105 protein-coding genes (2 of these 105 cut by a window edge) are annotated in these 115,343 nt (G+C 59.3%); 45 read left to right on the top strand and 60 right to left on the bottom strand.

Going from position 1 to position 115,343, the window contains the following annotated elements; genetic code table 11:
- A protein-coding gene (locus AZH53_RS08945) for a ribonuclease III domain-containing protein (RefSeq protein ID WP_319643172.1) crosses the window boundary here: on the bottom strand, nt 1-13 show its 5' end (the start). 449 nt of this gene lie to the left of the window's left edge; 13 of the gene's 462 nt are visible here — the first part of the coding sequence; its start codon is at nt 11-13; its stop codon lies beyond the left edge, outside the window.
- A 240-nt stretch (nt 14-253) separates the two neighbouring features.
- Between AZH53_RS08945 and cbiM the strand changes: the two genes are divergently transcribed.
- The 5 genes from cbiM to AZH53_RS08920 all read left to right on the top strand — a co-directional run bounded on the left by cbiM (nt 254) and on the right by AZH53_RS08920 (nt 3,738).
- Nucleotides 254-910: a cobalt transporter CbiM gene (gene cbiM, locus AZH53_RS08940; protein WP_319643171.1), complete on the top strand. Its 657-nt coding sequence runs from the start codon at nt 254-256 to the stop codon at nt 908-910.
- Nucleotides 907-1,245, top strand: a complete 339-nt coding sequence (locus AZH53_RS08935; protein ID WP_319643170.1) for a PDGLE domain-containing protein — start codon at nt 907-909, stop codon at nt 1,243-1,245. The genes cbiM and AZH53_RS08935 overlap by 4 nt, the downstream gene beginning before the upstream one ends.
- A gap of 125 nt (nt 1,246-1,370) precedes the next feature.
- Nucleotides 1,371-2,204 (top strand): ATP-binding cassette domain-containing protein, encoded by an 834-nt coding sequence (locus AZH53_RS08930; RefSeq protein ID WP_319643169.1) that lies wholly within the window; start codon nt 1,371-1,373, stop codon nt 2,202-2,204.
- On the top strand, nt 2,201-3,019 hold the full coding sequence (gene cbiQ / locus AZH53_RS08925; protein ID WP_319643168.1) for a cobalt ECF transporter T component CbiQ: 819 nt from the start codon (nt 2,201-2,203) through the stop codon (nt 3,017-3,019). Before AZH53_RS08930 ends, cbiQ begins: the two co-directional genes overlap by 4 nt.
- 164 nt (nt 3,020-3,183) lie before the next feature.
- On the top strand, nt 3,184-3,738 hold the full coding sequence (locus AZH53_RS08920; protein ID WP_319643167.1) for a hypothetical protein: 555 nt from the start codon (nt 3,184-3,186) through the stop codon (nt 3,736-3,738).
- Nucleotides 3,739-3,866: 128 nt separating this feature from the next.
- Here the strand turns inward: AZH53_RS08920 and AZH53_RS08915 are convergent, their stop codons facing one another.
- Nucleotides 3,867-4,349 (bottom strand): peptidylprolyl isomerase, encoded by a 483-nt coding sequence (locus AZH53_RS08915; RefSeq protein ID WP_319643166.1) that lies wholly within the window; start codon nt 4,347-4,349, stop codon nt 3,867-3,869.
- A gap of 193 nt (nt 4,350-4,542) precedes the next feature.
- Between AZH53_RS08915 and AZH53_RS08910 the strand changes: the two genes are divergently transcribed.
- Nucleotides 4,543-4,959, top strand: coding sequence for a hypothetical protein (locus tag AZH53_RS08910; RefSeq protein ID WP_319643165.1), 417 nt, complete (start codon nt 4,543-4,545; stop codon nt 4,957-4,959).
- A gap of 76 nt (nt 4,960-5,035) precedes the next feature.
- On the opposite strand, the gene AZH53_RS08905 is transcribed toward AZH53_RS08910, so the two are convergent.
- Complete coding sequence (locus AZH53_RS08905; protein WP_319643164.1) at nt 5,036-5,824, bottom strand: hypothetical protein; 789 nt, start codon at nt 5,822-5,824, stop codon at nt 5,036-5,038.
- A gap of 227 nt (nt 5,825-6,051) precedes the next feature.
- Between AZH53_RS08905 and AZH53_RS08900 the strand changes: the two genes are divergently transcribed.
- Nucleotides 6,052-7,191, top strand: coding sequence for an iron ABC transporter substrate-binding protein (locus AZH53_RS08900; RefSeq protein ID WP_319643163.1), 1,140 nt, complete (start codon nt 6,052-6,054; stop codon nt 7,189-7,191).
- A gap of 64 nt (nt 7,192-7,255) precedes the next feature.
- Here the strand turns inward: AZH53_RS08900 and AZH53_RS08895 are convergent, their stop codons facing one another.
- Nucleotides 7,256-7,426 (bottom strand): hypothetical protein, encoded by a 171-nt coding sequence (locus AZH53_RS08895; RefSeq protein ID WP_319643162.1) that lies wholly within the window; start codon nt 7,424-7,426, stop codon nt 7,256-7,258.
- Between the two features lie 331 nt (nt 7,427-7,757).
- On the opposite strand from AZH53_RS08895, the gene AZH53_RS08890 reads away from it, so the two are divergent.
- The 3 genes from AZH53_RS08890 (at nt 7,758) to AZH53_RS08880 (ending at nt 10,723) form a co-directional block, all read left to right on the top strand.
- A complete protein-coding gene (locus tag AZH53_RS08890; protein ID WP_406600388.1) occupies nt 7,758-8,837 on the top strand; it encodes an iron ABC transporter substrate-binding protein in 1,080 nt (359 codons plus the stop codon).
- Between the two features lie 63 nt (nt 8,838-8,900).
- A complete protein-coding gene (locus AZH53_RS08885; RefSeq protein WP_319643160.1) occupies nt 8,901-9,971 on the top strand; it encodes a FecCD family ABC transporter permease in 1,071 nt (356 codons plus the stop codon).
- The gene (locus tag AZH53_RS08880) at nt 9,968-10,723 is read left to right on the top strand and encodes an ABC transporter ATP-binding protein (protein WP_319643159.1); all 756 of its coding nucleotides are present in this window, start codon (nt 9,968-9,970) and stop codon (nt 10,721-10,723) included. The genes AZH53_RS08885 and AZH53_RS08880 overlap by 4 nt, the downstream gene beginning before the upstream one ends.
- A 63-nt stretch (nt 10,724-10,786) precedes the next feature.
- On the opposite strand, the gene AZH53_RS08875 is transcribed toward AZH53_RS08880, so the two are convergent.
- The 5 genes from AZH53_RS08875 to AZH53_RS08855 form a co-directional block, all read right to left on the bottom strand.
- Nucleotides 10,787-11,401, bottom strand: a complete 615-nt coding sequence (locus tag AZH53_RS08875; protein WP_319643158.1) for an FmdE family protein — start codon at nt 11,399-11,401, stop codon at nt 10,787-10,789.
- A gap of 126 nt (nt 11,402-11,527) precedes the next feature.
- Entirely contained in the window at nt 11,528-12,556 is a 1,029-nt protein-coding gene (locus tag AZH53_RS08870; protein ID WP_319643157.1) for a hypothetical protein, read from the bottom strand.
- 57 nt (nt 12,557-12,613) lie between these two features.
- Complete coding sequence (locus AZH53_RS08865; protein WP_319643156.1) at nt 12,614-13,927, bottom strand: PAS domain S-box protein; 1,314 nt, start codon at nt 13,925-13,927, stop codon at nt 12,614-12,616.
- 822 nt (nt 13,928-14,749) lie between these two features.
- A complete protein-coding gene (locus tag AZH53_RS08860) occupies nt 14,750-16,132 on the bottom strand; it encodes an ATP-binding response regulator (RefSeq protein ID WP_319643155.1) in 1,383 nt (460 codons plus the stop codon).
- 104 nt (nt 16,133-16,236) lie between these two features.
- Nucleotides 16,237-17,070, bottom strand: coding sequence for a nucleoside 2-deoxyribosyltransferase (locus AZH53_RS08855; protein WP_319643154.1), 834 nt, complete (start codon nt 17,068-17,070; stop codon nt 16,237-16,239).
- Nucleotides 17,071-17,105: 35 nt separating this feature from the next.
- Here AZH53_RS08855 and AZH53_RS08850 point away from each other — a divergent pair, with 35 nt between their 5' ends.
- The 4 genes from AZH53_RS08850 (at nt 17,106) to AZH53_RS08835 (ending at nt 23,488) form a co-directional block, all read left to right on the top strand.
- Complete coding sequence (locus AZH53_RS08850) at nt 17,106-17,597, top strand: DUF367 family protein (protein ID WP_319643153.1); 492 nt, start codon at nt 17,106-17,108, stop codon at nt 17,595-17,597.
- 141 nt (nt 17,598-17,738) lie between these two features.
- Nucleotides 17,739-19,904, top strand: a complete 2,166-nt coding sequence (locus tag AZH53_RS08845) for a PGF-pre-PGF domain-containing protein (protein WP_319643152.1) — start codon at nt 17,739-17,741, stop codon at nt 19,902-19,904.
- Between the two features lie 299 nt (nt 19,905-20,203).
- Nucleotides 20,204-22,228, top strand: a complete 2,025-nt coding sequence (locus AZH53_RS08840; protein ID WP_319643151.1) for a hypothetical protein — start codon at nt 20,204-20,206, stop codon at nt 22,226-22,228.
- A 150-nt stretch (nt 22,229-22,378) separates the two neighbouring features.
- Nucleotides 22,379-23,488, top strand: a complete 1,110-nt coding sequence (locus AZH53_RS08835; protein ID WP_319643150.1) for a PKD domain-containing protein — start codon at nt 22,379-22,381, stop codon at nt 23,486-23,488.
- Nucleotides 23,489-23,782: 294 nt separating this feature from the next.
- On the opposite strand, the gene AZH53_RS08830 is transcribed toward AZH53_RS08835, so the two are convergent.
- Nucleotides 23,783-24,439, bottom strand: a complete 657-nt coding sequence (locus tag AZH53_RS08830; RefSeq protein WP_319643149.1) for a zinc metalloprotease — start codon at nt 24,437-24,439, stop codon at nt 23,783-23,785.
- Nucleotides 24,440-24,562: 123 nt separating this feature from the next.
- Here AZH53_RS08830 and AZH53_RS08825 point away from each other — a divergent pair, with 123 nt between their 5' ends.
- The gene (locus AZH53_RS08825) at nt 24,563-24,847 is read left to right on the top strand and encodes a chorismate mutase (protein WP_319643148.1); all 285 of its coding nucleotides are present in this window, start codon (nt 24,563-24,565) and stop codon (nt 24,845-24,847) included.
- Between the two features lie 35 nt (nt 24,848-24,882).
- Here AZH53_RS08825 and AZH53_RS08820 read toward each other — a convergent pair whose 3' ends face one another.
- The 8 genes from AZH53_RS08820 to AZH53_RS08785 all read right to left on the bottom strand — a co-directional run bounded on the left by AZH53_RS08820 (nt 24,883) and on the right by AZH53_RS08785 (nt 33,913).
- Nucleotides 24,883-26,868, bottom strand: coding sequence for a PAS domain S-box protein (locus AZH53_RS08820; protein ID WP_319643147.1), 1,986 nt, complete (start codon nt 26,866-26,868; stop codon nt 24,883-24,885).
- A 298-nt stretch (nt 26,869-27,166) separates the two neighbouring features.
- Nucleotides 27,167-28,051 (bottom strand): acetylglutamate kinase, encoded by an 885-nt coding sequence (gene argB / locus AZH53_RS08815; RefSeq protein ID WP_319643146.1) that lies wholly within the window; start codon nt 28,049-28,051, stop codon nt 27,167-27,169.
- Between the two features lie 262 nt (nt 28,052-28,313).
- Nucleotides 28,314-28,454, bottom strand: a complete 141-nt coding sequence (locus AZH53_RS08810; RefSeq protein ID WP_319643145.1) for a hypothetical protein — start codon at nt 28,452-28,454, stop codon at nt 28,314-28,316.
- A gap of 362 nt (nt 28,455-28,816) precedes the next feature.
- Nucleotides 28,817-29,989 (bottom strand): bifunctional ornithine acetyltransferase/N-acetylglutamate synthase, encoded by a 1,173-nt coding sequence (gene argJ, locus AZH53_RS08805; protein WP_319643144.1) that lies wholly within the window; start codon nt 29,987-29,989, stop codon nt 28,817-28,819.
- The gene (locus AZH53_RS08800; protein WP_319643143.1) at nt 29,986-30,480 is read right to left on the bottom strand and encodes a CBS domain-containing protein; all 495 of its coding nucleotides are present in this window, start codon (nt 30,478-30,480) and stop codon (nt 29,986-29,988) included. Before AZH53_RS08800 ends, argJ begins: the two co-directional genes overlap by 4 nt.
- Nucleotides 30,481-30,511: 31 nt before the next feature.
- Entirely contained in the window at nt 30,512-31,504 is a 993-nt protein-coding gene (gene argC / locus AZH53_RS08795; RefSeq protein ID WP_319643142.1) for an N-acetyl-gamma-glutamyl-phosphate reductase, read from the bottom strand.
- A gap of 24 nt (nt 31,505-31,528) precedes the next feature.
- On the bottom strand, nt 31,529-32,431 hold the full coding sequence (locus AZH53_RS08790; protein WP_319643141.1) for an ADP-ribosylglycohydrolase family protein: 903 nt from the start codon (nt 32,429-32,431) through the stop codon (nt 31,529-31,531).
- A 21-nt stretch (nt 32,432-32,452) separates the two neighbouring features.
- Complete coding sequence (locus AZH53_RS08785) at nt 32,453-33,913, bottom strand: aldehyde dehydrogenase family protein (protein ID WP_319643140.1); 1,461 nt, start codon at nt 33,911-33,913, stop codon at nt 32,453-32,455.
- A 112-nt stretch (nt 33,914-34,025) separates the two neighbouring features.
- Between AZH53_RS08785 and AZH53_RS08780 the strand changes: the two genes are divergently transcribed.
- Nucleotides 34,026-34,514 (top strand): helix-turn-helix domain-containing protein, encoded by a 489-nt coding sequence (locus tag AZH53_RS08780; RefSeq protein WP_319643139.1) that lies wholly within the window; start codon nt 34,026-34,028, stop codon nt 34,512-34,514.
- A 45-nt stretch (nt 34,515-34,559) separates the two neighbouring features.
- Here AZH53_RS08780 and AZH53_RS08775 read toward each other — a convergent pair whose 3' ends face one another.
- From AZH53_RS08775 to AZH53_RS08720, 12 genes are all read right to left on the bottom strand, one after another.
- Nucleotides 34,560-35,666: a WD40 repeat domain-containing protein gene (locus tag AZH53_RS08775; protein ID WP_319643138.1), complete on the bottom strand. Its 1,107-nt coding sequence runs from the start codon at nt 35,664-35,666 to the stop codon at nt 34,560-34,562.
- Entirely contained in the window at nt 35,663-37,669 is a 2,007-nt protein-coding gene (locus AZH53_RS08770; protein WP_319643137.1) for a helical backbone metal receptor, read from the bottom strand. Before AZH53_RS08770 ends, AZH53_RS08775 begins: the two co-directional genes overlap by 4 nt.
- Nucleotides 37,650-41,300: an outer membrane protein assembly factor BamB family protein gene (locus AZH53_RS08765; protein WP_319643136.1), complete on the bottom strand. Its 3,651-nt coding sequence runs from the start codon at nt 41,298-41,300 to the stop codon at nt 37,650-37,652. The genes AZH53_RS08770 and AZH53_RS08765 overlap by 20 nt, the downstream gene beginning before the upstream one ends.
- Nucleotides 41,301-41,421: 121 nt before the next feature.
- Complete coding sequence (locus AZH53_RS08760; RefSeq protein ID WP_319643135.1) at nt 41,422-42,669, bottom strand: ABC transporter ATP-binding protein; 1,248 nt, start codon at nt 42,667-42,669, stop codon at nt 41,422-41,424.
- A complete protein-coding gene (locus AZH53_RS08755) occupies nt 42,666-43,691 on the bottom strand; it encodes a FecCD family ABC transporter permease (protein WP_319643134.1) in 1,026 nt (341 codons plus the stop codon). Before AZH53_RS08755 ends, AZH53_RS08760 begins: the two co-directional genes overlap by 4 nt.
- A 71-nt stretch (nt 43,692-43,762) precedes the next feature.
- A complete protein-coding gene (comE, locus tag AZH53_RS08750; protein WP_319643133.1) occupies nt 43,763-44,872 on the bottom strand; it encodes a sulfopyruvate decarboxylase subunit beta in 1,110 nt (369 codons plus the stop codon).
- Nucleotides 44,865-46,136 (bottom strand): cysteate synthase, encoded by a 1,272-nt coding sequence (locus AZH53_RS08745; protein WP_319643132.1) that lies wholly within the window; start codon nt 46,134-46,136, stop codon nt 44,865-44,867. Before AZH53_RS08745 ends, comE begins: the two co-directional genes overlap by 8 nt.
- Complete coding sequence (locus AZH53_RS08740) at nt 46,133-47,356, bottom strand: methanogenesis marker 16 metalloprotein (RefSeq protein ID WP_319643131.1); 1,224 nt, start codon at nt 47,354-47,356, stop codon at nt 46,133-46,135. Before AZH53_RS08740 ends, AZH53_RS08745 begins: the two co-directional genes overlap by 4 nt.
- A 125-nt stretch (nt 47,357-47,481) precedes the next feature.
- The gene (locus AZH53_RS08735) at nt 47,482-48,087 is read right to left on the bottom strand and encodes a hypothetical protein (protein ID WP_319643130.1); all 606 of its coding nucleotides are present in this window, start codon (nt 48,085-48,087) and stop codon (nt 47,482-47,484) included.
- Nucleotides 48,084-48,587, bottom strand: a complete 504-nt coding sequence (locus tag AZH53_RS08730) for a hypothetical protein (protein ID WP_319643129.1) — start codon at nt 48,585-48,587, stop codon at nt 48,084-48,086. Before AZH53_RS08730 ends, AZH53_RS08735 begins: the two co-directional genes overlap by 4 nt.
- Nucleotides 48,588-48,632: 45 nt before the next feature.
- The gene (locus tag AZH53_RS08725) at nt 48,633-49,724 is read right to left on the bottom strand and encodes an ATP-NAD kinase family protein (protein WP_319643128.1); all 1,092 of its coding nucleotides are present in this window, start codon (nt 49,722-49,724) and stop codon (nt 48,633-48,635) included.
- Between the two features lie 4 nt (nt 49,725-49,728).
- Nucleotides 49,729-51,084, bottom strand: coding sequence for a TrpB-like pyridoxal phosphate-dependent enzyme (locus tag AZH53_RS08720; protein WP_319643127.1), 1,356 nt, complete (start codon nt 51,082-51,084; stop codon nt 49,729-49,731).
- Nucleotides 51,085-51,666: 582 nt separating this feature from the next.
- Between AZH53_RS08720 and AZH53_RS08715 the strand changes: the two genes are divergently transcribed.
- The 5 genes from AZH53_RS08715 to AZH53_RS08695 all read left to right on the top strand — a co-directional run bounded on the left by AZH53_RS08715 (nt 51,667) and on the right by AZH53_RS08695 (nt 59,445).
- Nucleotides 51,667-53,157 (top strand): sodium-dependent transporter, encoded by a 1,491-nt coding sequence (locus AZH53_RS08715; protein ID WP_319643126.1) that lies wholly within the window; start codon nt 51,667-51,669, stop codon nt 53,155-53,157.
- A gap of 174 nt (nt 53,158-53,331) precedes the next feature.
- On the top strand, nt 53,332-55,266 hold the full coding sequence (locus AZH53_RS08710; RefSeq protein ID WP_319643125.1) for a HAMP domain-containing sensor histidine kinase: 1,935 nt from the start codon (nt 53,332-53,334) through the stop codon (nt 55,264-55,266).
- Nucleotides 55,267-55,370: 104 nt separating this feature from the next.
- Nucleotides 55,371-56,009, top strand: a complete 639-nt coding sequence (locus AZH53_RS08705; RefSeq protein WP_319643124.1) for a histidine kinase dimerization/phosphoacceptor domain -containing protein — start codon at nt 55,371-55,373, stop codon at nt 56,007-56,009.
- Between the two features lie 39 nt (nt 56,010-56,048).
- A complete protein-coding gene (locus tag AZH53_RS08700) occupies nt 56,049-57,239 on the top strand; it encodes a DMT family transporter (RefSeq protein ID WP_319643123.1) in 1,191 nt (396 codons plus the stop codon).
- Between the two features lie 547 nt (nt 57,240-57,786).
- Entirely contained in the window at nt 57,787-59,445 is a 1,659-nt protein-coding gene (locus tag AZH53_RS08695; RefSeq protein ID WP_319643122.1) for a vWA domain-containing protein, read from the top strand.
- 206 nt (nt 59,446-59,651) lie between these two features.
- On the opposite strand, the gene AZH53_RS08690 is transcribed toward AZH53_RS08695, so the two are convergent.
- The 3 genes from AZH53_RS08690 to AZH53_RS08680 all read right to left on the bottom strand — a co-directional run bounded on the left by AZH53_RS08690 (nt 59,652) and on the right by AZH53_RS08680 (nt 62,101).
- A complete protein-coding gene (locus tag AZH53_RS08690) occupies nt 59,652-60,227 on the bottom strand; it encodes a hypothetical protein (RefSeq protein WP_319643121.1) in 576 nt (191 codons plus the stop codon).
- 73 nt (nt 60,228-60,300) lie between these two features.
- A complete protein-coding gene (locus tag AZH53_RS08685; protein WP_319643120.1) occupies nt 60,301-60,807 on the bottom strand; it encodes a hypothetical protein in 507 nt (168 codons plus the stop codon).
- Nucleotides 60,800-62,101: an HD domain-containing protein gene (locus AZH53_RS08680; protein ID WP_319643119.1), complete on the bottom strand. Its 1,302-nt coding sequence runs from the start codon at nt 62,099-62,101 to the stop codon at nt 60,800-60,802. The genes AZH53_RS08685 and AZH53_RS08680 overlap by 8 nt, the downstream gene beginning before the upstream one ends.
- A gap of 134 nt (nt 62,102-62,235) precedes the next feature.
- Here AZH53_RS08680 and AZH53_RS08675 point away from each other — a divergent pair, with 134 nt between their 5' ends.
- Together AZH53_RS08675 and AZH53_RS08670 are read left to right on the top strand one after the other, a co-directional pair.
- Complete coding sequence (locus AZH53_RS08675) at nt 62,236-63,435, top strand: deoxyguanosinetriphosphate triphosphohydrolase family protein (RefSeq protein ID WP_319643118.1); 1,200 nt, start codon at nt 62,236-62,238, stop codon at nt 63,433-63,435.
- Nucleotides 63,436-63,754: 319 nt separating this feature from the next.
- Complete coding sequence (locus AZH53_RS08670; RefSeq protein ID WP_319643117.1) at nt 63,755-64,258, top strand: hypothetical protein; 504 nt, start codon at nt 63,755-63,757, stop codon at nt 64,256-64,258.
- Between the two features lie 145 nt (nt 64,259-64,403).
- On the opposite strand, the gene AZH53_RS08665 is transcribed toward AZH53_RS08670, so the two are convergent.
- From AZH53_RS08665 to AZH53_RS08655, 3 genes are all read right to left on the bottom strand, one after another.
- On the bottom strand, nt 64,404-64,637 hold the full coding sequence (locus AZH53_RS08665; protein ID WP_319643116.1) for a hypothetical protein: 234 nt from the start codon (nt 64,635-64,637) through the stop codon (nt 64,404-64,406).
- 106 nt (nt 64,638-64,743) lie between these two features.
- Entirely contained in the window at nt 64,744-65,127 is a 384-nt protein-coding gene (locus AZH53_RS08660) for a response regulator (protein ID WP_319643115.1), read from the bottom strand.
- Nucleotides 65,128-65,167: 40 nt separating this feature from the next.
- Nucleotides 65,168-66,364 (bottom strand): sensor histidine kinase, encoded by a 1,197-nt coding sequence (locus AZH53_RS08655; protein ID WP_319643114.1) that lies wholly within the window; start codon nt 66,362-66,364, stop codon nt 65,168-65,170.
- A 197-nt stretch (nt 66,365-66,561) separates the two neighbouring features.
- Here AZH53_RS08655 and AZH53_RS08650 point away from each other — a divergent pair, with 197 nt between their 5' ends.
- Complete coding sequence (locus AZH53_RS08650) at nt 66,562-68,655, top strand: PAS domain-containing sensor histidine kinase (protein ID WP_319643113.1); 2,094 nt, start codon at nt 66,562-66,564, stop codon at nt 68,653-68,655.
- 123 nt (nt 68,656-68,778) lie between these two features.
- Here the strand turns inward: AZH53_RS08650 and pdxT are convergent, their stop codons facing one another.
- From pdxT to AZH53_RS08620, 6 genes are all read right to left on the bottom strand, one after another.
- Complete coding sequence (gene pdxT, locus AZH53_RS08645; protein WP_319643112.1) at nt 68,779-69,360, bottom strand: pyridoxal 5'-phosphate synthase glutaminase subunit PdxT; 582 nt, start codon at nt 69,358-69,360, stop codon at nt 68,779-68,781.
- A complete protein-coding gene (gene pdxS / locus AZH53_RS08640; protein ID WP_319643667.1) occupies nt 69,350-70,246 on the bottom strand; it encodes a pyridoxal 5'-phosphate synthase lyase subunit PdxS in 897 nt (298 codons plus the stop codon). Before pdxS ends, pdxT begins: the two co-directional genes overlap by 11 nt.
- A 66-nt stretch (nt 70,247-70,312) precedes the next feature.
- Nucleotides 70,313-71,242 carry an adenosylcobinamide-phosphate synthase CbiB gene (cbiB, locus tag AZH53_RS08635; protein ID WP_319643111.1) on the bottom strand — a complete coding sequence of 310 codons (930 nt, stop codon included), beginning with the start codon at nt 71,240-71,242 and terminating at the stop codon, nt 70,313-70,315.
- Nucleotides 71,224-71,763 (bottom strand): DUF7524 family protein, encoded by a 540-nt coding sequence (locus AZH53_RS08630; RefSeq protein ID WP_319643110.1) that lies wholly within the window; start codon nt 71,761-71,763, stop codon nt 71,224-71,226. Before AZH53_RS08630 ends, cbiB begins: the two co-directional genes overlap by 19 nt.
- 14 nt (nt 71,764-71,777) lie before the next feature.
- The gene (locus AZH53_RS08625) at nt 71,778-71,984 is read right to left on the bottom strand and encodes a methytransferase partner Trm112 (protein WP_319643109.1); all 207 of its coding nucleotides are present in this window, start codon (nt 71,982-71,984) and stop codon (nt 71,778-71,780) included.
- Between the two features lie 4 nt (nt 71,985-71,988).
- Complete coding sequence (locus AZH53_RS08620) at nt 71,989-72,990, bottom strand: adenylosuccinate synthetase (protein WP_319643108.1); 1,002 nt, start codon at nt 72,988-72,990, stop codon at nt 71,989-71,991.
- Between the two features lie 362 nt (nt 72,991-73,352).
- Here AZH53_RS08620 and AZH53_RS08615 point away from each other — a divergent pair, with 362 nt between their 5' ends.
- Complete coding sequence (locus tag AZH53_RS08615) at nt 73,353-73,520, top strand: hypothetical protein (RefSeq protein WP_319643107.1); 168 nt, start codon at nt 73,353-73,355, stop codon at nt 73,518-73,520.
- Nucleotides 73,521-73,542: 22 nt separating this feature from the next.
- Here the strand turns inward: AZH53_RS08615 and AZH53_RS08610 are convergent, their stop codons facing one another.
- Genes AZH53_RS08610 through AZH53_RS08600 form a run of 3 tightly spaced genes read right to left on the bottom strand, consistent with a single transcriptional unit; the run spans nt 73,543 to nt 76,476 of the window.
- Nucleotides 73,543-74,700, bottom strand: coding sequence for an aminotransferase class I/II-fold pyridoxal phosphate-dependent enzyme (locus tag AZH53_RS08610; RefSeq protein ID WP_319643106.1), 1,158 nt, complete (start codon nt 74,698-74,700; stop codon nt 73,543-73,545).
- A gap of 19 nt (nt 74,701-74,719) precedes the next feature.
- Nucleotides 74,720-75,211 carry an Lrp/AsnC family transcriptional regulator gene (locus AZH53_RS08605; protein WP_319643105.1) on the bottom strand — a complete coding sequence of 164 codons (492 nt, stop codon included), beginning with the start codon at nt 75,209-75,211 and terminating at the stop codon, nt 74,720-74,722.
- A gap of 5 nt (nt 75,212-75,216) precedes the next feature.
- Nucleotides 75,217-76,476 carry an ORC1-type DNA replication protein gene (locus AZH53_RS08600; protein ID WP_319643666.1) on the bottom strand — a complete coding sequence of 420 codons (1,260 nt, stop codon included), beginning with the start codon at nt 76,474-76,476 and terminating at the stop codon, nt 75,217-75,219.
- Nucleotides 76,477-76,999: 523 nt separating this feature from the next.
- On the opposite strand from AZH53_RS08600, the gene AZH53_RS08595 reads away from it, so the two are divergent.
- Entirely contained in the window at nt 77,000-77,146 is a 147-nt protein-coding gene (locus AZH53_RS08595) for a hypothetical protein (RefSeq protein ID WP_319643104.1), read from the top strand.
- Between the two features lie 711 nt (nt 77,147-77,857).
- Nucleotides 77,858-78,349: a MogA/MoaB family molybdenum cofactor biosynthesis protein gene (locus tag AZH53_RS08590; protein WP_319643103.1), complete on the top strand. Its 492-nt coding sequence runs from the start codon at nt 77,858-77,860 to the stop codon at nt 78,347-78,349.
- A 283-nt stretch (nt 78,350-78,632) separates the two neighbouring features.
- Here AZH53_RS08590 and cgi121 read toward each other — a convergent pair whose 3' ends face one another.
- The 3 genes from cgi121 to AZH53_RS08575 form a co-directional block, all read right to left on the bottom strand.
- A complete protein-coding gene (gene cgi121 / locus AZH53_RS08585) occupies nt 78,633-79,169 on the bottom strand; it encodes a KEOPS complex subunit Cgi121 (protein ID WP_319643102.1) in 537 nt (178 codons plus the stop codon).
- Nucleotides 79,170-79,181: 12 nt separating this feature from the next.
- The gene (locus AZH53_RS08580; protein WP_319643101.1) at nt 79,182-81,461 is read right to left on the bottom strand and encodes an ATP-dependent DNA helicase; all 2,280 of its coding nucleotides are present in this window, start codon (nt 81,459-81,461) and stop codon (nt 79,182-79,184) included.
- A 232-nt stretch (nt 81,462-81,693) separates the two neighbouring features.
- A complete protein-coding gene (locus AZH53_RS08575) occupies nt 81,694-82,236 on the bottom strand; it encodes a KH domain-containing protein (protein ID WP_319643100.1) in 543 nt (180 codons plus the stop codon).
- 269 nt (nt 82,237-82,505) lie between these two features.
- Here AZH53_RS08575 and AZH53_RS08570 point away from each other — a divergent pair, with 269 nt between their 5' ends.
- The 4 genes from AZH53_RS08570 to AZH53_RS08555 all read left to right on the top strand — a co-directional run bounded on the left by AZH53_RS08570 (nt 82,506) and on the right by AZH53_RS08555 (nt 86,577).
- Entirely contained in the window at nt 82,506-83,726 is a 1,221-nt protein-coding gene (locus AZH53_RS08570; protein ID WP_319643099.1) for a quaternary amine ABC transporter ATP-binding protein, read from the top strand.
- Entirely contained in the window at nt 83,726-84,565 is an 840-nt protein-coding gene (locus AZH53_RS08565) for an ABC transporter permease (RefSeq protein WP_319643098.1), read from the top strand. Before AZH53_RS08570 ends, AZH53_RS08565 begins: the two co-directional genes overlap by 1 nt.
- A gap of 133 nt (nt 84,566-84,698) precedes the next feature.
- Nucleotides 84,699-85,544, top strand: a complete 846-nt coding sequence (locus AZH53_RS08560; protein ID WP_319643097.1) for a glycine betaine ABC transporter substrate-binding protein — start codon at nt 84,699-84,701, stop codon at nt 85,542-85,544.
- Nucleotides 85,545-85,728: 184 nt separating this feature from the next.
- Nucleotides 85,729-86,577, top strand: coding sequence for a glycine betaine ABC transporter substrate-binding protein (locus tag AZH53_RS08555; RefSeq protein ID WP_319643096.1), 849 nt, complete (start codon nt 85,729-85,731; stop codon nt 86,575-86,577).
- Between the two features lie 102 nt (nt 86,578-86,679).
- On the opposite strand, the gene AZH53_RS08550 is transcribed toward AZH53_RS08555, so the two are convergent.
- Entirely contained in the window at nt 86,680-87,462 is a 783-nt protein-coding gene (locus AZH53_RS08550) for a serine protein kinase RIO (RefSeq protein ID WP_319643095.1), read from the bottom strand.
- Between the two features lie 41 nt (nt 87,463-87,503).
- Nucleotides 87,504-88,460, bottom strand: coding sequence for a tyrosine--tRNA ligase (locus tag AZH53_RS08545; RefSeq protein WP_319643094.1), 957 nt, complete (start codon nt 88,458-88,460; stop codon nt 87,504-87,506).
- 175 nt (nt 88,461-88,635) lie between these two features.
- Between AZH53_RS08545 and AZH53_RS08540 the strand changes: the two genes are divergently transcribed.
- Nucleotides 88,636-89,877, top strand: a complete 1,242-nt coding sequence (locus AZH53_RS08540) for a hypothetical protein (protein ID WP_319643093.1) — start codon at nt 88,636-88,638, stop codon at nt 89,875-89,877.
- Between the two features lie 115 nt (nt 89,878-89,992).
- On the opposite strand, the gene AZH53_RS08535 is transcribed toward AZH53_RS08540, so the two are convergent.
- The gene (locus AZH53_RS08535) at nt 89,993-91,012 is read right to left on the bottom strand and encodes a type II glyceraldehyde-3-phosphate dehydrogenase (RefSeq protein WP_319643092.1); all 1,020 of its coding nucleotides are present in this window, start codon (nt 91,010-91,012) and stop codon (nt 89,993-89,995) included.
- A gap of 112 nt (nt 91,013-91,124) precedes the next feature.
- Here AZH53_RS08535 and AZH53_RS08530 point away from each other — a divergent pair, with 112 nt between their 5' ends.
- Together AZH53_RS08530 and AZH53_RS08525 are read left to right on the top strand one after the other, a co-directional pair.
- Nucleotides 91,125-91,796, top strand: a complete 672-nt coding sequence (locus AZH53_RS08530) for a double zinc ribbon domain-containing protein (protein WP_319643091.1) — start codon at nt 91,125-91,127, stop codon at nt 91,794-91,796.
- Nucleotides 91,797-91,849: 53 nt separating this feature from the next.
- Nucleotides 91,850-92,410 (top strand): hypothetical protein, encoded by a 561-nt coding sequence (locus AZH53_RS08525; RefSeq protein ID WP_319643090.1) that lies wholly within the window; start codon nt 91,850-91,852, stop codon nt 92,408-92,410.
- A gap of 37 nt (nt 92,411-92,447) precedes the next feature.
- On the opposite strand, the gene AZH53_RS08520 is transcribed toward AZH53_RS08525, so the two are convergent.
- A complete protein-coding gene (locus AZH53_RS08520) occupies nt 92,448-93,236 on the bottom strand; it encodes a DUF2115 family protein (RefSeq protein WP_319643089.1) in 789 nt (262 codons plus the stop codon).
- 198 nt (nt 93,237-93,434) lie between these two features.
- Here AZH53_RS08520 and AZH53_RS08515 point away from each other — a divergent pair, with 198 nt between their 5' ends.
- The 5 genes from AZH53_RS08515 to msrA all read left to right on the top strand — a co-directional run bounded on the left by AZH53_RS08515 (nt 93,435) and on the right by msrA (nt 99,655).
- On the top strand, nt 93,435-94,562 hold the full coding sequence (locus AZH53_RS08515) for a hypothetical protein (protein ID WP_319643088.1): 1,128 nt from the start codon (nt 93,435-93,437) through the stop codon (nt 94,560-94,562).
- Nucleotides 94,563-94,610: 48 nt separating this feature from the next.
- Nucleotides 94,611-95,765 (top strand): hypothetical protein, encoded by a 1,155-nt coding sequence (locus tag AZH53_RS08510; RefSeq protein WP_319643087.1) that lies wholly within the window; start codon nt 94,611-94,613, stop codon nt 95,763-95,765.
- 155 nt (nt 95,766-95,920) lie between these two features.
- Nucleotides 95,921-98,557, top strand: coding sequence for a methyl-accepting chemotaxis protein (locus tag AZH53_RS08505; protein WP_319643086.1), 2,637 nt, complete (start codon nt 95,921-95,923; stop codon nt 98,555-98,557).
- A gap of 12 nt (nt 98,558-98,569) precedes the next feature.
- Nucleotides 98,570-99,031, top strand: a complete 462-nt coding sequence (locus AZH53_RS08500; protein ID WP_319643085.1) for a chemotaxis protein CheW — start codon at nt 98,570-98,572, stop codon at nt 99,029-99,031.
- Between the two features lie 117 nt (nt 99,032-99,148).
- Nucleotides 99,149-99,655, top strand: coding sequence for a peptide-methionine (S)-S-oxide reductase MsrA (gene msrA / locus AZH53_RS08495; protein ID WP_319643084.1), 507 nt, complete (start codon nt 99,149-99,151; stop codon nt 99,653-99,655).
- Nucleotides 99,656-99,751: 96 nt separating this feature from the next.
- On the opposite strand, the gene AZH53_RS08490 is transcribed toward msrA, so the two are convergent.
- Nucleotides 99,752-101,164, bottom strand: coding sequence for a hypothetical protein (locus AZH53_RS08490; protein ID WP_319643083.1), 1,413 nt, complete (start codon nt 101,162-101,164; stop codon nt 99,752-99,754).
- Nucleotides 101,165-101,169: 5 nt separating this feature from the next.
- On the bottom strand, nt 101,170-101,907 hold the full coding sequence (locus AZH53_RS08485) for an ABC transporter ATP-binding protein (protein ID WP_319643082.1): 738 nt from the start codon (nt 101,905-101,907) through the stop codon (nt 101,170-101,172).
- Between the two features lie 138 nt (nt 101,908-102,045).
- Here AZH53_RS08485 and AZH53_RS08480 point away from each other — a divergent pair, with 138 nt between their 5' ends.
- Both AZH53_RS08480 and AZH53_RS08475 read left to right on the top strand, forming a co-directional pair.
- Nucleotides 102,046-103,143 carry a sensor histidine kinase gene (locus AZH53_RS08480; RefSeq protein WP_319643081.1) on the top strand — a complete coding sequence of 366 codons (1,098 nt, stop codon included), beginning with the start codon at nt 102,046-102,048 and terminating at the stop codon, nt 103,141-103,143.
- A 121-nt stretch (nt 103,144-103,264) separates the two neighbouring features.
- Entirely contained in the window at nt 103,265-105,148 is a 1,884-nt protein-coding gene (locus AZH53_RS08475; protein WP_319643080.1) for an Nramp family divalent metal transporter, read from the top strand.
- 113 nt (nt 105,149-105,261) lie between these two features.
- On the opposite strand, the gene AZH53_RS08470 is transcribed toward AZH53_RS08475, so the two are convergent.
- Nucleotides 105,262-105,873: a class I SAM-dependent methyltransferase gene (locus tag AZH53_RS08470; RefSeq protein ID WP_319643079.1), complete on the bottom strand. Its 612-nt coding sequence runs from the start codon at nt 105,871-105,873 to the stop codon at nt 105,262-105,264.
- A 42-nt stretch (nt 105,874-105,915) separates the two neighbouring features.
- Between AZH53_RS08470 and AZH53_RS08465 the strand changes: the two genes are divergently transcribed.
- Nucleotides 105,916-106,245 carry a 2TM domain-containing protein gene (locus AZH53_RS08465; RefSeq protein WP_319643078.1) on the top strand — a complete coding sequence of 110 codons (330 nt, stop codon included), beginning with the start codon at nt 105,916-105,918 and terminating at the stop codon, nt 106,243-106,245.
- Nucleotides 106,246-106,372: 127 nt separating this feature from the next.
- Here AZH53_RS08465 and AZH53_RS08460 read toward each other — a convergent pair whose 3' ends face one another.
- Nucleotides 106,373-106,738, bottom strand: coding sequence for a DUF5518 domain-containing protein (locus tag AZH53_RS08460; RefSeq protein ID WP_319643077.1), 366 nt, complete (start codon nt 106,736-106,738; stop codon nt 106,373-106,375).
- Nucleotides 106,739-106,894: 156 nt separating this feature from the next.
- On the opposite strand from AZH53_RS08460, the gene AZH53_RS08455 reads away from it, so the two are divergent.
- Nucleotides 106,895-107,158, top strand: a complete 264-nt coding sequence (locus tag AZH53_RS08455; RefSeq protein ID WP_319643076.1) for a 2TM domain-containing protein — start codon at nt 106,895-106,897, stop codon at nt 107,156-107,158.
- A 91-nt stretch (nt 107,159-107,249) separates the two neighbouring features.
- On the opposite strand, the gene AZH53_RS08450 is transcribed toward AZH53_RS08455, so the two are convergent.
- Entirely contained in the window at nt 107,250-109,880 is a 2,631-nt protein-coding gene (locus AZH53_RS08450; RefSeq protein ID WP_319643075.1) for a hypothetical protein, read from the bottom strand.
- A gap of 319 nt (nt 109,881-110,199) precedes the next feature.
- Here AZH53_RS08450 and AZH53_RS08445 point away from each other — a divergent pair, with 319 nt between their 5' ends.
- A complete protein-coding gene (locus AZH53_RS08445) occupies nt 110,200-110,775 on the top strand; it encodes a flavodoxin family protein (RefSeq protein WP_319643074.1) in 576 nt (191 codons plus the stop codon).
- A gap of 83 nt (nt 110,776-110,858) precedes the next feature.
- Here the strand turns inward: AZH53_RS08445 and AZH53_RS08440 are convergent, their stop codons facing one another.
- Complete coding sequence (locus AZH53_RS08440; RefSeq protein ID WP_319643073.1) at nt 110,859-112,325, bottom strand: MATE family efflux transporter; 1,467 nt, start codon at nt 112,323-112,325, stop codon at nt 110,859-110,861.
- A 24-nt stretch (nt 112,326-112,349) separates the two neighbouring features.
- The gene (locus tag AZH53_RS08435; protein WP_319643072.1) at nt 112,350-112,793 is read right to left on the bottom strand and encodes a MarR family winged helix-turn-helix transcriptional regulator; all 444 of its coding nucleotides are present in this window, start codon (nt 112,791-112,793) and stop codon (nt 112,350-112,352) included.
- 215 nt (nt 112,794-113,008) lie between these two features.
- Here AZH53_RS08435 and pepD point away from each other — a divergent pair, with 215 nt between their 5' ends.
- Nucleotides 113,009-114,499: a beta-Ala-His dipeptidase gene (gene pepD, locus AZH53_RS08430; RefSeq protein ID WP_319643071.1), complete on the top strand. Its 1,491-nt coding sequence runs from the start codon at nt 113,009-113,011 to the stop codon at nt 114,497-114,499.
- A gap of 52 nt (nt 114,500-114,551) precedes the next feature.
- Here pepD and AZH53_RS08425 read toward each other — a convergent pair whose 3' ends face one another.
- Nucleotides 114,552-115,343: the 3' portion of an HAD family hydrolase gene (locus AZH53_RS08425; RefSeq protein ID WP_319643070.1), read on the bottom strand. It continues 615 nt past the right edge of the window; only the last 792 of its 1,407 coding nucleotides appear in the window; its start codon lies off the right edge, out of view; the stop codon is at nt 114,552-114,554.

Below are 115,343 nucleotides of genomic sequence, written 5' to 3'. Positions count from 1 at the left end.
TTTCTCCATTCATCAGGTCTTCACCAGCCCCCACAGGGCATCCTTCCTTCCTGTTAGTCTGACCTACATCAAATTATATCTCGCGGAGTAGGTCTGCCTCAGGATTCCCCACCGGCAACACCCCACCACAAATGATGGTCACCCCGCGGATCTAATACACATATGCGCATTATTAACACATTTTATTAAAAATTGTTATATATCAATACTTAGTAATACGAACTTGTAATATTGTATTACCAGAAGGTGTGTTATGCATATACCGGACGCATTTGTTCCACTCTGGCAGAGTGCGATATATTGGATCATCGCACTCATCTTTATCGCGCTCGCCCTCAGATGGGCGAAAAACGAGCTCTCTGAAGATAAAATACCCCTCATCGCCGTCCTTGCGGCAGGGATCTTTGCCATCCAGGCATTCAATCTCCCGGTGGCGATGGGGACCAGCGGGCACCTGGTCGGCGGGGCTCTTGCAGCCATCGTCCTCGGGTCGCCCTATGCGGCCGTCTTTATCCTGACGCTGGTGCTCATCATCCAGGGCATCATCTTCGGTGACGGCGGCCTCACCACGATGGGGGTAAACATCCTCAATATGGGTGTCATCGGCGGGTTCGTCGGTTACTACGGCTATTCCGCACTGAAATCCGCCGGGGCCAGCATGTACCTCTCGGCAGGAATCGCCGCATGGTGTGCATGCTTCATCTCATCCCTTGCCGCAGCGGTGGAGATGGCCTTCGCCGGCACCTTCCCGCTTGTGCCCGGACTCATTGCCATGGGGACCTACCACGCCGCCATCGGTATTATCGAGGGCATCATCACAGCAGCGATCATCTACTTCCTCGTCGCATCGCGCCCCGACCTTTTGGCAGAGGGGGCAACGGATCCATCCGGCGGAGGTGCAGCCGCATGATTGACAACAAGACCTTCATGATTGCAGGCCTCATCATCGCCATCATTGTCGGCGGGCTTGCCGTCTTCCTCGCATCGGGCGATCCCGACGGCCTTGAATCGACGGCCCTCTATGTTCAGGGCGAGAAGGAACTGACCGGCCCCTCCCCCGAAGATGGCGATCCCGAAGCCATCGGCGGGGGCACCTTCGAGTACGAGGCCCCGCTGCCCGACTACTCCACCGGTGAGGAGGGCGGCAAAACCGGAGAAATCCTTGCAGTCTTTGTCGGCATCCTTGTCATGTTCGTTCTCGGATTCGGGGCAACCAAGCTGCTTGCATCAAAGAAGACCAGCTAAGAACCGTCTGCACACAACCCACAGAGGAACCACCACAAAAACTTCATTTTTTTTCCCGGCTGGTTCATACACAATAACAGAATCTTAATACTCTCTGCTCCCCGAATATCTTCGGTTACACATCCATGCACATCATCGAGACCCGGGACCTCTCCTACACCTACCGCGGCGGCATCCCCGCACTTGACAACATAAACCTCATTATTCCCCGCCATGCACGGATTGCGGTCCTCGGCTCGAACGGTGCAGGGAAGAGCACGCTCTTCTCCCTCTTCTGCGGGATTCTCCAGCCGACATCGGGAAAGGTGCTCATCCAGGGAGAAGAGGTCACAAAAAAGAATCTCAGGATGGTGCGGCGGACCGTCGGGATGGTCTTCCAGAATCCCGATGACCAGATATTTTCCCCGACGGTCGCAGAAGACATCGCTTTTGGACCCGTCAACCTTGGTCTCGATGCCGAGACGGTTGCCCACCGGGTCGAGGAGACACTCAGGCTGCTGGAGATCGAACACCTGGCGGACCGTGCCCCGCACCAGCTCTCCGGAGGGGAGAAGAAACGGGTGGCACTTGCCGGTGTTCTCGCAATGGAGCCCCAGGTACTGGTCCTCGACGAACCCTCGTCGGGCCTCGACCCGCGGGGAGTGGCAGAGCTCTGCAGGTTCATCAGGACGCTCCCGGAAAAATACGGGATGACAGTGATCTTCTCCACCCATCATGTCGACCTCGTTCCCGAGATGGCCGATACGGTCTATGTCCTCAATGACGGACGTGTCGTTGCCCGGGGGACACCGGAAGAGGTCTTCATGCAGGAAGAGCTCCTGAGAGACGCCCGCCTCGATGTACCGATCCTCGCACGTCTGCGCCGCCGGATTCTCGAGGAAGGGTACGATATCGACGCAGGACTCTCCTATGAGGCGATGGAGACGGCGGTGCTCGGACTCCTGGAGAAGACGGTATGATCGAACACCTGGCAACGATCGAGCTGGATGCCCACCGGGACAGCCCCATCCACCGCCTCGACGCCCGGGTAAAGATACTCATCGCCTTTACGGCCATCATCGCAATGGTCGCGGTCCCCTACTCCACGATGGTCATCCCGCTCTTTGTTGGGTATCTCCTCATATTCGGCGTCTGGTGGGGATTCTCCCGCCTCCCGCTCTCGACCCTTCTCTGGCGCTACCTGCTGACACTCCCCTTCGGGCTCTTCATCATCGTCTTCCAGATATTCTTCGAAAACCCGTACTATGATACCTTCACGCCGCTTCTCTCCCTGCCCATGGGAATAACCATCTATGCCCAGTCCGTGGAGTTTGCCGCCATCCTCGCGATGAAGTTTACCGCCTGCATCCTGTGGGTCATCCTGCTCTCCTCCACGACCCCGATGGAGGACCTGCTCAAAGGCGGGCGGCGCCTCGGCCTGCCCTCGGTGATGGCCCTCTCGCTCGGGATGATGATCCGCTACCTCTTCGTCTTTGCCGATATATACGCAAACATCAACCGAGCGCTTGCCCTGCGTCACTTCGCGGCCTTTGACCGGAGACTGCCGTACCGGTACCGCCTCACCACCCTTGCCTATGCCATCGGCTCGCTCTTCCTGCGTAGCTATGAACAGGGAGAACGCACCTTCATCTGCATGCAGTGCCGCGGCTATGGAAAGCGCACGTATGATGCCCTCCCGAAGGAACCGGTCCCCTCCCGCCAGTGGGGAATTGCGGCAGCGATGCTTGCGATATTCGTGGCGCTGCCGGTTCTCCTCTACACCGGCCCGTTCTGATTGAAAGTCATATTTCGTTTCATTTCCCCGGAGAAACCGCATGGGCACGCCACGGCCCTAAATCCGGGTTGTTCATCGATGCAGGTACCGCACCTTTATCACGGTCACCGGGAGTATATCATGTACGAGCGGGTGTCCGGGGGGGGCACCTGCCGGAGGATTCCATGAACGTGCGCACAATTCTTTGTCTATGCCTCTTTTTGCCCCTCCTCTGCGGCGGGGCATCGGCCTATTTCATCAGCTTCACCGTCCCGGCGGAGCTGGATGCGGGCGACCCCCTCGTCGTGCAGGGGGAGAGCAATCTCCCCGCCGGTGCCACGGTGGAGGTGGAGATATTCCGGGACGTCCCGAATTTCCAGTCAAAAAAGATCACCACCCTGCCCGCGACCATCCGGGAGGGCGGCTCCTGGGAGGTTACCTTTCCGACCACAGGGTGGATGAGCGGCACCTATAAGGTCCAGCTACCGGCGAACGGCGATTACCCCTATGGCTCCTCATCCGTCCAGCTCCGGACCCTTGTCATCCACGGAACCGATCCGGAGACGCCGACCGCTTCACCCGTGGGAACGGCATTTACCCCGTCCCCATCCGCCTCTCCGGGCCAGACGGTCAAGGCAGTGGATCTGGAGCCGACGGAGTCTCCCGCCCCGATTGGCGCTATCCTCATGGGACTGCCTCTTGGAGGAGTGTGGACGGCTATCCGGCGCAGAATGCGGTAACAACCCCTTATCCGCACTCATCTTCCAGCGGCCGACCGAGAGGGCCCCATCTCCATTCGAAGGGATCCACCACCCAATATTTTGCGACGATCACGGAAGCATTCCCCGTGATTTTTTAAAAAAAAGAATTATTCGATAATCGTTGCCTTCAGGATCCTGACCTCGTCCACCGGTTTGTCAGAGCGGTCGGTTCGCCTAAGGGCGATCTTGTCGACCACATCCATCCCCTCGACCACTTCGCCGAAGACGGGGTGGGCATAGGGGGTCTGGGGATTGTCCCAGTCAAGATAGTCGTTGTTGACGAGGTTGATAAAGAACTGCGACCCGCCGGTGTTCGGCTGTCCCGTGTTTGCCATCGAGAGGGTCCCGCGGGCATTCGAGTGCCCCTTGACTTTCTCGTCCTTGATCGTATATCCCGGTCCGCCGGTGCCGGTACCCCGGGGGCAGCCGGTCTGGATCATAAAATTCCGTATGACCCGGTGGAAGATAATGCCGTCATAGAACCCTTCTTCGACCAGTTTTCTGAAATTCCCTGCGGTTACGGGCATGTCATCATAGAGTTCGATGATGATGTCGCCCTCTGTCGTCTCGAGGCGTACCTTCGGTGCCATGGTTTCTTCATCTCCTTGGAAAAGGAACCGGCGGCCGTGGTGACCCCCGGTTTTTCTGTTATCCGTTGCATTCCGCCCCAAAAAACCTTATCCTTGTTCCTTTGCCGGGGAGGGGTACGAATCGATGCCGCCACCATATGCAAAAAAACCGTGACCGCACTTTTTTCCCCTGCGGCGATGCATACCTTCTGCAATGAAACGGGGTGCAATAGCGGTCATCATCGCAGCGGCAATGCTCATTCTCCTCTTCTTCGGAGGGTTCCTCACCGGAGCGCCGGAGCTTGTATATGAGGCGGAACCGACGGATGCCGTCTTCAACGATGCACACCATTCCGCCACCTACACCCTCCGGGTGATCGTCGCCAATACCGGGGAGATTGCCGCCTCCGGCGTGGTCGTCACGGTGCCGGTTACGACTCCCGCCGGTGCGCCGGGATGGGCACAGGAGTCCCTGATCGTCGAGCTCGGCAGGATAGGCCCGGGGGAGGCGAGGACGGCGACGGGCGAGGTGACGCTGTACCCCGACAACGAGACCTATCTGCTCCTGAAGAACGGAACGATGCCCCGCACCGGCACGGTGATCGGGACCTACCACATCGAGTGGTTCTGAATCCCGGCGGACAATGGCCCGGGCCTTTCCCATGGATCCCTGCCCGGACCGTTTTGAGGCTGGAAAACCTGCAGTACTATTTCCCGGATGGCCCCCCTTCCGCTCCGGCCCCATCCGGATTCTCTCCTCCGTTTCCCTTTCTTCGCAATCTCATTGCGAGTACAAGAAACACGACTGAGGGCAGGATAAATCCCAGAACCGACCCGCCAAGGTGGGCGGCGTTGACCCCGCCGATATCCGCAACGTCCATCCGTATGGAATAATCCACCCATGCAAGGAAGACCGCCATCCCGGCAATCAGGGCGCACCAGGTAAACAGCAGCGGATGCCGCCGGAACCACCGTCTCCTGCCGATCAGGTACTCCGCTCCGACGAGGAGAGTAAAGATAAAAAATCCCATCAGTTCCCGGTTGATTCCGGAGAATCCGACACCATACGTCACATCCCCCGCATGGACCCAGAGGGAAAAGCCGGTGACGAGAAATGCCCCCACGGTCATCATGGCGGCAAGCGACCAGAAGAGAAGGCAACGGGAAAACCGGCCGGGGACGTGCAGGAGCGGACCAATGGCAAGATAGACCATTAACAGCAGCATCGAAAGCAGCACATACGCCTGGAAATTTCCGATGAAGTGGAGCTGGTTGCCGTTTTCATACCCGAAATTTGCAAAGAACAGGTTGGCAACCGACGGTGCGTCATAGCGAAGATAAAACGTACTCTCAAAGACCCCCGGCGCAAATCCTCCGGATTCGTTGAGGAGGTAGATGCCGGCAAGCCCCATCCCGACAAGAAGTATGAGCGCCACGGCGCCGATACCGCAGTCATATCGGGGCGTGGAGGCATCGGTACAAGGCGCCGGAGACATACACTCCGGTGTCCGCCCTTCATATTAATCATTCGGCATAGCCTCCCGCCGCCATGATGACAGGCTGCTGATGCCCGGGATGGGGCCTCCCGAATATTGTATTATTATATCGATTTATCATAGCAATTATTCTGCACAACGGCATTAAATATTGTAATAAATCATACGAATATGATCATACTTATTACGATTGCTGACAATGGTCACTATGCGAGAGGTGTTTGAAAATGAAAACAGATCGCGTAATTTTCGGTTTTCTGGCCGTTGCAGTCTGCCTCGTGTGTGCAATGGCCTGTGGATGTGTTGATGACAGCACATCGGTGCAGACCAGCCCCGAACATCAGACAGGAGGGACGGAGATGATCACGGTGACGGATGCACTTGGCCGGGAGGTCACCGTCCCGAAGAGCCCGGAGCGGGTCGTCTGTTCCGGTGCGGGGTGCCTGAGGTACCTGACATACCTCCGGGCGCAGGACAGAATCGTCGGTGTCGACGACATCGAACAGCGGGACACCATCTTCGATGCCCGCCCGTATGCTCTTGCAAATCCCCAGTTCAAGGACTATCCCCTGATCGGGGAGTTCCGCGGCAACGATGACCCGGAGAAGATCGTCGCGGCAAATCCCCAGGTGATCTTCAAGACATACCTGACCTCCCCGGAGGATGCCGACGAGCTCGCGGAGAAGACCGGCATTCCCGTCATTGCCCTGACCTATGGGTCGCTCTCCACCTACCGGGACGATATGTATGCCTCCCTGAGGCTGATGGGTCACGTCATGGACAGGGAAGAGCGGGCGGAAGAGGTGATCGCCTTCTTCAATGCGGCGATTGCTGATCTGAACACGAGAACCGAAGATATTCCGGAAAGTGAGCAGCCGACGACCTATGTGGGCGGCATTGCCAAGTCGGGCCCGCATGGGTTCCAGTCCACCGAACCCGCCTACCCGCCATTCGCCTTTGTGCATGCGAACAATGTCGCCGGAGAACTGGGGACCGACCATGCGGATGTGGCACAGGAAAAGATCGTCGAGTGGGATCCCGAGCTCATCTTCGTCGACCTCTCCACCCTCCAGACGGATCCGAATGCCGTCACCGAACTGAGGGACGACCCCTCCTATCAGGGCCTTTCGGCCGTCCAGGCAGGCGAGGTGTATGGGGTCCTGCCATACAACTGGTACACCCAGAACCACGGGAGCATCGTTGCCGATGCCTACTACATCGGAACCGTCCTCTTCCCCGACCGCTTCAGCGATGTCGATCCGGCGGCGAAGGCTGATGAAATTTATACCTTCCTTGTTGGAGAGCCCGTCTTTGACGAGATGAACAAAGCGTTCGGAGATAAGGGCTTTACCCGGCTTTCCATCTGATCACCCCTTTTTCCATCAAAGACGGCAGAGTAAAAGAAGAAGATTCCCTGAGAAGAGGGAATATTCAGCACCCACAGCCGCCGTTCTCATGCTTAGGAACAAGGTGCCCTTCCTGAAGGGCCTTCACGAGGCAGACGGCGCAGAGCAGGATCTCGCCCTGTTCCCGGTGCGTCACCTTTGCAAATGAGATCCCTTCCCGCCCGCAGATGGCACACCGGCCGGATGTCGTTGTCATACGGAAGTATTGGCGGTGTACCGGTATGAAATCACTGGTCGATGACGGAAAAAACGGACAGCCCTTTAAGGTGGTATTCTGGCACCATTCGTGCAGGCGGCCCCTGTGAGCAGGATATACATCAGGCATGCCGGCATATTACTGATAAGTTTTAAAATATTTTTAAAATTATTTATTACCCATCTGAGAGATGTATGCCCGAAATAATACGAATACGAAAAATGTTAATATCAGCCCCGCCCACTATTCGAGAACGAAAGGTGGTACGTTCGTGATAGCAAACCGACAGATAATCAGCCTTCTTGCCATCGGGGCATGCCTGGTCATCGCGATGGCGTGCGGCTGCACCGATACGGGCACCAGTGCGCAGGCCGGCACCGGACAGGAGACCGGAACACATGAGATGATCACCGTCACCGACGGCCTCGGAAGGGAGGTCACCGTTCCGAAGAGCCCCGACCGGGTCGTCTGCTCCAACTCCGGGTGCCTGAGGTACCTCACCTACCTGCAGGCGCAGGATGCGGTGGTCGGGGTCGACAGCATCGAGATCGAGGAGACCATATTTGATGCCCGGCCGTATGCCCTTGCAAACCCCCAGTTTAAGGACTATCCCTTGATCGGAGAGTTCCGCGGCAAGGACGATCCGGAGAAGATCGTCGCGGCCAACCCACAGGTGATCTTCAAGACCCAGCTCATCTCTCCCGAGGAGGCGGATGAGCTCTCGGAGAAGACCGGCATTCCCGTCATCGCCCTTAACTACGGATCGCTCTCCGCATACCGGGCCGACATGGACGCATCCCTCCGTCTGATGGGGGAGGTCATGGGTAAGGAAGACCGGGCGGAAGAGGTGATCGCCTACTTCGATGCGGCGATTGCGGATCTGAACGCGAGAACCGCCGACGTCCCGGAGGATGAGCAGCCGACGACCTATGTGGGCGGCATCGCCTACCGCGGTCCGCACGGATTCCAGTCCACCGAACCCGCCTATCCGCCGTTCATCTTTGTGAACGCGGACAACGTCGTGGCCGAACTGGGAACCGAGCATGCGGATGTTGCCAAGGAGAAGATCGTCGAATACAACCCCGACGTCATCTTCGTTGACCTCTTCACGCTCCAGACAGACCCGACCGCCATCGATGAACTTGCGGACGACCCGTCCTACCAGGCACTCGGCGCCGTTCAGGCGGGCGAGGTCTATGGCGTCCTGCCCTACAACTGCTACACGCAGAATCACGGGAGCATCCTTGCGGATGCCTATTACATCGGCAGCGTCCTCTATCCGGGCCGTTTTGCGGACATCGACCCCACAGGAAAGGCAGATGAGATTTATACGTTCCTCGTCGGCGAGCCCGTCTTCGACGAGATGAGCGCAGAGTTTGCAGACCTTGCCTTCACCCGGCTGGAGATCTGATTTCAAACAAAAATCATCGCATCCCGCCATGAAAGTCAGCACCCACTCACGAGGAGAGAACACATGCACCTGAATGACGGCACCGTCCCGGAAGAATATCTGAAATATACCGGAAGGAAGATTTCCATAATCCTCACCGGTATTGCCCTCCTCTTTGTACTCCTCGTGTACTCGATCTCGGTGGGGGCCGTGGGCATACCTCCGCTGGAGGTGATCCAGACCCTTCTCGGGCAGCACGCATCGCCCCAGTGGCAGACGATCATATGGAACATCCGGCTCCCCCAGGCGCTCGCGGGGATCGTTGCCGGAGCGGGGCTCGCCGTTGCCGGTGTTGCGATGCAGTCCATCCTCAGAAACCCCCTCGGGTCGCCCTACACCCTTGGTATCTCCAATGCCGCGGCATTCGGAGCCGCCTTCTCCGTGATCGTCCTGGGGACCGGCACGATGCACAGTACCGGTGCCGATGCCATCGTCCTCAACAACCCGTACATCACCACCATCGTCGCCTTCGTCTTCTGCCTGATTGCAACGGCAATCATCCTCCTGATCTCGAAGCTCCGTGGGGCCTCCCCCGAGGTGATGGTGCTCGCGGGGATTGCCATCGGCTCGCTCTTTACCGCAGGGACGATGTTTCTCCAGTACTTCGCCGATGACGTGCAGCTTGCGGCCGTCGTCTTCTGGACGTTCGGCGACGTGGGACGGGCGGACTGGGGCGAACTGATCTTCATGGCGGTCGTTACCGCCATATGTTCCATCTACTTCCTCTACCATTCCTGGAACTACAATGCAATCGATGCCGGAGACGAGACGGCGAAGGGGCTCGGGGTGAATGTCGAGCGCATCCGCCTCGTGGGCATGGTCGTCTCCTCCTTTTTATCGGCGGTCATCATCTCCTTTTTGGGCGTCATCGGATTCGTGGGCCTCGTCTGCCCCCACATGACCCGCCGGCTCATCGGTGACGACCACCGCTTCCTCATTCCGGGAACGATCGTCACCGGGGCCCTCCTCCTCCTCGCAGCGGACACCGCCGCACGGCTCATCCTCGCACCGCATATCCTGCCGGTGGCCATCCTGATGGCATTTCTGGGGGCGCCGGTCTTCATCTATCTCCTCATACGGGGGTATACCAGATGATCCTCGACATCAATGGCGTAGAATTCCAGTACAACAGCAGAAAAGTCCTCGAGGACGTCTCATTTTCCGTCCGGCCGAATGAGGTGCTCACCATCCTCGGCCCGAACGGCGTCGGCAAGACCACGCTTCTCAAGTGCATCAACCGCATCCACCATCCGAAGGCAGGCTCCATCCTCGTGGAGAACGAGGACATCATGAAGGTGAGCCTCCCCGAGGTCGCAAAGAAGGTGGGATACGTGCCGCAGCACTGCGAAAAGGGACGCCTGACCGCCTATGACGCCATCCTCCTCGGCAGGCGCCCCCACATCACCTGGAACACCTCCGAAAAGGACCTGCGGATGGTGGAGGCGGTCATCCGCCGCCTCAATATGCAGGATCTTGCGATGCGCTACATCGACGAGATGAGCGGCGGCGAACTCCAGAAGATCTCCATCGCCCGTGCCATCGTTCAGGAACCGAAACTCCTCCTCCTCGACGAACCGACGAGCAGCCTCGACCTGAAAAACCAGCAGGAGATCCTGAAGATCGTCTGCGAGGTGGTGCGGGGCCATACGGTTGCGGCCGTCATGACGATGCATGACATCAATACGGCGCTTCGGTTCTCCGATCGGTTCATCCTGCTCAAAAACAATGCGATATATGCCAGCGGCGGACCGGAGATCATCACCTCCGAGACCATTCGCGAGGTCTACGAGGTGGAGGTCGAGGTAGAGACCCTGAAGAGCGGACCGGTCGTCGTCCCGGTCTGCTGAAAAGACGCCGCCGCTTCCGACCGGGTTCGTTGGATGAACCCACCTGAAGGGCCGAAAAAATAGTTATTCTTTGAGATGGTCCGCTTCACTGCACGGAACACAGAAGTGTTTTCCGTCCCGTTCGACGGCCCGTGCGGGCATCACCGGTTCACCGCAGCCGGCACAGATGACGGAGACCTGTACCTTCGCCTTCGGGATCTCCGGTGCGGGAATCATGGTGACGGAGTAGACCTCCTCCTGCGGGCCATGGAGATAAACGTCGATCATCCTCTCCTTGGATGCCTCGGCGGCCGCCAGCTGTTCGGGGGTTGCAGTCCCGGCAAAGACCGCCATCCGTGCCGCCCAGCCTTCCGGGTCCCTCGCATCCATGGCAGCCTCGGGACGCACCGCCACGCGGACGGCCTTCCCGGTGGCCCGGTTGAAAAAGGAGAACGCCTGCTTTCCGTAGTTATGAATAATCAGGTTTCCTTTCCCTGCCGTACACCCTGAGACGAACTGGATACCATCCACGCCACAGGCATCGGTCTCCGCGATGCAGACGAGGTCTTCGTCCTCGGCCCTTCCGGCAGTGAGCACCTCGCGTGCGATAACGGCCACACGGACTCCGATTGCAAGTCCGGGGCAGGAATGTCCGTGAAATACGACCGCTTCCTGAAACATCTGGTCAATATCCTTCATTACCCATATCTTGGCGCTGATAACGGATATGCATTCTTCCCTGCCTTCAATGCCGGACATTTCCAAGGGCTGAAAGCGCCCCGGCATCATCCGGCCAACCCGGGATATCCGGGGGGGCACCCCATCTCATTCTACCCGGTTTCCTGACCTGGCAAGGAGGCACCCCAGCCCGAAGGCCGCGACTACCGCAAGGACGCCCGCCGGCGATTCCGTCGGGACCGGGGATGCCGGTGTCGTGGGAAGCAGTGTCGGCGCCGGAGTGATGATCGTCGGCGTCGGAACCACAATCACCGTCGGGGTCGGGACCGGCCCCTCCGTCAGCTGGATGGTGCCCGAGAAGGTCCGCTGGTTCCGGGGGCTCTCCACCTCCACGATGTAATAGCCGGGATTCCATCCGGCCGTGTCAATGGAAAACTCCCAGGTATTCAGGGGACTGCCGGGCTGGACGATCAGGCTGCCCGTCGCCCCCGAATACGGCGCCTGCACCGTCTTTGGCGTCGGACCAAACTCAGCCGAACGGACGGTGTAGATGAGCTGGTTACCCACGGCCATATTCGTATATCCGCCAAAACTCAGGATGCTTCCCACCTGGTAGACACCGGTCCCGGCGTTCTCCACCTCCACAAAGGCGTTCTCCAGCATGAACGAGGTCTGGAAATACGTGTCATCGATGTTCGGCGAGCTGAGCATATTGACGAGGGCAAGCGCTGCCTGCCCCCCCGTCAGCGCCCCGGACCCCGCTATGATAAATGACGTCCCGTCCGCCGAGACGACGCTCACCTGTCCCGGTCCCGGGTAATCCGTTCGTGGTTCGGCGTCCAGACGCCCGTTGCCCATCGGATGCTGGACGATGACCTGGTACATCCCGACCGACATCTGCGAGGTCTCCCCTCCCGGCAGGGTATACGTAAAGCTGCTCCCTTCCGTCTGTACCACATCATACTTCCAGTAATTCGGTCCGAAGGTCCAGACCGCAAGGCCGGGCTGCGGGTTTCCCGTCGCCACCCCCGTCAGAACGTACGGATCTCCCTTTGCCACATTCGATACCGTCTCCGCCGCACAGGGCAGAATGATCACCATGCAGGCCACGGCAAGCACTGTGAAATGACGCCATGCCGAAGAGACGCCACGCCTCCCCGAAGTGTTTGGTTTCATCCCATCCATCTCCGGTGGAGAGATGTCAAAAGGGTATAAATAGATACCTGCGACGGATTATTCGGTCGCCGTTACGTCCTTTACAATCCCGAGGACGTACTTGAGTTCGCCTGACGAGGAGAAGAGGGGCACCTTCTTGATGCTGACGGTCCGCTCGCCCTTGCCGGGAATGTAGCAGGGCATCCTGTCCGTTTCGAACTCCTGCCGGGTGGTGATCGCCTCGTTGTCCCCCGTTGCAAGCACCCTGCACAGGGCGGGGGGGAAGATGTCCACGCACCGCTTCCCGGTGATGAGATCCGCATCCGCGCCGAAGTTCACTTTGAACGATCGGTTGAAGAATATGATATTGTGGGTGCGTGATTCCGTCACGAAGACCATCGCGGGGATATTCTGGAGAATGGAATGGAGAAATGTCTTCCATTTGAGCACACGGCGTGCGGCGGCCCGGCGTTCGGAAACATCACGGCATACGGCCCTGAATCCGGCGAGGTTCCCCAGCTCGTCAAATTCGGGGGAGATGCTTGCCTCCACGTCGATGGTATGGCCGTCATGATGCCGCATGGCGACAGTGATCACCGCCCCCCCGTTTCCTTCCTCCGCCGCGTCGGTGAGACGGGCAATGACCCTCTCCTCCTCACCGGGAAGGAGATAATCGAAGATCCTCCTCCCGAGCAGATCTTCTGGTTCATACCCGAGAATACGCTCGGTGCGCGGGCTTGCATAGTTGAAGGTCCAATCATCATCGATGATCCATATGGCGTCATTGATCTGCTCGACAAGGGCGCGATACTTCTGTTCCGATTCCCTGAGGGCCTCTTCCGCCCGGCGCCGTTCGGTGATGTCCTCGAGCATCACCGTCACCCCCGGAATTCCGGAGTTAAGGACGGTCGGGATGATCTTTACCCGGTAGAAGAGTTCGCCGTCGACCCTGACATATCTGAGTTCATCCACCGACTCGGTTCCCTCCATGGCATCGCGGAGGCGGGCGGTGATGAGAGGGTGATCAAAGGCGACGAGAGCGGAATCACGCATTGGAATGCCGCAGATAACCTCCCGTTTCTCCTGAACAAAGCGGCAAAGGGCATCGTTGGTCTCCACCACGATGAAGTCACGGTCCAGAACAAAGACCATGTCGGAGGCAAAGTTCATCATCGACGAGATGGGGACGCGCTGCGAGAGGTAGAAGACCTTGGCTTTCCCGTACGTCTTCATCTCCACCTGTCCCGAGATCAGCAGCATATCGAGATAGCGGGACACCGTATTCCGGTTGACCGATATTTCCCCGGCAATGTCGGAAACCGACATTCCTTTTGGGTTAGCTTTGAGGATCTCAAGAATCCGGGATAATTCTTCAGGAAAGTCGCAGCCCATAGTTCAGCAGATATTGCACACGTCGTTTATTATAGATTTCGTTGATGCTTCGCATAACGCAAGGTCACAACGCCACACTCAATGCTTGGCGTTAGAAGAAAGTATTAAATATACATGGCTCATATCTATGATCAGTACCAGTCCGAAGCGACTGGGAACCGATACCCATACTCCATTCCAGCGAGGTCTATCACCTACACCGAACAGGAATGACATGGAACGGCCACCCACCATGGTCGGTTCCATACCCACCTCCTGAACCAGTGAATCAGGGATGGTCGGGGGCACCCTACACACCACACCTCTCAACAACACGCAACACGAACACCAACACCAACACACGTACCACCATAATCAAGCACAAGGAACCGCCCCCGACAACTGCACCAATCCCCCATGAGTGTGATTCCATATCACCTCATTTCATTCCTTCTGCAATGTTCACACCGGAACACTGCGCATTTCTTTCAAATCTTCGCACCACAATCAGTATGCACCGCCCACATTCCCTGGAGACGGTATTTCGCATCTCCACCATCCCATCTTCGCCGGGCATTTCCTCCGGGTCCGGCCATCCGTTCCCAAGCCGCCGAAGTGATCTCCCGGACGTATCTTTGGGGAACCATGCCTGTTCCGGGCGCCCCCTTCTGCGGCAGGGAGGCATGGCTTCCGGGACATCCCCACGATTCGTCACCGCAGGCACCGGATCATTTCAGGAAGTGCCGGGACACGCAGATTGTAAAAAAGCGTGCAGTCGACGCACACGAAGAAAAATATTGGGTTGACGAGGGACGCGTAACCTACGGACGGGGTCTTGCGGTTTTACCGCTTGCGGTATCCCTCAAGTTCGATGAGACGGATATCGATCTCCTCGAGGGTGTTTTTAGACGACGCAAATTCACGCCGCATATCCTGCGATATCCCCCCCTCCTCCTCGCTTACCTGCCCCATGCGGGCAATGGTTGCCTTGAGGGAGCCGCAGAGGTCCCCGACCTCACCGATGATCTTTTCCGAGGTCCTGAAATCGCGGAGGATTTTTTCATAACGGTGAACGGCGAGTTTCTCATCGGAGATGTTCCGTATCTGGATGGCGACGCTGTCCAGTACCCCGTTTGAGGATGAATACGGCATATACTCAAGCGCAAAGACCGCCGCTCCCGTCGCCGTCTTGACGGCCTTTTCGGTGGCAAAGCTTCTGGCATCATTGATGATCTCCTCGATGATACCGGCATCCCCGATGAAAAATTCCGGCAGCGCCCGGTGCAGCCCGATGCCTTCCACCGGTGCGTCACGGCCGAAATACCGGCAGAGGCGTGCAAATGCGTCGTTGAATGATGTGATGGAGAGATCCCCCGTCACGCTCACAAAGGGCGGTCGCATCGCCCGGATAAGGGCGTCCGTACTCCCTCCGGCGTTTGTCACCCCCCGGATGGGGACCGTGGTGTGCGGCGGCGTCTCCATGACAAAGGCGATCTCCATGATCCGGGTGCTTCCCTCTTCGCGGATCAGGCCCGTGGAGAGCATCATCGGGAACCGCTCCCCCTTCTTGGTGCGTATATTGATCATCGAGGGGAAGGAGACCATCGATCCCGCATGTTCCGTCGAGACGAGGAGCTTCTCCATCAGGGTGTCCCTGCCGGGGATGGTGACGCCCAGGGCGGTGAAGACCTGCATCCCCTTCACCTCTGCGAGGGGATAGCCGGTCAGGCGCTCAGCCTCGAGGTTCATGCGTATGATGCGGCCTTTGGGGTCGGCGATGACCACGGCCTCCGGGATGATATTGAGGGCGGAATCCACCATATCATTGGCATCATCCTCCAGTTTGGAGCGCACCCGGTGCTTGTGGATGGCCATCTCGATATTGGAGTAGAGGTCGCGTTCGTTGAACGGTTTGATGAGGTAGCCGTACGGGCGTGAGCGGATGGCGCGGGCGAGGGTTTCCTTGTCGGAATGGGCGGTGATGAAGATGACCGGAATGTTGAACCGTGTCGAGATCTCCTCGGCGGCGGTGATCCCGTCGACCTCTCCTTTCAGGTGAATATCCATCAGAACGATATCCGGATGCGTCTTCTCGGCGAGGAGGACCGCATCCTCCCCCCGGAATACGGTCCGCAGCACCGAATATCCGAGATGCTCAAGGGTTTCCTTGAGCTCCATCGCGATGATCGCCTCATCCTCTACAACCAGTATCTTCCGTTTTGGCATGCCTCACCCCGAAACCCCGGGGAAGCGCACATTCACCGCTCCCCGGACGCCTGATTAAATGAATATTATCTCAGTAATCGTGATAATAATTGGCATTCCCGTCATCAGAGGGATAGCGGGCTTTTCATGAGAGGCGGCAGGTGATGCACGGCCCCCGAGACGATCGACGACTCCTCGAGCATGAGGTTGACCCGCTCGTGCCGGCCGGCATGCCGAAAGTCCGTACGAAGGGCGAAGACCGGGATGCCCATCGCCGAAGCGTAGCCCATCTCCCATGCCGTTCCCGAATCGGCGTCCGCACCGTCGATCACCGCAACGACCAGGTCCGCCTCGGCGAGGGCCGCGAGGTTCTGATCATAGATCGCCCGGGTGTGGTCAGCCATCCGTTCCGGCGAGCTGTCCCCGGTCTCCTGCGGGAGGTGCACCCTGAACCAGTGCTCTTCGAGAATGTCGGCCAGCCGGCGGTTGAAGTCCCGTTCCGCTTCGGAGAAGAGCGGCGCGGCGAGATAGACCCGGTACCGGGCAAATGCAAGGACGTCGATTGCAGGAATATCGGGGAACCGTGTCAGAAACGCTCCGCGTCCTTCACGGCGGATATCATCGGTCTCGTACCAGCGGTCGACCCCGCAGGTGGGGGACGAATTGACGCCCACGATACAGACCGGCGGTCCCCGCCGGGCAATCAGGTTCCGGACCTCCCGTTCCGCCTCATCGCAGACTGCCTCGAATTCCGGGGTGTCCAGCCGTCCGCGGTAGGGCCCCGGGGCCCGGGGGGTGCCGAGATAGGCCGTCTCCGTGCAGGGGAGGGAGACTGCCTCCACCCCGAATTCCCGGCAGCGGTCGAGCGCCGCTGCAAAGGCCCTGAGATCATCATCACGCGTGATCCCATCCGCACGGAGGGTGGGATCGCATATGCAGGGGCTTACAAGGACATACATTGATATCCCTATTGTTCCCATCCCATGTAAGATTCATGATACCTCTCCTTGCCTACCGCGACAACTCCTGCGACCCGAAGAAATGCTCGGTGAAGAAACTCGGCCGCCTCGGGTATGTCAGGGTGGTCGATTCGCTGAAAAAAATCCCGAAATCCAGCCTCATTCTCGACCCAAATGCGAAGCAGGCACTCTCCCCCGCCGATAAGGGGGTGCCGTCGATCACGGTTTTGGACTGTTCATGGGAGGTGCTCGACGACATCGTGGTGCGGACCTGGCCGCTTCGCCGTGCACTCCCCTTCCTCGTTGCCGCCAATCCGGGCCATTTCGGGCGCCCCTGCATGCTCAACTCGGTCGAGGCGCTCGCCGCCACCCTCTGGATTCTGGGAGAGGAAGAGCAGGCGACGGAGATCCTCGCCCGCTTCGGCTGGGGCATGCGGTTTCTTGAGGTGAACGCCGAACCATTGCGGGAGTATGCCGCCGCCCGCGACTCGGCGGAAGTCGTCGCGATTCAGGAGTGCTATCTCTAAGGGAAAAAAAGGAAGGCTCCGGACGACATTTGCGGCAGGGACTGCTGAATATTTTTATTTTTCCCTTTTTTTCGCAAAAGATTTAAGGAATGGCAAAAATCTCCTATTACTAACTACCTGAGGGTATATCGGGGGAAAAAGATGAAGACATGGAAAATACTGATGGGGATCCTGCTGGCCTGCGTGCTGGTGATGCCGACGCCGGCGCCGATGCCGAGTGTGGATGTGGATGCGAACTGGACTGCCGGAGTGAAGGATCTCGGCGATACGGTGGATTATTCTGCTGTCTCCTTCGACAACGGCGGACGTGCACATATGGGGATTGCGTTTTCAGATGGAGTAGTCTGGCATTTAAATTACGTGAATGAACTGCTATCCGGAGATTTCTCAATAGTGAATGGGCCGAGTGGACCGTCACTCTTGGGAGAAGAGCATGTGGTCGGCCCCGCAGGCGCCGTTTCCACCGGCGGGACGCAGTATATGAGCTACCTCTATACCGATAGCTCCCTCGTTATGAGTCAACTCTGGCTCTCCTATAGCGACGACGGTGTAACGTGGCATCAAAGTATCATCGTACCATCCTTCTTAGCCACAACCGGAGATGACAGCTGGACGGCAATCGCACTCGACAGTTCTGAAAATGTCCATATCATCTACAAAAATCCGGTCACAGGAGTTCTCACCCACGCCTGGTACAATGAACCCGCGTGGGAAAACGACCCGATTGCACCCAATGCCGGACCCGTCCCATCAGTGGCGGCAACACCGGGTGGCGGCCTTCTCGTCAGTTACTTCGATACAGCCACCACCTCGCTCAGGGTCATTGCATATGATCCCTCCGGAGGGTGGGACGTTGCCGGGGCGACAGACATATTCTCCACACCCATCCCCATCACCCAGCATGCCATCGCCGTCGATAGTGCCGGATACGGGCGGCTGCTCTTTGTGGCCCAGCTCTCCGACCTCGACGGCGAGAAATTGTACCTTGCAGAGCAGGATGCAGGAGGATGGAGCACCGGCCCGGCAATCGACGGATCAACGATTGCCACGCAATTCCGCGGGGTGGATCTCGCAATGGACGGGACCACCGTCCACGGTGCCTACTCGATGATTGAAGGCGGACTCAACACGCTGCGGTATGTGACCGGCAGCAGCGGAACACTTGAAACGTCGGCGCTGGCTGCTCCCGCCGATACTCCTCCCTACAACTACTACTTCGCATATCCTGGCATTTCGTATGACGGCGAAAAACCGGTTATCGGTTCGTGTTTCTTCAATAACGAAAGCAATTCACTCCTGTATGTACTCCGCCCCGTCTTCAACCCCACCTTCACCGCCGAACCCTCCTCGGGAGAGGCCCCCCTCACCGTCACCGTGACGGCGACCTCCCCTCTCGTCACCCCGTCCTCGGTCGCGTGGGACTTCGGCAACGGTGACACCGGCACCGGGATGACCGACACCACGGTCTATGACGGCCCCGGAAGCTATACGATCACGATGAGCGCGACCTCCGAAACGGCCAGCGTCATCAGGGAGCAGACCATAACGGTCACCGCTCCTCCCATGGGCGACGATTCCACTCTTCCCGAACCGGAGAGCCAGCGGGCTTCCTCCACAGAGGGCGGACCCGGTAATATGACATGGGCCACCTTCAACTTCACGAGCGAACCGGTGAAGGCAATCGAAATCCTCGGATATGTCGTCCCGGAGGACACGGTCGCTTCGGTGCTCAGCCTGAACGGGCCACCCGATGACACGGTGCCCTCCGGACAGGTCTGGCGCTATCTGGAGATGAGCCTTGCCGGCATCACGAAGACAGACGTGCTCGGCGCATACATCAGATTCAGAATTCCCGAACAGGTGATTCTCTCCTCCGGCTACACCACGGAGGATGTCGCCCTCGTGCACCTGACGGAGGACGGGTGGGAACTCCTTCCGACGATACTCGAGAAGAAGGAGGGGGCCTATGTCTACTACCGCGCCTATACGCCGGGTTTTTCTTACTTTGCGATCATCTTTGACGAGAAGGCCACCATCCGCGACCTGCCCGAGCTCGAACAGGTGATCGAAGAGAATGTCTCAGGCAACGATGAACAGACGGTCGAACCGGAAGCGACCCCCACCGGGAAAGACGCCAATGTCACAGCCACTCCGGAGGTAACGCCCACCGAACCGACGGCAACCCCCATCCCCTCGGTGACGGTCCCCGTCCCGGAGACGACCCCCACCCAATCCCCCGCACCCCTTGCCACACTCATTGGCGGTCTTGCGGCCTGTGGTGTATGGGCGGCATGGCGGCGAAAATAACCGACATTCTTCTTCTTTTTTCGGCTGAACAGAGCAAGGAACACAGGGATCGATCCATGTCTGCCTCCCCATCTTCAGGGGGAATGCAGATCTTCAGGGCCGGGTAATTCCGCTCGCTGCTCAGGTTCACCGTCCGGCGATGCCGATTACTATCGCCAAAAAATGTTTTTGAGGGAGAATTCGGCGTATTATTCGCATTCCTCGAAGGAGGAATCGATAAATTATATAAACCTATGTTTACATACAAATTTCCTTCATACGTGAATAGAACGGAAATTTTCCGTAGGTATGTGTTTTTTATGAATCATTCAGGAATTTTCTTCAGAGCAGCGGTGCTGCTCTTCATCGGTGCCCTCCTCGTACTGCCGGCGGCGGCATACGACTGGAGCATCACCGATGTGGGAGCGGGACCCTCATTCCACCTCGGCACCGAGCGTGCGGTATCGTATCTGAACACAGACGGGGAGTACGTCTCCATCGTCTATTCGACGGAAACCGGCGGAAATGTCGCCTTCTATGTCTACCGCAATGCCGACGGCACCGAGGAGACGAACGAGATCTTCCATGTTCCCTCGTCCTGGGAGAATATGGGAGTGGATGGCGGCTACGCCCACTACGCCCTGACGATCACCGAGACGCTTCTCAACTCCCCGCAGGCCACCCCGTATGTCATCGGTACCTTCAACAACTACACCCCCGAGGTGAATGTCGGCCAGGTCTTCTTCTCCGATGCAGAGGGCGGGGCAGGTGCCTACAACCTCTCCGCCGTGGTGATGGAGGAGATGGACATCAACTTCTGGGAGCAGTCCCTTGCCTCCGCCGCATGGCGGGACGGTGAGTCCGACAAGGTCGGCATCGTCTACTTCAGGGGCAACCCCGGCGACGAGAGATACTCCATCGTCTACCGCGAGGGAACGCCAACGGGCGGCGCCACCCCCGCCTTCGGTGATGAGACGGTGATAGCACAGGTGGACTACCCCGGTGTCTGTGCCTTCTCCCGCGGCGATGACGGGCGCCTGCACGTCCTGTATTCATACTGCACCTCCGGCGGAGGGGAGGGGCTGGTCTACGCCTACTCCACCAACGGTGGCACGGTATGGACCAGCGCAGATGCGGTTCATAACTGGGAGGGATATTCCTTCGGCAGCGTCGCCATTGCCGCGACCGATGACGGCCTTGCCCATTTCCTCTTCACCAACAGGCTCAATCCGGGCACCTACCGGGTTCTCTACGGACGTTCGGACAGCCTCCTTTCATATCGCTATTTCCAGATGGATCTGGAACCGGTTACCTTCTACACGGGGCTTGCCCCGGATCTCTCCATTGCCGTCGGCAGTGACGGAATGGTCCGGGCGGCCTTCCCCCTCAGTCCCGCCGAGGGCGCTGACGAGCTGATGTACGCCACATACAACCCTGAAACGGACTGGACATCGGAGACCGTTGCCACCTATACCACCATCTCCCGCTGTTCCCTTGCCGTCCAGTCCGACGGAGAGACCGATGTTCCGGTCATCGCCTATGAGGCATCGGCCGGAGAGGGATCCCTCATCGCGTATGCAATGCCGGACTCCTCCCCCGCCTTCACCCTCGCCGCCGACCCCACGACCGGAGAGACCCCCCTCGCAGTGACCTTCAATCTGACCCAGAACAGAGAGAACGGCGCCGTCCGGAGTGGTGACGAGTACCTGCTGGGCTTCTTCACCTTCGGTGACGGCACCTATGGCCGCATGCTCTGGAATGTGGACGACCCGTACACCGCCGCCCACACCTACACGGGGGCCGGGAGTTATGCGACCGCACTGACCGTCTTCGGCATCGACACAACAGAGATGGAAGATTACGACCTCAGCGAAGATGATATCGGCAACCTCACCCCTATCAGTGCACAGGTCATGGCCGGGACAATAATGCCGGTGTACGCCGTCGTCGTGGACGACTGCCCCACCATCACCGTGACGGCCGCGACGCCGACCCCCGCCCCCGTGGTCATCGTCAATGACGACGACGATTCACCCGACCTGACGAAGACGCCGACGCCGACTCCCGAACCGACGCCAACCGTCGGCGAAGATAATGCAACCGCCGCCGAACCGACGGAGACACCCACGCCTGAGCCGTCCGTAACGGCGACACCGGAACCGACCACCGTTCCGGAGGTCACCCCGACGATCGAACCGACGGACAACGGGCCCGTACCCGTCGGGCCGATTGAACAGGCTGCCCAACAGAACACCACCGGCGGCTTCCCGTGGGTCTGGGGCATCATGATCGTGGTGATCATAGGAGCGGGTGCATTCTTCCTGATGAACAGCCAGAAGAAATAATTCTGTTTTCCCGGGCAGGGGCCTCCCCCCCCCTGTTTTTATCCCACCGCATCCCACCGTTCTTCCTTCCCTGAATCGCAATTCCTTCTCCTGAAGAAAAGCTACATAACCCCGCAGGTAGAACGAAGCACCATTGAGGAGTGAAATACGATGATTCGACGAATTACCATCCTGTGCTGTTTTGCAGGACTGCTCTGTGCCTGCCTCTGCATCCTGCCGGCCCTTGCCGCGGGCGAGGACGCACCAGTTGACTTTGCCGCCATCCCGGTCACCGGCCCGCCGCCCCTGCAGGTCACCTTCTCGGCCTTCGCCCCCGGCGCGGACACCTGGGACTGGACGTTCGGGGACGGGACCGGCGTCAAAGGGTCGACTCCGGAGAAGGAGGTCCCTGTCCATACCTACCTCGAACCGGGCGTCTACACGGTCACCCTGACCGCCTACGCCGGCAACGCCTATCTGGGAACGGAGAAGAAGGAGGCCTATATCGTCGTCAGCGGCGGGGGCATCACCCCGTCCTCCACCGAACCGGGAGCGGTGAACCGGGCGGACTTTTCCGCGACGCCGAAGTCCGGCCCGGCCCCCCTGACCGTATATTTCCAGGGAACGAACGCCGCCGATGTGAGGAACGGCTGGGCGAACGAGTGGGTGTGGGACTTCGGCGACACCTATCTTTTGCCCGAAGAACGCACCGACATCTCCAACCCGGTCCATACCTACACCTTCCCCGGCCTCTACACCGTCTCCCTCACCATTAAGGGGACCGGCGGGCGTGAAGATGCAGTTGTCAAGAAGGACTTCATCGTCGTCGGGGGAATTACCCCCGTCACCCCCCTCGAGATTCCGCCCGATTTTGTCGCAGAACCGCTCAACGGAACGGCACCCCTGACGGTACAGTTCACCTCGTCCGCCCCCGGTGCGGACCGCTGGGCGTGGGACTTCGGGGACGGAAACGGCAGTGTAGGAAACGGTGCGGGCGAGGAACACCCGGCACACACCTACACCACTCCCGGCACCTATACCGTCAGGATGAGTGTCTGGACGGCTGATGCGTACCTCGCCATGGTCGAGAAGGAGGGCTACATTACCGTCGATGCGGCCCCGCCCACCCCGACGGAGACGCTCCCGACAAAGACCCCGGTGGGAACCCCCATTCCGGCGACCACCCCCTGCCCGACGGAGACACCCTTCCCGGCATGGATGGCAGCCGCGGGGCTCGGTGGCGCCGTTCTCCTTCTGGGACGCGGCAACCGCCGTGGCTGACCGGTTCCTCCCTTCCTTTTCTTTGATCCCTGCCGTACTCCGGGGTCCTTGCGTGCGATACGTGCGGACCTCCATGTTCCCCCCCGGCCTGCACAACGCCGGAACCAGCACACCCCGGTCTCCCCCGGACGCCGCTGCCTGTATCCGGATGCCTCCCACACATTTTTCAGCCCTGCCGGGCGATGCGATGAGAACACGGAAAGGAGAGCCACTTTGTGACTTCGTGCGGTCAGGGGGGAAACAGCACGTCTCGATAACAAATACCGGGGAGAAAAAAAAGGTGGGGTCTGTTCCTCAGGACACAAGCGACAGGAGCATGGAGAGGCTTCCGCCGAAGTCCGATGAGAGCAGGATCATCCCGAGCGAGAGGATGATGAGGACAGCAAAGACCACCGGCGACCAGGCGATCACCTTTCTGCCGTCGAGGATGCTGATGGGCAGCAGGTTGAAGAAGGCAATCATTCCGTTCACCGAGAGGCCCATGGTGCCCAGCACTACGAGGGGCCAGAGGGCAAGGGCCGCTCCTGTGAGGAGGACGACCACGAAGACCGCGCCGAGGACGAGATTGACAATAGGCCCTGCAACCGACACCTTCCCGTTCTCTTCCTTGGTCATCTCCCGGCCGGGCGGGACGTAGATCATCGTCGCACCCGGGGCCGCAAAGACCACGCCGACGAGGGCCGCAAGCGCAACGGCGATGAGCAGCATCTGGTTGTCCTTTCGAAACGCCGCCCAGTACCCGAACTTCATTGCGGTGAACTTGTGAGCGAGTTCATGGAGGATGAACCCGAGGCCGACGGTGACGACCGAACTTAGAAAGACGACCACCAGGAAGACCGGTGTCCACCCTCCGCGGATAAAGACGAGGGTAAAGGCGAGCGACAGTGCCACACACGCGATGATCAGGTCCTTTCGCTCTTCAGGCCTGATTAGGTCGAGCATTTTTTGCATAGATCTCTTCCCAGTACTCTGCCGCGAAGGGTTATCAATGGTCGGGTCCTGCATCGCCGCCACCCCGTTTCCTTTCCGCCCACGGCATAAGAATTAATGGGGAAGGGAGCAGAAGCACTGGTAATGACACTTGAGGCGTTACGCGAGGAGATCGCGTCCGTTGACCGAAAAATCATCGACCTCATCGCCGACCGCCAGGCACTCGCTGCCCGGATGGCGGAGTTCAAGCATCATGAAGGGCTGCCGGTGATCGATTCCCGCCAGCGGGAGGGGGTCCTCTCCCGTGCCTTTGACTATGCAGTGGAGAAAAACATCGATCCGGTCGAGACGAGAACCATCTTCGCCCTTCTTATCCGGATGAGCGAGGAACGGCAGCACGAATTTCTTGGGGAGGGCAACCTCCCCTGAACAAGGCTGAAGACAAAACGGTGTGGTCGGGCCGCCTAGGTATCATCGCCCGGGTGGATGCCAGAGTGCCGGATGAGATATTCCCTGATTTTTGAGGATTCCAGGCATCCCTGATCGAGGCGGTTTATTATCCGGTCGATCTCTTCCGCCTGATCGACCACCTTCTCCGTGTGCTCCCAGTCGTCGAGGACCGCATACCCCACGATCACCTGGAGCGGATTTCGGATATGATCGTTGATGATGGAGAGCTGTTCGATATTCTTCTCAATCTGTGCAAGCGCCTCAAGCTTCTCCGCCTCGAGGCGCCGTGAACGGATGGCAAACCCGATGTCATTGGCAAGGGCGCCGAGCGTGTCGATCTCCGGGTCGGTGATCGAGACACTTGGCCGGAGGTAGACCGTAATCGCCCCGATGATCTCCTCATCTGCGGTCATCGGGAAGTTGATCACCTGAATCGGCCTCTCGTCACCTTCCGTCTCCTGCCATTCATCATATTCCACAAGGCCGCTCCGGGTGGCGCGATCTGCCCCGCCGGCGGAACGGAGATATGCCCTGTGCATCGGTTCATAGGCCTCGACTGAGATCTTCCGGTAGACGAGGCCAGACCCTTCAATGATGGAGATGGCGATCACGTAGTATTCATCAAGTGCGGTAAATTCACTGCAGACCCGCTGGATCAGGAACCCGGTGTCGCGTTCATAGACGACCGCCTGGTTGATCTCGTTGACCGTTGCGAGGAGAAGGCTGCTCTGCCGGGTCCCGGTCTGGTCGGCGATGGAGAGAATCAACTGCTGTGTCCCCGGGATGCGGGCGATGGTACAGAAGGTGTCCCGGTACATCCCCGTGGCATCGATGAGGCGAATGTTGCCCCTGAACCGTGCATCGGGCCCCTCCTTTGCAGCAACGGCACCCAGATCCCCAAACCGCTCCTCGGGAACCGTGATGTCGTCAAACCGCATCTCTCCCGAGAGGAGCGCCGCCTTCGGGTACCCGAATGTCGTTTCAACTTCATTGTTTGCATTGCGGATGGTGCCGTCGTCGTCCACCACGAGCATCGCCGTCCCGGTGTTCTCAAAGAGGGTTCTGTAGAGCTCTTCCGACCGGATAATCTTCTTTTGTGCCTCCTTTCTCAGGGATATATCCCGCAGTATCGAGAGGATGACCGTACTCCCGTGGAGATCAAAGGCTACGGCAGTCACATCCGCGGGAAAGACCGATCCGTCCCGGCGGCGGCATTGTACTTCTTCCCGGAAGGTCCGGGCCGTCCCCTCCCGGACCGTTTCAAGCCAGTGCGGCATGGCCTGCGGGGCACTCACGACCAGATCGAGGGGAGTCATCACAGCCATCTCCTCGCGCTCATACCCGAAGAGATCCAGGGTATACCGGTTTATCTCGAAGAACGGATCGAAGGTCAGGTCGTCATTGAGCCCATTGACCAGGATGCCGTCCCGGGCATGGCTGAAGAGGGCCCGGAACTTCTCCTCTGACGAACGAAGCGCCTTTTCCATCTCCCGCAGCGAGGTGATGTCACGCCCGCTGCAGAGGTATGAGCCGCTCTTCCCCTTCTCGCCGAAATGTCCGCTCACGTTCCACTGGAACATCCGCATGATGCCATCCGCACCTCGGGCCCGCAGTTCCATAACCCCCGACGGGTGTGAGGGGCTCAGGCTCCGGAAGAACGTATCGAGAAGGGCACTCTCCTCAGGAGGGTATTGTTCATGATAGGACATGCCGATGATCTCATCCGCGGAGGCGCCAAAGAACCGGCAGTAGGCGGCATTGACAAAGCTGTAGGTCCCGTCGCTCTCTATCATCGCAACGAGGTCATTCTGGTCATCGAGAAGGCCGAGATACTTCTCCTTTTCACTGCTCAGCCGCAGCGAGAGGATGGAAACGATGACCCCCACTGCAACGATTACCACCGAACGGCCGTAGGCATTGATCACCACATCGGGAACAGGGCCCATGATGGTCGTCACCAGCACCAGGTACACCGAACCGATCAAAACGGAGAGGGCCATTCCCTCACGCGGATACCGGTACGCGGCAAAAACAATTGGTATATAGAATAAATGAGGCAGAAGCGTGGTAATCCCATTGAAAAGACCAATAATAACTATTGCAAATACAAAAAGCGTGACAAATCCGATTATCAGGAAGAATTGAGGATTATCTTCAGAAATAAAAGACCTGACCTGATTTGCCGCGTTGCGCATTATACGATACGTGGTATCAGATTTTATATATATTTACTCAATCAATCCGGATAATACGTCCAAATTAAAGACGAAATAATGATTACCTTAATAATTGTGGAGATCAGGGATGATCCCCGTCCCTGAGGATCATCGTACCGACACCACTGTCCGTGAAGAGTTCCAGAAGAAGGCTGTGGTCGCGGTTGCCGTTGAGGATATGCGCATGAGACACTCCTTCCATGAGTGCCTTGATGCACCCCTCGAGTTTCGGGATCATACCGCCGACGATGGTCCCGTCCTCGATGAGGCGTGCCGCTTCGGAGACCTGGAGACGCTGATAGGTCCGCGTACGGGTCTGGTTCATGACGCCGTCCACATCGGAGAGGTTGATGAGCTTGTAGGCCCCGAGCGCGATTGCAATCTCCGACGCGGCGGTGTCGGCGTTCACATTCAGGGAACGCCCGGCCCGGTCGATTGCCACCGGGGAGACGACGGGAATATAGCCCTTTCCGATCAGGACCTCGAGGATGCCCGGATTGATCTTCTCCACATCCCCCACGAGGCCGAGGTCGACCTCGTGCTCCTCGTCATCGACCATGACCCGCCGGGTGCCGGCCTTGCGGGCGAACATCAGGTTGCCGTCATTGCCGGAGAGCCCGACACCGAGGGCACCGAACTTCGAGATGAGAGAGACGATACCGTCGTTGATCTTGCCGACGAGGACCATCTGGGCGATCTCCATCGTCTCCGCATCGGTCACCCGCAGCCCTGCAACAAACTTCGGCTGTTTGCCCATCTGCTCCATCTTCTGGGTAATCTCCGGTCCGCCCCCGTGGACGACGACGACGTTCATCCCCACATACCTGAGGAGCACGATATCCTGGATCACCGTATCCAGTATCTTCGGGTCGACCATGGCGTGTCCCCCCAGTTTGACGACGATCGTCTTGCCGTGGAACCGCTGGATATACGGCATCGCCTCCATCAGGACTTCTTCACGTTTCATGCCTGTTCCTCACTCATCCCCGCCTTGCGTTCATCATTCTCCCTCCTGCGGGAGTGGACGGTCGGCGGGGCTAATCATCACAGATTGGGAGCACCATACGATAAAGCTGCTTCCGCAGTGAATACACCTGCAGGGCGACACCCCGCCGTATCCATCCGGCTTCCGTGGAAAAATGAGGTACAACCCTGACGGTCGTGTACAGAAAACAGAAGGCGATCGTAACCTTTCGGCGCACTGCGTTGACCAAAAGCCTGCATCCGAATCAGCCTTCCGGCCTGATGCTCTCCAGCATCGCCCTGACCTGTGCCTCGAATTCCCGGTCGGGCATGCTGAACGTGCCGTACTCGCCGAGAAATTCCCGCTCGGCGACAAGCGTGTTGAGGAGGATCGGCAGACCGCTCATACCCGTGCCCTGCCCCTTCTGGCGGCAGTACCGGGCGGGACCTCTTCTTCCCGCCCCCCTTTGGTGCCGCCTGCGGATCGTACGCCGAAGAGTCCCCTGCAAATGCCTCGATGATGGTGGCAAACAGCCGGGCATTTTCACGCGCCGCCTGTACGCTCCCGCAGACATCGGGGTCCAGGCATGCATAGGCCGCCTCCTTCACTCTGTCGAGCGCGATGGCAAGACAGGACATGCGTTCGGTGAATGATGAACCCATACCGATCACCTCCTGAGAGAACGGCCACCACCGTAAAGGTTTCTGTCCCCGGCATCACCGGGAAACGGGTCTGAAGGGGCCCGGCCTCTCGGGCAAAAAAAGGATATCAGGTGGTGTACTTTCCGTTGATCTCCACGTACTTCTCGGTGAGATCACAGCCCCACGCGCTCGCGGACTCTGCTCCCGCCCCCAGATCGAACCCGAAGATCACGGTGTCGCTCTTCATCAGGTCCTTTGCGGCGGCGAGTGCCGCAGGGTTTACCATATCATCGGCGAGGATCTCGCCCCGGCGTGCCAGCACGACCTCCGCGTCCCCCTCGCCGATGGTAATGGTCGCCATATTCGGGTCGAATGCGACCCCCGCCCGTCCGGCGGCCCCGATGATCCGACCCCAGTTCGGGTCTTCGCCGTAGACGGCGGTCTTGACAAGCGGGGATCCCACGACGGTGCGGGCAATTTCGGCCGCATCCTCCTCGCGGGCGGCACCGGTCACCCGCACCTCGATGAGTTTCGTCGCCCCTTCGCCGTCCCGGGCAATCTGGCGGGCGAGGCTGATACAGACCTCCTCGAGGGCCCCGTAGAGCTCCTCCGCATCCGCCGGACCCCGCATCCCGGTCGCCGTCACGAAGACGCAATCGTTGGTGGAGGTGTCCCCGTCGACCACCACGCGGTTGAAGCTCCGGTCGACGGCACGGGTGAGCATTTGCTGAAGAACCGGTGCCGGCACCTCTGCGTCGGTATAGACGAACCCGAGCATCGTCCCCATATTCGGGGCGATCATCCCGGAGCCCTTGGTGATGCCCGCAACGGTAAACCCGTCCCTCCGGGCACAGGCATGTTTGGGGATGAGGTCCGTCGTCATGATGGCGGCCGCGGCTGCATCCTCCGCCGCCGCATCGGACCGGATCCCTCCTGCAATGGCCGCGGCCTGCCGTTCGATGATCTCCATCTTCATAAACCGGCCGATGACACCCGTCGAGGCGACACCGATCATATCCGGAGTGGTCCCGAGAGCCTCCGCACCGATCTCCGCCATCCGGCGGGCGTCGGCGAGCCCACGCTCCCCCGTATAGACGTTGGCATTGCCGGAGTTGACGATGATCCCGTCGAGTCGGCCCGCCGCCATCCGCTCCCGCATCAGGTGGACCGGTTCGGCGGCAAAGAGGTTGCGGGTAAAGACGGCCGCCGCCGTCCCCGACGCCCTGATGAGCGCAAGACCATACTTGCCTTCCTTGATGCCGGCGCAGGAGACCCCTTCCACTGCGCAGATGCTCTTCATTCCTCCTCCGATTCGTCCGGGTTGTAGCGGGACCCGAGGCCGTGGACGATATCCGCACGGGTGAGGATGCCGGCAAGGACCCCGTTCTCCAGGACCGGAAGACGGGCCACCCCTTCCTTCATCATCAGGGAGGCGGCCGCCTCGATGTCCTCGTCCCCGTCGATGGCGATGACGTCATCGGTCATCACCTCGGAGACGGGCATTTCCCCGATATCCGAGAGCGCCTCCTTCGTCTTCTCCCAGTTCATCAGCTCCCGGATGGGAATCTCGATGATCTCGAAGGGGGAGGGAAGCCAGAGATCGTCGCTGATCTCCGGAGGATTCAGGAGCGAGAGAATGTCCGTCTCGGTCACAATCCCCACGAGGTTGTCGCCTTCCACGACCGGCAGACCGCCGATACGGTTCTTCTTCATCGTCTTTGAGACCTCGGCGACCGGCGTGTCCGGGGCGACCGTGATCGGGTTTCGGGTCATCACTTCACTGACTTTCATCACATACACCTCTGGTGCGGCACAGCCCCCCCTACGGGAGAAGGGGAACGACCCCCAGTCCGTCGGTCTCGGGCAGGCCGCAGATGATATTCATATTCTGGAGTGCCTGGCCGGACGCTCCCTTCACGAGATTGTCGATCGCCGAGACGGCGACGACACGGCGGCCGCCTGCCTCGACCTCGATGGCGACGTCGCAGAAGTTGCTCCCGCGAACCCCGGCGAGTGACGGGGACTGGAGCCGGATAAAATGCTCGCCTGCATAGAAGTCCCGGTAGAGCGCCTCTGCCTCGTCCTGAGTTATCGGGTCGTCCAGCAATATATGTGCCGTCGTCAGGATGCCGCGGTTCACCGGCAGGAGATGCGGGGTGAAATGGACGGACGCGGCCGACCCGAGTCGTCCCGCCTCCATCTTCATCTCCGCGAGGTGGCGGTGGGCGGTCCACTTGTATGCGGTCAGGTTGTCATGCACATGGCAGAAATGGTTCGTAGCCGAAGGGTTGACCCCCGCACCCGAGACCCCGGTCTTCGAGTCGTAGATGATGGTCGCAGCCCTGGCCGCAAGCGGTGCCGCCGCAAGCGTCGCCCCCGTCGGGAAACAGCCGGGGTTCGAGACGAACTGTGCTCCCCGGATCTCCTCCCGGTGCAGTTCCGGCAGGCCGTACGGCGCCTCGAAGTAATGGGTGTGGGTGACGCCGTAGACCGTCTCGAAGATGTCTTTCGGGAGCCGGTAATCGGCCGAGAGGTCGATGACCTTAATCCCGCGTTCGAGAAGCCCGCCCGCATACTGCATCGCCGCGGTGTGCGGCACCGCGAGAAATGCGACGTCTGCATCGATATCACCCGTTTCCGGGTTCGTGTACCTGAGCTCGGTGATCCCCCTGAGATGGGGATGGGTGACCGCAACCCCGGTCCCCTCCAGTTTTCGCGAGGTCGCACATGTCACCTCCGCAGATGAATGGCCGGCGCAGAGGCGGATGAGCTCCCCGCCCGTAAAGCCGGATGCGCCGATGATTGCAATCTCCATGATCAAAGGTATGTTTAAAACGAGTTAATCCTTCCCGCCCACTGCAAGAAGCCCCTCCGCAACCGCCGCGATTCTCTCATTGTCCTCGAGATTGTCGAGGAGTGCGGGGGAGAACGCCCCCGTCCCCCAGCGTGCGCCGAGCCACGCCCCGCAGAGAAAGGCGATGGTGTCGCTGTTCCCGCCGATATGTGCCGCAAGGGGAAGAAGGAGATCGGAATCCCCGTACCGGGAGATCAGGTAGACTGTCATCGGGAGCGTCTGGTATACCGATATGTCATTTCCTATGACGGGGAGGACCGCCTCGAGGGAGAATCCCTCCCGGGAGAGGTCGCGTGCGGTGGCGATGCGGGAGGAGAGGAGCGGGTCCATCGACCGGGCACAGAGTTCGGCCACGTGGACGGGATCACCGTTTCCGGCAAGGGTCGCCCGCAGGAGCATTGCAAACGAAACCGCCCCTGCCTGGGCGGCAATATGGGTATGGGTGACGGCACAGGCAGCGGTGAGTTCCTCATACAGGCGGTCGGGTTCGCCGATGGCAAGGGCAAAGGGAACGGCAAGCGGCATGCACCCGGCACCGGGCGACTCCACGCCCGTCTTCCCCGGTCCCTGGGCCGCATACCGCCGGCAGGCGGTCAGGACGGGCCCGTCGGGGAAACGAAAGCCCTCATCCTCATCGAGGGCAGCGAGTTTGGCTGCATACCGCTCCGGGGTGAATGTTTTGTCCGCGAGGAGCTCTCCTGCAAGGAGCATCAGCTGGGTATCATCCGTATAACTTCCCGGAGAAAGCCCCGCATTGGGGTGGTGCCGGTGGGCGGCACGGTACTCCACTGTCACCCTGTCGGGACGCGGCGGCATGGTCTCCCCCGGCATCCCGAGGGCGTCTCCCGCGGCCGCCCCCAGCATACACCCCCTGTACCGGGATATCATGGAGAGGTATCCCGTCGCCGCTCAGATAAACCTATCCTCACCGGTGCCCCGCCGCAGACCGTGGCGGTTGAGGACGACGAGCTTCTCCTCGGTCATCTCCCTTATGGCATAACGGGGCCCTTCCCGCCCCATTCCCGAGAGCCGGACCCCCCCGTACGGCATCGCATCGGTCCGGAAGGTCGGGATGTCGCCTACCATCAGTCCCCCGACAGGGATGCACCGGACGGCCTCCATGATGCGGTCCATATCATTCGTGAAGATGCCTGCCTGGAGGCCGTAGGGCGTGTCGGCCGCCATCGCAAGAGCCTCATCCCACGTCTCGTAGGGGAGGAGGACGACCGCCGGGGCGAAGAGCTCGGTGGCGCAGACGGCGGCACCCGCAGTCGCCATCCCCAGCACCGTCGGGACGACCATCCGGCCCTCCCTCGTCCCGCCGCAGAGCAGTTCGGCCCCTCCCCCGACCGCGTCGCGTATCTTCTTCTCCGCCGTCTCCGCAGCCCACTCCGAGATGAGCGGACCCACGTCGGTTGCGGGGTCCGCCGGGTCTCCGGTGACGAGGCCCGCAACCCTTCTTACGACCATATCGCAGAGGTGGTCATAGACCGGACGGTGGACCAGCACCCGCTGGGTGGAGATGCAGACCTGACCGCTGTTTGAATATCCTCCCTGGACAATCCGCTCGGCGGCATACTCCAGCGGGGCGTCGCTGTGGACGATGACGGCGGCATTGCCCCCCAGCTCCAGAGCGACGTGGCGGGCCGCGGTGGCACGCTTCAGGTGCCAGCCCACCGACGGGCTGCCGGTAAACGAGAGGACCGCCACCCGCGGATCTTTCGCCATCCACTCCGCATCTTCGGCAGTGCAGGGGAGGACCGAGAGTGCCGCCGGGGGAACTCCGGCATCGAGCGCCATCTCCCCGAGAAGGAGCGTTGCAACCGGTGTCGCGGTGGACGGTTTGAGGACGATCGGGCACCCGGCAGCGATGGCGGGGCCCAGTTTGTGACAGGCAAGATTCAGGGGGAAGTTGAAGGGGGTGATCCCCAGCACCACTCCTGCCGGCACCCTCGTCAGAAACCCGGTCCGCCCGTCCGCTGCGGCGTCGCGGTCAAGGGGCAGGATATCGCCCTCGCAACGGGTTGCCTCCTCGGCCGTAAGCAGGATGGTCGACGCCGCACGCATCACCTCGGCTTCGGCGAATTTCCGTGGTTTGCCCACCTCTCGTACGAGGATGTCCGCCAGTTCGTCGCTGTGATCCTCAATGGCTCTTCCAAGGCAGGAGAGAATCTCCGCCCGCCGGTAGGCCGGAAGAGTCGCCATCTCCCCGCACGCACCGGCGGCACGGGCAAGCGCCTCACCACACTCGTGGCGGCCGGGACGGCAGACGGACGCGACCAGCGACCCGTCATACGGGCTGCGCACCTCAAAGGTATTCCCGCACGTCTCCCGGACTCCTCCAACAATACAGGGCATCGGCTGTTCCATGCACCAGCAGTGTCCCCGAGAGGTCAAAAATGGATCGGTCTGCCCGCATATGCTCAAATAATTTACCCCGAATGGATAATATCATATTTTGATATGCCCAATAGTACTCCATATGTTCTCTCACCGGGTCTTTACCACCGATTTCAGGACCGCACTCGAAGAGGAGCTCGAACGCAAGGATATGAGCATCAAGGAACTTGCGGAGCGTGCGGGAATCCCGGCGGCGACCCTCTACAAGATCACCTCCGGCGAGCGCGACCCCCGGTTTTCAACCGTGAAGGCCATCGCCGACGCCCTCGACCCGCGGGAACGAGACTTCGTTGCGGTTATCGCTGCTAAGTTTCTGCTTGACGAACTCCAGGGGACGACCGCCACCGCAGGCGGGATGACCTACCGCATCCGGGGATATACCGCAAATACGATGGAAGAGTGCATCATCGCCGCCGTGCGGGCGGAAAAAGACGGGGCGGCAGGGATTATCTGCGCTCCCATCCTCTCCACCCTTGTGGAGCGGATCGTTGATATTCCGGTCGCGATCATCAAGCCGAACCCGGAGGCGTACGTCGGTGCCTTCGAATCGATCGTGCGCATGATCGAATAAAGGGAAAAACCCTAAAAAAAGGGAACGGGACATCCGCTCCTCAATCTATTTTCTGCGGAGAAGAGGCGTCGTACCTATCAGTCCTGCTGCCGCGACCAGTGCCGCGGGAGCCGCCTGCCCGGTCGGCGTGGCCGCCTCTCCACCGGCCGGCGGCTCCGGTGTGGCCGGAGAGGCACGAGGCGTCTGCTCCACCTCGACGGCAGTGCCGCCTGCTCCCGTGGCGGGTATCACGTCTCCCTCCGCCACGCAGTTTCCATCCAGCGCATAGAGGGAGACATCAGAGGTGGTTGTTACGGCAGCCATGGTAGCGTCGCCATTCAGGGCGATTCCCGTGCATCCGGCAGGGAGGCTGACGGAGACCAGTTCTGTTCCCGTCCGGTCAAAGAGGGCAAAGCCCTCCGCACCACAGACGGCGATACGGTCTCCGTCACGACTTACCGCAACCCCTTCAGGACGCAGGACGGCGGCGGACCAGAGGAGAAGCCCCGTCCGGGAGAGGGTGTGTACCATGCCATCGCCGGTACACGCCACGATGGTCCGGGCCCCGTCGGAAGAGGCGATGTCGGCCACTGCTTTTGGTGATGCCCGGTACTCCCAGAAGGCGGCTCCCCCGCCGCGGGAGGTGAGAATCACCGAACCACTCTCGGTACCGGCGGCGAGATACTCCGTCCCGGGAACGAGCGATACCGCAAAGTAATCCTCGCCCGTTTCCCTCTCGGTCGCGGTATCCTCCGTGAGACTGCCCTCGACGACGGTCGACCCATCGGTCGATGCGACATAGGTTGTCCCGTCAGGTGACACCGCGATGCTCCGGATCACATTGAAGACTTTTCTGCCCCCATACTCCGTCCCGTCGGCGTCGTATACCTGGATGTCGAAACCGCCGGCAAGGACCGGTTCGGCGCCGTCGGGGAGCGCCACATCATACATCCGCACCGGAGAGCTCCACTGCACCACTCCGTCGGCGGAGAGGACGACCAAACCGTCCTCCCCTGCCGCACTGACCGTCGTTCCGTCGCCGGAGATGGCAACCGAACGGACACCCGTTCCCCCGATCGTATGCGTCCAGAGGGGACCGTCGGCCGCTGCGGCGACCGGTGCCCAGAGGACGAGCAGGAGGAGGGAGATTACGAGCAGAGAGGCCGCCTTCATGCCCTCCCTCTTCCCCGGAGACCAAGGATGCCCATGGCGATACACCCGCCGAGGGCGCCGGCGAGCGGCAGCGGTGACTGTGTCGTCTCGGGCGTCGGTGTCGAGGCGGCACCGAATATTTCCGGATGGATGTCGGCCGCGACCTCTTCGAGGGCATCGACGATCCGCGGGCCGCCACGGTCGATCATGTCCGACTCGGCGATATACACCCGGCCTTCACGGATGGCGGTGACCCCCTGGAGCCGTGGTTCCTCCATCATATACGAATAGATGAGATCATATCCGCCGTCCCCCATACCGCTGCCCGAGTTGACGAGGATGATGTCGGGGTTGGTCGTGATGAAGTCCTCAAGCCCGACGACCTGCCATCCCTCGACGTTCGGGAAGGCATTCTTTGCATGGGCGATCTCGAACATCTCGTCCTGGAAGGTTTCCGACCCGCTCACCCAGATGGGGTCATACCAGACGACGTGGGCGACGGTGGGCTCGCTGGAGGCAGCAGCCGCCTTCGTTCGTACTGCCGCAATCCTCGCCTCCATGGAAGATGCGATGGCTTCTGCCTCCTGTGCATTCCCGGTCACGGTGCCGACGAGCCGGACATCATCGACGACACCCTGTATGGAGGCGGGGTTGAGGGAGACGACGGTGAGGCCCAGACCCTCGATGTAGTTGACGACCTCCTCGCTATTGCCGAGCGCCGCGAGGACGAGGTCGGGCTGTGCAGCAACCACCTTCTCGATGTTGACGCTGCTGTACCCGCCGACCTTCTCGACATCCGCCGTTGCCGCCGGGTAGTTGCAGTAGTCGGTCACCCCGACGACGCGATCGCCCGCACCGACGGCATAGACGATCTCGGTGTTCGACGGAGCAAGAGAGACGATCCGCTGCGGAACGCCCTGGACGGTGACGGTCCTGCCGAAGTCATCGGTCACCGTGACGGGCCCGCCGGCCGGCACCGCGGAGGTTGGGACCGGCGACGGCGAGGAGAGATTCACTGCCGCTCCGGTCGCCGCCGGAGATATTGCACTGCCGGTTGACGCCGCTGACATACCAGCGCCCGGCAGAACGGGATACGGGTGCCCGAGGAGGGCGGGGACGGCGGAGGCCGTCATCCGGCAGGGGTTGTCCGTCAGGACCGGGGTCCACTTGAAATACCCCTCTCCCGCCTGGGCCGAAAGAAGGTGGGAGACGGGGGTTGCCCCCTCTTTCGTCCATGTGGCCGGGTTCTCGCCTGCCGCAACGAGGGCCTGTATCACCCAGGCGTCCGAGGCGGTGTTTGCCGCACTCGAACCGCCGTAATTGAAGCCGCCGTTTGCGCACTGGACATCACGGAAGAACCCGACCGCATTCGTGATCACGGGCGCCGACCGGGGCGTTCCGGCCGCAATCAGGGCCTCGACCGCCGAGGCGGTGTCGTCGCAGTCGCTCTCGGCGCCGGGCGTCCACCCGAACCCGCCGTCAGCATTCTGCCGGGAGGTGAGCCATGTCGTCGCCGCGGAGGTGTCCTCTCCTGCAGCCGCAAGCGCCATGACCGCCCAGTTCGTCGTATAGATGTGGTCCCCGAACGAGCCCGACGGCTCCTGCTTCGCCTTGAGAGAAGCAACGAAGTCGGTTCCCTCAAAGGTGTACGGGTCTTCCCCGACCGCAAGGATGGTGAGGATCATCTTCGCGGTCTCGGCCGTGCCGTCGATGGCGACGGTCTCCGGGGCGGCAACCGCATGAAGGTAATCAATCGCCGAGACGCCGTTTTTCGTCCAGGTATCCGGATCCTCGCCGGCGGCGACGATGGCCATGATCACCCACGTCGAGGTCGCAGGGCTCGTCTCCCGTCCGTCTTCGCCGAACCCGCCGTCGTCCCGCTGGCAGGACTGCATGTAGGCGAGGGCCGATTCCATCTGCGAATCACCGGGCGAAAGCGGGTACGCTCCCACTCCTGCGGTGCACGCGATGCTGCAGAGCAGCACTATCGAAAAAAAGATGAAATTAGTTCTTTTTGCTACCATATCTTCCACTCCACCATGAGAGAGCCAATCCTGCACCGGCAAGGCCGGCAAGCGCAGGGAACGGGGTCTGTGCCGGTTCGGTGTTCTCCCCGGCAGATGTCGATTCAGGCGTCTGCTCTGCATCGGACAGGACATTTCCTGCCGGAGGCTCCCCTGCCGCAATGAGCACGAAGGAGGAGAAGCCCGCCGGGGAATCGGCTTCGATGGAGACAGTGGTGCCTTCGAATCTGACCGTGGGAACGATGACCTCGACATTCCCATCGTTTCCGATATGTACGATGCGAAGGCTCTTAGCTCCTCCGTGGTCGTTCACCCACGCCGCATCCATCACAATCATCATTGATGCCGTGCCGATATCCTCGCCGTTGACAAGGTTCATGGTATCCACATCAATGGCATACGCGACGGCCGCCGGGTATGGTGCACCCGCGAGGCCGTCAAGCATTTCCCGGGTCTCCGCAAGGGACGGGCCGGTGCTGACGGAGGTGAGAATCCGGGCACCGAACGGCACGGAGTAGAGCTCTGCACCCACCGATACCAGGACCTCCCCTGCACCCGGCAATTCATTATCTATGGGCATCGTCCTGACTGTTATTGATTCGATCGGACCGGAGGTGATGCCGCGGATCTCTTTGAAGTCAATGAACCGGATGGAGAGTACGGCATCGCCTCTCGTGATGATCAGGGTGTTTTTGTCCATCATCACGTTCTCACCCGCTGCTCTGGCCGCCGCCATGTCGATGCTCAGCATCATCCGGTTCTGGTCGATGGTGAGAGAGGCCCCTTCGGGCAGGCCGATCGTGCTGATCCGCCCGACTGACGAGGTGGTCATCGTAGGGCTATCGCCGGTGCCGTCATCCGTTCCGTCGCCGTCCCCCGTCATGCCGGTGGTGGCGGTAACCGTCACCGCATACCCGTAGACATGGTCCGACTCGGCCGGGGTGCTGGACATCGACTCGCTCCAGTACCAGATCACCTCGTCCCCGGTTGTGAGGGTGTACGTATTTGCACCGGTGCCCGGACTGGCGCCGTTTACCGTATACATCCACCCAGACGATCCGCTGTTTGCCAGACCGCCAATCTCATCGACGAAGAGCGAGCCATATTCGGTGTAGAAATCGTCATCGACCCCGAAGGAGAGTCCGGCCGCATGGAGGACACCGAGTGCGGTGGTGGCACTTACGTTGTAGGTCTTCCCGCTTGCGCCTTCCACGGAAAAGGTGCCGGGAGTGAGGGTCAGTTTCGTCAGCGGCACGGTGGGAACGGGTACCGGCACAGGGGCGGGGCCGTCGTCGTCACCGTCATCACCACCGGTGGGCACACCGGGCAGGGCAGGCCCGAAGCAGTAGACGGTGTTGTAATATTCACCGCCGATATACAGGCGGCCATCGGCCGTTGCGGGGGAGGAGGAGTAGAACGACGCCCAGTTCCCGTCATCGGGAGCGGTCTGCGTGTAGTGCCATACCTCGTCGCCCGTCCCTCCATCGAGGGCATAGACAGTGCCTGCTGCGTCGCTCGTCGCAAAGTAGACGTTGTCCGTGTCTGTTGCAGGCGAAACACTCACCTTCCCGGCGGCATAGTGCCATGCTTCGGCGCCGGTGGCGGCATCGTAGCAGTGGAGACCATCGGTCTCTCCCACATAGAGATGTCCGTCCCGGAGGGCAGGGGTCCCTGTCGTGCCACCGATCGGCACCGACCAGACGGAGGAGCCATCCACGGCACTGACCGCGACGAGCGAATCATAGGTGGAGAAGTAGACTATCCCGGCCCCACATACGGGGGAGGACCGGATGAGCTCCGTGGTCGTGATGTTCCAGCGCTCCTGGTAGGTAAGGTCATCGATGGCATAGAGCGTGTGCGTCCCGTTGCCGGCGAAGTAGACCGTATCACTGTTGCCGACCGGAGTGGTGAAATACTCGATGGCCCCGCCGGTCTCCTGTTGATACATCAGGGCCCCGTCGAGAGTGAAGACGTTCATCGTGCCGTTCAGTGTGGAGAGGACGAAGAGGCGGTCGTTCCATACACACGGACCGGCGTTCACCTGTGACCACGGAATGACCGCTGCGGCGTCGTCGAGCGGAGAACTCCATACCGTCGTACCGGAACCGGCATCGACGGCATAGAGGACGCCATTCGTTCCCCGGGCAAATATTTTACCGGCGCCGACGGCAAGGGAGGCGACCGATCCGTACCCGTCGGCGAGCGTGTTCTTCCAGGCAAGAGCCCCCGTGCCCGCGTCATAGCAGTAGAGGTACATCTCCTGGTCTGCCTCGGAGAAGAACATATCGGGCCAGGTTGCGATGTAGACCTTTCCGTCATAGAGGAGGGGTGATCCGTCCGGCGACTCGGCCACCTCCGCCTGCCAGCGGATGGTGGCGGTATTCGGCCCGGTGCCCTCTGCCGGTCCGGCCGAAGACGCCGTTCCGGCAACATCGCCGACCGTGATATTCACGTGGACAAGGTCGCTGCCGGTTGCCCATTCGGTATAAGTGAAACGGACAACATCACCGGCTTCGACCCTGTTGCCGCCGAGGCCCATCGGGGCCAAGACATCGTTGATGTATATTGCCCAGTAATACTCCCACCCCGCGGTCTGGTTGGTATGGGCAATGCCAGTGAGCGAGAAGGTCCCGTAGGTAGCATATCCAGAATCACTGGCATAGAAATCAAGGAATCCGGCCTCCGACGCCTGGATCAGGGCCCCGAGGCCCGTATCATTGTTGACGAGGTACTCCGCAGAGGGGTTTTCCGAGGGGGAGAAGAGGAAAGTCGAGTTGTCGAGGGCGACCGTCCCCTCCCATCCCGGAAAGGCGAGCATGTCGTCGATGGTGATGGAGACGGCATATTCCGCATCACCGTGCGCCATCCCGTCCGGGCCGTAGAGGAGTTCGACGACATCGCCTGTCTCCACCTGCACCCCGGACATGCCGGTCATCGAGTACGCCCCGTTGTACCAGAACTGCCAGTATTTCGCGTACCCGGCAGTCGCTTCCACATCACCCACCGGACCGGCAAAGAACCCGGCCCCGTCATAATACGAGTATTCATAGGAGAAGTTGCCGCACAGGGAGGCCTCGTGGAATGCCGCAAAGGCCGTCGTGTTCGACTCGCGGTGGCCGTCGATGTCAAGTGCCGTTCCCCTCACCATCGTTACGCCGCCCGTCCAGCCCGGGAAGGGATTGATATCCCTGACCGTGATGTTCACCACATCGGACGCGGTCGACTCGTTGGTCCCCCACGGCCCGTATGCGAAGACGAGCACATCACCCGCAGCACATTCATAGGTGGAGGCTCCGACGTCGCTCGCATTGCCGTTGACATAGAAATTCCAGTACTCCGTCCAGCCCGGAGCGGTCGAAACGCCTCCGATTGCATCGATAAACGCTCCCATTGAAGGGTCATAGGTCACAACATAATCAAAACCCGTCCCGTTGTCATAGGTCTGTGAAAAGACATCGAGTGCACCGAGGGACGAGGTGTTCGACTCGGTGTGAAGTCCGCCATCCACAGAGAAGGTCATGCCCTGCGTCAGGGTGACATTCCCCGTGTAATTGAACGCCGATGCCGGGGCCATCAGGAGAGCCGCGGCAAGAAGAAGAACAACACCGTATAAAATAATATTATTTTTCATTAACCCAACCTCACTTGGATATTGTGTGAGATCTGGTTAACTCCAGATAATTTAAATTATATCATTTTTTCTGATGTTATGAGAGAGTGGCGGATGAACACTCACGAAAACCTCACCTGAATCACAATGAAGAGAGGATCCGCTCAGGCAGTGCAACCCGCACCGCTCCCTTCTCTTCAATGCACCTGAGGACGTCGTCGAGTCTCCCGTCGGTATAATCGGTGAACTCCCCGCCCTCCGGCATGTACATCACCACCGGGGTCGTCTCCTGATCGCAGAGCACCTCAAAATTGGCGATATTTCCGGGCCCGACCGGCATCGCGGTGACGACCGCCACATCGGCCCTCGCCACCATCTCCCTGAGCGCGGCCGTCTCGGCAGGTCCTATCGGCGAGAAGGGGGGAATGCAGAGCACGTCGATGCCGAGGGCGGCAGCCGTGGCGACATCCGAGTCGCCGTCGCAGAGGATGCCGGTCGTCACCTCGCACCCCGCGCCGATGAACCGGTACATGAGCCCTCCCCCCGAACCGCCGCCGCAGACCAGATGAATCCGTCGTCGTGGTGCCGCGGAGATATCGGAACCCGGGGAGGAAGACCGGTCCGCTCCCTCGAGCGGGAGGACCATCGGGCGGCCGGTCACCGGGTGGGTCTGGATGAGGGCGTCGATACCGTAGTGGTTTCGCAGGTTCTCCCGGGTGAGGACCGCCGCGGGGGTGCCGACGGCCCGGACTTCGCCGCCCGCCATGAGGATGATCCGGTCGCAGTAGGCGGAGGCGAGGTTCAGGTCATGGAAGACCCCTATCTTCGTCACCCCTCCCCCCAGTCCGCGGATGATCGAGAGAATCTCCACCTGGTGATTGATGTCGAGATGAGCCGTCGCCTCGTCGAGAAGAAGGAAACGGGGCTGCTGGGCGAGTGCACGTGCGATGATCACCCGCTGGCGCTCGCCCCCGGAGATCTCCGTGACCGGACGGTCGGCCAGATGGGCGATGCCGGTGAGCGCCATCGCCTCCTCCATCACACGGTAGTCCTCCGGCCCCTCCCGGGAGAACCGGGTCTGGTGGGGGAACCTGCCCATCATCACGATGTCTCTGACCGTGTAGGAGAAGTTCACCGCCGTCTCCTGCGGGACGACCCCGAGCGTCCGGGCGAGCTCCTTTGATCCGAATTCCTCCAGGAGCTGCCCTTCGATCATGATCGACCCGCTCCGTGCGGCAAGCACCCTGCTCATCGCCTTGATGAGCGTCGTCTTCCCTGAACCGTTGGGTCCGATGATCCCGATGAACTCCCCCTCTGCGGCATCGAGGGAGATGTCGCGGATGATCTCCTCGGCCCCGTAGCCCGCAGCAAGACGGTCGGCCCGTATCATACTCTCGACCTCCCGCGCAGGAGGAAGATGAAAAACGGAGCACCCACGAAGGCGGTGATGACGCCGACCGGCATGTCCCCCATAAACGTCCGGGTGACCGTGTCGGCCCAGAGGAGGAAGATGCCGCCTGCCACCATCGCGGTCGGAAAGAGGATGCGGTGATCGGGACCTACAATGAGCCGCATCACGTGGGGGGTGATGAGGCCGATAAACCCGATGGACCCGGCAATGGCGACGGCGATGCCGGTGATAAACGAAGAGACGAAGAGGAGGATGCGTTTGAACGACTCAACATTCACCCCGAGGTGGACGGCGTCCTCCTCGCCGAGGGAGAGTATATTGAGGTCCTTTGCGTACGCGATGAGGATGATCCCCCCCGCCACAATCACCACGGCAAGGGAGATATCCCCCCACCCTACGGTCCAGAACCCTCCCATCATCCAGTAGATGATCTGGTGGAGGCTCTTTCCCGCCGAGTACATGAGAAAGGAGAGGATGGCGGAGAAGAACATGGAGAGGGCCACCCCGGTGAGAAGAAGCGTCTCCACCGGCGCCCGTCCGTTTCTCGTCGCAAGGGCGTAGACGAGGAATGTCGCCGCGGTCGCACCCACAAAGGCAAATACGGGGAGAAACAACCCGCCAAGGAACACAATCGCAACCGCCGCTCCCAGAGCGGCCCCCGAGGAAGTGCCGATGATATACGGGTCGGCCATCGAGTTTCTGAAGAGTCCCTGCATCGCTGTTCCGGCGGCTGCAAGACCGGCCCCGACAAGAAACGCGGCAAGGACGCGGGGAAGACGGACGGAGTAGACGATAAGTCCGGCGGTTTCATCCGGAAAGAAGGGGGCCGCATCCCCGCCGGAGAGGAGTGCCGAAACGGCCCCGAAAACATCCGAAGGAAGGAAGGAGGAGACGGGGATCGTCGTCGGGCCGATGCTAAGCGCAAGGACCAGAGACAGAAGGGCTGCACAGACGAGCACCAGCGCGACAACACCGGTTCTCCTCCCCGTTCCGGAAAGCATGCAGTACAGTTTCCGGCGAGAAATAAAATAGGTTTGTTTTAAAAAAAGTTCAGTGGCATACCGCCCGCCCTTCAGTTCCCACAGAAGCGTTCCCGTATTTCGAGCGCGGAGAGCGGGATATTCGGGACATCCGCATTGCCCGGCGCGATGACGACATGAATGAACCGCGGGCCTTTCTCCTCTGCCGTATACGCCGCCACCAGCTCGTCCGCCGTCTGCACCTTTGTAGTGGAGGTGAACCCGGCACCGCGTGCGATCAGTTCGAGATCCGCACCCCTCCATGCATGCGTCATCTGGCTTCCCGTGGACCCGAAGGCGCCATTGTCGAGAGCGATGATCGTCAGGTTTGCCGGGGCCTCCGCCGCTATGACGGGGAGAATTGCCGTCCCGAGGAGGCTGCCGTCCCCGTCGAAGACGACCACGTCACGGTCCTGCCCGAGGGCGCAGCCAAAGCCGATGGGCGTCGCCTGCGTATAGCTGCCGAGCATGTAGAAGTTCTCCGGGCGGTCGCGGATGGCATAGAGCTCCTTGGAGGGGACGCCGAGGTTTGCCACCGCGAGGGCATCCCCGAGATGGGGGGCGACGGCGGCGATGGCATCGTACCGCCGCATGCCGGGCGGGCGGATGATCCGGTGCAGCTTGCAGACGATCTCACGTTCCCGCCGGGGAAAGGCCGCCGCCTCCGTCTCACACGGCCCACCCTCCCAGACCGCGGGGGATATGAGGGCCACATGCGGCCGCCCCGCTTCATAGGCGTCGGCGACAACCTCCCCCGCAAGCGCGATGTCGTCGGGTGTGTGAATCTCGGTGCAGGCGATCCCCGCTGCCGCGAGGATGGCGGGAAGACGGCTGTTGAACGGAACCTGCGCCTCGATCTTCTCCCGCCAGACGCCGCGCCAGGACGCAAGCACAGGGAGCGGGAGCCGGTAGAGGGAGGGAAGGGTGAGGATGGCATTGAGCATGTTCCCGAGCCCCGAGGACTGGATGTGCATCACGGGGCGCCTGCCCGCTAGGGCAAGGCCGGCACAGAGGCCTACGCCGTCCTCCTCCCGGAGGAGGGAGATCTCCCGGAAATGGCGCGGGATGAGGGTGCAGAGATCCTTTGTCCGGTCGCAGGGGAGGGTCGCCATCACCTCCGCACCCGCCCGCCGAACCGCGGCAATCAGCGCTTCTTCATGCATGATCCTTCACCCACTCCACCATCTGTTCCTCCACTGACGCCGCTCCGGCACCGGCGGCCACCGTGCAGGCAGGCCGGACCCTCCGGAGGGTGTAGTCCTCCTTTACCCGTTGATACCCCCCGCCGGTGATGTTGAGGAGGACCGTCTCATCCGGCCCGATTATTCCCTCTTCGGCGCTGCGCAGGAGCGAGGCGGTCGCAACGGCCGCCGCGGGGTCGAGGTCACACCCCTCAGCCTCCTCAAAGAGGCGGGCCGCCGCGTGCGCCTCCGCGTTGGTGACGGCATCCATGACGCCGTTCGTTGCAAGAAGCGCCTCTCGAAGCCCCCCCGGGATACCGTAGGGGGGTTTCCGGTTCGTCAGCACATCGGCCCAGACCTCCGCGATACGCAACTTTGCGTCTTCGAAATCCGCGGGGGTCAGGTCCCGCCTGCCGTCCCGCCAGGCGTCCGCCATCGGGGTGAAGGGAATATTCTGCGAGAGGAGAAGCCGGGGAAGCCTCTCTCCCCAGCGTCCGTCCCCGCGGAGGCGTTCGGCCATCTCCCAGGCGGCGATGCCCCCGGTGCCGCTCCCGACGGCCTGCACATACCAGTCGGGAAGCCGCCCGCAGGTGAGCGTCCCGTCGAGGAGGACGGTTCCCATGCCGTCACGCCGGGCGGGATTTTTTGCTCCGCCTTCCGGCACAAGGCCGGGGAGGGTGCAGAGCGCGTTGCCGAAGGTGATGGCATCGGTATAATCCCCTTCCACCGCGACGAGGAAGACCTGCTCCGCGGGGCGCGTCGTCCAGATACGGTCGAGCCCCCGGACCGGCACCGAGAGAACGAGCGGATAGCTGCACTGCGCCGAAACCTCGGCGAAGGCCCGCCCCGTGTTCCCCGCCGAGGAGACCTGCATGATGCCGGCACCCTTCTCCTGCAGGCGCAGCATCGTCGGCCATGCCTCGAGCTCCTTGAATGAACAGGTGCGAATCAGGGCCCTCTTCTCCGGCCAGTACCCGTTGAAGCAGATCCAGAGATTTGCGAGGCCCGCCTCGCGGGCAAGGCCCTCCGACCGGTAGGTGAGCGGCCCCGCATGGGTGGGGAGCGTACCTACCACCGGCAGCCAGTCGGCATACCGAAAGATCCCCGGGAAAAGGTGGGGGGTGATGCACCGGGCGGCGTACTCCGCCCGGATAAGGCCGGGGCAGCCGGCCGGGCAGGTGTTTGTGTACCGGTCGGGGATATACATCCCGCAGGAGGGGCAGCGGAGGAGGTACTTCTGGTTCATGGTGTAAACACCCCGGCAAGGATCTCCTCCTTCAGGTACGCACAGATGCGTTCTGCACGGTTCCGGTCGGACTGGCGAAGCGCCACCGGCACGCGGCCGCCCTCCACAGGGACCGTCCCCATCTCCATCGAATAAACGCCGTTCGGACAGGCGGAAACACAGGTCCCGCAGGCGACGCACCGGGCATGCATGATACCGCCTCCCATCATGATCGCCCGGGTCGGACATGCCTCCGCGGCGGTGCAGGTTCCACAGAAGAGGCACTGTTCCGGACGCACCGTCACCGCCGTCTCGGTCCCCTGCCAGATATCGGCGTACGTCGTCTCCGCAAGGGGGGTCCGGGTTTCAATGTCGCTCACCGGCAGGAGGCATCCTTCGTCGAGGATTGAGAGCCGGGCAATGTCCGCATCGTCAAGGACGGGCAGCGGCACGGCTACCGAGGTGAGGCATTCGGGGCCTGCGGAGGTCACAAACCCACCCATGAACTCGCTGACCATCCCGGCAAGATCGGCAAATGCCGCAATATTCGGTTTTTCCGGACTTGAGCGTGTCCCCTCGCCCATCACATATCCCGCAGAGCCGTTGAGCATCAGCGGTGTGCCGGGTCGGATGTGCGTCAGATATGGATCGTTTGCAAGGGGATTTATCTCCCCGCACCCGGAGACGGTGGCCTGCGAGGTTTCGCCGGCGAGTGGGGTTACGGAAAATATCGTATCGATGGCCTCACGCCCGCGGTTCACGAATGCCGCATAGTTTTTGAAGGCACTCCGGGTGGTGATCACCCGGGCAAAGGGGATCTCATCGATATGGGTCATATGCTCGTAGGTCTTCCCGCCGGACTCGACGATCACCTCCACTTCCTTGCCGTCGGCAAGATCCCGCAGGAGATGCCCCCCGCCATACCGCGGCGACGCCTTCGCGGTCCCGTAGACCATAAGGTCGACGAGGCCGAGGCGCTCGTTGGGACAGGGACCCGGATAACAGGGCACCCCTTCCATGGTGACGGCCTCCGCCCGCTCGAAGACGCCGGGTTTCGTGACCGGCACGCACATCACCGCCGCCGTCCCGGACATCACCCCGAAGGTTGCACAGGTGACGACATCAACCTCATCCACCCCCGGGACATCCCCCTCACGAATGCGGGTTTTGAATTCCATCGCGGTCCAGACCTCCGCCTCGCCCCGTGCGAGGCGGGCCTGCAGCTCTTCCCGGGTTTTCATATCCTGATATCCTTCAACCTCATATGTATATCTCCCGGTTTCCCGGCAGACGGGGGATACAAAATCCATGATGAGAGGCAGGTCGGCAGGCCCGCTTCCTGAAAAAAAGGATAAAAATGAAGTATTTATTCGTCCTTTCCGGGCTCATCCCGGGGCCGCCGGAACTGGTACGGCTCGGCAAGGGCCGCGACGATCGCAACGCCGACCGCATACCAGAAGGCCGTCGTCAGTATCATCGTCGCCGGAATCCTGACTGCAAGGCCGCTGACGCTGATGGTGCCCGTCGCCTCGCCGATGAGTATGGGCAGATCGATTGCGATGCCGGACTGCGCAAGCGTGTAGTCCATCGCAAGGCTGGTGACGACGAGCGAGAGGACGAAGAAGATGATGAGATAGACGGGCTTTCGCGCAGACCACCGGACCAGCCAGTCCGAGAGGGTGCGATACCGGGGGTTCGCCCGCAGCATCGCCCCTGCCACCAGGAGGGCTGCGAAGTAGAGGATGAGGATCATGAAGGCAAGACTGACCACGCTGAGGACCGGGGATGCAATCGGGGTCCCGTACTGCGATGTCGCGACTGCAAAGGGCGAGAGGTCCAGCGCAAAGGCCGATGTCCCAAACCGGACCTGCCACCAGGCACCCATGAAGGGGAGGGTGAAGATGAGAACACCTCCTATAATTCCCGGAATATTGATATCGCGGAGGTTCCACTTTCCTTCCTGTTCTGTCATAATGCCGACTCCCGGACGGCAACCGTCTCGATATCTACCTCGATTCCCCCGACCGCATAGGTGACCGTCACCGGAACGGAGACCTGACTGCTGTATACGGAGGGAGCATTCGCATCGTTCGCCGGTCCCGCAAGGTGCAGGTCCGCCGCGCCGCCGGGCGGCACGGTGACCGGGGCGGCAAGCATCAGTTCTGTTCCGCCATGGATATCCACCGGACGGGCCGTCGCAGCGGCAATCGTCACCGGGACATCGAGGGAGTTCATGACAGAGGCGGTCATGATCACCATTCCGGATTCATCCATCGTCACTCCATGCAGCACCAGCGCTCCCGAGGGCCCGGTGAGATCACCGGTGACAACCACTACCCCGGAGGCAGGATCATCACTGAAGAGGAGCGGGTCGCCCCCTGTGTACCAGAGCCAGGCTCCCCAGATGAGGCAGAGGGCAAGGACGATAAACGGGATATAGGAAAGAGCGGTCTTCAACCCAGATTCATCCATGAAAAATAGTGGTTGGGGGGTGGTATAAATATGTGCTCGCCGGATTCAGATTTTCAGGGGGATGCGCTGTGCCATTGCATAGCCGCTGATCACTGCAACGGAAGTCCCGAACGCCGCGTTCAGGTCGGGATCTCCGGTGTCGATATACAGAGACGGGGTTCGCGAGAGTTTTGCGGGGGTTGCTATCACAATCAGGTTTTCCACTCCCGCCCGATGGATCACTGCGGGGGAGAACTGCTGATTGCCCCGCCCGAGGACGAACCCCTGGGCCCCGATGGGGGAGACCACGATCTTTGCCACAGGGTTGGTCTCAAGCAGGGTAAGGATTCCCGCCTCGTTCAGGTCCCGCCCCACCAGCCTTCCGTCACAGACCGCATCAACGCCCAGAAGTGTCCCTTCGAGGCCGAGGAGGGCCGTGACCGCGGCGGTCGTCGACCCCGCACCAAGAAAATACAGGGTACCGGGCCGCATGATCTCCACGATGAACCGGGCGATCTCCTCCTGATTTCGTGTATCCGAAGAACCATCGGAGGCCCATTTCGCGGCCTGCCGCAGGTCGGGAAGCGCCGGTGTCGCCGCGATACCGTACACCGTCGTTGCAAGGGTATTGTGGCGGTATGCCTCCTCATCGACGTCCAGCACCTCGGCGTCGGTGCAGGACGTCTCCCCGAGGCGCCGGATGATCTGCGCAGCGGCGGCAGGCGTGGTGGCAAAGACGCCGGAGTACATCTTAACTCCGGCGGGAATTCCCAGCAGGGGAATGTCATGGCCGCAGACGGAGAAGATATCGCGGGCGGTTCCGTCCCCGCCGCAGAAGAGTATGAGCCCGGCCCCTGCGGCGATGCAGGCCGTACAGGCGGCGATGGTGTCAGCCGGCATCGTCGGCTCGCCCGCCGGACGATAGACCGTCTCGCAGTCATACCCCGCCGAGCGGAGAGTGTCCTCCCCCATCTCCCCTGCCGCGGTGCAGAAGGTATGCGGGACCGCGCCCAGGGCGGCGCAGAACGCCCGTGCCTTTGCAGGGGCGACCGGCCGTGCCCCGAGCGCGACCGCCCTGTCATACTGCCCGTCGGTCCCCTTCAGGCCGACGGCCCCGCCCATTCCCGCTACGGGGTTGACCAGAAAGCCTATCTTCATCGCTTCAGACCCTGGGGAGGTCTTTGAGCGACTCGGCAATAAGGTCTGCGGGATACTCATAGTCAGGGAGTGCGCCTGCAAAGTAGGCCTCATACGAGGTCAGGTCGAAGTGACCGTGGCCGGAGCAGTTGAAGACGATCGTCTTCTCCTCGCCGGTCTTCGTGCACTCGTTTGCGCAGTCGATGACCGTCCTGACCGCATGTGCCGCCTCCGGGGCGACGATGATGCCCTCCGTCCGGGCGAACCGGACGGCCGCCTCGAAGACCTCGTTCTGGTGGTAGGCCCGTGACCCGATGACCCCTTCCTGGTGCAGGAGCGAGACGAGCGGAGCCATGCCGTGGTAGCGCAGGCCGCCTGCGTGAATCGAAGGCGGAATGAACCCGTGGCCGAGGGTGAACATCCGCATGATGGGCGTGTACCCCGCAACGTCCCCGTAATCATACGCGTAGAGCCCCTTCGTCAGTGTCGGACATGCGGTGGGTTCGGTGGCGATGATCTCGAGGTCGGGAGATTTGCCGTCGAGCTTGTCCTTCACGAACGGGAAGGCAAGGCCGGCGAAGTTCGATCCTCCGCCGGCACAGCCGATGACAATGTCCGCCTCTGCTTCATCCATGGCAAGCTGCTCCTTTGTCTCGAGACCGATGACGGACTGGTGAAGACAGACGTGGTTGAGGACCGAGCCGAGAGAGTAGTTGGTGGTGGATTTGCCGGCGGCGTCCTCAACCGCTTCTGATATCGCAATTCCCAGGGAGCCCGAGGTCTCCGGGTCCTTTTCAAGGATTGCCCTTCCCGCGTTCGTCAGGGGCGAGGGCGACGGGATGCACTCGGCGCCCCAGCACTGCATCATCATCTTGCGGTACGGCTTCTGGTCGTACGAGCCCCGGACCATGTAGACGGTGCAGTCCAGCCCGAAGAGCTGGGTCGCAAACGCCAGGGAGGAACCCCACTGCCCCGCACCCGTCTCGGTCGCGATACGCTCGATGCCGTCCTTCATGTTGTAGTAAGCCTGGGCGATCGCGGTATTCGGCTTGTGCGAGCCGGGCGGTGAGACCCCCTCGTACTTGTAGTAGATCTTCGCCGGTGTCCCGAGCGCCGCCTCGAGGCGGTGCGCCCGGTACAGGGGGGAGGGCCTCCAGAGCGTCAGGATGTCCCGTACCTCGTCAGGAATGGTGATGTAGCGATCGGTGGAGACCTCCTGTCTGATCAGTTCCTTTGCAAAGATCGGAGCGAGGTCCTCCGGCCCGATCGGCTGTCCGGTCTGCGGGTTGTAGGCAGGATCCAGTGGCCGTGGAAGGTCTGCCTGGATGTTATACCACTTCCGCGGCAGATCATTCTCGTCGAGGAGGATCTTCGTTCTCATGTCACATATGTTGTGCAATGAACATATTTATACATTATTGAACAGGTAAATTTTTGGGGCGCATGCTCAGGAGACCATGAATCGCGCCGGGTACGAAGAACGGCTTCGCTCGGAGACAACCATCATTAGGATGCCGTTGGGGGGAAACGGCATCCCCAATCTGCAAGAATTGGTACCATTCTGGGGGGAAGTGTCCCAACCAGAATTAAGTAGAAGTGGTCTTTCATTATATAAAACCTTTGTATTGGGAACCCGCTTTCGAACCGCCATATTTCATTAATCAGGGGATTCGGGGATGAACAACGCATACAGCCATCACTTGTGGGATCGATGCCCGCCATATGAGCAAAAACCACAACGAAATGAAATTGCTTCTTTACATCCTCCCTGATGGCGAAAGGGGGTAAAAAGCAAAGGAACAGCCGGGAGAACCTTTTCCTTCCGGTATCATCGTCATTCCAGGAAAAAAACGGACATATGACATCCTTTTTCATCCACCACGACACGGAGCCCGTATAGACATCATTTAAGCATATCTATGCAGACAATTTTTTGTAAAAAAATTATTATTGGTGTGTTGGTATGGCAGTACGAACTGAACACTGGAGTTCATCAAAACTCTTCATACTTGCAGCCATCGGGTCTGCAATCGGATTCGGAAACATCTGGAGGTTTCCGTATGTCGCATATGAAAACGGCGGCGGGGCATTTCTTATCCCATATTTTATCGCTCTCTTTATCGCCGGTATTCCCCTGATGCTCCTCGAACTGGGTATGGGCAGCAAATCAAAGGCAGGGCCGCCGCAGGCGTTCAGGGATCTGATAGGGAAGAACAAGGAATGGATCGGCTGGCTCGCCTCGATTGCGGCGTTGCTCATCGTCCTTTACTACGCCGTCATCATCGGATGGGCGGTGGACTACGCCTTCTTCTCGGTAAACCTTGACTTCGCAGGGAACCCCGAGGCATTCTTCTTCAATGACTTCCTGCAGATCACCGACGGTCCCTTCACCTTCGGGGCCATCAACTGGATCATCGTCTTCGGGCTGGGTATCGTCTGGCTCTGGATCTATTTCAGTCTCTTCAAGGGCGTTCGTTCTGTCGAGAAGATGGTTCTCGTGACCGTTACCGTCCCGTGGATCCTGATCATCCTCTTCGTCGCAAACGGGTTCACCCTGCCGGGTGCGATGGACGGCGTCGCCTATTATCTGACACCGGACTTTGGAAAACTCCTGGACCCGGACGTCTGGATCGCGGCATTCGGGCAGATCTTCTACACCCTCTCGCTTGCGATGGGTATCATGATTGCTTATGCATCGTATCTCCCCGAGAAGGTGGACATCACCAAGTCAGGCATCATCATCTGTCTTGCCAACTGTTTCACCTCGGTCTTTGCGGGCCTTGCGGTCTTTACCACGCTGGGCTTTCTTGCCTTTGAGAGCGGCGTCCCGGTCTCCGAGGTCGTCACCTCCGGTATCGGGCTGGCATTCATCGTCTATCCGGCGGCAATCTCGCTCTTCCCGGTTCTTCCACAGGTGATGGGCGTCCTCTTCTTCCTGATGCTCGTCACCCTCGGCGTCGACTCGGCCTTCTCGCTTACCGAGGCCGTATCCACCCCGATCTTCGACGAACGCCCCCACCTGAAACGCAGTACGATCATCGCCATTCTCTCCGTGATCTTCTTTGTCATCGGGATCTTCTTTGCGACCGGTGCCGGCCTCTACTGGCTCGATATCATCGACCACTACATCAACACCTTCCTCCTTCTCATCGTGGGTATCCTGGAAGTGCTTGCGGTCGGGTATATCCTCGGTCCGGTAAACCTTCGGGACTACCTCAACCGGTTTTCGGAGTGGGCCCTGAAGGGATGGTATGATATCATCCTGAAGGTGGTCATTCCCCTCGTTCTCGGCATCCTGCTCGTGCTCAACGTCTATTCCGAGATAACCAGCGCCTATGGCGGCTACGACTTTACAGCCCTGGCCATAGGTTTCGTGATCGTCGTCATCCTCGCTCCCATCGCCGCTGTTGTCCTTGCCAAGGTAATGCAGGGGCGTCGTGCCGAAGAAGAATGATGAAAAAACCTTTTTTTTCTCTTTTAATGGATTTATAACTTGATTCGTTCATTTTTTCAAATTAAATTAATTTAAAATTGCTCTTCACAGAAAAATGGAAATATAAAAGCCCTATCAGGAAGAATTCAATCCTTATGACAGCGCCTTCCTGACCGGAAGTGCCGTCATCCACCCATGACATCCGGTTCAAAGCAGGGAATTGAGGCGAGATCCATCGAGACGATAATGATGGGGGCAATCATCGTTGCCTTCATCATATTCATCAGCATAGCCTGCGGCACGGCCTGGTATGGCGCACAAAAGCAGCTGGATTCCGAATTCTCCGAGGATATGGTGCAGACAGAGACGGCGCTGTACAGTTCGGTGAGTCTGGTGGGCAAGGGACTCGCCGTCTTTGATTCCTACTATGACGTGCAGATGAATGAGATCCTCACCGAATTCAGGGACCAGTACGAAACAGCAGGGGGTGATCCGGCAGCAGTGGATATTTATGGAATCCGGGACCGGCTCGCCCCTTCCATCGACGGCGATCTCAATCTCTATATCATCTCGTCGGAGAATGTGATCATCGCTGCCACCCAACCACTCGAACTCGGCACGGACTTTTCCCCGTACGAGGGGTTCAGCCGCCGTCTTGATGCAATCAGGGAAGGAGAGAGCTTCGCCTCCGATGCATGGCTTCCGGGGCTCAACAATCCCGGCCTCATCCAGAAATTTGCCTACCTTCCGACCTCCGATCACCAGTACATCCTTGAGGCGGGGATTGCAAACGACCTCTTCTTCGAACCGCGAAGTGAGTACTTCTCCTACACCGAGGCCGCAACCACAATCAGGGAAGTAAACGACGCCGTCGACCGCATCGTAATCTTTGACATCACCGGCGATGCCATCGGCGTCTCCGAGGCGGATACAACGACATGGGTCAGGAATATCGGATATGCAAATCTCTCGGCCCTGCTGGCGGAGGTCGAGGCCACCTTCGAGGAGAGAACAGTCCGCGAGATCTCCATCCCCGACAGGGACCTCCTCCTTCATTTTATCTATATCGAAAACGACGCCCATGTCGTATCCTCCGATGAGCTTGCCGTCGTCGCGGTCGTTGCCTATTCTCTCACCGAATATAACGTCTCGACAACCGCACTCCTCGTCAGGTACGGGATGCTCGCCGCCCTCTCCCTCCTCTTCGCAGGTTCCGTCGCCTACTTCATCTCCCGCAGGATAGCCCGCCCGGTTCGAATGATTGCCGAGGATGTCGATGCGATCGCTCTGGGCGACCTCGACCACCCGATACGCGAGACGGAGGGAAGAGAGCTCGAGCGCCTGGAGACCTCCATCCGTGCGATGGTGGCCCGGCTCAAGGCGGATATCCGCCAGATTCAGGACACCTCCGATGCACTCGACATCGAACTGGCCGAACGCAGAAGAATCGAAGCCGCTCTTCTGGAGGCAAACTCCCGCATCAGCCTTTTGGGAAGTCTGACCCGCCACGACATCATCAACCAGCTGGCCATTGTGCAGATGTACGTCGAGATGATTCGCGACGGGATCGCCGGGGACGAGGAGGCAACGGCCCACCTTGCCCCATCACTCGCCCATGTCGAGGAGGCCCTGACAAAGATCGAACGGCAGCTCCATTTCTCCGCCGATTATCACAAAATGGGCCAGAGAGAGGCTATTTGGCAGAATGTGGCCGATACGGCGACGAAGGCCGTCGTCACACTCATGAATCAGACAATCTCCTTCGACATCAGGGGGGGCGAGTATGCAGTCCTCGCCGACCGGATGTTCGAACAGGTCTTCTACAACCTGTTTGAAAATGCGATACGCCATGGGGGGTCGGTCTCCCGCATTCGTGTCGAAGCCGTGCCGATCGAGGGTGGGGCACTGAAGATCGCCATCCTGGACGACGGACGGGGAGTCGCTGCAGAGGACAAGGAGAGGATCTTCGAGAAGGGCATCGGGGAAAACACCGGTTTCGGCCTCTTTTTGGTACGGGAAGTCCTGAACATCACCGGGATCACCATCGCCGAGACCGGAACCCCGGGCGAAGGCGCCCGGTTCGACCTGGTGGTACCCGCCGGGGCCTGGCGCAGGGATGTTGATCCCTGAGCGGCAGGCCGTATATTTTTCCATTTATCGTCCCCCTCTCATGTGATCTGCCGCCTGACGAAGACCGGACGTCCTCTTTATGATGGAGGGACGCCAAGTGACGGATGATGACGTCAGGGGATGGCAGATCGCCGGAAGAGCCGAGGCTGCTCATGCACAGGGAGATGGCCGGTGATCTGCGGCTGATAGCAAGCCTCATCGACATGCGGATGACGGCTCTTGAGGATGCGGAGGGTCTTGTGGCCCTGCGTCAGGTTCGCGGCCTGATTCGGAGCATGGCACTCGCCCATGGGACGGCCTATGAGGCCGGAACGGGCGGCATGGTCAGCGCCCGACGGCTGATGGAGAAACTCGTGAAGTCAACCCGCCTGACACACTGCACGCGAACGTGGATCACCACGGCGGTGGATGCGGGGGCGGTGAAGATCCCCGCAGCATCGGCGGTTCCCCTTGCACTTGCGGTCAGCGAGCTGATCCGCGAATCGGTCCTCCGTTCCCTCGACGGGATGGCGGAGGGGAGCATCACCCTTACCGTCCGGGAGGACGAGCACCGGTATACCATAACGATCGCCGACAGCGGGTTTGGCGGGTCTGACATGCGGGGCGGTGAGGAGGAGACCACAATCGGGACGATCGTCGCCGATCATATCGTTCACTACCGGCTGAAGGGAACAATCGAACGGCAGGAGGGGGACGGGAGGACGAGGGTGATCACCTTCCCGAAACCTGCCGGGCCGACCTGAGACTTTCGGCATCATCGGCAAAACAACCCTCGGGGGGAGGTGAGCCGCGGATTATTTGTATCCATACCTGCCGGATTGATGGTGGAGAAGGTCGAATATTTCCCTGTCTTTTTCATGCGTATCCCGCACATCAGTGATCGGACAACGGCCACCCTCTATATGCTGACCGGGGCATTCCTCTTCGGAGCCGCCGCTCCGCTCGCAAAACTCCTCGGGACAGAGATGGCGCCCGTGACGCTCTCTGCCTTCGTATACCTCGGGTCCGGCATCGTGCTGACCATCTACTATGCCTTTGCCCGCCGGTTTGCCCGGCGGGACCAGCACCAGGCGCCGCTCGAGCGGGCCGACATACCGTATGTGGCAGGCTCGATTTTGACGGGTGCGGTGATTGCAACGATCGTCCTCATGGTTTCCCTCCAGCACACCCCGGCGACGACCGCCTCCCTACTGCTGGGTTTCGAGGCGGTCGCCACGACCCTTATTGCGGCAGGATTCTTCCATGAGGCCGTAGGGCGACGGGTCTGGGTGGCACTGTTCCTCATCACCGCCGCCTGCGTGCTCCTTGCCTACGACCCCGAGGGCGCCTTCGGGATATCGCTCGGTGCCCTCGGCGTGATTGCAGCCACCTTCTGCTGGGGTCTCGATACCAATCTCTCACGCCACTTTTCGGGCAAGGACCCCGTCCGGTACGTCTCGGTAAAGGGGCTCTCCGCAGGGATGATCATGCTCGTCCTTGCGGTCCTCCTAGGCCAGCCGATGCCCGCGACGCCTGAGCTTGCCCTTGCCGCGATGGGCGTCGGGCTGATGGGCTTCGGCGGGCTGATGACGATCTGTTTTCTGATCGCGCTTCGCTCCCTCGGCGCATCGCGTTCGGCCGCCTTCTTCTCGATGAACCCCTTCTTCGGGGTGATCGTCTCCTTTATGATCTTCCGGGAGATGCCGGGTCCGTTCTTCTATATGGCGCTTGCCGCGATGATCGCAGGGGCGTGGCTCCTCATCACCGAGACCCATTCCCATCCCCACCGCCACGAGCGGCTGGTCCACGACCACCGGCACCGCCATGACGATCCCCACCACCTGGAGGAGGCGGGGCATATTCACGACCCGGAGACCCCGCCCGTCGACCGGTGGGACTATCACGCCCACCGGCACGTCCACTCGGAGATGGTGCATGACCACGCCCATGTCCCGGACCTGCATCACCGGCATGAGCACGGAAAACGCCCATGACGGCGATGAATCCGGAACGGACGGCCGTACCCGCGGGTGGTATATGGGTGTACTGCAAAACGGGATTTTTTCTGATGAGTCGTGAGGAAACAACTGGTTGCGGGGATATGTCGCATTCCGCAGGGCCCCGGCCAATAAAATCCCACAATTTAAAGTTGAATACGTATTCCAGTCAATAATATTCGGTTTTTTTCTCCCTGATCATATGGACGCCAGATAAATTTATCATCCGAAGCGGACATTTCCCCCCGCCGAAACCGGGGATGCCGTGCGGGACGGTGACACCCCATCACCCCCCAAGCATGAACCTGAGATAGTGAGGGGCATCGTGCTGATGCCACGCGTCGAGAGATCGCGGCAGGAACCCATGCCGGATGCAGGTCCGCGGACCGGCGTCAGGAGAGGTTTCTGTGATTCCAGGCACCAGGGAGCGTTCTGTGCGGAGCTATGGAAGACAGCTCATTTTTCACAGGAGTTCCGCCCGCAACGGCCCTGACGCCCCTCCCTCGCATGCATTCCCGGCGGTAGGCATGAGGTGAGTATGGAAATGAAAAGATTACTTGCAGTGCTTGCCGTCCTGCTGCTCTTTGCAGCGGTGCCGGCGGTGAGTGCGGATGAGATGTCGGATGAGTTTCCGGATGAGATGCCAGAGGAACTCCGGGGACTGCTCGATGAGATCTCCGGACTGGAGGAGGTCGACGCCCTTGATGCCTCGGTTGCAAATAGTGAACCGATGCTCTCGATCACCAAGGTCGCCGACCCCGATACGATTTATCGCTACCGTGAGGACGGGTGTTTGACGCAGTGGACCGATCTCACCCTGAGCGTGACGGGCTACGGCGGAGTTGATGAAGAATACCCCGACCTTGATGTCGTCTTTGCGATTGACAGTTCAGGGAGTATGCAATGGAACGATCCGACCGGCCTGAGAAAAACAGCGGCAAAGGACTTTGTCGGGAAACTTGATGCTGCAGGTGATATTGGCGATCACTATGCCGGTGTTGTGGGTTGGGATACCCTAGTGGACCTCTATGACGGTCTTTATACGGAAAATTTTTTCGGCAATCTTAACAGTTCAATCGACGCTGTCAATGCCGCGGGTGGCACGAACCTTGACGCGGGACTGGCAGGAGCCATTGGAATGCTTGATAGCTCAACCCGAACAGCCACAAAGGTGATTATTTTCCTCACGGACGGCCAAGGAACCTACACGCCATCTGGTGGCGGAGGACCGGTCGATGACGCAGTGAGCAATGGGTACATCATCTACTCCATCGGTCTGAGCGGTGCCAATAGCGGTCCGCTCGAAGATATGGCAGATGCCACCGGCGGGAAGTATTACAGTGCACTGACCGCAGAGAACCTTGATGCTATCTTCGATGAGATCTATACATCGATCAAATACTCCACTTCACCCTACTATGTGATCGTCCAGGAAACCGTCCAGGGAGAGATCATGGTCGACAAGGATGAATTTAGTATTGAACCCGATCTGGTCTGGACGAATCCCTGGACAAAGAAAACCCATATCATATGGTATGATGTCGGCATGACATCGTTTGACGGAAAAATGCTGCTGACTGGCGATGATACCTTCGAAGTGACGTTCCCCATCGCATCAAGGGTTGCGGGGAGTAGTGTCCCGGTCGACGTCACCTGCCCGTTCCTGATCGCTTCAAAGGTGATCTACCTGTCACCCGATGGCTGCCTGAGAACCCAGTATATCGAGCAGGAGGAGTTAACGGTGATCCAGCAGGTCGCCCTCGACCTGAAGCCGACATCCTGCCCGAACGCCTTCAACCCGACCCAGAAGGGCGTCCTGCCGGTGGCAGTTGCAGGTGATGAATGCTTCGATGTCAATGACATCGACCCGGCAACCGTGATGCTCAACGGCGAACCACCGATTCGCTGGGCCATCGAGGATGTGACGAGCCCCATCTACTGCCCGGAGGACACCTGTTATGACTGTGTTGCTTCCTGCTGCCTTCTGGTGGACTGCCTTGACGGGTCCTGTACCGGATGCGACGGATATGACGATCTGACCCTGAAGTTCGACAGCCCCGCCATTGCGGATACCCTTGGGCCTGTCATCAAGGAGGACTGCAAAAAAGCAACACTTACCGGACAACTGAACGACGGAACACCGATCGAGGGCTACGACTGGCTCTGGATTACCAAGAACTACGAACCCGAAAACAACGGGTGAACAAAGCACCGAACACCTTTACCAGCAGGAGACGTGCCCAGTCACCCTAATTTTCCTTTTTTTTGATCGGATATAATGGAATGGTATTGTGCATTTGCACAAAAAAGTCCAGAACAGGCGTTGTAACCCAATCAACAGATTAAGAGGAGCTGTGGCTGGTCCCGCGACCACTGCCGTCGACCTGATTTCTTTGAATTCTGCCCTTCTTACCGCCGCTTCTTGCAGCCCTTCATATACCGCCCGGAGATATCGTAGAGCACCTCCGCCGACCCGCCGCAGAGGTCCACCACCGCATCGATGGAACGCATCGGCGGGCGCCCCTCGCCGTCGGTGAGATGCTCGACGATGAGGGAGAAGAGGCGGTACCGGTCGACGGCACCGTCGGGGAGCCGCCCGGCGGCCGCATGCAGGGCGGTTACAAGCCCGTAGTGGTTCATGCCGAGGAGGGCAAAGAGACGGCAGACTGACTTTGTCGGAAGCGCATCGACCCCCCCGGGCCCCGCACGACGGGCAAGGCGGGAGACCGCGGTCCCAAGGCCGTCCCGGTCCCGTTGCGGAAGCTGGTCCTGCACCACATCCATGACCGAGTCGACCGGGTGCGCACCCCGCGTGTCACGGAGAATGACCACCGCATCCTCGGAGAGATCGGGCTTTCTGCGGAAGGTGATCCGGACGAGACGGCACCCGGGCCACGTTACGCCGTACCCGCAGAACCCGGCGCGACCCCGGGCGACAGGGAGGGGATCGGCGGTGAGCGCCGCGTGGGTGTCGGGAACAGTCATGGTACTTAGGAGAGGGGCGGAAATGTATTCAAATTTGTTGTGGTAAAAAAATTAAAATTTTAACTTAAAAATATTAATTTATAGGGATTATATTTGAATCTCTTAAAATCTTCTCTACTTTATTCTTATATTTTGGCTTAATTTCTATCACAGCATCTACTAATTCTTGATCCGAATTTATGGATTCATTATCAAGAACATATAATGCAGTTGTAATTATTGAAAGATCTAATGCATTATAACTTGAATATTTGGTCACAGTTTTGGTTATTTTTCCTATCTCATCTGGATCCAAATTTCCAAAATCAACGTTTTTACCGGGGGAGATCTCATATCCAATATCTTTTTTCCATTCAATATCTATATTATTATAATATTCGCATATATCCAACGCTCTCATCACGTCTGAGGAATAGGGGCCATAATTATACAACGAATATCTATGGTTCGTAATTTTTTCTCGCGTCAGTAAATACACCATTTTCTGAATTGCAGTTTTACCTATTTGATGAGGATAGTTTTCCTTCATAATTTTAATTAAATTACAAATGACGGCAAGTTCATGTTGCATTTCACTCATTCTGGCACCTCATAATTATTTCATCAATGTCATTTTTTACTGAATCTGAATACGAATCCTTGTCAATATAAAATCTTACTGGACGTGGAGTGGAATTAATATGTTCTATTAATTTCGAATATTCGGAGATTGGATTCGCTTTATAGTGTTCATCAATTATCATGATTTCATTGTCATTCTCTCCGGTTTGTTCTAATTTATACCATTCATTTCTGATCGATGCATCCTTAAAATGCTCAAAACCTTTAGAATTGCAATAATTTTCGAGTTCTGATAATATCATTTCAGTCTTTGTATGTTCATGCCAAGCGTCATGAACGCATTTTACATGATTTCTTTCTAAAATTGCTTTCCCCCATTTTCCACCTTCTCCCTGTTTTAACATATTGATAACTAGTCCATCGTCAATTTCTAAAAATGCATCTGGTTCATTTTGTGGGGAAGGTAAGCCGTCGGGATACATTTCTCTCAATGCGCTCTCAAGCATCAGGTTATACGCTCTAGTAATTTTATGATAATAAACTTGTAGCGAGATTTGATACCGAGCAAGAATTAAAGACTCAGCAACATGCCAACTATTTTCTTCTATACCCAGAATTGTGCCACCTCCCTCATCTTCCGGCATCTGACCAAGTCTCATTCCGACAATTAACCTATCTCTGTCATAGGTTCCATAACGAACTCCGGTATGCAGAGAATCCCTAATCAAATAATCCCCTCTATCGGCATCCAATTGACTAGAGATCAAGGGTTTCCAGATTAATCGTCTACTTATTTTTGTATTCCTTCCCTGAATTAAACTCGAAATATCCTCACATTTTATATCTGCATTGTTCTTTCGATTTCCTTCAATAATTTCCTTTATTGGACCATTTATTATTGCCTCAGAGAAGTCTTCATGTGAATAGGCTTTTTTTGTGGTTGGATTTATTGGAAAAATTGCCTCGGAAGCATGTGAAAAAGGCCCATGACCAATATCATGAAGCAATGCTGCTAATCTAATGATTTTCCTATCTTTATAGAGAGCATATTTATCATAATATTCAATTTCTTCAAGTTGTTTTATATTTTCACGATTATTGGTAATAGAATCAAACATTTTTGAGGCTAAATACATTACTCCAATAGAATGCTCAAATCGAGTATGATTCGCCCCAGGATAAACCATGTCAGTTAGTGAGAGTTGTTTAAGCCGGCGAAGTCTCTGAAAAAATGGACTCGAAATTACCTCTTTTTCTAGATCATCAAATTGCACAAATCCATAAACTGGATCTCGGATTTCATGGAGCTTCAAATAATACCTCCAAGGGAGTTTAATTAAATTAAAAAATGAATTTGATTATACATATACTTTCAGTAATAATAAATTGTAATTAGATTTCGATATTCCCCACAACCCATATCCTTTGACCCTCCTAATACTCCTTCGTGAACCTTTCCGACCGCACCCTCACCGCCATCGCCGCCGCCCGCACGGCCCGCGACGACCTCCTCTCCCCCCGTGCCTGCCGGGACGGGGAGGCCCTCCGCCGCAGGGGCGCCCGTCCCGAGGAACCCATTCTCCGGCCGCCCTTCTTCCGTGATGCCGACCGGATCATCCACTCACGGGCCTTTTCGCGCTACATCGACAAGACGCAGGTCTTCTACCTCCTGGACAATGAACACATCACGCACCGGGTCATCCATGTCCAGCTCGCCGCCAAGATTGCCCGGACAATCGGGCGGGCGCTGGGCCTCAACGAGGATCTCATCGAGGCCGCCGCCCTCGGGCACGACATCGGCCACACCCCCTTCGGGCATCTCGGGGAGAGCTACCTCTCCACCCTCTGCGAAGCACACGGCATCGGTCGGTTCTCGCACAATGTCCAGAGTGTCCGGTTCCTCGACGACATCGAGCGCTGCGACCTCACCCTTCAGGTCCTCGATGCCATCCTCTGCCACGACGGGGAGCGTCACGTCTCCGGGATCGTGCCGGACGGGTGCCGGACATGGGAGGGGTTCGAGGCAAAGCGTGTCCATGCCGCCGGAGGCGGGGTGCCCGTCCCCGCAACCGCCGAGGGTGCCGTCGTCCGGTTCGCCGATACCATCGCCTATCTCGGCAGGGATCTGCAGGACGCCGTTGAGGTGGACCTGATTCCCCGTGAACTGCCGGAATTTCCGGCGAAATGCCGCGGGATCTTCCGGTTTGACGGGGTGGATGAGATCAACGGCATCGTCATCGACACTTTCGCCCGCGATATTATTGAATACTCCGCCGAAAACGACGCCATCGGCTTCTCCCCGGAGGTGGCCGACTGCCTCGGGGCGCTGAAGGACTACAACTATGCCCATATCTACGAGAACCCCGTCCTCCATGCCGGGGACCATAAAATCGAGCGGATGTTCTCCCTCCTCTTCGACACCTTCCTTGCCGACCTCGAGGACGAACGTGAGGACTCGTTCATCTACAAGGACTTTATTCGTGCCGAGTGGGTGGCAGAGGAGTATATCACCGCCGCCTCGAACGCCGAACTCGTCCGCGACTACATCGCGGGAATGACCGACAAGTACTTCCTCACCCTCGCACAGTCCGCCCTCATGCCGGAGCGGCGGTTCCGGACATTCAATATCTCCGGGAGCAGCCCCTGACCGGGCGTCCCCACTTTCACCCCCCACCTCCCCCGGTCCTATATCCCGGGACGCCAACCTTGGTATCAGCCTCGGGACACCGGCCCCCGTCCTTCATCAACGACGGGGCCGTCCCCTGGCGCCATGCACCGACACCACACCACCCCCTTGCACGGCCACACCAGCGAAGTCCCTGATCCGGTGCTTCGAACGGCCGTGAGGGCGGGGCAGGGCGTTATTATTCACCCCCTGCTCCGGACTTTCCGGCGGAACCCCTCCATGTTCCGCCGGGAGGCGGACGATACCATACGATGCAATCAAACAGAAAGGAGTGAATACCATGGCTGACTTTATCCAGACCTCCAATACAAAATCGGCAGCCCGGGCTCTTTCAACCCCGATTGCCGATATCAGCACCTTTGACGGCATCATCCAGGCCGTCATCACTGAAAACCCCTTCGGCTGCACCGCCTATGAGGACGGTGGCGAGACCCTCCCCGCCGTCGCCCGCAGCCGCGAACACTATACCGCAAAGATCGTCTACGAGACCGGAGATGCAGAAAAGGTGGCGACCGTCACGTCCCAGGCACCGACGGTCACCGCCTTCAACGCCGCCGCGACCACAATCGCGGGCGATGCAGCCCTTGCTGCAACCTTCGGCGGCACCGCACGCCGTGACAGCGGCAAAGACAGCTACTACTGCCAGCTGCGATGCCACGACCCGTCGGGCGAGACCTACTACGTGACCTTCACCCGCACAAAGGTGCGGGTCTCCTCGTACGAGGACGACGCCATCCGGGCGGCAGTCGAGACGTGGGCCGACACCGTCACGGCACTCGCATAGGATACCGGCACGGAAATGGGAGATGCCTCCTTCCCTTTCCGGGCTTCCCCCCTGCTTCTTTTTTTTCCCTGCAAATTATCTGGAATGCCTCTCCTGTGAGGCGGATGCCTCCGGGAAGGCGCATACCACCGTGCCTTGGGGGCAGTCACGGCACTGCGGTCAGTACCGGCGGGAGGGGCGGCGTATCATTTCCGTAGTTCTCTCCCTGCGCCGCCGCCGTAATGGTAGGACAGCTCGGGACCGGCGTATAGGGGATCGTCATCACCGGGGTCGGGGCCGGCGTGTACCATGCCTCATTTCCGCTGTCCGTACACCCCGCGACGAACGGCAGAAGAGAGAGCAGCAGCACCAAAAGAGAGAGAGATACGGCCCGGTTCATATATTCCAGTACCCGCATCAGCCAGATAATACTACCGCCGGCATATCCGGGACCGTCCCGTGCTCCGGACAAATATAAAAAGAAGGAAGAAGAGGCGTGTATGACCTTAATCACCAATTATCTGCCTGCGGGCTTCTTCGAGCGTATTTTTCAGCTCGACTTCCCGTATCGGTTTGACGATGTATCCTGCGGGATTGAGATCGAGTGCCCGCGAGCGCATCTTCAGGTCCGAATACGCGGTGATGAAGATCACCGGGAGGGCAAACTGCTCCTTGAGCATCCGGGCGGTGTCGATGCCGTCGATATCGCCCCGCAGGCGGATATCCATGAGAGCGATATCCGGTTTCGTATCGGCGGCGAGTTCGACCGCCTCTTCCGCGTTGTCCGCCACACCGGTCACTTCATACCCGAGCCGCCGGACCCGGTGTTCGATATCCATACCGATGATCGCGTCGTCCTCGACGACCATCACTTTCATTTTTTCCCTCATATCGCGTCTCCTCCCTCGTATTGGTGGTAGTCTGCCTTTCCTACGGGCGTTCGGTAAACTGGATCATGTAATTCGTGCCGTGGTTCACGGAGATCTCCATCGTCCCGTGGAGCTGACGGTCCACCAGCGTGGAGACGAGCATCAGGCCGATGCCCCGCTCCTCACCGCTGCGGTACGCTTCCGGCATCCCCACTCCATTGTCCTTCACCGAGATGACCACCCTGCCGCCGTCGTCCTTGACGATGGTGATCGCAATATGGCCGGACTGGCCCTCGACGAAGGCGTGCTTGATGGCATTGGTGACGAGTTCCGATACGATGAGCCCGAACGAGACCGCCGTATCGAGTCCGATGACCACACCCGGTGCGTTGACCGAGAAGGTGATGTTGTCACCGACCCGGAAGGTCACGAACAGGGAGGTGACGAGATCGTTGACATAGTCCTCCACATTGACATGCATGTGATCCGGCGATTCGTGCAGATTGTCGTGGACGAGAGCGAGCGCCTCTATACGTGACTGCGCCTGCTGGACAATCCGCTGTGCCTTCGGGTCCTCCACCTCGGAGGTCTGGAGGTTTATCAGGGATGATATCACCTGCAGGTTGTTTCTGATCCGCTGGTGGATCTCGGTGAGGAGCTCCTCTTTTTCGGCGAGCGCGAACTTGAGCTCCTCTTCGGTCCGTTTCAGGTCGGTGATGTTCTCGAGGATCACCGTCGCTCCCGGCTGACCGTCGTCGAAGACCGTCGGAATCAGTTTGATCAAAAAGTAAAATGCTTCCCCGTCCGACTCCCACCAGAGCTCACGCGAGAGATCCTGTCCACGGAGCACCTCCTCGAAGATATGCACATCAATGGCGTCGGTGAGAACCGGCAGATCCCGATCCAGTACCGAGATGCCGATCAGCTCGTCCCTCGACATGCCCGAAAACTCAACGTAGTTGTCATTCGTCTGGACAATGCGCAGCATGGAGTCCATGACGATGATGCAGTCGGAGGAGAAGTCAAGCATCGCGGATATCGGTACCCTCTGCGAGAGGAAGTAGACCTTGGCGACCCCCACCGAGCGCATGTCGACATGGCCCGAGACGAGCAGCATGTTCAGGTATTTCGATACCGAATTGCGGTTCATGTTGAGCATGCGGGAGATATCGGTGATGGAGAGGCCACGCGGCTCATTCTTTAAGAGCTCCTTCACCCTGGCGAGCTCCCGCTTGCTCTCATCTATTTCCAGAGACACTCTGCTGTACGCTCCTATTACAGGAATATTGACGGTTCTGCTATATAATGATGTTTCATATTGATAGGCAATACTGAACTGGTATTGCACACGCTATTCCACGCAATACCCGATGCAAACGGTGGTTTGACTTAATTATTTCGCGTATTCGCACGTATATGGAGTTGTTTTTAATATTGAAACGCCAATCATATTATATGCAGGATAAGAGGGAGCAGACGGGTGCACCCCCCTCCTCCCGGCGTAAAACATTTGACATATGGTTTGCCCTCATTATCCTTTTCAGTGCCATATCGATCGTGATCATCTATTATGGCATCTCCATCGGGACGACGAATCTGACATCCTATCTCTTTTTAATCCCGATCATCTTCGTCGCCAACCGGTATCCCGAGCGGGGTATCGCCTTCTCCTTCATCGTTGGCCTTCTCCTCGTTGCCATCTACTACCCTCTCGTCCCCTCCCTCGAGGACGCCTACCTGATATTCGTCAACTCCGTCGTCCTCGTCGGCACGGGAACGGTGACAAGCCTCCTCTCACGCGAACTCTCCAAGGAGAAGGGACGCTACGAATCGATCTTCACCACCTCGCAGGCAGGTATTCTTCTCGTCGACAAGAAGACGCTCGAGATAAAGGAGGTCAATGACCGGTTTGCCCGCATGGTCTCGTTCTCCCCGGATGAACTCGAAGGTCATTCCCTCAGCCTCATCTGGGAGGACTTCACCGAGATGGAACGGTTCTTTTCTGTCATTTCAGATATACAGGCCGCTTCCGACGTCGAAACCCGTTTCAAGTCCCGCACGGGGAAGAGCAGGGACTTTCTCATCTCTGTGGGGGCCGGTTACGGGTCGACCTTCGTCCTGACCGCAACGGACATCACGGACAGAAAGGTTGCGGAGAGAGAACGGGAGCAGGAGCGTATCCGCGCCCAGACCTATCTCAATACCGCCGGGGTGATGCTCTTCGTCGTTCGCTCCGATCACCAGATCAGCCTCGTCAATTACAAATGTGCCGAAGTTCTCGGGTTCCGGGAGGCGGAGCTCATGGGCCGTAACTGGTTTGAAAATTTCGTCCCCCGCGAGTACCGCGATCTCCAGCGCCGAAAATTCAATGCCATCATCACCGGGAGTTCGAGCATCAGCGACGACTTCGAACACCCCGTGATGACACCGAAGGGCGAGCGCATCATTGCCGGGCACTTCACCCCGCTGCGTGAAGGAAACGGGCTCATCACCTCGGTCCTCTTCTCGGCGGAAGACGTAACCGAGGCGCGGAAGATGCAGCACGAGCTCATCCTCTCCGAGGAGAATTATCGTACCCTCTTCGAGGCCGGCAGTGCCGCAACGGCGATCCTCGAACATGACGGCACGCTCTCCCTTGTCAACTCACGGTTCGAACGGATGACGGGCTACTCGAAGTACGAGATCGAGGGACGGATGAAATGGAACGATTTCATGTACGACAGGGAGAATTCCCCCGACTTCACGCTGCCTCTTGGCGGCGAACCGTTCGGAACCGGCTCCCCCATCGAGTATGAAATGCGGATCAAAAACCGGAAAGGCGAGCCGCGGGACATCGTGGTCACCACCTCCCCCATTCCCCAGACGTCACGGTATATCACCTCCATCCTGGACATCACCCGCAGAAAACAGAGCGAAGACGAACTGCGGGCGTCCCTGAAGGAGAAGGAGGTGCTCCTCAAGGAGGTCCACCACCGCGTCAAGAACAACATGCAGGTGATCTCCTCGCTCGTTTCGCTCCAGTCGGACAAGATCACCGACAAGGACATGCTCGAACGGCTCCGGGAAACCGAGAACCGGGTTAAATCCATGGCACTCGTCCACGAGTCGCTGTACCAGTCGGAGAACCTCGCAGAGATCGATCCGGCAAAGTACCTGAAGATCCTTGCAGAGGAGGTCATCTCCTCCTATGCCCTCGAAACCGACGTAGAACTCGAGTTTGATATCGACGTCCCGCTCCTTGATATCGACAACGCCCTCCCCTGCGGTCTCATCATCAACGAACTCGTCTCCAATTCCCTCAAACACGGCTTCAAGGGAAGGGCACACGGAACGATCTCCATCGCGATGCACGAGGAGAACGGGGAATACCTGCTGACGGTCAAGGACGACGGCGTGGGCCTCCCGCCCGACTTCGACGTAACAGCCCTCGACTCGCTCGGCATCCGCCTCATCAATGTCCTCACCCGCCAGATGCGTGGCACCATCGCCATCGAGACCGGCGGACCGGGCGGCTCGTTTACCTTCCATATACCGGCGCCGAAACGGTAAGAAACGGAGACGAACCCCCGTTTGAGAGCTCAGCAGGAAGGACCGCTCCTGCCGAAAACGGAGAATGCAATAGACAATGCAAAAAGGGGGGGCTTTTCGCCCGATCGTCAGGATACCTGGAATTTATGTTTCGGTAAGGTTCCGGAGAAACCGGATGTGCAGCCGGAGATCGCCCCCGAGCTCGGGATGAAACGATAGTGCCATGTGCTTTCCCTGTATCGCACCGACCACATGGTCGGCCCGGCAGAGGACCGTTGCCGCAGGGCCGACCGACTCGACCACGGGTGCACGGATAAAGTACCCCGCGAATGGCTCCGGCTCTCCCTCGATTGCAATCGGCATCTCACAGGAGTCGCGCTGTCGCCCGAAGGCGTTGCGGGCAACCGTAATGTCCATGAGGCCCAGCGGTTCGACGCGGGGATCGTCGACCGCTGATGCGACGAGGACCATCCCCGCACAGGTCGCAAAGATGCCGCCACGGAAATCCTTCAGCGGCTTTCGCATCCCATTCTTCGTGATCAGGCGGCTGATGGTCGTCGATTCCCCACCTGGAATCGCGATTGCATCACAACGGGGGATATCCTCTGCATCGCGGAGGGGGAAGACCTCCCCCTCGAGGCCGAGCCCGGCCAGCGCCGCTTCGAAGGCACGGATATGTTCGCTCACGTTTCCCTGGAGGGCCAGGACGCCGATTCTAATTCCCACGGAACCGGAGCACCTCATGCTCGGGGAGGGTGTGGACATCGAGTCCGGGCATCGCCTCGCCGAGGCCCTTTGAGATCTCGGCGAGCCGGGATGCATCGGTAAAGTTGTTGACGGCCGCAACGATGGCTTCTGCCATGCGCCTCGGTTCTTCGGACTTGAAGATGCCGGAGCCGACAAAGACGCCGTCGCAGCCGAGCTGCATCATCAGCGCCGCATCGGCGGGGGTGGCGATACCGCCGGCGGAGAAGTTGACGACCGGAAGGCGGCCGAGATCGCGGCACTCCGCGAGGATCTCGTACGGCGCCTCGAGGGCGCGGGCACGGGCGGCAAGCTCCATGTCATCCATGCCCTGCAGTTCGTGGATGCCGGAGGTGATCGCCCGCATGTGGCGGACCGCCTCGACGACGTTGCCGGTGCCGGCCTCGCCCTTTGTCCGGATCATCGCCGCTCCCTCGTTGATACGGCGGCATGCCTCGCCAAGATTCCTCGCACCACAGACGAACGGCACGGTAAATGCCTTCTTATCGATATGGTATTCCTCGTCTGCGGGAGTGAGCACCTCCGATTCGTCGATCATATCGACGCCGAGGGCCTCAAGGATCCGGGCCTCGACAAAGTGCCCGATCCGTGCCTTGCCCATGACCGGGATGGAGACGGCATCGATGATCTCGGCGACCTTCACCGGGTCGGCCATACGGGCCACGCCACCCGCTTTCCTGATGTCCGCCGGCACCCGCTCGAGTGCCATGACCGCAACTGCGCCCGCCTCCTCGGCGATGACGGCCTGCTCGGCATTCACCACATCCATGATGACGCCGCCCTTCTGCATCGAGGCAAAACCCCTCTTGATAAGTTCGGTCCCGAACCTGAGCTCTTCCAGTTTCATTGCGACTATTGCGTTGTCCATGATCGCTTATAAAGAAGAGGGAACCACCATCCCGTCAACAACGGATCACGGAAGAATGGCGGGCAGCAGGCCAGCAATCAGGGCGAGAGTTGCGATGAGAAGAGTGCAGAGCACCGCCCCCACAAGGGTGGCGCCGCGGACCGCCGCGACGATCTCGTCGCCTGCCCCGGCGAGGGGCCGGTCCGGATCGCCTATGGTATAGACGCCCTTCTTCTCGAGACGCACCCCGACCCCGCCCGCGACAAGCGACATTGTCACCCCGCCATTGAAGCCGGGACGGTTTTTCCGGTCCCGCCGGAAGATGCGAAGCGCCGCCCGCCCCCGACCCCGTCCGGCGAACCAGATGAGGAGGCAGAGCCCCGCACAGCGTGCCGGCAGATAGGAGAGGACGTCATCGGCCCGGGCGGGGAACCACCCCAGGCGGGCACGCTCGTCGCGGTACCCGAGCATCGCGTCCATCGTGTTGACCGCACGGTAGCAGGCCGCCCCGCCGAGACCGAAGATTGCGAAGAAGAGGAGCGGGGCAATGATCGAATCGGTGAGATTCTCCGTCATCGACTCGTATGCCGCCGAGAGGACCTCGTCGTCCGTCAATGCGCCGGTATCCCGTGAAACGAGCATGCCGACCTCCTCCCTGCCGCCCCCGGCGGCAACCGCCTCTTCGACGGTTGTCACGTGCTCCTCGAGACAGCGCCACGCAAGGCAGAGTTTCAGGGCAAAAGGACCGGCAATGACGAGATATAATACCGGCGCATATGTCTGGAAGAACCAGAAGGGGAGCGTGAAGACGGCAGCGGTGCAGACGCCCATCACGATGCCCGCACTCCGCTGGAGGGCGGGCGGCCAGACGGCGGGACGGCCCCACCATCCGATGAAACGGCCCAGCCATGCAACCGGGTGCCACCGGTTCGGCGGGTCCGAAAAGAGACGATCGACCCCGAGCGCCAGCCAGAGGACTAGCGCCTGGACGACCATGCAGCGGCGACCCCGAGGATCATCAGGACATAGGCGACGTAGTTATAGATCTCCGCCTCCGTCACGAACCAGAGTATGTACAAAAAGATCGACAGGGCAACGGTGAGCACTACCGGGAGCAGCTGCATCACCGGCACCGCACGGTCGTGCTCGGGTCTATCGAGGTCGGGAAGATCAGGCGATTCGGAGAAATCCTTCGGTGCGGGCGGGCGGATCACCTCAATCTCGCACTGCTCCGCATGCATTCCGTACCCGACGATCACCTCGACGATAAAGGTCCCCTCGGGCGCGAATTCCTTGATCGGGATCTTGATCTTCTGGAAGTCCGGAACATAGATATTTGCGTGGAAGAAATCCGTGAATTTATTCCCGTTGACGGCTCGAAGGGTGAGGTGCATGGGGGCACCATGGTTCATGAACTTGATATACAGGTTCTCTCCCGCCGCGACACGGGTGATCTTCGGAACCTCGACAGAATTAATATGACGGTTGTTCAGGTGTATCGTACACGGTTCTCCCATTCTCATACCTCCTCTTATTCATCCCCGCACTCTGACCCCGGCGGGAGCAGATTCGGAATACCCTCCCGTACGGGGTATTCTGCCCCGCAGGCGGTGCAGATCAGCGTTCCCTCGACGATGTCCTCCTCGCCGTCCTCCAGGACCGCCTGTTCGGTCACGGTGAGGGTAAAGCCCCCGCAGCAGACCGGGCAGCAGAGGATCTTCATCGTCGATATCCGCATCGTCCTACCTCAGGTCGATGATCTGTGACATCTCGGGTCCGGTGGAGATGAGTTTGATCGGGACTCCGATGTCCTCCTCCGCCTTGCGGAGGAATTCCTTTGCCTTTTCGGTGAGCTGTTCGTATTCGGTCGCCCCATAGCATGCCTCGTCAACGTTGTCGATGCCGGTGATCGCCGCAATGGTGCATCCGTTGATCATGGCGGAATACCGTGCCATCGTCCCGTCCCAGCACCCAATCCGACGTTCACGGTGGGTGACGGTGCCGAACTCCTCGATGCCGAGAGCATGGGACTCCTCACGGGTCATCTCGGTTCCGAAGGGCCCTTCGCCCACGCGGGTCGGGTATGCCTTGAAGACCACGATCACATCGTCGATGCGGGTGGGGCCGACCCCGTTGTCCGCGGCAATCTGCGACGCCGAGGTGTCCTTGGAGGTGACGAAGGGGTAGGTGCCGAAATAGAGGGAGATCCCGAATCCCTGTGTTCCCTCCAGGATGACGTTCTCGCCCCGGTCGAGTGCCTGGTTGATCTCGAGCGGAACATCTATCGTATATTTTGCGAGTTCGGGATTGTCCTTTGCCTGCTGTGCGATCCTCTGCACCCGGTCGACATTTGCCGGCCCGCACCCGGTACCGGTGGTCCCGATCTTCTTCGAGAGGTAGGCGTCCGCCTTGTCCTGCTCGATGTGTTTGGGCTCGATGATCGAACAGCGTCCGTCGACGAAAATGCGGCCTTCCACGCCGACATACTCGATCTCCTGCCTGAGTACATCAGGGTTGACCAGCACCCCGGTACCGATGAAGAGACGGGCATCCGGGTAGACAAAACCGGAGGGAATCATCCTGACGCCGTATTCCTTCTCCCCAACCTGAACAGTGTGGCCCGCGTTGGGTCCGACCCCCCCGCGGGATATTATTGTGGGCTTATCTTTGTGGGCAACATGGGCGACGATTTTGCCCTTTCCCTCATCCCCAAAAAATCCACCGACTATGATAGTACAGCTCATTCTTCAATCATGTAGAGATAGGAAAAGGGGGATGATAAACCTTACAATGCGAGATGCCCCGGGAGGGAAAAAACGCATCTGCGCCGGTTCTCCAGTGGAAATCAAGGGGTTGACCCAAACCGAAAGTGTTTATTTTCTCAGTCTGCGACGGTTCAGCAACCTGATTAATCAGGTTGATCCCTCCCGGTTATTCCGACATCATCCGTTCTTACGAAAAGCAGTGGATCGTAACACCAGAAAGAAAACCGGGCACATGTGTCGCCGAACCGCGCCCCCCAAAAAGAGGAAAGTTCCAGTGGAAATCAAGGGGTTTGCGGGCCCTGAAAGTGTATTCTGACACTACTTTGTATACAAACCGGCCAATGGCAAAGGCTGCCATACAGCTGACTTTTTACGCCGACCACCGGACATCCGATTCCGCGGTTGCCATGGCAGGGCGTGGCGGCCCCCTCGCCCCCCACAAGCATCGTATCGGCACCACGATCGCCCCCCCCGAAGGGGGAGAACCCGCCATCGGCATTCGTAAATAAAAAAAAGCAGGCGGAGAAGGGATTACAGCGTCTCCAGAAACTCCCCAATCCTATCGACGGCGGTTCTCAGGTCGTCGCGGGAGACCGCGTACGCGCAGCGGAGGTGCCCCTCCGCCGCCGGGCCGAAGACGCTGCCCGGGACGACCGCGACATGCTGTTCGGTGACGAGACGTTCGGCAAACTCGACATCCGATATGCCGGTATCACGGACGGACGGGAAGGCATAGAAGGCGCCCTTGGGCATATGGCAGGGAAGACCGATGCGATTGAGACCGCGAACGAACATGTTGCGCCGCATCTGGTACTCGGTCACCATCTCCTCCCGCGCGATGTCTCCGCCCCTGAGGGCACCTACCGCCGCGTACTGCGACATCGTAGGCGCCGAGAGCATGATGTACTGGTGGATCTTGAGTGCTGCATCGCAGAGCTCCCTGGGTGCGCATATATACCCGATACGCCATCCGGTCATGGCGTACGCCTTGGAGAACCCGTTGATGAGGATCGTCCGATCCCGAAGCTCCGGGATCTCCGCCGCCGAGGCCATCTCCCCTTCGTAGGTGAGCTCGGTGTAGATCTCATCCGAGATGACCATCAGGTCATGGTCGACGACGACATCAGCGATAGCCCGGTAGTCGTCATGAGACATCACGCCGCCCGTCGGGTTGTTCGGGAAGTTGATGAGAAGCGCCTTCGACTTCGGGGTGATCCGCTCCATGAGAGTATCGGGCGTCATCCGGAACTCATCCTTCGCCTGGCAGGGGACCAGCACCGGCGTTCCGCCGGCGAGCATCACGCCCGGTCCATAGCTCACATAGCTCGGATCGCCGATGAGGATCTCATCCCCGGGGTCGGTCACCGCCCGGATGGCAACGTCGAGCGCTTCCGATGCTCCGGTGGTCACCATCATCTCGGTCGAGGGGTTGTACGTGACGCCGAACCGGCGCTTGAGATAGCGCCCGATCTCCTCGCGAAGGGCCGGGAGACCGCGGTTGCTGGTATAGGCCGTCTGGCCCTGTTCAATGGAGGCGATGCCCGCCTGGCATGCAACCCAGGGAGTGGAGTAGTCGGGTTCGCCGACGCCCAGGGAGATGACGTCGTCCATCTCCTGCACGATATCGAAAAACCGGCGGATGCCCGACGGCGGGATGGCATGCGCACGCTGTGAAATAAAGTCTCTCATCACTTACCAACCTCTTTCGCTAAAATGAGAAGGGAAGCCGTTCGCCTTCCTTTCGTTCAAAGAGAATACGCCCGTTCTCCTTGTACGTCTTCATCACAAGAATGGTGGCGGTCTCGCGTATCTGGTCGAGGGTTGCGATCTCCTCGGACACAAACCTCGTGATCTCCTGGAGATTTCTCCCGGTGACGAGGAGCTCAAAATCATAGACCCCGCTGATCAGGCGCAGCGAACGGACCTGCGGGAACCGTGCGATACGTTCGGCGATGCGGTCGTAGCCGAAATCGCGCTCGGGGTTCACCTTGAGGTTGACGGTGGCGGCGGCGGTGTCCTCGCCCGCCTTCTCCCAGTCGATACTTGCACAGTATGCCCGGATGACTCCCGATTCCTCGAGTGCCGCAATCCGTGATTCAACCTCCTCTTCGTCAAGGTCCGCAAGCGCTGCAATCTCACGGACATCCATCCTGCCGTCCTCCTCAAGGATGCGGAGGAGCAGCCAGTCTTTGGCGTCCATTGTACTCACCTGAATAAGTTCTTGAACCGGGATATATCAATCTGATTCAGACGGGCATCCTCGAACCGTGAATCCTCCCGGAGTGTCTCGAGAATTTTGCGTGTCCCCGCGCCGAACCACATCTCCTTCGTCCTCCCGTACCGCCCCCGTGAGACGAGGCGCGCCTTGATCACACCGAGCATCGTCAGCTCGGAGATGAGGTCGGTGATACGCCGGTGCGTCAGGACATCAAGGTCAAGCGCCTGGGCAACCTCGCGATAGACCTGGACCACCTCGCCGGAGGTGAAGACCTGTTTGCCCATCTCGGGAAAGAGCAGCATCGCATAAAGGACCGCCTTCGACTGCGTGGGAAGGGTCTTGATGCCCTCAATCAGGCTGTCCGCATCGATCTTTCGCTGTGCCGCACGCACATGTTCCTCGGTCACCCCGGCCGCGTTTTCCCGTTCGGCAAGTTCCCCCGAGACCCTGAGAAGGTCGAGCGCCCGCCGGGCATCTCCGTGCTCCTGGGCGGCAAGGGCGGAACAGAGGGGAATCACTCCCTCCTCGACGACATTCTCGTGGAATGCCTGATTGGCACGCTGCTGGAGAATATCGACGAGCTGCGGAGCGTTATACGGCGGAAAGACGATCTCCTCCTCCGAAAGCGAGGAGAGAACCCGGTGATCGAGAAAACTCGTAAAGAGCAGGTCGTTGGAGATGCCGATCATGCAGACGCGGGCATTTTTGAGTTCCGAGTTGATACGGGTGAGATTGTAAAGCGTCTCGTCCCCTGATTTCTTGACGAGCTTGTCGATCTCGTCGAGAACTATGATATGGACCCCGCCGATTGCCTCGATGAGATTCCTCAGTTCATGGTACACCTGATCGGTCGGCCACCCCGTCATCGGGATCTTCGAGGAGGGACGGTCCGACGAACGTCCTTCGTCGTCCTCGAGGGTCGCTGCAATCTGGGCGAAGACCCGGTACTGGGTGTCGATGATCTCGCAGTTTAAGTGGATGACATTGCATTCCACACCGATACTCCCGCAGGCCTTCTCGAGTTCCGCACCTACATAGCGGACCGATGCGGTCTTGCCGGTTCCCGTCTTGCCGTAAATCAGTATGTTTGAAGGGGTTTCTGCACGGATGGCCGGCGCAAGGATCGAGGCAACAGTATCCATCTGCGGCTGCCGGTGCGGGAGAATCGATGGACGGTACGAGTGGCGAAGAACCTCCCGCTCCTTAAAAATTGTCTGATTTGTAAGATATTTTTCAAACAGTCCCATCGAGGATGCACCGCTTCCACCCGGAGCGGGTGGGGTTCCGGCATCGTCAGTAAATCCCGAAAGGGACATATTCCCCTGATCATCTTCAATATTTTCCCCCATCTGGTTCACTGGCACGACCTCCATATCGTGTCGATATCAATTCATGATGCACGAAACTACTTAAGGTACGTGAATTGGGTGAAAGGGGCATCAGAATCATACCCGGAAGAAGTGTCTCAACCCCTTTATTTCCAGTGGAAAAATATTCAGGTTTCTGTTTTAATTTCGGGGATACCCGTTGAAATACTAATTTTTTGATGAGGGGCCGAGAGGGTGCCTCCCCAAAATGGGATGTCCAGCGCCCATCAAAGCGATGATACCTGTGGTGAGAGTGGGGATCAAGGACTTTGGTTCCGCTCATCATTGTGTGCGCGCTTTTTCAGGGTGGGGGAGGGGGTCAGCCATTGAGGGGATGCCTCTCATATTCATCGATCATCCATCAGGGTGCTGTTGATTTCCGGAAGGGTTTATCCGTCTGACGATGCAAACGGCGGAACAGTCCGACTCATGGAACATGGCAGGGACATGGACCGGCAGGAGCCTCGAAGAAGCGATGATCATTCCAGGGAGGGTGAATGATGGCGGTGAACTGAATTTTTATGAAATTGCAACCTTGCCGGAACTGTGATCACCCCCACCCCTTTGTTTCCACTGCAACAATAATTTGGCTCCATGAGAAGACCTGACGGTATCTTCTTCATATTACCTGAGAATAGTCAATGAGTGATCTCCATTTGTTCATATTTATCCTGTTTGATCCGAAGCGGCGAAGTACGAAAGCGGGCGTGATGTATTCAAAATTGTAAAATATAGGTTGTGTGATAAAAATATAGCAACAAATAAAGCTATAAATTAAATTTTAATCGATATTTAAGCTTTAATTTTCTTCAAGCATTCTCATTTTTCGCTGCAACCTGGGCTGCATGGATGGATTTCCATTCCAGTGGAAATGATGGGGTCCCCCCCCTTTTTTCTTGTCTGACGCGCGAAAAATATCGTGGTTTGGAGGAGATCGCGCACCCGTGCCCCATCCATTTTTCCTCAATTTTCGCGAATTGATCCATTCTCTCCCCCTCCGTTTTCCTCCCGCGCCGGCGTATACCTGATCCATTCGTCCTTCGGGATGGCATTTTTCAGTGATGCGCCGGATTTTTTTCACGGGACACATCCCCTGCCATGATTCACTTCCACCCCATGTCAGGGAATCGGTCCCGGTTCATTTTGGTGAGGATGGATATCCGGTTCCCCCGGTTCACCGACGGGACCTCCCATCCTCTCTTATTGCATCGGCGCTTTCAGATCCGACTCATATATATCGCGATTGCACCAAATTCCCAGTATGGATCCATCTCACATTCAGGACATCACCCTCACGGCGGCAGTCATTACCGTCTCTACCTCACGTGATGTTGCGACGGACGGTTCGGGGGCGCTCATTAAGGAGCGGTTTGCAGCATCCGGCATCCCAATCGGCTACTATGCAGTGGTTCCGGACGATATCCGGGCCATCCGGCAGGCGCTCACCACTGCATTTTCGGCATCCTGCAATGTCGTCGTCGTCAACGGCGGGACGGGCATCACCCATGACGACTGCACCATCGAGGCGGTCGCCCCGCTCTTCGAGAAGACCATCGACGGATTTGGCGAACTCTTCCGTCTGCTCTCGTACGAGGAGGTCGGCACCCGGATGGTCCTTTCGCGTGCCATCGCAGGTATCATCGATAAAAAAGCGGTCTTCTGCACCCCCGGTTCGACCGCTGCCGTGCGACTCGCAATGGATGCCATCATCCTTCCCGAAGCACGCCACATCATCACCCACGCGTCGAAATAGACCACCGGGACCATTCCGGGACAGGCAGCTCCGGGTCCGGGCGTGAAGATGGCAATCACGGTGGTGCCCGGCGGCCGGACCGTCGATACGACTTTTTCCGGGCGTCCTCTCCATCCATATCAGATGAGAACGCTGCGCCGCCGGGAAGGCGGACGCCCGGTGATGGTACAGGTACTTACGGCCATGAAAAAGAGAAAAAAGTTCAATTGGACCAATGCTTCGCCCCGTCTGCCCGGATTCCAGGATAATTTTTTTCGAGCGCCCGTCTGCCCGCCATCGCGGATCAGCGGTAGACCTCAAGGAGCGCCACCCGCTCGATGACAAGCTCTGCAAACCGTTCCGGCCCGACGATGGCCTCCTCTTCCGGGGAAATTCCGTAGAGTCTGCGGAGGCGTTCGCGTTTTGCGGGGGTGAGCTCTTCCCACCCCTCGGCCTCATCGTCATGGAAGGTCATGATACCTGCGAGAGCGGCGGATGCCCCGCCCGACGGCGGGCAAATGACGACAAAGAGACGGCATATGCCGGTATGAATGCCGAAACGGGTCGCTTCGTTGCACTGGCGGGTCGCCCCCGTCCAGAGGAGTGTCTCCATCTCGAAGCTGTTTGCGACGGGAGTCTCTTCCACATAGAAGGACCGTACCGCGTGGGCGAGCGCCGCCCGAACATGTGCCTCTCCGGCAACACGGTCGGCATCGATGCAGATGACGGCGCTTCCCTCCGCGTCTGCGATGGTCCTGACCGCCGCAAGGAATTCTGCTTCATTCGTGATCTCGGCGCATGCGTGCCGGATTTCGTATTGTATCCCGGTTGACGGATTCATCTTTCTTGTCCCCTATGAATGATCCCCGAAGGAAAAAAGGGATGCCTGGCCGTTGCGGGGGTCATCGTCCCTGCCGTTCGAACTTCCCTGTTCTTCCACCCCACGGGTGTCTCCGCTCCGTTTCCGTTGTTTACCATCCCTTGTCACGGCAGAGACGGATGGTTCACCGGTGCCCCCCGCAGGCCCGCCTTGCCGGCCTTTCCCTGAGCTTCCGCTCGCAATTTCCCGGATCGCCGATTCGGCGACCTTTCTCCCGATGATTGCACCGACCTTCTCGACGCCCGCGGCAACGATGGCCGCGGGCGTCGTCATCCCGTTCGTATACAGGCGGCGGGCACGCACCCGTCCGATGCCGCGGATCCGCACGAGCGGGATGAGTTCTTCCTTGACGCCGTGCCTGACCCTGAGTTCCGCAGCTGCGATCGCCTCGTCGTGGACGGGGGCCATCAGGTGTGCAAGGCGGCTGCCGGCATGAACGAGCCACCCAACTCCCTCGACCACATTGTAGATATCCCCCGGTCCGACACCGTAGCGTTCGCAGACCGTCTCCTCGCCGACCTCGTCCATCCAGTCCAGCAGGAGCATCGTCGTCTTCAGCGCGCGGAAGAATTCTTCCATTTCGGTGTAGGAAAATTCGCCCCAGAGCTCGTCTTCGTGGGCATAGTAGAACCGCTCGAGCATCTCCATGTCGTTTTTGCGCACATACAGGGTGTACATGTCGGGGGTCGTACAGAGGAGCTGGAGAAGCCCCGCTACCGACCAGTCATTATGTTCGCGGAGCCCCTGGGTGATGATCTCCGCGGAACGGGGGTCGATGTAGAGGCGGGAGGTGAGATTGCCGTATTCGGTGGCGTTCATACGCCCGTTCAGGTCCGTGATCATCTCCGCCTCCGTGAGAAATGCGACAGAACGATCGACGATCCGCTGCAGCAGCCGTTCCTCGCCGTGCTGGTGGGCATAGAAGGTCTTTTTCAGAAATGCCATAAGGCCCTCGCGGTCCCGGACGAAGCGGGTTGCAATCAGCGAGAGGATGTGGGTGGTGAGCACCCCTTCGGAGGAGGACCGCGAGGAGACATCCTCATCGGGTGCGGTACAGTACTCCTCGAAGAGATCGTAGACGGCGTCCTCGCTCTTTGCGATGAGAACCGCCTCACCGTAGGGGTCCAGGTGCGGCCGCCCAGCCCTTCCCGCCATCTGGCGGTACTCCCGGACCGGGATGGGCGTCATCCCCGCTCCGGCGGAGAAACGGAGATAGTCGCGGATGATTACCCGGCGGGCCGGCAGGTTGAGGCCTGCGGCAAGTGTCGGGGTGGAGGAGATGACCCGGATGGCCCCCTCGCGAAAGCCCTGCTCCACGAGCGAGCGCTGGGCGGGCGTGAGCCCGGCATGGTGGAACGCCGCCCCGTGGCGGACGCAGGTGGCCAGAATCCGCCCCATATCCGTTTCGGCCGCCGATTCGAGGCGGGTTGCAAGCTCCTGAAGGGCGGGCTCATCGATTTTCAGCGCCTGAGCGGCCCGTTTGGCGTACGCCTCGGCATTGCGCCGGGAGGAAACGAAGACCAGGCACTGCCCGCCATCCGCGACGCAGTCGAGGAGGAGATTGACATCCTCGTGTTTGGTAGTTGCGGGGTACTCCCGCCGGTCGCCGTCGAAGTAGATGGTGTCGCGGTAGGCGACCCCCTCCCGGAGATCGACCGGCCTCCAGTCGGAGGTGACGAGGTCGGCGTCGAGCCACCCGGCAAGTGTCGAGGGGTTGCCGATAGTGGCGGAGAGGGCGATCACCTGCATCGCCGGGTTCATGTGCCGGAGTTTGGTGATCACCATCTCGAGGGTGGGTCCGCGGTCCTCGGAGTCGATGAGGTGGACCTCATCCACGACGAGGAGGGTTACGTCCCGCAGCCAGGGAGCACCGTTTCGCAGCAGCGAGTCCACCTTCTCCGACGTGGCGATGATGATGTCATTTCGGCCGAGGTAGGCGTCCCGGCGGTCGAGGTCGCCGGTCGCCACCCCGACCGAGGCGCCCTTGCCGGAAAAATCGCTGTACTTCTCGGAGGCCAGCGCCTTTAAGGGGACAATGTAGAGAGAGCGCCCTCCCTGCGCCACGTGGGTGTGCATCGCCATCTCCGCTATCAGGGTCTTTCCCGATGCCGTGGGGATGGCAACAAGGAGGTTTGCCCCGGTGAGAAGGCCCTTCTCCACACATGCTGCCTGCGGGGGATAGAGGTTCTCAATCCCCCTTGCGGTGTAGGCTCCGACCAGTTCAGCCGGGAGCGGCAGGTCCGAAATTTTCATCAATACCCCTTTTTTTCCACTTGAAAACGCAGGATTAGGGTTTTTTCAGGAATCCCCCGGGTCTCCTCCGGATTCATCTCCAGTGGAAATAATCCTTATCTGCCCGTGATTTTGGGTTTTGGAGGTGAAAAAAACCCTGTTTTCGGAAAGGTCAAAACCAAAATATATTTATAGTAAATCTCATCAATTTACCTAATTCCGGTCTGTTTCCTTCTTCTCTCCGTTTACGCTCTCAATAATAATATTCAAACATATCCGCCTTTTGTTCCTTGCGTTTGCGGTCAAGGAAGGAGAAGACGGTCGCATGCGGAAGCCCCTCGACGAGCATCTCCACAGCCTCGCTGACGATCTTTACCTGGTCGAAGGTGCCGATGATGGCGACCGTCTTTCCATGGACGGAGACGAGGGCACCGGTCATGTCCTCAATCTGTTCGCGGGCCCTGCCGTTCTTGCCGATGATGCGGCCGCGGAGGCGTTCCATCTGTTTCGGTGTCGAGCAGACGCCGGACAGGTCGATGATGTCGAGGAGCAGGTCCTCCTCTTCGAGGAGGGTGTACGCACGTTCAGGCGAAAATCCACGGTTAATGGCCCGCACGAGTTCGGTCGTCCGCATGACGGCGACGGCATCCTCGCCGTCGATGGTGACAATCCCTTCATCGGAGTTGACCGTCAGGTTCGTGTCGGTGAGTTCTTCGATCTGACGTTTGGTTGCCCCGCCCTTTCCTATGAGGACAGCGACGCGGCTGGCGGTGATTTTTATATCGGTGGTGGTCATGTCGGGTTATCCCCTTGAAATCTGATCACTATGGGGCGGGGAAGGAAATAATGGTTGGCGGCTGGGCAATTCGCGCGCATCCCCGTTTTATGCGCGAATGATCCCTTCCTCCCGCTCATGTGCAGCGGTAGAACTATATAATATACAGGGAATAGGGGGGGTTTTGAACTAACCGAATCTTCTTCATATAGTATTACAAAAAGGGTCATGTACTTCAGCATTACTGCGATTCATGAAAAATTACTGAAGAACTCCCGGAGTTGCCTTTCATGGAAGAAACCCAGGAAGAATATAAAAAGATGAATATTAAAGTTAGTGTCAAAAATTTGACGAAAATTTTTGGAAAAAAACCGGAAGATGCCCTCGCGCTCATTGAGCAGGGGAAGAAAAAAAAGGAAATTCTGGAGGAGACACAACAGAATGTGGCGCTCCGCTCTGTTTCATTTGATGTCTATGAGGGAGAACTGTTCGTTCTCATGGGACTGTCCGGTTGTGGGAAATCAACTCTTCTGCGTTGTATCAACCGGTTGATCGAACCGACCAGCGGCTCCGTCGAGATTGACGGGGTGAACATCGTCGGGATGGGGGAGGATGACCTCAGAGAGCTGAGGCGGAGGAAGATCGGGATGATCTTCCAGAGTTTTGCCCTTCTTCCGCACCGGACGATTCTGGAGAATGTTGCCTTTGGACTTGAAATCCAGGGAATCCCCGCAGCCGAGAGGGAGAAAAAAGCTCAGGAGGCAATCGATCTCGTCGGGTTGTCGGGCTACGAGGGGAGCTATCCGTCCGGGCTTTCCGGGGGGATGCAGCAGCGGGTCGGGCTTGCCCGGGCGCTTGCAAGCGATGCGGATATCCTCCTGATGGACGAAGCCTTCAGTGCGCTCGATCCGCTCATCCGCCGTGATATGCAGGATGAACTCATTGAACTGCAGGCCCGCCTGAACAAGACGATCATCTTCGTCAGCCACGACCTCGACGAGGCGCTCAAACTGGGTGACCGGATCGCCCTCATGAAAGATGGCGCCATCGCCCAGCTTGGAACGGCAGAAGATCTGCTCCAGAATCCGCGCTGTGAATATGTGGAGAAATTCGTCGAGGATGTCAACCTCTCAAGGGTCCTCGTGGCAAAGGATGTGATGAAACGCCCCGAACCGCTCGTTCCGGTCGATTCAGGCCCGAGAAACGCCCTCCGTCTGATGGAGGAATGGGGTATATCAAGCGTCTTCGTCGCCGGCAAGGACCGTGTATTCCGGGGTCTGGTCACGGTGGAAGGCGCCGTCGAGGCCAAGAAATCGGGCCTGTCGCTGAAGGACGTGATGATCACCGACAGCCTCACGGTAGAACCGGATACTCCTGCCCTGGAACTGATGCCGATCATGGCGGAGACGCCCCATCCGGTGGCAGTCCTTGACAATGAGAGAAAGATCAAGGGGATCATCGTGCGCGGATCGCTGCTTGCCGGGCTGGCGCGGCTGGAGGTTGATGCCTGATGTCGGATATTCTCCCCGTCGGTGAAGCGGTCGAGGCGATCGTCGGCTGGATTGACGAGACCTTCGGGTGGCTGCTCGACGGGATTACGGCCGTCATGGACATCCTTGTCAGTGGATTTCAGGACGGGATGGCGGCGATTCCGCCGCTCCTTCTCATCGTCATATTCGCAGCCCTCGCATTCGTCCTTACCAAAAAGAACATCAAGATTGCGCTCCTCACCCTCTTTGGGCTCCTCTTCATCTATCTGCTGGATCTCTGGGCCGAGACCTTACTCACGCTTGCCCTCGTTATCACTTCAGCCGCGGTGACGCTTGCGATTGGCATCCCGCTTGGTATCCTCGCCTCGCGGTCTGCGGCCGTTGATGCGGCGCTTCGGCCCGTCCTCGACCTGATGCAGACGATGCCCTCCTTTGTGTACCTGATTCCCGCCGTCATCTTCTTCGGTCTTGGAAACGTGCCGGGGATGATTGCAACGATCATCTTTGCCATGCCGCCCGCCATCCGTCTCACCAATCTCGGGATCCGTCAGGTCCCGGTCGAGCTCATCGAGGTGACCGAGGCGTTCGGGGCAACGGAGTGGCAGAAACTCATCAAGGTGCAGCTTCCGGTGGCCATGCCGACGATCATGGCAGGGGTCAACCAGTGTATCATGCTTGCCCTCTCGATGACGGTCATTGCCGCGATGATCGGGGCCGCGGGATTGGGGCTCAATGTCCTCATGGGGATCCAGCGGGTCGATATCGGCGGTGGCTTCGAGGCGGGCCTCTGTATCGTCATCATCGCCATCATCCTTGACCGGATCACGCAGAATGTGATCAGCACCAGCCAGAATCAATAGAGGTATATATAGACCCCAACAAATTTTTCCATAAGTCAGTCCCGGACCGTTTCCGGCGGTTTTTTACTGACTAATTGGATGTGTTTATGTGCTAAATTCGAAATCGAAAAGAATCTTACTTGTTTTGTTAGTTTTGTTCTGTGGAATTCTTGTTGCCGGTTGTACGGACGAGACCGGTCCGGCAACCACCGAACCCACAGCAGAAGCCGCAAAGGAGGTCTCCATCGGCTACGTGCTCTGGGATTCAGAGATTGCAAGTACCAACGTGTTGAAGGCGGTCTATGAACAGGCCGGCTACGATGTCGAGCTGAAAGCCGTTGACGCGGGGCCCCTCTATCAGGCACTCGCCGACGGGCAGGTCGACATGAGCATCTCGTCATGGATGCCCGCCACCCATGCGGCCTACTGGGACACCTACGGGGATTTGATTGACATGGTCGGTCAGAACCTCCAGGGCGCAAAGATCGGCCTCGTGGTCCCGTCGTATGTGACCATCGACTCGATTGCAGAGATGAACGATGTCGTCGAGGAATTTGACGGAAAGATCATCGGCATCGAACCGGGTGCGGGTATCATGGCAGCGACCGAGACCGCCATCGAGGTCTATGATCTTGACTACACGCTCGTTGCATCGTCGAGTGCCGGCATGGCTGCCCAGCTCAGTGATGCCTATGCAGAGGGTGACTGGATCGTCGTTACCGGCTGGACGCCGCACTGGAAGTTTGTCCGCTTCGACCTGAAGTATCTCGATGACCCCGAGGGCGTCTATGGCGGCGAGGAGTACATTGCAAGCCTTGCCCGCATGGGCTTTGAGGAGGACAATCCCGAGGCCTATGCCATTCTTGAGCGTTTCTCGTGGGAGCCGCAGGACATGGAATCCGTAATGCTTGCCGTTGAAAGCGGAGAATCGCCCGAAGATGCCGCACAGGCATGGGTGGATGCAAATCAGGATACCGTCTCCTTCTGGATCAACGGATAATTTTCCAAATTTTTCTCTTTTTTGTAGGCCGCTGCATCAGGCAGGGCCGGCAGTGGCATATATATACGATCCGGTGATATGCCTCGGTACGTCGGGGCCCGGCCATTTCCCGCTGGCTGGTTTCTGGCATATGGATGTGATGAGAGTGATTAATCCAACATCAAAATTTTTGCTTCTGGCAGTTTTGGCCGTATTCTGTGGTATTTTCACGGCGGGGTGTACGGATGACGGGGGGGGCGGACCGACACCTACCGCGGCACCGGTTAAGGAGGTCAGTATCGGCTATGTGCTCTGGGATTCGGAGATCGCAAGCACCAATGTGGTAAAGGCGGTCTATGAACAGGCGGGCTATGACGTCGAGCTCAAGGCCGTTGACGCCGGTCCGCTGTACCAGGCACTCGCTGACGGACAGGTCGATATGTCGGTCTCCTCGTGGATGCCCGCCACCCATGCGGCCTACTGGGAGACCTATGGGGATGACATCGTGATGGTCGGTACCAACCTCGAAGGCGCCAAAATCGGACTCGTGGTTCCCGCCTATGTGACGATCGACTCGATCACCGAGATGAACGGTGTGGCTGATCAGTTCAATGGGGAGATCATCGGTATCGAACCGGGTGCCGGCATCATGGCGGCGACCGAGACCGCCATCGAGGTCTATGATCTTGACTATACCCTCGTGCCGTCTTCGAGTGCGGCGATGGCTGCCGAACTGAGTGATGCGTATGCAAATGGTGAGTGGATCGTCGTCACCGGATGGACGCCGCACTGGAAGTTCGTCCGCTTCGACCTGAAGTACCTCGATGACCCCGAGGGCGTCTACGGCGGCGAGGAGTACATTGCAAGCCTTGCCCGGATGGGCTTCGAGGAGGACGACCCTGAGGGATACGCCATCCTTGAGCGATTCTCCTGGAACGCAGAGGACATGGAAGAAGTGATGCTCGCAATCGAGGACGGTGCCACCCCTGAAGAGGCCGCTCAGGCCTGGGTGGATGATAACCAGGACAGGGTCCTCTCCTGGATCAACGGGTAGTTCCACAGACAAATCTCTTCTTTTTGCCTGGACAGGCGTGATTCGCTGTGCAGGGACAGGTGCAAAATTCTGTGGAGTAAAAATTGTCCGGGAGACAGGATTCTAAATCTCCATCCGGTGTTCGCCCACGATGTCGCGGAAGATCTCTTCCTCATCGCGCAGCGGGCATTTTTTGCTGAAGTAGCGGTTGATATTTTTTATGTCGCGGACGAGGAAGGCGATCGCCTTCGGGTGTTCGGGTGTGACGCCCTGCCCGATGTCGATGATGATCGGCTCCTCCCCGTCGAAGAGGATATTGAACTCGGAGAGGTCGGCATGCACGAGGCCCGCCTCGTTGAAGAGGGTCTTCATGGAGTCGAGGATGCTCGCATAGACCGGGGCGTAATCCTCGACATGCGCCTGCCTGAGCTGCGGATAGGGGATCTCGTCCTCGCCCATGAATTCCATCAACAGTATGTTGCGGTCAAAAAAGACCGGTCGCGGCACGCGGACGCCTGCCTCCAGTGCCCGGGAGAGATTGGAGTACTCCTTCTTCGTCCAGGCGAAGATGATCTCCTTTTTCGAACGGCGGATAGAGGAGAACCGGGGGTCGCCGATGATGTAGTCGGAGATGGACCGGAAGTTCGCCGACTGGATGCGGTAGATTTTAATGGCGATGGGAAACTCCTCCCCCTCGCCGTAGAAGACGTTTGCCTCCTTTCCGGTGGAGATCGACCCGCCGATCTCCTTGATTTTGCCCTTGTGGACGAGACGGTACAGGGCGAGAAGGGTCGTCTCGTCAAACACATTTTCCTCTACCTTGAAGGAGTCGGCGTCCTTGATGCGGACCCCCATCTTCTCGATCTCCCTGTCGAAGCGGTCCTGGAGGCGGTCGCGGTCTGCCATTGGTTCCTTCCTTGTGTATGGTACTACGTTCGTGGCCGCCCTTACTCGGGGCGGTTTGCGTTCATGTACTCGCGGGCGCCCTCAAGCACCTCGATGAGCCCGCCTGCAACGGCGGCCTTCAGGTCGGCGGGGTGGATGTCGCCTGCCGCATAAGCACCTTCCATCTCCTCATACGAGGTAAATTCGCGGTTTCCGCCGAACTTCTCCGGCCGCTGCATGGTGACCGTCCCCGCCCGCGGGAAGACGTGGTATTTGAGGACCTGGAGGACGGGGTTCTCCTCGATCTCCGGCGGGCAGAAGGCCTTCTTCATCTTCTTCGTGATGACTTCCTCGGAGTCGGCGACGGAGATATAGTTCTTCTGGGACGAGGACATCTTCTTCCCGTCGAGCCCGTTGAGGATCGGCGTGTGGATGCACAGGGGCGCCTTCACCCCGATGGTGGGGAGGTTTTCGCGGGCGAGCATGTGAATTTTGCGCTGGTCGATGCCGCCTGCGGCCGCGTCGACCTTCAGGTGGGCGATGTCGACCATCTGCATGATGGGGTAGACCATCTGGGAGACCATCGGATTGTCCATCTGGCGGCCGACCTCGTCCATCGAGCGGGTGGCCCGCTTCAGGCTGATCTTCTGGGAAAGCCGGAGAACGTCGAGCTGGTAGTCGGGCGAGAGCTGGAACTCGGAGCCGAGCACGAACTCCACGCCGGTGAGGCCGACGGCCTCGAAACACCGCCGGTTATAGTCCGCAAGCTCGCCCACTTCCTCCATTGTCCCCTTGCGGTTCAGGTATGCATGGAGGTCTGCCAGGAGCACGACGACATCGAAGCCCGCGTCCCTGAGGTCCATGAGTTTATTGATGGTGACGAGGTGGCCGAGGTGGATCTCGCCGGAGGGCTCGTAGCCCGCGTAGACCCGCTTCGTCTCCTGCGAAAGGACGCTTCTCAGCTCCTCCTCGGTGACGACTTCGACCGTATTTCTCGTCGCAAGTTCGTAATCATCCATGCTGCATTTTGTTGGATGTGTGCCGCATTAATGGTTGCTCTCGTTGGGAATGATGAATCTATTCGCACGAATTGAATGGTCTGAAAATGAACGGGAATTCAATCCTATTCGATGAAACCGGATGCTGAGGATAGTCGAACGATTGGTTTATGATATTCGGGATATAGGATTACCTATGGCACTCGATGACCGGTCGATGGGATATGAACTGTCGAATGTTGAAAGGGAGATTGCCTGCAACCCGAAATACGAAAATGTCGGCTATGTAAGGCATGATCGGGCAGACGGCTATTTTTTCCTCGATTATTCGCCGTATAAGAGGAATGAAAAAGAGGAGATATACTATTCCTTCAGTTCCCGTCCCCCGGAAGGAATGTATGTCGAAGTCCGGGTGGAAGAGGAGAACTATCACTTCTTCGATTATTTCGATGATCGTTGGGTGAAAATCAAGAAGATTTCCGGGTGGAAGGAGTTTGATGTCAGTGAGATTGCCCGACAACGGAAGATTTTGGATTTTCGGGAGGTCATTGAATACTTCACCCATCCTTATGACGGAGAAGCGGACTGCATCGAGGAGATTGCAGGATGTTCCGCGTTGTTTGCCTTTTCAGCACCTCCGGTTTCCGATGAATCCGGCGGGATACATTCTGCCGTATTTGGCAAGAAGAACCAATGGGATCTGTTCCGGCGCCCCTTTGATATTATCCCGACGGAGTTCAGAAAGGACACATCATATTACTACTATCTCTTTTCGAACAACGATGTTCAGGTTCGTAAGGCCAGTGGAGAGATTAATCAGGCAATTCTCAGGCCCCGGCACCTTGTTGCCGATATTCCGGTTGCAATGGACAATGAATCAAAAAACAGGATATCGCCTGACTACCGTGAAATCCTGAAGGAAGAAGCCGGGATCATTACCGGACAACTGCTGGACGGCCTTCTTATTACCCCGAAATCGACGGATACCATTGAAAAGGCAATGCGGGAAGCAGTCTACGAACTCCGTGAAGAGTATTACAAGTCCGGGCAGAGACCATTCCGGCAAAACATATCCGGTGCCATCCCCAAACTGGCCTCTTCCTATGCACGATTGCAATCGAATCCGGTCATCCACAAAGAGGATATCCGATATGTCATGGATTTGTGGTCTGCAATGTCGCATAAGACCGGGAAAATCCAGGCATCATCCCTGATAATAACCGAAGCCTTCAACCTGACGGGAGATTCCAGAAATCTCTATTACCGACTGTATGATGTCTTTGGCGCCGACTATCCCATCCCGTTCGGGGATGCGGTGAAAACTGCCTCCATGGATCCGCTGGACTTCAGATTAGCCCGGGAATCTCTCTATGAACGAGGATATTGCCTCATTGGAAGGGATTCACTGACTCTTCTTGAACCGTACAATAAAGAATGATGCCCTTGAATGAGACGGGAACGTAATCTGGCACCAAAAAAATGGAAAATAAGGCTATCAGGATGTGATATATGGAATATCACATCGGTCCCTGATTCACTTTCTACAGGAGTTCTTAGATAGCCTTCAGTCCGAGCGCCTCGTTCGTCATCCGGATGGACTCTCCCGCCTCCGCGGTCGCCTTCATCATCGCCCGGATGGCGTCGATGTTCTCCACGACCACGTCGGCCTCCTGGTGGATGGCCTGGAAGAGGTAGAGCCTGTCGCCGACGACCGAGACCGAGTCCTCGTAGACGCAGGACTCCCAGAGGTCGCTTCGCGGGCGGCCCATGTCGGAGGCAAGCTCTCTGAGTTCCGCCGTCGAGGTGATGCCGGTCGACCCCTTCACGAGCCCGATACGCGGGTGGCTGCGGATCAGCTCGAGAACGTCTGCCGTGGTCGCTTCGTTGACGAGCTCCATCTGGAGGACGTGCATGTGCATGAAGGTCGTAGGGACGATCATCGCAGTTGTCACGATGTTGATGTCCGGGAGCACCGTCTGGACGTCGGGACCGTGGTGCGAGGGGATCGTCACCGGATTGAGGACGATGGCGTCGACCGGGCCCTTCTTGATGCCACCGGGGTCCGACCCGCGGCGCACCATCGTTGCAAAGACCGATTTCACGTCGTACTTCTCGTCGATAAGCCGGATGATCCGGCACAGCCCCGTCGTGTTGCAGGAGACAACGCGTACATAGTCGGCACCGAAGGCGTCATTATAATTGCACGACGAGTTGAACGAGATGCCTGCGACCTCATGTTTCTCCCCGCCCTGCCAGATGGCCTTGACGCCGTAGAGCTCGTAGAGTTTCTTGTTCTCCTTTCCGACGCCGCCGGGCGTTGCGTCCACCACGATATCGCACTTCTTGAGCATCTCCTCAACGTCACCTGCGACCTCGATGCCCGCCGCCTCGAACTTTGCCCTGTTAGCGATATCCGTGATATAGAGCGGATAGCCCCGTTCGTTTGCAATGAGTGCCTCGGATGAAGGCCTCGTCTTGGATACTCCCACCACTTCCATGTCAGGCTGTGCGGCGACCGCGTCGGCAACCCTCTTGCCGATGGTCCCGTAGCCATTGATGGCAACCCGAATCATAGGTAAGTGATGGCATCCGGAACGGTTAAGCACTACGGTCTGCAGCGGGTGACGGATCATCGGATGAGGTTCGTATCGGATATATAGGAGAAAAAAAGTAGATCAGTAATACGTGACATCGACAGAAGAGCGCAGTCGTCCGATTGGCGGAGAGGGACGGGCCTGTCCCCAGTGCGGCGAACCGGCCCCCGCAAAGGATGCGTCCATCTGTATGATCTGCGGTTCCCCGCTCCCGCCCCCCCTCCCGGAGTCATTCCGGGCTGACCCCTGCCCGCAGTGCGGGGAGCCCGCAGGGGACGGCGATGTCTGCATGGTCTGCGGCACGGGACTGGTGAGGGAGGGTTCCGCCGCCGGAAAGGGTGGTGCCGATGGCAAACGGCGTATTCGCGGCATCGGATTCTGTGCGGTCTCGCTCGTCCTTCTTCTTCTTATTGTCGCAGGTGCAGCGGTCTCGCTCTTCCCCTCCCTCGGCCTTCCGAATATCGGGGCTGTCACCGTGGAAGGGAGCGGCAACCTCATCCTCGAGGCGACCTGCCAGTCGGGTTCGGTCGATGTCCTCTACGGGGGGACGCGGGACGGGTCGCAGCCGAAAGTCATCGAACTCGGGGTCGTCTGCCCGGGCAGCGATTCGACCCTGAACCTGACCCGGTATCCGGTGCCCGAACCGGGAGCTGTATTCGGGCCGTTTTCTGCGGCACGGGGGGGGGACTCTGGCCTCGTCATCGTGGCCCGCCCGGAGTATGCCGACGGCAGGGTTGCGACCGAGACGATCCCCCTCCCCTAGCTCTCCTCCGAACCTTTTTTTGCCCCTCAGTGCGACGTTCTCCACAGGGGAAGATGACAGCCGCCAGCCGTGACCGTGAATATGCCGTCTGGGTCAGTCCGGATGAGCTGGGCACGAAAAAGGAGATCACACTCGACGGGAAGACCGTTATGTTTCAGGTGCCGTCCCGCATCGATGGCCACGTCACCCTCCGTCTCAAGGGTCTCGGGTACACCCGGGACGGCGAGACCGGCAACCTCCTCATCCAGGTCAATCTCATCGATGAGGGGAGCGGAGGGCCGGGTGCGGGGCGAAGGGACTGGCAGGAAGAGATCTTTCAGCGTACCTCCCCCTCATCGGGGGGAAACCCTCCGGGAGGAGGGGAGTACGGGGGGCCCGGTGTGAAGTACCGGGTCTTTCGCAGCGGTGGCCGGGGCGGCATGTACGGTGATATCCCCCCGACGCCCGAACCACCCATTGAGGATGAGAAGCGGTACCGCCGTGGCGGACTGATGATCGCGGTGGGCGGTCTGCTCATCTCCGCTGCATCATATGCCGGCCTTTTTCCCATTCAGGCGTACTGGGGGGCGCTCGTCGCCATCGCCGGGCTCGCCCTTGCTCTCCATAAAAAATAACTCCGGATTTACCGCGGAGCTCCGGGAAAACTCCTATTTATCCTTTAAAATTGGTGAAGTAGTTCGTGATGTACTCCTTCTGCTCAACCTTCTTCTTCTCTTCGGGGTCGCGGATCAGGTGGACACCCTCTGACTGTACGGCCGGGCAGAAGGGGCAGATGGAGAAGGGGACGTCGTCGGCATGTTCCCGAACCGGGCAGTACGAGGTCCAGCCGTCGACGGAGACCTCCAGCCCACCGGGAAATGGCGTTTCCACCGGGTGGCCCGGTCCGTCCTCGATGTACATGGCAAAGCCCGCAAGAAGGTAGGTGAGGGAGAGAAGTGCCGGGTCCTTGTGCGCCGCCTGTGCCCGGCAGGCCGCCGCCGCCATCGTGCAGTACCCGGAAAATCCCTCCCGCACCCGGGGGACCCGCCAGAGGCGGGGTGGGTCGCGGGACATCGTCATCAGGCGGTGGTGGGTATCGAAGATCTCACGGTGGACGGCCACAAGGAGGCGGTCCCGGTATCGCTTCTGCATATCCGCGGTCTTGTTCTCGAAGTTCGCCATCATCCGGGGGAGCGCTTCGTGGGGATATGCGGCAACGGCTGCTGCGAGTGCGGGAAGAAGGGTCTCCTTTCGCGTATGCACCGCAAGTTCGCTCCAAACCCTGAGGCACACCTCGAGGTAGGTCGCATACTGCGGGTCGGGCGGAACCGCAGCCCGTTCGCGTGCGCCGGCGGGAAGGGCGGCGGTGTCCATCAGGAGATCGATGCACCGGCCCTGATCGTCCGGCCTCCTCTCCTCTGCACCGCCGAGGAGGTGCCGAATTGTATGTATCAGATCCATTGCGCCGTCTCTCGTCTGGTACGACAATCATCTCCCGGAAAAGAAAAAAACGTATGCAACCTGGCCCGGTTTTTTCTCGCGTCCTCTCCATTTACATATCGGATATTCATCCCGCCTGGGGTGTCCGGACCGGATTTCCCTCACTTTCGCTCCCCCTGTGGGGATTTTTCAATGTCCTGCGGCGCAGGGAAGGATGGTATGGATCCTCTGCCTGCGGGCCCAAATCCCTTTGTCTTCTCGCGTCCGGTCAGCGGCAGCGCCTTTCTGGGCCAAACGGCCGAGGTGGAGGCCGCCTCCCGGGCGATAATGAGCGGTGTACCGACCATCATCTGCGGTCCTCCCCGGTCGGGGACGAGCTCGCTCGCCCTTGCCGCCTGTGCAGCGTGCGGTCCCTCGGTCTTCCCCGTCGTCCTCTCGGGTGCAGGCATCACCGGACCGGAAGGGTTGGCCCTGCGGCTGGAAGAAGCCCTCCGGAGGGCCGAAACGGGACCGGGAGCGGCGCTCGCAGCCGCCCTTGAACAGATGCCCTCCCTGTGCTTCTCACCGTGGCCCGGCGTCTCGTTCACCCTCTCCGGCGATCACCGGGCGGATATGGGGGATGCTCTCTCCCGCGTGGTCCGTGCGGCAGGCCGTCATCACCGTGCGCCGGTGCTCCTCATCGACGACGCCCATCGTCTCCTTGCCGTCCCCGGGATGGCGGCGGTAATGGGAAAAATCGCCGCCGGGGAGGACGGGACCGGGCTGATCCTTGCAGGCCGCCGCGGGATGCTGCTCCGTCGTCTCGGTGCAGAAGATTCCCCCGGAGGCGGCGGTGGCGTGATGGTCTCCCCGGCGCCTCTTCCCGAACAATCCACGGCGGATGCCCTCTGCCGCCGGGCGACCGAAGCGGGCCTGGCCTTTCCCTCGGGGGCGGCAGCGGAGGTGGTACGGGCGGTCCGGGGGCACCCGTTCTCCGTCATGCGGGTTGCCTATGCCCTCTTCGAGGAGGCACGGATGGGGCATCCCCGCGGGTCTGGTGCCGGGGACGCGGCGGTCCGTCGGGTTGTACGGGAACTTGCCCCTCTCTACAGCGGTATATGCGACGGCCTCTCCATCCACCAGGTCGGGCTCCTCTCTGCGGTGGCGGCGGGGGAGACACACCTGTACGGGAGGGAGGTCTCCGGCCGCTATGGCCTCCAGCGTACGGCGGTCGGGTCATCGCTCAGGGCGCTCTCCTCCCGTGATCTCATCGCCCGGGACGATGAGGGGAGCTGGCGGTGCACCGACCCGCTCCTTGCGCTCTGGCTGTCCGGGTCGAGGGAGGAGGAGGGTGGGCTGTTCCCGTGAGAGGCCGTTTAGTCATCTATATTGGGGGAATGCACCAATTCTTCCGTAATGAAACGCAGTTCATACGCCACGATTGCCGCGGCCCTTCTGCTCATCCTCGTCCTGTTTCCGGCCACCGTGACGGCCATTGACGGGCTTGAGGAGAACCGGAGTGTCGCGATTGAAGGAGCGGAGTCCTTAGGGGCCCTCCTCGTCCGGGACGACGGGGGAGTAGTGGCTGGCGGCGCCGATGCCGTGGGGCCGGCCCTCTGGTTCATCGGAGCCGATGGGGAGATGAGCGGGAACGGTACGGTTGGCGCCGGCAATGCGACGACCATCAGCTACCTTGCCGAGGCCAGGGACGGGAACCTTCTCCTCTTCACCGATGCCTCGGATCTTCTCAGGGTGGACGAGACAGGCACGATCATGTGGACCTGGCATCTTCCATTCGGGGAGGCAGCCGGTCTCGATTCCGACGGTGAGAGTACGTACATCGCCTCCAACTACATCCATGCCATGCTCTACAAGGTCGGGCCCGGTGGAACGGAACAGTGGAACCGGAGCTTTGCTGATACCTCAGGTGTCGGCTATGCCCGCCTGACGACGGTCAGGATGCTTGCGGACGGCGGGTTTGCTGCGGCAGGCTATGTCCAGCCGTTGGCAGACGAAACCGATCCAACCGGATTTCTCCTCCTCGGCGACGGTGAGGGAGTGACGACCGCCGAGGTTCGCTACGGCCATGAAGGCATCGGGTACATCACCTCCCTGCGTCTTCGCCCGGACGGTGGTTTTCTTGCAACAGCCATCGCAACGGACGGAGTAACGCCGCTTCTTCTCCGGCTCTCGCCCGGAGGTACTCTGGAGGAATCCATTGAATTCGGAAAACGCCTCGAAATGGCCTACTGGGCAGCGGAGGCCCCGACCGGTGGGGCATATGTGCTCGGCTATGATGCCGACGTCGTCACCGGAGAACCGCAGTACCTTCTCCTCGGCCTCGATGAGGCGGGAAGCCAGGCATGGATGCTGTGGTTCGGCGACGACCGGGTGACTGCGATTGCAAAAACCGGCGATGGGGGTATTGCTGTTGGAACCGGCACGGGAACGATTACGGTCTATCTCCCGGAGACGGCAGAAGGCGGTCATGTGGTCACCGACTGGTGGCTGATACTGTTTGGTATTTTGGCAGGCGGTATTGCATTCCTATTGATAAAACGACAAATGTAGACAAATTATGAAAAAATATCTAATATTATCTCTTTTTTACATCTCAATGAATGATCAAAACTTATTAATCTGATCAGCTGTGAATTTATTAATTATATAAGGATTTCCTGCGAATTCGTGTGTCGTAGGATGGCCCGTATGTTGGTGTGTACAAAATGTCAGTAAATCGCATAGAAGATGCCCTTCGCCGTGCCCTCGACGGTGACTTCACGGCATCGGTCAGAGCCGAAGAGATGGACCCCGAGTACCGGGGGATTGCAACCATCGCACAGGAGATCATCAGGAAACTGAAAGCAGCAAACCAGTACGAGCAGATGCTCCACGGTGTTGACGCATTCATTGAAAATTTCCCGCGGCCCATTGCCGTCCAGTCACCGGACAGGAGCTGCCTGATGCTCAATGAGAAGTACTGCGAGCTGTTGCGGGGAACAAAGGAAGACCTCAGGCACAAGCGCCTCAGTGATTTCAATATCACTGTTGCTGGCGGGGATTCGATTCATGCTGCCTTTGATACGAAGAAAAACGCCCAGACGGACCTGATATTCAACTGGGAGGACGGGTCGAAGAACTACGTCAAACTCAACCAGATTCCCGTCCTCGATGAGAAGGGGGAGATCAATGTCGTCTATTACGTCTATCTGGACGAGACCGAGATCGTTGAGGAACGCGAGGAGGTCCGCACACTCCAGAAGCGTGCAGACGCCTTCCTGAAATACAACCCGCAGGCAATCACGGTCCTTGCAGCGGACAAGCACCGCCTCGACCTGAATGACGAGTACCAGCGGGCATGGCGCGGAGGCTACGACGAGCTGATGGCCAAAAAGCTCTACGACTTCGACATCACGGTCACGGGCGGCGACGACTTCTACGCGTCGTACGAGACGAAGGAGAAGGCGGTCACCGACATGGAGATTGCCTGGGAGAACGGGGAGAAAACCTATCTGCGCCTCTTCCAGACGCCCATCCTGGATGAGAACGGTGAGATCGACGTCAACTACTACATCTATCAGGACCTCACGGAACAGCACAAGGAGATGGCGGAGATCCAGAAACTGCAGAGACGTGCAGATGCCTTTTTGCAGGAGAACCCCCAGGGGATCACCGTTCTTGCGTCCGACAAACATCGCCTTGATCTCAACAAGGAGTACCAGCGCATCTGGCGCGGCAGCTACGACGAACTGATGGCCAAAAAGCTCTACGACTTCGACATCAAGGTTGTCGGCGGCGATGACTTCTACGCCTCGTACGAGACGAAGAAGAAGGCCGTCACCGACATGGAGATCTCGTGGGGCGGCGACGAGAAGAGCTACCTGCGCCTCTTCCAGACACCCATTCTGGATGAGAACGGCGAGATCGACGTCAACTATTACATCTACCAGGATCTCACCCCTGAACGGGCGCTCTCCCAGTTCCTCGACCGGGAGATCACCCGGCAGGCGGCGAATTTGGACTCCCTTGCCCATGGTGACACGCGGGCGTTCGACCTGACAGTCGGGGAGACCAATGAATACACCGCCGAGGCGGGTGCCCTCTTCGAGGAGATGAATGCGAACCTCGCCGCCGCCCAGACGGCGATAGCGGATATGGTCGAGGACTTTATTGCGACCATGAACGCACAGAAGGGAGGGAATTCCAAGGCACGGCCTCACGCCGACCAGTTCGAGGGCGTGTACGCGGTGCTGATCAGAGGTCTCAACGACATTTTGGATACGATCTACGCTCCGGTCAATGAGTCCTACCGCGTCCTGAAACAGTATGCGGAGAAGGACTTCTCCATCCGGTTCAACGAGAACATTCAGGTCGCAGGAGACCACGACAAGCTCAAAGAGGCCATCAACCGTGTCGGAGTGAATATCGGCGATGCCCTCAGGGAGGTGAAGGTAGCCGCAGAGGGCGTCGACCTCAACATCACCGACGCCTCCCGCGGCATCGAGGAGATCACGAAGGCGATGGAGGAGGTCGCGGTCTCGAGCCAGCAGTCCTCCGAGGCATCCCACCGCCAGCTCGAGGCGGTCGAGGCGGTGGCCCGCGAGATCTCCGATCTCTCCGCCTCCATCGAGGAGATCGCCTCCACCACGCAGGAGGTACGCTCCCTCTCCGAGAACGTCTCCGAGATGGGCAACGAGGCCTCCAAACTCGGCCAGCAGGCCAACGAGAAGATGGGAGCGGTCGAGAAGATCGCAGAGGAGAGCGTCACCAAGATCGACGGGCTCAACCGGAAGATGGTGGAGATCTCCAAGATCGTCAAGCTCATCACCGACATCTCGAACCAGACGAATCTGCTTGCCCTCAACGCCGCCATCGAGGCGGCCCGTGCGGGTGAACACGGCAGGGGCTTTGCCGTGGTGGCAGGAGAGGTCAGAAACCTTGCCGCCGAGTCAAAGACGGCGACGAATTCCATCGAAGAGCTCATCGAGGGTATCCAGAAGGACTCCGCCGACACCGCCGACTCGATGAAATCGGCCTATGGCGAGATTCGTGCCGGTCTCTCCAGCGTCGACCTTGCCATTCAGTCCCTGCAGGAGATCGTGAAGGGCGCAAAGGAGGCCGCCCAGGGCGTCAGTGAAATTGCCGCCGCGACCGACGACCAGGCGAATGCCACCAACCGCGTCATGGAGAAGATGGAGGAGACGACGGATCTCACGAAGGAGAACCTGCGCCGGGTGGACGACGTTGCCGCCCTCACCGAGGAGGTCGCCGCCTCTGCCGAGGAGGTGGGAAGCGGCGCCCAGGAGGTCAGCCAGATGTCCGAGCGGCTCCGTGACCTGGTCAGTGTCTTCAGGGTGGAGTGATTGGGGATTTTCATGGTTACGGATGTAGTGGAATTCCAGATCGGCGGCGGCTACTATGCCATCGATGTACGGATTGCCCGCGAGATCGTGGAGATGATGAGCATCACCCCGATCCCCCGGGCTCCTTCCTATATCTCCGGGGTGATCAACCTCCGTGGTGAGGTCACGAATATCATCAATATCAGGGAATTCATCGGGATTCCCGATGCTGAAGGGGAGAACGCCCGGAAGATCATCGTTCTCATGCCCGAGGCGACCGGCGGGTCGAGTGTGGGCATCATCGTCGACGACGTGAAGAGCGTCATGCAGATCTCCCCCGACTGTGTCGAGGAACTGGGCGATGGGCTCTCCTCCGACATCACCTGCTATGTCAAAGGCATCATCAAGATTCCCGAAGGGGACGGGGAGGAGTCGACCCGCCTCATCATCTGGATTGACATGGAAAAGGTCATCACGGACATCCTGAATAACTGAAAGGTTCCCTTTTTTTTCGCTATCGGGCAGAAGCGTCCGGTATTCACAGGGAACCGCCGGCCGGGAAGATGAAGATCAGAGCGGTAATCGTATCTCTTCATGAATGGATTGGTACCTATGCAGAACCCTGATGCAGGCAGGTATGCGGTTGCCTCGTTTTCCGGCGGCTCCTTCTGGGACCTCGAGGCGGCATTTCGACGGGTGGAAGGCGTCGTCTCCACCGGGGCCGGGTACAGCGGCGGGACGACGGAGAGCCCCTCATATTCGGAGGTATCCGAGGGAGGGAGCGGTCATGCGGAGACGGTCGTCGTCGGATTCGACCCTGCAGTTGTCTCCTATCGCGACCTCCTGGAGGTCTTCTTTTCCGCCCATGACCCGACGGGGTGGGAGTATGAGGAGATCGCCCCCGGTGGACAGTACCGCCCGGTCATCTGGTTTCATTCCCCGGAACAGAAGGAAGAGGCGGAGGCATTCTGTGCCGAAATGGACTCTTCCGGCATATATGACCCCCCGGTGGTGACCGCCGTCGAACCGGCCGGGGATTTCTGGCCGGCAGAGGAACAGCACCAGCACTACTACGAAAGGCTCGCCTCCTACTTCGCCGTCCGGCAGTGGCAGGGGTGAGGGCGGCCGGATAGTCCGGGCGCTGTCCCGGGTTCCGGAATCCCGGGATGACAACCGTTCTTTTTTTGGTTATTCTGAACCGGTAATCAGAACCGTTCAAAAGCTCCTCTCTTCGAATGAGCCGTGCCGCTCGCCCGCCTTTTGTATCAGGAGCACTCCTGCCGGGAGAAGCAGGATACCCGCCGCCGCATACCACGGGGAGGGGATGGAGAGGAAGATGAGGAGAAGCACGAACGGGGCAATCGCCGCAACATAGAGGAGAAAGGTCCGGGCGTCATAGAGCATCACGTTCGGCGACAGTCCGCAGAGATAGACGGTGACTCCCACCGCATAGAGGGAGAGCCCCGCAAAGGCTGCAAGGGCGGGGATGAGAAGGAAAGCGTCGCCGAAAAAGGGGACCGCCACCAGGAGAAAGACGACAGGAATGATATTGAGGATGAGATAGCTCTCCAGCTTCGCCCGGATGACCTGACCTGTCGTTACCGGCAGGAATGCGTAGGAGGTGAAGAGATCGTATTCGGTCAGCCAGTTATAGATGGTCGAGGTGAAGACGCCGAGGAGAACGGCAAAGATGATGCCGGGTGCAAGGCCGGGAATGAAGTACTGGAGGATGGTCAGCATCAGCCAGATGATGCCTACGGGAAAGAGAAACGAGAAGACGATCTTTCCCATTCCGCCGTCGCTTCTCCGCAGGTCAATGAAGTCCTTTGCCACGAAATGGGGAGCGGAGGTCATCCCGAAGGTCCGCGAGAGCGCGGGAAGGCGGCAGGGATACCGCCGGTCGGACTCCGGGAAGTCGATGTTGACAAAGGCGATGGAAAGGCCGGCAAGGAGGAGGATGAGGACCACGCTCAGTGCCGCCGGCATGAGGGACGGAGCGGCATAGAAGGCCAGGGGGAAGAAGACCTCCGCAAGTGACCAGCCGCCTGCAACGAAGAGGACGATGACGATCACCAGCAGGCCGAGGATCGTCGCAAGGGCCCGCGGGGACCAGGCATACACGGTCGAGAGGAAAAAGGCAAGGGCAATCCCCATGAAGAATGACAGGCCGAGGCTCACAAGAAGGAGTGGGGCTGCGACAGGAGGAATCTCCGGTACAACGAGCGAACCGACGGCGATACCTGCAACGGCAGGGAGCACCCAGAAGACGAAGTAGTAGAGGCAGTCCTTCAGTATGAACGCCGCGATGATGGCGCGTTCGGAGATGGGGAGGCTCCGGGAGGAGTAGGCAAGCAGGCTTGCCTGACCGAAGCGCCGGTTCATCACCTCCCGCCCGAGAAGACCGAAGGATCCGACCGATATGCCTGCGATGAGGTAGAAGATGTGAGGGGCGGTACTGACGGTACCCGGGGGCATGACGGCAAGAAAGACCGGCACGGCGAGGGAGGCAACAGCAGCCATGACCGTCAGGACAACGGGAAAGAGCAGAAACCCGCGGCTCCCGAACATCGTGGAGTGCATGCGCCACTCCTCTTTGAGCATGGCGGAGAAGAGCGTTCCGAAGGCCATCTGTCTCACTCCCCGCTGCCGCTGACGAGACTGAGGAAGAACCCTTCCAGATCCTCGTGGCGGTCCCTGAGCTCGGCGGGGCTGCCGGTGAAGAGGATGTCCCCCCGGTTCAGGATGGCAATGCCGGTGCAGATCTCCTCGGCAATGGCAAGAATATGCGTGGAGAGAAAGACCGTATTACCTGCACTGACATAGTCCATCAGGAAGTCCTTCACGCGCCTCTGCATCACCGGGTCGAGGTTGATCAGGGGCTCGTCGATGAGGGCGAGCGGCGGACGGTGAAGAAAGGCCTGGGCCACCATCAGTTTCTGGCGTGTTCCGCGGGAGAGGTCCTTGCAGAGCCTCGTGCGGGCATCGTCGAAGTCCAGGAATGAAAACCACCAGTCGCACTGTTCCTCGATATCCCCGACGTGGCGAATCTCGCCGACGAACCGGAGGTACTCTTCGGCGGTGAGAAACGAGGGGGGCGTCTCCTGTTCGGGGATGATGCCGATCTCCGTCCGTGCCTCGACAGGGGAGGCCGCCGCATCGATACCCATCACCCGGATGGACCCGGAGGTCGGCGGCACCTGCCCGGTGAGGAGCCTAATGATGGTGGTCTTCCCCGAGCCGTTCGGACCGAGGAGACCGAAGAGTTCTCCGCGCCTGATGGCAAGATCGACCCCCCGTACCGCAACGACGTCGCCGTAGTCTTTTCTCAGTTTCCGGGCCTCGATGACAAAATCCTGTTCTTCGCCGTCCATCTCCAAAATCTCCAGCCGGTGTCGGCTCTGATGGAAGAAACGTATTAATCTTATGATATAAATACCTGTGAAAAGAGAGATTTATGCGTAAATGCGGCCGATTTCCCGGTCTGCGGCATCTCTGAGGAGAAAGGTCCGATGATCCCCGTTCTGTTTGTTGTGCGAGACATGAAAATGTGCGAGAGGGCGCACCATTTTCTCTCGAAATCCGGGGAATTCAGGGTTGATTTCGCCTTCTCTGCACCAGATGCACTCGGCATGCTGGAAGAGACGGTGTATGGAGTTGTCATCGCGGATTACCTCGTGCCAGGCTTAAACGGCGAGAGCTTTCTCGAGACATTCCGGGGGCGGGGGTATGCGACGCCGATCATCGTCGTCGGGCAGGATGCGGAAGGGATCGTGGTGGATGCGATCAACAAGGGGGCGGACTACTTCCTTCACAGCCCGGTCGATTCCTTCCAGTTCTACGCCGAAATGAACCACCTCCTCAAAAAGGCCCTGAGCCAGCAGTCGACAGAGGAGTCACTCCGGAAGACGCGGGAACAGATGCGGACGATCGAGCAGCAGGCAGAGGGGCTGGAGTCGTCGCTGCAGGAGAAGGACATCCTGATAAAAGAGGTCCACCACCGTGTCAAGAACAACCTCCAGCTTATCTCCTCCATCCTGAAGATGCATTACTACCGGACGGATGACGCGGAGACGAAGGAGATCCTGGAGAACTGCCGCAACCGGATCTTCTCGATGGCGACGATCCACGAGCATCTCTACCGCTCGGATAACCTTGCTGCGGTGCGGATGGCGGACTATATCCCACGACTCGCGGCGAACCTCTCGTCGCAGCGTCCGGACGACCTCCACGGGGTGGAGATCCTCACCCGCTGCGACCCGGACATCACGCTGGATATCGATACCTGCATCCCCTGCGGGATCATCATCAACGAACTGATAACAAACGCCCTCAAATACGGCTACGGGCCGGGGAGACGCGGGGAGATAGTGGTCAGTCTTCATCATGCCCCGCACCGGCCGGGCTTCCTGCGTCTCGAGGTGACGAACGACGGCGCAGTCCCGGAAGAGGCTCTCGATCTCGAATCGGCCACGACGCTCGGCATGCAGCTCGTCTCCAGCCTGACGGCACAGATCGACGGCGAGGCCGAGGTGCGGCAGAATGGCAGTCTTACGATCGCCATCCTCTTTCCCGATCCCTCTGCCCGGAAAAATCCTGCCGAATTTTAGTCTTTGTTCCCTTGATCCCTTCTGATTTGGCGGCATGCGCCGGGTTCAAGTACGAAGGGATTTGTTATCCCGCGAAGAATCCTCTGTAACGTCTCCTTCGGGAGTATATGGAGCACCGTCCATGGGATTTATCCACGACCGCATCATCGCACGCCTGCCGCCGCATTGTGCGGAACGCCTCTTCTTCCTCGGTCCCGGTCTCATCCTTGCCATCGAGGCCTCGGGTGAATCGGGAATCACCGAGGTGATGCGGGCGGGTGCCGAGTTCGGGTATGCCCTCCTGTGGGTGATCCTGCTTGCCCTCGTCTTCAAGTTCGCCTTCGTCCAGGGCATCGCCCGCTTCACGGTCGCCCGGGGGGAGCAGATCTTCAGCGGCCTGCGGCAGATCCCCGGACCAAGGGACTGGGAGGTCTGGTTCATCTCCCTCCTCTACTTCTTCGAGATGCTCGGGTTCGGGGCAATCGCCTTGATAGCGGGATATATGGTAAATTTCGTCATCCCGGGAATTCCGATGACGCTGACGGCGTTTGCCATCCTCGCTCTTGCCCTCCTCGTCCTCTGGAAGGAGTCCTATGAACGGCTCGAACACATGGTCATCGCGATTGCGGTTCTCCTCTTCCTTGCGCTCGGTTATGCCCTTCTCTCCCTTCCGTTTCCGGGCGAGGCGATCCTTGCGGGACTTGTTCCCGCCATCCCCGAGAAGGGGCTTTTGGAGACGATGGCCCTTCTGGGGGCGATCGGTTCCGGCCTCAACCTTCTCCTCTACTCCGTCTGGCTGCACGAGAAGATCGGGGATCGTCACGGGGAGAATTACTTCCACCGGCACATGAAGAGCATCAACCTCGATCTCGTCCTCGCGTTCTTCATCATCGCCGTTGTCTCGTTCATATTTCTCTCCCTCGGGGAGGTCGCCTACGTGATCGAGGAGTTCGCCTCTCTTCCGTTCGGTCAGGCGATCGCCGAGGCGGTGCACCAGGTGCTCGACACCGTCCCCGGCGGTGCGGCATTCTTCCTCATCACCTCCGTCCTCGTCCTCGTCGGGGCGGTCATCTCGGGGATGGACGGCCGTGCCCGGGCGATCGCCTCCGTTCTCGCCTCGACTGGCAGGAGCTCCCACGATGAGCGGACCATTTACCGTTGTGTTTTGGCCGGGTTTGCGGTTCTCATCATGGTGGGTATCCTGATGGAGGACGCACCCGACCTCATCAGTCTCGTCTCCGCCACCGGTGCGGTGATGTTCGGGGTGCTCGGGTTCATGGTGATCTATATCGACCGCCGGCTGCCGACCTATGCCCGCGGCTCCCCAGTCTGGCTGCTGGTGATGGGTGCGGGCAGTGTCCTCTACCTCTATATCGCCGCGATGAGCGAACGGGCCATCCTTGACCTCGGCATCCCACTCGCAGAACGCATTGCGGTCGTCATTCTCATCCTCTATGCGGTCTCCCGGACCGACCTCTTCGAGCGTCTGATGACAGGGGGGACGACGGTGGAGGACGTGGGCTGGGTCGTTCTCATCTTCGGAGGGCTCTCCATCTACGGGACGATGCGAGGTCTCCCGTATGACGATCTCCTGGTGAACTTCGCAGAACTCGGGCCGATGATCGCAGGCATTCTGGCAGGCCCCGTGGTGGGCGGTCTTGCCGGCATCATCGGCGGCGTCTACCGGTATGCCGACGGCGGATGGACCGCTCTAGCCTCCGCGATTGCCCCCGTCGCTGCCGGCGTGATTGCCGGCCTCTATGCCCGGTTCAGGGACAAAAAGATCGGCTACCTCGGTATGGTTCTGCTGGCCTTTGTGGTGGAGGCCGTCCATGTCTTCCTCCTCATCCCGCTCTTCTCCTCGCCGACGCCGGCGGAGATGGCGGAGGCCGCCTGGGCGATGTTTCTCCCGATGGCCATCGCGAATGCCTTCGGGCTCATCCTCTTCCGCTACATCCTGCGGGAACGCGGCCGGACCATGATGGAGCATGAGGCGTACCTGCGCCTCATGGAGGGGAGGGAATAGGAGGAGAGCGGGCGTGGGACCGGGCCTTCCTGAAGAAGGAGAACGAGTTCCGGGATGATCAGGACAAGGCAGGGGAAGCTGTTTTTACCGCAATCACCCTGCCCTGTGCCTGGTCACTCCCGGCGAAAGACGGCGTCGATGACTTCCCGGGGGTAGTCTTTGCCGCGGATGCGCATCACCCACCCGCGGGATTCGAGGGAGATGAGCCGGGCGGGGGCGAAGAGAGCTTCCAGTTCGTCCGGAGTAAAGTAGTGGGTATAGATGCCGGTCCCCCGCCGGAAGGTCATCGACTCCGTCTCGGTTCCCTTTCCGCAGCGAAAGTCCCCTGTCGAAAATTCCCGGACGAAGAGGACCCCGCCGGAAGCTAGGACCCGCAGCGCCTCTGCCGCAAGCACCGCCCTGCCCGCGGCGGTGAGGTGGCCGGTGATATGGTAGGCGATGACGGCGAAGAATGTCCCGTCCCGGAAGGGGAGGTTTCGGGCGTCGGCCTGGCAGAACGTCGCCTGCGGCACCGCGGCCCGGGCGAGGGCGAGGGCGTGGCGGGAGATGTCGATGCCGGTGATGCGTCGGGCGTCACCTTCGACCGCGGCGATGGTCTTCGCGTTGCCGCAGCCGAGTTCGAGGATACTGCCTTCCGGCGGCAGCGGAGGGATGCCCGTCACCCCGCCGGTCCAGAGACGCCCGCGTTGCCGGTAGTTCTCGTCCCATTCTTCGCTGCCGGACATTCTAGGAAATGTGCGCATCGCAGCCGGATATAGGTTGCCGGAATGGCATGCCCTATGATTTATCTGTTCTGCCGTCTCATCTCCGGCAGAAGTTCCATGACCGAAGACGAGGCATACCGGAAAGCAAAGAAGCGGGTCGAAGAGATACGCGGGTTTTATCTGGCCCTTGCCGCCTACCTCCTGGTGAACGCTTTTCTCGCGGTGATCAACTACCTCTTCACCCCCGGCTTCTGGTGGGTCCTCTTCGTCGCCTTTTTCTGGGGAATCGGCATTATCGTTCAGGCCTACCGGGTCTTCGCGAAGAACCGGTTTCTCGGGGAGGAATGGGAGGAGCGCAAGATCCGGGAGATCATGGAGAAGGAGAAGAAGTAGAACACGTTCGCCGGGTATTCCGCGAAAAGCTTGTTTTTTAGGATGATTTTTTTTGAAACCCTTGATGGTGAGCGGTGCGATGGTCGGGATATCGCTCTTTTTTATCCGGGATTCCACCGGCCGGTGATCAGGTTTTCCGCCGCCATGCCCTGTACCGGTAACCCATCTCCCCGCCGAGGGCACCGCCCGCGGCCGCCATCAGGATATCGAAGACGGAGAGGATGAGAAGGACAAACGTGGTCCCCAGGCCGATGACGAACCCAAGCACGCCGAGGACGAGGGTCCCGCCAACGAGGACGATAAAGCCGAAGACGGCAGCTGCGATGATACCGGTGAGAAGACCGACCTTCACGCCGTCGTACCAGTCTCCCGGCACCATCGCGCCGGCAACGATACCGCCGATAACCCCCCAGAGGAGGGTGTATGCCGGAAAGGCGATGCTCAGGATGACGATCAGGAGAAAGCCCGTCACAATCGGGGGGATGACCTGCATGGTCGTTCAGGTAGGTGGTGATGGTGTTAAAGGTTGTGGCGGCAGCCGGAAGTCCGCCGGTTCCGGTCGCAGGGTGGCTGACGCAAAGATATAAGCGCCCGTCCTTCACATACTGGGCGAAACCGGGTGATAGTGCCGGATGTGGGAATGATGGTGATGGAAGGAAGAACGGAAGACACGGAAGGAAAGAAGATGCCGGCGGTGGCGGGAACGGCCGCTGTCCCGGGCGAGCGATCACGGGAACTGGAGAAGCGGGGCCTGTGGTACCATGTCGTCCTCTTTATCGGTGTGTCGATGGTCTTCATTGCGGTAAATCTCCTCTTCACCCCGACACTCCTCTGGGTCGTTCCCGTAACCATCCTCTGGGGGTTCTTCCTCATGTGGCATGCCTGGCAGGTATACGGGGATGGGCGGACATAAATACCCGAATAATTTGTAACAACGCCGGGCCTCGGCTCTCTCATTTCAGGAGCAGTACCTCAAAATACCGTGAATAAAAGAAGAGGAGAGATTATCTTCGCCGCCGGAGGAGCAGGGCAGCGGTGCCAATGCCGAACGGAGTCACTGCCAGGGCGAAGGGGGTTTTCGTGGGAGTTCCGGCCATCTCTGACGGGACAGAGACGACGGGCGTGGGGGTCGGTTCCCCTGCGTCACTGTCATCGCCGTCCGAATCTTCCTCTTTTGGTTCTTCATCCGGCGCCTGTTCCGTTGCGATGGCCTCGGGGGTCTTTGATGGCAGGGGTGACGGCGTCACCGGCGGAAAGTCGAAGCTGTCGGAGTCGGTCTCCGGGGGAGGAATGGGGGTCGGCACGACGGCGCCGGTGAGGGGGGAAACGTAGGTGCCTGCGAATGTCAGATCGAGGCCGGTCAGGGAGATGGTGCCATTCGGGATGTCCCGCACTCCGCCACCTGGCCAGTAGGTCCACGCCCCGCCGGTGGAGGTCCATATGGCGTCATCGTCGCCAGCGGAGAGTCCCGGCACCGTAAAGGTCAGGGGAGTAGTCAGGGAATACTCCAGGCTGGGGTCCGTTGCGGCGACCAGAACGAACTGGGTCGAGGATGCCCCGGCGGGAAGCGCAGGGACGTCGGAGGCCGCCCTGCCGCTCATCATCAGGCCATGGGTAGAGGGGCTGAAGCCAGGGGACACCGTGGTTTCGGGCAGGGTCGAGAGGTCTTCGATGGTGATATCGCCCATGCTGGCCACCGGGGTTACCCAGAGATCCCAGAGCGAATTGTCCTGTGCGGTGCAGTCGCGGATGGCGATATGTTCACACCCGGACATGTCATACACGGCATCGTAATAGTAGCTGTTATTGCGATCCATGAACTGTTCCGCATCGTAGGTGATCTCTGCCATGCCAGCGATATTTCCGCCCAACATGATGCCGAACGGGTTCTCGTTTGCGGTGCTGTCCGTCACCACGACACCGGAGGCTTCCCTGTCAAACATCATGCCGGCAAAGGTGTTTGTGGAGGTGGAAAGATTCGTAAAGACCCCTCCGCTGCAGGAGAAGAGGACTCCTATAAGATTACCCGATGCAGAGATGGTTTCCGCCGTTATTCCGATGGCTTCCCGGTACGCACTCTGGATATAGAACCCCGGCCCCTGGTTGCCGTCTGCGCTGATCCGATCGATGGTTCCGGCAGGCGTTCCCGGAATGTCAAGCCAGATACCCGCGGTCTCGGTAAATGATGTGTCCGCCGGCTTTGAGAGGCCGTTTTCATTTGCCGTCACATCCTGCAGGGTGAGGCTCGAACCTTCTGTATAGACTGCGATGCCGCTCTTGTCATTTGCCGAGGCGGTGACACCGGAGAGGAGCAGCGATCCTTCAATAGATCCGATCTCGATGCCATGGGAGGTTGCCGAATCCATAGCCGTGACTGTCCGGACGGTGGTCTCATCATGCATATTCCCCAGCCAGATATTCTGGAGGCTGTTGCCGGTTGCGGTGACATTGTCCAGAGTGACCGGTGCCGTACTGGAACCTACCCCGATGCCCTTGCCGGCGGCGGACCCTGTGGCGGTAATGTCGGTGAGGATGGTTTCGGCCATACCACTGCGACCGACCTCATCGAGCTTGATGTTCTCATAATGGTTGCGCTCTGCCGTCACATTGGTCAGGGTCAGGAGGCCCCGACATTCATGAATAGTGATACCATATCCAGCGATTGCATCCGAGGCCGTCACATTGGCAAGGGTGGTCGTTGCCGGGACGGAGGTATTGTCGAGGCCGCAGTATTCGACGGAGGCTCCGTTTCCCCGGTTGCCACTGAGGTTTGCATCCCTGATGACGAGTGGCCCGCGGCAGATGGAGATGTAAAGGCCGTTGCCGCCGTGCGAGCCCGTGCTTATGAGGTCGGAGAACGTGAAGGTGTGATACCTGTCAGGACTGCCTGCATTCATGATGCGGATGTTCGATAGGCTGTTGCCGGTAGTGGTCACATGTTCAAAGCTGACCGGCAGGGTTGCGAATTCGATGGCGATTCCCTCCCCGGCCAGTGCCCCTGATGCGGTGACGGATCGCAGGGTGGCGGTATCCGTCAGTGGACTGCCGGAAAGAGTGTCCACGGCAATGTTCGGCCCGGTGATGCTGCCGGTGGCGCTGATATCGGTTAGTAGATGGGTTCCTGATACCTCCCCGATATGGATGGCGCTGACATCAAACCCGTCGGCGCTCACATTGTGAAGGGTGACATTGCGGGCGATAGCGATGTTTATGCCATAATCCGTGCTTACATCGTTCTCCAGTGCAAAACCCCCGAATGACGGGCTCGTGTTGGTGAAGGAGACAAGTGCAGATGCCGTCCCGGATGAATCATGGAGGATGGGCAGGGTATCCCCCGACGGCGTTCCGGTGATTTCGAGATCCTTGTCCGCAACGGTGACAGCTTCGTCGTAGCTGCCGTATTCCACTGTGATGGTATCGCCGGTGGCTGCGGCGTCGATGGCGCCCTGGATGGGAGTGGCGCTGGCATAGGATGGACCGGACGGAAGCTCCCGGTAGTGGGTGGTGTTTACGCCCCAGTCGGTGGCGGCGGCGGGTGCTGCCGTACCGAGTATGAGGAGAAGGATTGCGATACCAATACAGGTGGAAAACAGGTGGCGGGTCATGATGAAAGGCTCCTGTTTCGTCTGGTTCACCTGAGAGATGATAAGCGCTCTTCAGAAATAGGATCCATAAATAAGCGGCGTATGATGTCTAATATAAATAAAACACCATTTTGAGATATTTCAAGAAAAAAATTGATTAAATGGAAATCAAATGTATTTTTGGATATAGAATGAACCTGGATGAAGATTCGGTGTGGAAATAAGGAAGATCGGCCATTCTCCGGATCTGCGGGTCAGTGAATTCGGTGTCCGCGTTGGTGGCCATTTCCCAAGCCCCTCGTACTCTTTTGTCCTGCCCCCGTTACCGATAAATACCACGCCCGGCATATCTGCGGGAAGTGAATCCGCCATGAAGGTTGTCGCATTCAACGGGAGCCCCCGCAAGAAGGGGAATACCTACCATCTCCTCCGGGCCGCCTGTGACGAGCTCGAACAGGAGGGCATCGAGACCGAGATCATCCATATCGGGGCGACGAAGGTGAACGGCTGCATCGCCTGCAACCGCTGCTTCGAGACGAAGGATCGCCGCTGCATCCTCGACGACGACCCGATGAACGAGTGGATGGCGAAGATGTTTGCGGCCGACGGCATCCTCATCGGAAGCCCAACCTACTTCGCGGACGTCTCGACCGCAACCAAGGCCCTCATCGACCGTGCCGGGTATGTGGGGCTTGCAAACGACGGCCTCCTCCGGAGAAAGGCGGGTGCCGCCGTCGTCGCGGTGCGCCGTGCCGGGGCCATCCATGCCTATGACACGATCAACCACCTCTTCGGGATCTCCGAGATGGTGACGGTGGGCTCCACCTACTGGAACCTCGGCGTCGGCCTCGCCCCGGGGGATGTGGACGACGACGAGGAGGGGATCGTCACGATGGAAAACCTCGGCCGAAACATGGCCTGGCTCTTAAAGAAGATACAGGAATAACTCTTTTTTACCCGCCCCGATGGGGCCGGTGTTCTCCGGGCCCCCTCTCCGGCAAAGGAGCACCGCATGGGAGAAGAAGGAGGTTATGCCGCCCTCTCCTCCGTCGCCTCCGAAACTTCCTTATTCAGCCGGCGAATGGCGAGGACGGCCCATGAGTAGGCAAGGATACCTCCCACCACGTCTCCTGCAATGATGCCCCACCAGATTCCCCTCTCCCCCAGCCCGAGGACAAGCCCCAGAAGAGCTGCAAAGACGATGATGAGAATCACGTTTCGCATGAAGGCGAGGATGAACGAGGTAAGTCCCCTTCCTATCGCCTGGAAGATGTTCGAGGACATGATACCGATCGGAATGAAGGGGTAGAGGAAGCACATCGTGCGCAGGAAGGCGGTCAGTTCCGGCAGCAGGTGGGCGCTCTCCTCCGTGTAGCAGAATACCATCGCGATCTGCGATGCAAACACCCACGTAAGCACGCTCATCGCAAGGGATGCCGCGGTGCCGATGCCGACCGAATAGGTATGGACCACTTTCAGGTCTGAGATGCGCCGGGCTCCGTAGAGGGCGCCTGCGACCGCGATCACCGCGGTACCGATGGCGATCAGGGGAACCATCGCAAACTGGATGACCCGCCATCCGGCGGTGTAGACCGCAACCGCATCCGTCCCGGCGATGAAGACGAGGAGGCTGTTCATCACGACCGCAACGAGGGACATCAGCATGAACTCCGCGCTCGCCGGCAATCCGACGCTGAGGATGTCCCTGATGATGACAGGACTGTAGGAGAAGCTCCTCCGGTGGATGTCCACATAGGTGTCCCTTCGTATCACAAACCAGTAGACAAGGACCCCCGAGACCGCGGCAACGGAGATCACGGTGGCGACGGCCGCCCCGGCAATGCCCATCCCGAGGGTGTAGATGAAGATCGGGTCGAGGACGAGGTTGAGGACCGAGGAGGCGGCAAGGGCGTACATCGTCCGTTTCATGTCACCCTCGGCACGGAGAATCCCGTAGCCTATGTTCGTGAAGAGGACGAAGACGGTCCCGGCAAGCACGATGGTGCCGTATTCCAATGCAAGGTCGAGAGTTGGCCCCGCCCCGATGAGGACGAGAAGGGGTTCGAGGCATGCGAGGAGGACGACGGTCAGGACGATCGAGAGGATACCCGTGATGAGAAAGGCATGCATCGTGGTGTTGTCCGCGGAAGCCTTATCCCGGGCACCGATGTGACGGGCGATCGCTGCAGTCACTCCCGAGCCTATGCCGTTTCCGAGACCGATGAGGATCAGGAAGATCGGCGTAAAGAACCCGATCGCCGCGAGTGCGTCGGCGCCAAGCCCCGCCACCCAAATCGCATCGACGATGTTGTAGACCATCAGGAGAAACATCGCGACGATCATCGGGCCTGAGAGTTTCAGAATAGCCTTTTTCGGATCGCCGGTGAGTATGGAGACGCCCCGTGTGGGGGATGGTTGAGAGGTGCTGGATGGCGTATTCGTGGTGTGAGCGGCGGCCCCGCTCTCTGGTGGTGCGTCGGTATGGTGGTGTGTCATGGAATATCCGTGCTGGTGCTGTTATTACAGGTGAATGATTGTTTGCGCCACTGTCCGGAGGGACGCCACGAACTGCCCGTGGGCGGCTCTGGTCAGGCCTGCCGTGATCTCCTGGTCGATGGCGTCCGCGATGGCGGTGCTCTCACGGACCGTGGCCCCCCCCTTCTCCGTGAGGAGGAGCCGCACCTTTCTGCGGTTCTCCTCATCCGGCATTCTCCGGACGATCCCCTCCTCCTCAAGTTTCCGGAAGGCCCGTGCAATCGCGGCCTTGTCGATGCACAGTCGCATCGCAATGTCGTCCTGCGTGGCATCCGGGTGGTGGGAGAGGTACATCAGCGGCGGGAAGGTCCCGGCCGAGATGCCAAGGTGTGCCATGCGGGCATTGATGAGCATGTTCCTATGACGGTAGAGGACGGAGATGAGGGCTCCGACGGGGAGGTCCGACGGGAGGGATTCGTCCGGTTGCATTGAGAAAGGTCGCTCTCAGCGGGTATAACTGTTGACATGTCAACAGTCTCCGGCGTGCCCTTAAAGACCCGTACTGCCGGTTCTCCTCCTCCGCCGCGCCGGGGCTCTGCCCTAAACGCCCTCCTGTGTTCTTCCGGTTGATTTCCCGGCTTTCCCGCCGTGGATGGATACTCTCTTCTGTATTGAGAGAAGATCACTGTTCAGACGTGACGGACATGACAGACGGCTCAGCGACAGAGGAGACGGCAGGCGGACAGGATGCACGGCGGGTGGTGCAGCTCTTCGGAGAGCTGGCGGCGTACCCGCACTGTTCGGGGGGGGAAGCGGAGCTCGCGGCACACCTGATGCGATGGGGGGAAGAGCACGGCTGCACTGCCCGTCAGGACGGGGCTGGGAATGTATTTCTTGAAAAGGCGGCGTCGGCCGGAAAGAAGGACGCCCCTGCGGTCGTTCTACAGGCACATATGGACATGGTCTGCGTGGCGGCGCCGGGTGAGGAGCATGACTTCGCCCGCGAGGGTATCGACTGGTACGAGGAGAACGGCGTCATCCGGGCCCGCGGCACATCGCTCGGGGCCGACAACGGCATCGGCCTTGCGATCGGTCTTGCCCTTCTCGCCGACCCGGACCTCGTCCATCCACGGCTCCAGCTGATCGCGACGACCGAGGAGGAGACGACCATGCACGGCGCAGAGTCACTCGATCCTGCCTCCGTTGCCGGAACGACCATCATCAACCTCGACGACGAGGAGGAAGGGGCGTTCACCGTCAGTTCTGCGGGAATGATGGAGGCACGATTCTCGGTGCCCGCCCCCCGTATCCGTGTCGGCGGGGACGTGAGCTGGCAGACCATCGAGGTTGCGGGGGGACGGGGAGGCCATTCGGGCATCGAGGCCGATGCCGGCCGGGCAAATGCCCTCATCCTTCTCGGTGGCATCCTCACCGAACTGATGCGGGAGACGGGGTGTGCGGTTGCGTCCGTCACCTGCGGGGAGCGTGCGAATGTGATTCCCGGCCACGCGGTGGCGGTCATCGGCCTCGACGGTGCCGCCCGCGGGACTGCATCGCGTCTCATCCGGGAGGAGGAACGCCTTGTCAGGGCCGAATACCGGGAAAAGGACCCGGACCTCCGCATCCGGATATTCCCCGCCTCCCCGCAGGAGAGCGTCCTCCTGCCGGAGGCCGCCCTGATAATGGTGAATCTTCTCGCCGCCCTTCCCTCCGGTGTGCTTGCCATGGACGCCGCCATCCCCGGACTCGTTGCCACCTCGGCAAACCCCGCCCTCTGCACCGAGTCGGCGGGCATCATGTCCATCAGTATCTCTGCCCGCAGCAACGACGACGGGGAGCTCGCCGCCGTCGGGGAGCGGCTGCGTGCCATCGGCCGCGGGGCGGATATCCCTGTGGAGACTCTCGGGGTCTCCCCCGCCTGGAAGCGCCGGGATGACTCCCCCCTGCGGGAGGTGATGGCTGCGGCCTACCGCGATCTCTTCGGAACCGACCCCGAGGTCCGTGCGCTCCATGCCGGGCTCGAGGCAGCCCAGTTTGCCCGCAAAATCGAGGATGCAGACATCATCGCCGTCGGGCCCGACATCTCGGACGCCCATACGCACCGCGAATCGGTGACGGTCGTCTCCATCGGGAAGGTGTACCGGCTCCTCGCAACGGTTCTCGCACGCCTTGCGGCGGTTGCCGAAACGGCCTAAAAAATACACCTGCGGGCATCGACGGCATGCCCGGGTTCTTCCTCTCTTTTCTTCATTCGGTTCTTCCGGCAAAATCCCATCCCGGAGGGAAGCGGAAGTCCGAAGCGACGGATGCGGGCATCAGAAGGACGCTTCGCAGGAAATCGTCGAGCTCCGTTTCCCTGCGTATGTCCGCCGTCATGCCGCAGCGGTCCAGAAAATCGAGGGTGTCCGCGAGATTTGGCGTCGTAAAACGAAAGGAGAGACGTTCTGCCCCGAGGGCCCGTGCCGCGGCGACCGCCCCGCAGGCATGCTCCTCTCCCTCCTGGAGCGCGAGGGCAACAGCATCGCCGGGGACCTGCATGAGAGCGGCGGGAAAGGCATCCCGCAGTGCCCCGACAGCCCCGGGGCCGGTCAACTCCGGGTCGCAGTGGAACCAGAGCTTCTCCTCCTTCCAGCCCTTTTCGTTCAGGGCATCGATGCACCGGGCGGGAAGTCGTCCACCCTCGCGGAGTTCGATACGCAGGCTCCTGCCCGCATTGCCGACGGCAGCGAGCGCTGCGGCAAAGGACAGGGAGGCTTCGCCCTCTCTCTCCCGCCCGCAGACGCACTCGCTGTCCGGTCCGGTCCGGATGTCCACCTCCGCCCATGTAATCCCCGATGCGAGGAACTGGCGGAGTGTACGGGGGTTGTTGACCCCGTGCCAGACGAAGGTGATGTGGCGGGGGAGGTCGCCTCGTGTCCGGACGATGTCGGCGAGGCGGTAGCCGGTCCCGCTTACCGCCTCCGGCGGAAGACGGGTCCGCCGCGTCCGGAAGATGGTATCGGCGTGCAGAAGGAGGAGCGTCTCTTCGGGGTGTTCGAG

The sequence above is a fragment of the Methanovulcanius yangii genome, assembly GCF_018687785.1.
Taxonomy (GTDB): Archaea; Halobacteriota; Methanomicrobia; order Methanomicrobiales; family Methanomicrobiaceae; genus Methanovulcanius; species Methanovulcanius yangii.
This window is presented reverse-complemented; position numbering and strand designations above follow the sequence as displayed.

Coding starts and splice junctions, on each gene's coding strand:
- cbiM (WP_319643171.1), top strand. CDS start 254: ATGCATATACCGGACGCATTTGTTCCACTCTGGCAGAGTGCGATATAT.
- AZH53_RS08935 (WP_319643170.1), top strand. CDS start 907: ATGATTGACAACAAGACCTTCATGATTGCAGGCCTCATCATCGCCATC.
- AZH53_RS08930 (WP_319643169.1), top strand. CDS start 1,371: ATGCACATCATCGAGACCCGGGACCTCTCCTACACCTACCGCGGCGGC.
- cbiQ (WP_319643168.1), top strand. CDS start 2,201: ATGATCGAACACCTGGCAACGATCGAGCTGGATGCCCACCGGGACAGC.
- AZH53_RS08920 (WP_319643167.1), top strand. CDS start 3,184: ATGAACGTGCGCACAATTCTTTGTCTATGCCTCTTTTTGCCCCTCCTC.
- AZH53_RS08915 (WP_319643166.1), bottom strand. CDS start 4,349: ATGGCACCGAAGGTACGCCTCGAGACGACAGAGGGCGACATCATCATC.
- AZH53_RS08910 (WP_319643165.1), top strand. CDS start 4,543: ATGAAACGGGGTGCAATAGCGGTCATCATCGCAGCGGCAATGCTCATT.
- AZH53_RS08905 (WP_319643164.1), bottom strand. CDS start 5,824: ATGTCTCCGGCGCCTTGTACCGATGCCTCCACGCCCCGATATGACTGC.
- AZH53_RS08900 (WP_319643163.1), top strand. CDS start 6,052: ATGAAAACAGATCGCGTAATTTTCGGTTTTCTGGCCGTTGCAGTCTGC.
- AZH53_RS08895 (WP_319643162.1), bottom strand. CDS start 7,426: ATGACAACGACATCCGGCCGGTGTGCCATCTGCGGGCGGGAAGGGATC.
- AZH53_RS08890 (WP_406600388.1), top strand. CDS start 7,758: ATGGCGTGCGGCTGCACCGATACGGGCACCAGTGCGCAGGCCGGCACC.
- AZH53_RS08885 (WP_319643160.1), top strand. CDS start 8,901: ATGCACCTGAATGACGGCACCGTCCCGGAAGAATATCTGAAATATACC.
- AZH53_RS08880 (WP_319643159.1), top strand. CDS start 9,968: ATGATCCTCGACATCAATGGCGTAGAATTCCAGTACAACAGCAGAAAA.
- AZH53_RS08875 (WP_319643158.1), bottom strand. CDS start 11,401: ATGAAGGATATTGACCAGATGTTTCAGGAAGCGGTCGTATTTCACGGA.
- AZH53_RS08870 (WP_319643157.1), bottom strand. CDS start 12,556: ATGAAACCAAACACTTCGGGGAGGCGTGGCGTCTCTTCGGCATGGCGT.
- AZH53_RS08865 (WP_319643156.1), bottom strand. CDS start 13,927: ATGGGCTGCGACTTTCCTGAAGAATTATCCCGGATTCTTGAGATCCTC.
- AZH53_RS08860 (WP_319643155.1), bottom strand. CDS start 16,132: ATGCCAAAACGGAAGATACTGGTTGTAGAGGATGAGGCGATCATCGCG.
- AZH53_RS08855 (WP_319643154.1), bottom strand. CDS start 17,070: ATGTATGTCCTTGTAAGCCCCTGCATATGCGATCCCACCCTCCGTGCG.
- AZH53_RS08850 (WP_319643153.1), top strand. CDS start 17,106: ATGATACCTCTCCTTGCCTACCGCGACAACTCCTGCGACCCGAAGAAA.
- AZH53_RS08845 (WP_319643152.1), top strand. CDS start 17,739: ATGAAGACATGGAAAATACTGATGGGGATCCTGCTGGCCTGCGTGCTG.
- AZH53_RS08840 (WP_319643151.1), top strand. CDS start 20,204: ATGAATCATTCAGGAATTTTCTTCAGAGCAGCGGTGCTGCTCTTCATC.
- AZH53_RS08835 (WP_319643150.1), top strand. CDS start 22,379: ATGATTCGACGAATTACCATCCTGTGCTGTTTTGCAGGACTGCTCTGT.
- AZH53_RS08830 (WP_319643149.1), bottom strand. CDS start 24,439: ATGCAAAAAATGCTCGACCTAATCAGGCCTGAAGAGCGAAAGGACCTG.
- AZH53_RS08825 (WP_319643148.1), top strand. CDS start 24,563: ATGACACTTGAGGCGTTACGCGAGGAGATCGCGTCCGTTGACCGAAAA.
- AZH53_RS08820 (WP_319643147.1), bottom strand. CDS start 26,868: ATGGCCCTCTCCGTTTTGATCGGTTCGGTGTACCTGGTGCTGGTGACG.
- argB (WP_319643146.1), bottom strand. CDS start 28,051: ATGAAACGTGAAGAAGTCCTGATGGAGGCGATGCCGTATATCCAGCGG.
- AZH53_RS08810 (WP_319643145.1), bottom strand. CDS start 28,454: ATGAGCGGTCTGCCGATCCTCCTCAACACGCTTGTCGCCGAGCGGGAA.
- argJ (WP_319643144.1), bottom strand. CDS start 29,989: ATGAAGAGCATCTGCGCAGTGGAAGGGGTCTCCTGCGCCGGCATCAAG.
- AZH53_RS08800 (WP_319643143.1), bottom strand. CDS start 30,480: ATGAAAGTCAGTGAAGTGATGACCCGAAACCCGATCACGGTCGCCCCG.
- argC (WP_319643142.1), bottom strand. CDS start 31,504: ATGGAGATTGCAATCATCGGCGCATCCGGCTTTACGGGCGGGGAGCTC.
- AZH53_RS08790 (WP_319643141.1), bottom strand. CDS start 32,431: ATGATATCCCGGTACAGGGGGTGTATGCTGGGGGCGGCCGCGGGAGAC.
- AZH53_RS08785 (WP_319643140.1), bottom strand. CDS start 33,913: ATGGAACAGCCGATGCCCTGTATTGTTGGAGGAGTCCGGGAGACGTGC.
- AZH53_RS08780 (WP_319643139.1), top strand. CDS start 34,026: ATGTTCTCTCACCGGGTCTTTACCACCGATTTCAGGACCGCACTCGAA.
- AZH53_RS08775 (WP_319643138.1), bottom strand. CDS start 35,666: ATGAAGGCGGCCTCTCTGCTCGTAATCTCCCTCCTCCTGCTCGTCCTC.
- AZH53_RS08770 (WP_319643137.1), bottom strand. CDS start 37,669: ATGGTAGCAAAAAGAACTAATTTCATCTTTTTTTCGATAGTGCTGCTC.
- AZH53_RS08765 (WP_319643136.1), bottom strand. CDS start 41,300: ATGAAAAATAATATTATTTTATACGGTGTTGTTCTTCTTCTTGCCGCG.
- AZH53_RS08760 (WP_319643135.1), bottom strand. CDS start 42,669: ATGATACGGGCCGACCGTCTTGCTGCGGGCTACGGGGCCGAGGAGATC.
- AZH53_RS08755 (WP_319643134.1), bottom strand. CDS start 43,691: ATGCTTTCCGGAACGGGGAGGAGAACCGGTGTTGTCGCGCTGGTGCTC.
- comE (WP_319643133.1), bottom strand. CDS start 44,872: ATGCATGAAGAAGCGCTGATTGCCGCGGTTCGGCGGGCGGGTGCGGAG.
- AZH53_RS08745 (WP_319643132.1), bottom strand. CDS start 46,136: ATGAACCAGAAGTACCTCCTCCGCTGCCCCTCCTGCGGGATGTATATC.
- AZH53_RS08740 (WP_319643131.1), bottom strand. CDS start 47,356: ATGAAAACCCGGGAAGAGCTGCAGGCCCGCCTCGCACGGGGCGAGGCG.
- AZH53_RS08735 (WP_319643130.1), bottom strand. CDS start 48,087: ATGACAGAACAGGAAGGAAAGTGGAACCTCCGCGATATCAATATTCCG.
- AZH53_RS08730 (WP_319643129.1), bottom strand. CDS start 48,587: ATGGATGAATCTGGGTTGAAGACCGCTCTTTCCTATATCCCGTTTATC.
- AZH53_RS08725 (WP_319643128.1), bottom strand. CDS start 49,724: ATGAAGATAGGCTTTCTGGTCAACCCCGTAGCGGGAATGGGCGGGGCC.
- AZH53_RS08720 (WP_319643127.1), bottom strand. CDS start 51,084: ATGAGAACGAAGATCCTCCTCGACGAGAATGATCTGCCGCGGAAGTGG.
- AZH53_RS08715 (WP_319643126.1), top strand. CDS start 51,667: ATGGCAGTACGAACTGAACACTGGAGTTCATCAAAACTCTTCATACTT.
- AZH53_RS08710 (WP_319643125.1), top strand. CDS start 53,332: ATGACATCCGGTTCAAAGCAGGGAATTGAGGCGAGATCCATCGAGACG.
- AZH53_RS08705 (WP_319643124.1), top strand. CDS start 55,371: ATGATGACGTCAGGGGATGGCAGATCGCCGGAAGAGCCGAGGCTGCTC.
- AZH53_RS08695 (WP_319643122.1), top strand. CDS start 57,787: ATGAAAAGATTACTTGCAGTGCTTGCCGTCCTGCTGCTCTTTGCAGCG.
- AZH53_RS08690 (WP_319643121.1), bottom strand. CDS start 60,227: ATGACTGTTCCCGACACCCACGCGGCGCTCACCGCCGATCCCCTCCCT.
- AZH53_RS08685 (WP_319643120.1), bottom strand. CDS start 60,807: ATGAGTGAAATGCAACATGAACTTGCCGTCATTTGTAATTTAATTAAA.
- AZH53_RS08670 (WP_319643117.1), top strand. CDS start 63,755: ATGGCTGACTTTATCCAGACCTCCAATACAAAATCGGCAGCCCGGGCT.
- AZH53_RS08665 (WP_319643116.1), bottom strand. CDS start 64,637: ATGAACCGGGCCGTATCTCTCTCTCTTTTGGTGCTGCTGCTCTCTCTT.
- AZH53_RS08660 (WP_319643115.1), bottom strand. CDS start 65,127: ATGAGGGAAAAAATGAAAGTGATGGTCGTCGAGGACGACGCGATCATC.
- AZH53_RS08650 (WP_319643113.1), top strand. CDS start 66,562: ATGCAGGATAAGAGGGAGCAGACGGGTGCACCCCCCTCCTCCCGGCGT.
- pdxS (WP_319643667.1), bottom strand. CDS start 70,246: ATGAAACTGGAAGAGCTCAGGTTCGGGACCGAACTTATCAAGAGGGGT.
- cbiB (WP_319643111.1), bottom strand. CDS start 71,242: ATGGTCGTCCAGGCGCTAGTCCTCTGGCTGGCGCTCGGGGTCGATCGT.
- AZH53_RS08630 (WP_319643110.1), bottom strand. CDS start 71,763: ATGGGAGAACCGTGTACGATACACCTGAACAACCGTCATATTAATTCT.
- AZH53_RS08625 (WP_319643109.1), bottom strand. CDS start 71,984: ATGCGGATATCGACGATGAAGATCCTCTGCTGCCCGGTCTGCTGCGGG.
- AZH53_RS08620 (WP_319643108.1), bottom strand. CDS start 72,990: ATGAGCTGTACTATCATAGTCGGTGGATTTTTTGGGGATGAGGGAAAG.
- AZH53_RS08615 (WP_319643107.1), top strand. CDS start 73,353: ATGGCAAAGGCTGCCATACAGCTGACTTTTTACGCCGACCACCGGACA.
- AZH53_RS08610 (WP_319643106.1), bottom strand. CDS start 74,700: ATGAGAGACTTTATTTCACAGCGTGCGCATGCCATCCCGCCGTCGGGC.
- AZH53_RS08605 (WP_319643105.1), bottom strand. CDS start 75,211: ATGGACGCCAAAGACTGGCTGCTCCTCCGCATCCTTGAGGAGGACGGC.
- AZH53_RS08600 (WP_319643666.1), bottom strand. CDS start 76,476: ATGGGACTGTTTGAAAAATATCTTACAAATCAGACAATTTTTAAGGAG.
- AZH53_RS08595 (WP_319643104.1), top strand. CDS start 77,000: ATGCAAACGGCGGAACAGTCCGACTCATGGAACATGGCAGGGACATGG.
- AZH53_RS08590 (WP_319643103.1), top strand. CDS start 77,858: ATGGATCCATCTCACATTCAGGACATCACCCTCACGGCGGCAGTCATT.
- cgi121 (WP_319643102.1), bottom strand. CDS start 79,169: ATGAATCCGTCAACCGGGATACAATACGAAATCCGGCACGCATGCGCC.
- AZH53_RS08580 (WP_319643101.1), bottom strand. CDS start 81,461: ATGAAAATTTCGGACCTGCCGCTCCCGGCTGAACTGGTCGGAGCCTAC.
- AZH53_RS08575 (WP_319643100.1), bottom strand. CDS start 82,236: ATGACCACCACCGATATAAAAATCACCGCCAGCCGCGTCGCTGTCCTC.
- AZH53_RS08570 (WP_319643099.1), top strand. CDS start 82,506: ATGGAAGAAACCCAGGAAGAATATAAAAAGATGAATATTAAAGTTAGT.
- AZH53_RS08565 (WP_319643098.1), top strand. CDS start 83,726: ATGTCGGATATTCTCCCCGTCGGTGAAGCGGTCGAGGCGATCGTCGGC.
- AZH53_RS08550 (WP_319643095.1), bottom strand. CDS start 87,462: ATGGCAGACCGCGACCGCCTCCAGGACCGCTTCGACAGGGAGATCGAG.
- AZH53_RS08545 (WP_319643094.1), bottom strand. CDS start 88,460: ATGGATGATTACGAACTTGCGACGAGAAATACGGTCGAAGTCGTCACC.
- AZH53_RS08540 (WP_319643093.1), top strand. CDS start 88,636: ATGGCACTCGATGACCGGTCGATGGGATATGAACTGTCGAATGTTGAA.
- AZH53_RS08535 (WP_319643092.1), bottom strand. CDS start 91,012: ATGATTCGGGTTGCCATCAATGGCTACGGGACCATCGGCAAGAGGGTT.
- AZH53_RS08525 (WP_319643090.1), top strand. CDS start 91,850: ATGACAGCCGCCAGCCGTGACCGTGAATATGCCGTCTGGGTCAGTCCG.
- AZH53_RS08520 (WP_319643089.1), bottom strand. CDS start 93,236: ATGGATCTGATACATACAATTCGGCACCTCCTCGGCGGTGCAGAGGAG.
- AZH53_RS08515 (WP_319643088.1), top strand. CDS start 93,435: ATGGATCCTCTGCCTGCGGGCCCAAATCCCTTTGTCTTCTCGCGTCCG.
- AZH53_RS08510 (WP_319643087.1), top strand. CDS start 94,611: ATGAAACGCAGTTCATACGCCACGATTGCCGCGGCCCTTCTGCTCATC.
- AZH53_RS08505 (WP_319643086.1), top strand. CDS start 95,921: ATGTCAGTAAATCGCATAGAAGATGCCCTTCGCCGTGCCCTCGACGGT.
- AZH53_RS08500 (WP_319643085.1), top strand. CDS start 98,570: ATGGTTACGGATGTAGTGGAATTCCAGATCGGCGGCGGCTACTATGCC.
- msrA (WP_319643084.1), top strand. CDS start 99,149: ATGCAGAACCCTGATGCAGGCAGGTATGCGGTTGCCTCGTTTTCCGGC.
- AZH53_RS08490 (WP_319643083.1), bottom strand. CDS start 101,164: ATGGCCTTCGGAACGCTCTTCTCCGCCATGCTCAAAGAGGAGTGGCGC.
- AZH53_RS08485 (WP_319643082.1), bottom strand. CDS start 101,907: ATGGACGGCGAAGAACAGGATTTTGTCATCGAGGCCCGGAAACTGAGA.
- AZH53_RS08480 (WP_319643081.1), top strand. CDS start 102,046: ATGATCCCCGTTCTGTTTGTTGTGCGAGACATGAAAATGTGCGAGAGG.
- AZH53_RS08475 (WP_319643080.1), top strand. CDS start 103,265: ATGGGATTTATCCACGACCGCATCATCGCACGCCTGCCGCCGCATTGT.
- AZH53_RS08470 (WP_319643079.1), bottom strand. CDS start 105,873: ATGTCCGGCAGCGAAGAATGGGACGAGAACTACCGGCAACGCGGGCGT.
- AZH53_RS08465 (WP_319643078.1), top strand. CDS start 105,916: ATGGCATGCCCTATGATTTATCTGTTCTGCCGTCTCATCTCCGGCAGA.
- AZH53_RS08460 (WP_319643077.1), bottom strand. CDS start 106,738: ATGCAGGTCATCCCCCCGATTGTGACGGGCTTTCTCCTGATCGTCATC.
- AZH53_RS08455 (WP_319643076.1), top strand. CDS start 106,895: ATGGAAGGAAGAACGGAAGACACGGAAGGAAAGAAGATGCCGGCGGTG.
- AZH53_RS08445 (WP_319643074.1), top strand. CDS start 110,200: ATGAAGGTTGTCGCATTCAACGGGAGCCCCCGCAAGAAGGGGAATACC.
- AZH53_RS08440 (WP_319643073.1), bottom strand. CDS start 112,325: ATGACACACCACCATACCGACGCACCACCAGAGAGCGGGGCCGCCGCT.
- AZH53_RS08435 (WP_319643072.1), bottom strand. CDS start 112,793: ATGCAACCGGACGAATCCCTCCCGTCGGACCTCCCCGTCGGAGCCCTC.
- pepD (WP_319643071.1), top strand. CDS start 113,009: ATGACAGACGGCTCAGCGACAGAGGAGACGGCAGGCGGACAGGATGCA.